Origin of the sequence: Pseudobutyrivibrio sp. OR37, assembly GCF_900113655.1 — a bacterium.
GTDB lineage: Bacteria > Bacillota > Clostridia > Lachnospirales > Lachnospiraceae > Pseudobutyrivibrio.
Window position 1 is genome coordinate 1 of record NZ_FOQF01000016.1, and the last position, 82,038, is coordinate 82,038.

The window sequence follows — 82,038 nt, forward strand, 5'->3', positions numbered from 1 at the left end:
AAAATGAAACAACACCTGCCGGTGTTGCCTTGAATATAAGTGCTTTGCACAAACTTAATCTTTCATTTGCTTGATTACAGGATATCTGCCCAGAAATGGGAGTCAAGGATGCTTCGCACCGATGGCTGAGTCCTTGACACCCATTTCAAGGCAGATAAAATATCAACAAGCAAACGAAGGATTAGTTGCCATACATAAAAGTATGAGATATTCAAACAATCAATGGCTTGCGTAAGCAAGGCTTCCTTTTTTAACAGAAAAGAGGTAAACTTTAGCCATCAATTCTAGAACCTATTTTTCAAGAGGGAATCTCTCACTACTTCCAACTGACACTGAATTTACTCTATCGAAAGCTAGCATAGTGATAGTCAAATAGTATAATAACGGGTATAATAAAAGCTGTAGATTTGCTCAATCTACAGCTTTTTTAGAGGTCGAAGAGGAGAATATCAATGGGCATATATTTAAATCCTGGTAATGAGGGCTTTAAAAATATAATAAATGGTATATATAGGGATAAGACAGGCCTAATAAAAGTAGTAAATTCTACTGTAAATACGCCTGATAAGCTTACTTGTATAAGTAGACCTCGTCGTTTTGGAAAATCATATGCAGCAAAAATGCTTTGTGCGTATTATGATAAGTCTTGTTCTGATTCTAAAGAGTTGTTTTCAAAACAAGGATATGCTATTTCAAAAGATGATACTTTCGAAGAATATTTAGGACAGTATAATGTAATCTATTTGGATATAACTGGCTTCATATCATCGGAATCTGAAATAAAAGAGCTTGTTAAAGATATAAAAAACAAAATAGCGACAGAGCTTTTAGATGCATTTGCATATCTTGGTGAAGAAATGTCGTTGATAGAAATGCTTGTAAATGTGGCAGAGCATGATTCCAAATTTTTCTTTATTATCGATGAATGGGATGCTTTATTTCGTGAATATCAAGAAGAAGAAGAGCTTCTTAATGAGTATATAAACTTTTTAAGAGAGTTGTTTAAAAACGGTAATGTTACAGACAAAATAGTAGCCGGTGCATATATGACTGGAATTCTACCGATAAAGAAATACGGTCATCAATCAGCCATATCTGATTTTAGAGAATACACCATGATTCAGCCATCTATTTTTGCAGAATATGTTGGCTTTACAAAGAGTGATATAGATTGGTTTACTCAAAAATATACTGTTAATAAAACAAAATTGAAACAATGGTACGATGGTTACTCATTCGTAAAGGTGGGAGATGTATATAACCCGAACTCTGTAGTTCAAGCCATAAGGACTGGGGTGTATGATACATACTGGTCTAAAACTGAGACATTTAATGCTCTTTTGAAGTACATAAATATGGATCAGAATAATTTACAGTCAGATTTGATTCAGATGATTGGTGGAAATGAGATGCCAGTCGATACTTCTACATTCCAAAATGATATGACATCAATAAGGACAAGAGATGATGTACTGTCTTTACTGATTCATTTGGGATATCTTGCATATAACTCAACTAAGGAAACAGTAAGAATACCAAATGAAGAAATACGAAGAGAGTTTTTAAGCACAATTAGAGTCGGAAGCCATGATGCAACAAATAGAATAATAATGAACTCGGATCAATTAATAATTGATACCATTAATTGTGATGAAGAGGCTGTGGCTAAGGCTGTACAGGATGTCCATGATGCAGGTACATTTGGAGTATCACCGCTATTTTATAATGACGAGCAGGCGCTTCGTTCTGTTGTTAAATTTGCTTATATTAGCTGTGCAAATAATTATATTAAGATAGAGGAATTACCATCTGGTCATGGATATGCGGATATCGTTTATATTCCAAAGGCTGGATCTAACTTTCCAATTCTATTAATTGAGCTAAAAATGAATGGCAGTGAGGATGGAGCAATTGCGCAGATTGAGCGAGGAAACTATCCTAAGGTATTCGAGAATATCGATAGTGAAGTGATTCTTTGTGGAATTAATTATGATGGAAAGTCCAAAAGTCATGGCTGTAAGATTAAGAAGATAAAGAGTATTAAGGGATTATAGGTGAAGTTTTATATTTTATGTTGCTACCCATAATGTAAATTTTATATAATATCTATATGGAATGTATTTCTTGGGGGAGTAGTATATGAACATTATTCATCGAATTATAAATAATGTATATAGAATAGCTGTGGAAATTTTTTCTACGGCTATTTTTGCTTTGTTAATTCTTTTGAGTGTCGTCTCAACATGCTACATAGCAAGTGATTCAGATGAAGTAACTTTTTTTTGTAGGAATAATTTTCTGATTAATTTTTTATTTTTGCTGTGCATACTCACGGTAATAGTTTTATATAAAAGATTATTCAAAAACCTGCTGGAGGCATTTCTTAAAGACGATGTAAAATTCAATAGAGCGAGATTTATCCTGCTAGGAATCATATTCTGCCTATCAATTATATGGGTAATCGTATCTCAGGTGGTGCCAGGTTCGGATCAGCTGGATGTCATGTCTTGTGCCTATAAATTAAGGTATGAGGAATATAATATGTTAGAATCTGGTGGTTACTTAGATACTTGGCGTAATCAGCTCGGACTAACTATGATTGAATATTATTTCGGAAAAGTATTTGGCGATTATAATATTATTGGATTTCAGTTATTCAATTGTATAGGGATATTACTATTTTATAAAAAAGTTGAAGATATCCTTGAATTATTAGGATTTGAAAGAATGGTGCAGATTTTGACATTGTTCTGTGGCATAATATTTATTCCATTTATAATGTATACTGCGTTTGTATATGGAAATATATGGAGTATTGCCTTGGCAATAGCAGCCTTTGACAGTGAGCTAAGGTTTTTGCAAAACCACAAATGGAGTCAGATGATTTTGTCTGCGGTATTAATAGGTGTGGCCTATCAGGTAAAGAACAATGTTCTAATTATTTTACTAGCAATGATGACATATGCTTTAGTTGTATCAATGAAGGATAAGGATAGTTTTTTTAGGGGTGTGGTTTATGTAATTGCTTGCTGCATTGTATTTTTCATGATAAGTAAATTACCTAATTATGTATTGGAGAAGAAAACTGGATATATATTAAATCAAGGTGTTAGTCCTTGGGCATTTGTAGCTATGGGATTACAGGACGATGGTGCGGGTCCTGGTTGGTACAATGGCTACAATCATGATACTTATTATGAGAACAATTGTATTACAAAGCTACAGGAAAGACAGGCAAAGGAAGAAATTGATGAAAGAGTTAATTTCTTTATAGAAGATAATCATTATGCATTTGAATTCTTTTCAAAGAAGATTGCATCTATGTGGACGGAGCCTACATATCAGGCCTTTTGGATAGGCCAAATAAGAAATCATAGAGTAAACTATCCTGCTTGGCTTGATGATTTTATGAGTGTTGGAAGTTATACAAGGGTGGCTTCCTTATTAGGAAACTTTCAGCTGTTTCTTTTCTTTGGTTGTCTGATATGGTTATTATTAGAACCTAAGGAAACATTTGTTAAAAATTCATTTTTTATTCTATGTATAGTTGGGGGATTCCTATTTCATTTATTTTGGGAAGCAAAATCCCAGTATTCTATTACATATGTAGTTCTTATGATTCCAATGGCTTTGCAGGGATTCGCACATTTGACAAAGTGGCTTCAGGAGAAAAAAATAAGGGAAATAAATATGTTGGTTCTGTTATGGGGGCTAGTTATAATTGTTTCTTATGGAGGTATCTATAAGTATGATCAAAATAGATGCCTAACTGCAGATAATGATATTTATGCTGAATATGTTAAAAACTTTAAAATGCCGTATACAAATGAGTCTGTACTTGATATTAATATTATGAAGATTGAGAGGAATGATTATAAGGGACAAAGTGTATATTATCTAAGGTTGTTGGAAGAAAACGGAGTGATATACTAATTAGCATAGTGATAGTCAAATAGTATAATAACGGGTATAATAAAAGCTGTAGATTTTCATAATCTACAGCTTTTTAAAAGGCCGAAGAGGAGAATATCAATGGGTATATATCTAAATCCCGGAAACGAAGAGTTTAAAAGGATTATTAAATCAAACTACATAGATAAAACGGGATTGATTAGTATTATCAACTCAAAAATAGAAACAAAGAAGAATCTTGTATGTGTTAGCCGCCCTAGAAGATTCGGTAAGTCATATGCAGCACAGATGCTATGCTCTTATTATGATTGTACTTGTGATTCTAAAGAACTATTTGCAACTTATCAAATCGCAAGGGATGGTACTTGGCTTAGCTATCTTAATCAATTTAATGTAATTTATCTTGATATAACTAGTTTTATTTCGGACCTAAATAGTAAAGGCGATAGCATTAATACGGTGGTCAATGATATTCAGGATGCTGTGATAAATGATATTTCTGCTGTTGCAGAAGTGGATTTGCAAGCTTCTTTTACCAATATACTTTTGAAATATGTAGAGTATTCGGGCAAGAAGATTGTTTTTATCATCGATGAATGGGATGCCATCATTCGTGAGGCTAAGGATAATAACGAAGTTCAGTCCGCATATTTGAATTTGTTGAGAAGCCTCTTTAAGAATGGTAACTTCACTTCAAGAGCGGTGGCAGCCGCATATATGACAGGTATTCTTCCAATTAAAAAAGATGGAACAGAGTCGGCAGTTTCTGATTTTGATGAATTTACTATTATTAACCCTGGAAAATTCTCGGTGTATACAGGGTTTAATGAGGATGACATAAAAACGATATGTGAGAAAATGGAGACACATATTTCCGCTGACGAGTTGAAAGAATGGTATGATGGCTATTCATTTGATGGTATAAATCCAATTTATAATCCATATTCTGTGATGCAGGCAATTGAAATGGGGAAATTGGAATCCTATTGGCGCAAAACTACTGCCGCTGAGACTTTGTTTACATATATAAATATGGACTTTAAGGGCTTGCAGGAGGATATTGCCAGACTTATATCTGGAGAGCATATCCATGTAGATATTAACAATTTTAACAATGATGTTGAAACATTTAATAGTAAAGATGATGTGCTTACCCTATTGATTCATTTGGGATATCTTGCATATGATAACAATACTCAGATGGTCAGAATACCTAATAAAGAAGTCAGAACAGAGTTCGATTCACTTTTGAAAAATGAAAGTAAGTCTAAACTTGCAGATTTAGTGAAAAAATCTGAACAACTTTTCCAAGCAACAATTAATCTTCAAGGAGATGTGGTTGCAAAGGCAATAGATGACATAAGGTGGTCAGAGTATGCGCCTACTTTTTATAATAATGAGCAAGCGCTAAGATATGTAATAAAGTTTGCATATATTTGTTGTGTTGATATGTATCAAAAGGTTGAAGAGCTTCCATCAGGTAAAGGTGTTGCTGATGTAGTGTATATACCTAAGAAAGATTCGAATTTACCAGCAATGGTGGTGGAGCTTAAGTGGAATAAAACTGAAACTGCAGCTCTACAACAGATAAAAGAAAAAAAATATCCAGCCATATTACAAGATTATGCAGGCGATATTTTGTTGGTTGGGGTCAATTATAATGAGAAAACAAAACATCACAGCTGCCTAGTGGAGCGGGCTTCATGTTAAGTATTGAAGCTATAAGAAAAAAATAATTTTGTAAAAATAATGTTTTTATCGATATTATAAATATTGTAGTATAATATGAACGCAGTTATTTTTACAAAAGCCAAGGAGATTTAAAATGCTTACAAAATCATTTGCAAAGACTGAAGATAAAGTATGGTTATCATCGCCTACAATGCACGGCGAGGAGATTAAATATATTCAAGAAGCTTACGATACCAATTGGATGTCTACAGTAGGTGCCAATCTTAATGAGGTTGAGCGACTTGCAGCTGAAAAGGTTGGTGTAAAATATGCTGTAGCTCTTTCAGCAGGCACAGCATCACTTCATCTATCAATGAAGCTTGCTGGAATAGAAGCGTATGGCATGCCAGCAGTAGGACATGGGGCACTCGAAGGACACAGAGTGTTCTGCACTGATATGACATTCGATGCTACAGTTAATCCGGTTGTATATGAAGGAGGAATTCCTGTATTTATCGATACTGAGGCTGACACTTGGAATATGGATCCGGTTGCACTTGAAAAAGCCTTCGAGATTTATCCAGAGGTAAAAGTGGTAGTTTGTGCTCATTTATATGGTACACCTGGAAAGATTGATGAGATCAACGCAATCATTGAAAAGCATGGAGCAATCCTTGTTGAGGATGCAGCAGAATCTTTAGGTGCTACTTACAAGGGTGTTCAGACTGGTTCCTTCGGTCATTACAATACAATTTCATTTAATGGAAATAAGATTATCACTGGTTCTGCTGGCGGTTGCTTCCTTACAGACAGCAAAGAAGCTGCTGAAAAGGTTCGCAAGTGGTCTACTCAGGCTAGAGAAGCCGCAAGCTGGTACCAGCATGAGGAACTTGGTTATAATTATCGTATGAGCAATGTGATTGCAGGCGTTGTTCGTGGTCAGTTCCCACATTTGGAAGAACACATTGCTCAAAAGAAAGCTATTTACGAAAGATACCGTGAAGGATTTAAGGGCCTTCCAGTGCAGATGAATCCAATCGATTTCGAAAATTCTGAACCAAACTATTGGTTATCATGCATGATTATTGATGCCAATGCTATGTGTCCACAGGTGCGTGGCGAGCAGGATGTTCTTTATACACCGGAACATGGCAAAAGCTGCCCAACAGAAATCTTAGAGGCAATTTCTAGCATCAATGCTGAAGGTCGACCAATTTGGAAGCCTATGCACATGCAGCCAATTTATCGCTTAAATCCATTCATCACTCGTGAAGGTAATGGACGTGCTGTAACAAATGCATATATTGCAGGAGGTACTCTTGGTGCAGATGGCAAGCCACTTGACATGGGAGCAGATATCTTTGCACGTGGCTTATGTTTACCTAGTGATAACAAAATGACACCGGAGCAGCAGGATAGAATTATAGAAGTTGTAAGAGCTTGCTTTGAATAGTTGTGAAATATGATGGAGTAAAGTTCCGGAACAATACCAAGTAATATTGATATTGTTCCGGAACTTTGTTATAGAATATCACCCAGTTTGTACCCCTTGATGTTGATTGGACTATCAATTGATAGTGAGTCGAGGGCGAGTAATGATTATTAAGGTAAGTAAAAATGATGTTGCCAGATTCCTTCAAAATGGAATATGGATTACCCTTATAAGGAATAAAGAGTATTAGATGTGGTAATAGGAGTTTTGTATGGTAATGAATTGTCCTATATGTGGGAAAAAACATGATGTAAAATTGAATACATTTTAGTCATTTCTTCAACAAAAAAATATTTTATGAGTAGTGTATGTTTTTATAGTAAGGGACTATTGTTATAATTTCCTTTGGAGGGTGCAAAATGAAACTAATAGATTACAAAAATTCATTAGTCAACGATTACAAGAAAAATAAAAGGACCTTTACCTTTTACCTCGTACTTCGAGGCTTGGTGATACTTACACTCGTTAGATGTCTCATTACAAGAAATTACGAGAGTGCGGCAATCTGCATTTTATCGTTGCTATTATTTTTAATGCCAGCTTTCCTGCAGGAAAAAATGAAGATAGAGTTTCCAGCTGTATTTCAAGCCATAATCTTTGGTTTTATTTATGCTGCGGAAATATTAGGTGAAGTGAATCATTACTATGTAATAATTCCTGGGTGGGATACCATGCTGCATACCATGAACGGATTTTTGTGTGCAGCTATTGGTTTTTCGCTCATCTATTTACTAAACAGAAGCAGCAAGCATATCAACTTATCGCCATTCTATTTAACTCTTGTTGCATTTTGTTTTTCTATGACAGTTGGTGTGATTTGGGAATTCTTTGAATTTACCATGGACCAGTTATTCTATCTAGACATGCAAAAGGATTTCATTGTAAAAGAAATAGGTTCAGTGACACTTGATCCGGAAAATAGTGGAATGCCTTTCATTATCAACAACATTTCAGAGACCATAATCAAAACAGCAGATGGTCAATCCTACGTAGTACCTGGCGGGTATCTTGACATCGGCATCATCGATACCATGAAGGATTTGCTTGTAAATCTGGTTGGAGCTGTGGCATTCAGTATTATCGGCTATACCACATTAAAATTTTCAAAGAAATCTGTGATAGCAGATAATCTAATGATTAAGCCAAAGGAAGATTGAGCACAATCTTTGAGGTCCTGATGATTGCAGCAGCGTAATCACTTTACCAGCTTTTTACATACCTCCTCCATAATACAAATTGCAAACATTATGAATTGTTTTTGTATTAAGCAGGTATGAATTTGATGTTTTCAAATACCATGTGTGATTTACCGGAAGGAGGTTCTATGGCATTAGTTTACATTGTTGAGGATGATAATAATATTAGAGAGATAGAGGAGTTTGCCCTGACGAATGCTGGCTACCATGTAGAAAGCGTTGCTAATGGGGCAGACTTTTTTGACATTTTGGAGCGTAAATTGCCTGATCTTGTATTGCTGGACATCATGCTTCCTGATGAAAGCGGATTTGAAATTGTAAGACAACTTCGCGCCAGTGAAATCACAGGGGGCATTCCTGTGATTATAGTTACCGCAAAAACAGGTGAAATTGACCTGGTTCGAGGCTTGGAAATTGGGGCAGATGATTATATCAAAAAGCCATTTTCTGTAATGGAGCTTACATCGCGTGTAAAGGCAATGATTCGTCGCACTATGGATAATACAAAGGATATTATAGAAATCGACGACATTGTGATAAATGATAAGAGGCACCAGGTGACGGTGTCTGGCCAGACAGTAGAGCTTACATATAAAGAATACGAATTGCTGAAATATCTGGGGTTGAACCGAGGTATTGTTCTAAAACGACAACAGATAATGGACAAAATTTGGGGTATAGACTACGAACTGGAGTCCCGTACCCTGGACATGCATATAAAGACACTAAGAAATAAGCTCGGTGGCAGCGGTAACTTGATTCGCACTGTGCGAAACGTTGGGTATGCTATCGATTGATTATAAATGCTAAGCAGATTATCAAGTGGAATAAAAGGAGGGGAGTTTTATGTGCACAGCAGCAACATACTACACGAAAGACCATTATTTCGGAAGAAACCTGGATTTAGAGTTTTCCTATGATGAGACTGTTACAATCATGCCTAGAAACTATCAATTTAAAGTGAGGCATGGTGAGGATTTAGAAAGTCATTATGCCTTAATAGGAATGGCTTATGTGGTTGATAATTATCCGTTGTTTTATGATGCTATAAATGAAAAAGGCGTTGGCATGGCTGGGTTAAATTTTCCTGATAATGCTGATTACAAGGATATGATGCCAAATAAGGATAACATCACTTCTTTTGAATTTATCCCCTGGATATTGGGACAGTGTGCTTCGGTGAAAGAAGCCAGGGTATTATTAGATAGAATTAATCTGATTAATGAAAACTTTAGTGCGCAGCTACCATTATCGCCACTTCACTGGATGATTTCAGATAAAAAAGAATCAATAGTTGTGGAGCAGACAAAGGCTGGACTTCGTATTTACGATAATCCGGTAGGTGTAATGACCAACAATCCTACCTTTGATATACAGCTTTTTGAATTGAATAAATACATGTCACTATCTGCAGAGCCTGCGAATAGTACATTTGCCCCAGACTTATCACTGAATCAGTATAGCCGTGGAATGGGTGCTATCGGCCTGCCAGGTGATTTATCATCTACATCTCGCTTTGTAAAAGCTGCCTTCACTAGAATGAATTCCATTTCTGGTGAATCAGAACTAGAAAGTGTAAGCCAGTTCTTCCATATCCTAGGTTCAGTAGACCAACAGCGAGGGTGCGTTCATCTTGGCGATAATGCCTACGAAATAACAATCTATACCTCATGCTGTAATTTAGACAAAGGAATTTACTATTACAACACTTATGAGAATCATCAGATTACTGCTGTAGATATGCACAAGGCCAATCTTGATGGAGCAGAGTTATTAACATTTCCATTGAGGCATGCTGAGAATATATTATATGAGAATTAGATGGTTCATAGTTATCGGATAAACATAAATATATCAAGACTGACAAAACAAAACGCCTATGGCTCAAAAGCCATAGGCTCTATTTGTATCCCCCTAATTCAAAATCGCAATCATCAAATTCAAATAAGCTGCAAACGTACACCATGCCAGATAAGGTACAAAAAGTAACATTGCTCTTTTGCACACCATGGAAGATGCCCATATCATGACGATAATCATGACCCAGAGAATCATAAGCCAAATGAAGGCCAAAGTATACTGGGCAGCATTGAAAAAAATGAGTGACCACGCAAAATTAAATGCCAGCTGGACGAAATATACAATTACGGCTATAAACTTTGCTTTTTTCCTATGGGGCGTGTCTGCATGGGCGTGAAGTAAATAATAGCTACCCCAGCCCATTAAAATGTAAAGAATAGTCCAAGCTATAGGAAATATCCAAGCTGGCGGTGCCAGAGGTGGCTGCACCATGACTCCATAGGAATCCATGGCACTACCGGTAATAAATGCGCTGATTGCACCTACCAATAAAGGCAAGGCAACCAAAGGAATAAATCTGAGCATTTTTTGAGCTAATGTCAAATCCTCATTCATAACTGACCTCCTTAATATGGTGGATTAATAATTACAAGAGCAGTATAAAACCCAAATGTCTAAAGTATGTAAAATCCTATGAAATTCTAATAAATCTCATAAATATCTCAGCTATCCGCCAGAGCCGTTGTGATTTTAATTGACATATTATAAAATAAAATAAATTTACATAGCGCAATTCGTTGAAGTGCTTTGTAGTTGTTAGTGAGTTTGTCGCTACTGGGAGGAGAAAATCATGAGACGCAGAGAACGAGAAATAACTGACCAGAATCAGATACAGGAAATCCTAGACACCTGCAGTTATCTACACCTAGGCTTGGTAGATGATGGTATGCCTTATGTAGTTCCTCTCAACTACGGAATTACAAAGGATGAAACAGATGGCCATTACGTCCTATATCTTCATGGGGCCAACGAGGGCCGTAAGCTGGACATCATCAGGAAAAATCCTAACTGTTGCTTCACAATGGAGCGAAATGTTGCCCCTTTTGAGGGACGCATGGCCTGCCAATATGGTATGATTTATGAATGCATCATGGGCTTCGGCACCATCACTATCGTGGAGGATGTTACGGAAAAAATTAATTCCTTGAAGATATTGATGAAAACTCAGACTGGCAGGGATGATTTTGAATTTGACGAGAGAATGGTATCCATTGTTACAGTAATGCGAATTGATGTAAAGGAGCTGACAGCAAAGCAAAGGCCACTGCCAGGCTCATCTCACAATGAGAAATAAAAGATATAGAGGATAATGCAAAATGAATTTTACAAACCAAATCGAAAGCAAAATAGAAGCATTTAAAAATAAGCTTTCAACCCAGCAGATATACGGCTTCGTAGCCGCACTTATTGCAGGCATCATTGCCCATGGTTACGTTATTTTTAATCGAATATCTTACCATGACAACACAGCCTGCCTGTTCAACCTCGGCGGCACCTACGAATCTGGTAGATGGATGCTAGGCTTCGTGTACGACCTGCAGATGAAAACCACAAAACTGTTTTCAGTACCGGTTTTCAACGGCCTGCTTTCTATAGTTTTCATCGCCATAGCGGTAATGGTGTTGATAGATTTATTCAAAATTAAAAGCAAGCTCATTGCAACACTAATCGGTGCCCTCATGGTGGTATACCCGGTTGTAACCAGCATTTTCTCATTCATGTTCACATCATGGGAGTATCAGCTGGCACTCATCCTTGCAATCCTTTCAGCGAAAATATTAATCGAAAAAAGAACCATCAAGAATTTTTGCGTAGCCTCCATTATTTTTGCAGTATGTCTTGGCTTTTATCAGGCATTCATGTCGGTGACAATCGCAATATTCCTTATTTCACTATACTTTGATGTGCTTGAAGACCGCTTCGAAAGCGTACTCGACTACATCAAAACAGGATTAATCTACCTTGCAAACCTTGGCGTAGGCCTGGCTCTTTGGGCAATCATCAGAAAAGTGACAATGACACTAAAGGGTATCACAGCAGTAGATTACAAGGGCATGGATGAAGGCTTCAATTTAGCCCAGTTTCCATCCCTCATCATAGCATCAATAAAGGCATTCTTCGGCTTCGGCCAGGAAGGCATCAATGCAGTGCTTTACCAGCGCGCCTTCACAGCAGTAATCGTTGTTATTGCCATTGTTCAGATAGTATATCTGCTCATCAAAAAGCAGACAGCTGTTTCCATCAAGTTCATAAGCATCCTTGGATTGATACTCCTTCCAATCGGAATGAATGTGGTATATCTCCTGTCTACCAGTAGCGAGTACAATGTAGACTCAGTAATGCTTTACGGCGATATTTTCATCTACATCCTTCCACTGATGATGATTGAAAAGCTGGAAGCTCTTGAAGGCATCAGCGGATTTTTTGCAGCAGCAGTAGGCAAGCTTACATGGCTTCAGCTTGCTTTAATCATCTTCATGACAATCGGCTACACCTACATGGATAACGCCGCATACATGAAGGGCGAAATTGCACAGGAGCAGGCCATCGCATATTTCAACCAGATGATTACAGCTATCAAGACCTGCGACGGTTTTGAAGACGATATGGAAATCGTTCTTGTGGGCTGGTCAGATTTAGATGACAGCACCTTTACCAAGGTTGATTCCACAGATCAGTTAGAGGCTGTTAAAATTACAAAGTTCCCTAGATACAGCGATTTAGTTAAGTACGAGGGCTCTATTTATTTCCTTAGAGAGCATTTGGGCTTTGGTAATGACAATGTCATAATCGATGACGGCACAGTGGCTAAGGAAGCTGCTGTCAAGGCTATGCCTACATACCCTAATGACGGGGCTATTGCAGTAGTGGATGGCCGAGTTATTGTGAAACTGGGCGAATAAAATTGTAATAATTGTAGAAACACTTTACAAAATATGTTATACTTTCCGACGGAAAATAATTCAAACGATTATATATAACGTTCTAGTCAGGAGGAATAACGTGAAAAAGTTAGCTTTAAAATTTTTGGCCATGACAATGGCTTGCACTGTTACAATTTCTACAGTTAGCTTAGATGCCCTCGCCGCAGAGGCCGAGCAGCCAGTAGAAACTGAAATTACAGAGTCAGCCCAGGCCGATGCGTCTCAGGATAGCATTACATCAGAAGTGCCAGAACAGACTGAGGCAGCTTCAACAGAAAATCTTACAACGGATAATACAGAAGACACATCATCTGAAGATGCTTCTATCAACGATCCTTCAATTGAAGAGGAGAAATTGTTGATAGAGGAGGCAGATGAGGAGCAGGATGTGGATAAAGCCACAGAAGAAAACACCTTTGAGGTAGATTCAAATGGTGTCCTCACAGCCTTTACTGCTGCAGATAATTTTGATGGAGCAGTTGTAATTCCAGATGGTGTGGAAACTATAAAGGCAGATGTTTTCGCAGGAAACACCAGCATCACATCTGTGGTATTTCCGAAATCCTTAACAGCCATCCCAGCAGGGGCATTCAAGGGCTGTTCAAATCTTTCCACAGTAGAATTTAAAACAACATCAACATTAAATATTGAATGGGACAAAGAAAAGCCAGCCTTTGCAGGTTGTGCAATTTCTAAGCTTATCCTTGCAGAAGGTTTACAGACAATTCCTGATTATACTTTTAGAGCAACAGGCTTTGCTGCAGGGACAACTATCACTATCCCTGCATCTGTCACAAAAATTGGAATCAGCGCCTTCGAAGCAACAGCTATTTCCGGAATCAACTTTGCAGAGAATAGTAAGCTTAAATCCATCGGTCGTGATGCATTTTATGGTTGTACATCACTTGCAAGTATCACATTTCCAAAATCGCTCACTTTAGTTGGACCATGCTCATTTGTTGGCTGTTCAAACCTTACAGCTGTCACATTCGAAGATGGCAGTGCCCTTGCAACAATCGGTGATAGCGCATTTGAATCTTGTGCAAAGCTTACAAGCATTGCTATTCCAGAAAATACACTCACTATTGGTTCAAAAGCATTTTATGGTTGTAGCGCACTTTCAAATCTTGCAATCAACTCAGGAAGAATTTCCACAGTTGGAACTAAGATTTTTACAGGCACCAACCTTACAGCAGTCACACTGTCTGATGCCATGACATATATTCCAGAGAATCTTTTTGATCATGCATCATTTGCAGCAGGCACTACACTTACAATCCCAGAATCAGTAACTGTAATCAGAGCTTGCGCTTTTAATTCATCAAATATCGCCAATATTGCCTTCCAGGGAAACGGTCTTAGAAAGATTGAAACAAAGGTATTCGAGGATTGTACATCACTTGAAGAAATCACTCTTCCAGAGTCTTTAGAGACAATCGGTCAGGTTTCCTTTAAAGGCTGTACTAAGCTTAAAAACATTGTCATCCCTAATCAGGTGACTCTTATTGATAAGTATGCTTTCCAGAATTGTACTGGTCTTACAAATGTTACATTTGGTTCTAAGCTTTCCAAAATAGGCTACGGTGCATTCATGTCATGTGCTGGTCTGACAGAGCTGAACATTCCAGACAATGTTACTACAATAGATGAATATGCCTTCCTCAGCTGTACTGGCTTGAAGAAAATAAGTGTTTCAGCCAATGTTACAATTCTCCCATACAGAGCATTTGGTAAATGTACAAATCTTGAAGAAGCTTACCTTGGCCCTAACGTTACAAGGGTTATCGTAGGCACAGCTTTCGCGTTCGACGAGACAAACAATTCTCTTTTAAAGATTTATGCTGGTAACAAATCTTCAAAGACTTATGCTGCTCTTATGAAGGCGGTGGATGCAGATTTCCTTTCAAAGGATCAGATTATTATTACAAACACCATCAAGTATCAGATGAATGGCGGCACATCTACAGCCAGCTATCCTACCAGCTATGTGGAGGATGCTGATAGCTTAAGCACCATAAGACTTTATCATCCAACAAAGTCTGACTATGTATTTGCCGGCTGGTATTTAGATGCAAAATTCACAAGCCCTGTTAGCGTTGATGATGTGAATAACAGATACACTGATATTATGCTAAGCAGCCTTAGTGGAAACGTTACTCTCTACGCAAAGTGGATTGGACCTACATTCTACACAGTCACTCTTGATGCGGTAGATGGTACTGTGGGCGGTTCTAAAACAGCTCAAATATCAGTCGCAAAGGATGCCACTTATGGCGAGTGCAACAACATCTGGCAGTTCGGTATGCCAGAAGCTACAAAGAGCGGCTCAAGATTTATCGGTTGGTACACAGAAGACGGCGAGCTAATTTCTGACAGCACTAAGGTAACAAATCTTGCTGATAATCAGAAGCTTACAGCTAGATACGCTGATAAGAGGACAAATGTAGCTGCTCCTGAAATCTATGCAGTAGGCTATGGAAATATCGCCGACAGCATTACAGTAGAAGAGGGCACAAAGCTTTATTTCATCTGCGACACTACAGATGCCACAATCAACTACGAAATTACAAAAGATACAGAAGCTTATAAATCAGGAAAATATAGCTCAAACATCATCCTTAGCAAGGCTGGTACATACACTGTTAAGGCTACTGCTACAATCGACGGCACAGTAAGCCAGCAGGCTACAGCAACAATCACCGTTGAAAGCCAGGCGCCAGCCCTTTACACATCAGCAAAGGCAGGCAAGCTTTGGATGACTTATGCAGATGCAGATTATGATGCCAAAAATGTTAAGGTTCCATACACAGGCGCTGCAGTGAAGCTCAAGGGCTACAAGGTTTACTATGGCAAGACTCTTCTTGTAGAGGGAACTGACTACACTGTTTCATACAAGAACAACACTAAGGCAGCCAAGTATGATGCCAAGAATGCCAAGGGCGTAAGCATTGCCCCAACCATCACAATCAATGGTAAGGGCAGCATTAACGGCTCACTCGCAAAGACATTTACTATTGAAAGCCAGAAGACTGGTGCTACAAAGGCCACAAGCGGTAACACAGTAATTACCATCACATCACCTAGTGATTACATGATTTTCGATGGCACTGAAAAGAAGCCTGCTATCACAGTAGAGGTGAAGAAGACAACAGTTGCACCATCTCAGTATGATGTGACTTACACTGCAACAAAGCTTGGCAAGGGCACCATAACAGTTACCTTCAACAGCGATTCTGAATATTACGGTTCGGTATCAAAGAGCTTCAATATTGCCAAGAGAAATATAAACGACACAGCTATGGATATTAAGCAGGCCAATTCTGTAGTCTATAGCAAGACAAGCTTAAATGGACTCACCAGCATTCAGCTTAAGACAGGTCAGACCACTTATACACTTGCAGAAAAGACTGATTACACCACAAAGGTTTCTACTAAAAAGGTGGACGGCCAGCTCACAGCTACAATGACCATCACTGGTAAGGGCAGCTTCACAGGAAGCCGCAAGATTACATACAACGTAACACCTGCAGATATTAATAATGCAGAGGTTAAGGGCTTGCTTGCCCCAGTTGCATCTACCAAAAAGGGTGTATATAAAGCAGCAGCCTTCAAGGTATATGACGGCAGCGGATTGCTGAAGCAGGGTACAGATTACACTGTAAGCTACATGATTATCGATGCAGCAGGACAGGAAATCGCTCCTGATGCCAAGACAGTTTATCCAGAGGGCACCAAGGTTCAGCTTACTATCACAGGTAAGGGTAACTACGAAAAATCTAAAAAGGTAACATACACTGTTGCCAAAAGCTACGGCTTTGATGCAGATATGCTAAATGTAAGCATTTCAAATGTAACCTATGCTAACAAGGCTAACATCTGCAAGCCAAAGCTTGTAATCAAAAACGCTTACAACGGCGCAACACTAAAGAATAACAAGAAGGGTGATTACTATGTAGAAAGCTACACATACGCTGAGCAGACAGTAATCGCACGAATTGAAAATAAGAAGACAGTTTACTATGTAGTGGACGCAAACACACCTGTTGATAAGACTGATATCGTATCAGCAGGCACAGTGATAAATGCAAACATCAAGGGCGTAGGTAAATACGAGGGCGCCTCTATGGCTGCTTCCTTCAGATATATCTACGATATGAAGAAGGCTACAATTAAGGTTGCCAACCAGACCTACACAGGAAAAGCAATCGTTCCAGACAAGAGCAACATCACTGTTAAGATTGGAAATGTTTCTTTATCTTCCAAGGATTTTGAAATCGTTTCATGCGAAAACAACCTTCGCGCAGGCACAGCCAAAATTACAATTCGAGGCACTGGTGCATATGCTGGCGAGAAGAAAGTAAGCTTTAAGATTGTGAAAAAATCTTTATAAATAATAAACTAAAGAATCCTAAAAAATACGAAATATCTATTGCTATTCCTCCAAGAAATGGACATAATTAATTCTTGGAGGATAATGATATGAAAAATTCACTTAGACGGCTAGTATCAATCCTGTTGGCATTGGTACTAGCCTTTAATTTTGCACCTATGCAGATGGTGCAGGCTGAAGAAGCAGAAGAGGTGCTTCTTGAACAAACAGAAATAGTTTCAGAGGATGAAACAGAAAAATCAGAGGAAACTGAAGTTGTTGTTCCAGAAGAGGAGCAGCCAGGGGCTTCAGAAGACGAGGAAAAAACAGAAGAAATCGCTGCTGGTGAGAATCCATCTGAGGAGGGCACAGAAGTAAATGAGCCCGAAAACACCGAGCTCACAGGCGAAGAAATCACAGAACAAAATCCAGTAGAAGAGGAAGCTGGTGAAGAAGAGCTTGCCGAAGAAGAGCTTACAGAAGATGAACTCGTGGTTGAGGAGCCAGAGGACGAAGACCTTTTAGAGGCAGACGATGATTACGGCGATGTTAGCGAAACAGTTCGCAAGTTCATGGGATTCAAATCTGCAAAGGATATTCCAACTGGCATCTGGGTATACGACCCACAAAAGGATAGCCGTAGCTATACAAGCAAGGCAGTAGTTCTTTCTGATGATGTAAGAGTCTACTATAACAAATACTATTTGAATAAAGGTACCGATTACACTATCACCTATAAGAATAATGTAAATGCAGGTGATGCTACTGCGGTTATCACAGGAAAGGGCTTGTATAAGGGTACAGTAAATTATACTTATAAGATTAAGCCTTTAAGTCTTAATAACAAAAATAGTAGTATTTGGTACAAGGGACAAAAAACTAATTTAATTACCCTTAGATATAATGGTAATGTTCAAAAGCCAAGAGCTACTATCAAATACAACTTAACTGATAATACGGCAATTACCTTAAAAGAAAATGTTGATTACAAATTGATTTTTGATAACACAGATAGTAAATCTAGCCTTTATGACAAAGATGCTTTTAAAAAGGAAGGCACTTATGTGGTTTCGGTTTGTAGCTTAAATAAAAACTTTACCGGTGCCATGACGTATACTGTTGAAATCAATAAAAAGATTCCAATGACTAAGTGTAAATCATATATGCCTAGTGTAGTTGATATCACAAAACTGGAAAAAGGGTTAATACCGGCGAGTACTTTTGAAAAATGGGCTAAGGTTACCTATGGTAATCGTACTTTAAAAGAAGGTATAGATTTTACTTTGGAAGTAAAACCAACAGATAAGCCTAATGTTGGTTACTTTATATATATTGCTAACCCTGATTCTGATTTTACAGGAACGTTGGTAAAGAAAGTAACAATTAAGTGTAGATCTATATCTAATGTGTACGTAGTGATGCCTAAACCTGATGATATTTTAGCTTATGAAATGGAAAATGGCGGAATGGGATCGACATCCTGGTATGAAAATAATGTACAGGTATACCCAAGTGCAGCAGCTTCGAAAGATAGCTCAAAGAGGCTGGAAGTAGGTGAAGAGTACATAATTTCTAATGTAAGTAGGGATTGGAATACAGGAAAAGTTAGTGTGACATTGACTGGAATCTGTGATGGCAACTATGTATGCCAAGGAGATAAGGTGGTTTCTACTTCTCTAAATTTACCTAGCATTGAAAATACAAAAGTTACTACCCCAGGTCTTGTATATGTCGGTGGATACCCTAATATCTCTAAGGTATTAAAAGTTACTTACAAAGGTGAAGAGCTTAAAGGCTTAGAAACTAAAAATGTTACACAAGTCAAAAAAGATTATGATTATTATTATTCAATAGAAGATTTATCAAATAGTAAATACAAAGTACGTATTACAGGTAGACCAGGACGTTTTAAAGGTAAAAAAGAGTTGACAATTACCTTACCTAAAATGAATCTTTCAAGCAAAGATACCGAGATCAAAGCAGCTAATGATAAAACACCTTTTAATTCTCAAGTAAGAGTTAGACTTGCTAGTTGTGACTATAAGTACAACCCTACAGGATGTAAGCAGGGGATAGCAGAAGTCAGCTATTTGAATAGAGAAAGCAACACAGGTGTGTATTTAAATAGAACAAAAGATTGTAAGATAACCTGGCAGAATGTAAATAAAGTAGGCACAGGTCAGGTTACCATTACAGGTATTGGCATTTTTACAGGCAAGGTAGTTTACAAATACAAAATTGAGCCTTATGACATAAGCAAAAATGGAGTTGATAAGGGGATTTCAAATATTGTAGCCAAAAGCACAGCTGGTCTTAATGCACCTACAATCAATCTGTACCACAACGGAAGAAAGCTTGTGGCTGGCACAGACTACAGCAAAGTAATCTACAAATATGCTGATGGTACACCTATCGGAGCAAAGGATATAGTAAAGCCTGGCACAAAGATTGCAGTTACCATCAATGGAAAGGGTAACTACACTGGCTCTTTCACACAGGTAGTCACTGTTGAGAGCAATAACATCGCCAAGGCAAAGCAGGCACCTATCAGCAAAACGGTTGTTTTAGACCCAAATAAAAAAGCCGGTATGACAAAGCTTACAAATGCAGATATCAAGCTTACCTACAATGGGGAGGCAGTGCCAAGTGACGCATTTGTTATAAAAGAGTGCACTTATAAAAATAATAATAAACTCGGGGATGCAACAGTAGTTATCGAAGGAAAAGGTGAAAAGGGCTTCGCAGGTACACTCACAGTCAAATACAAGATTGTGGCAAAAAATATTTCTAGATAATATTTGGCATAATCTTATGTAAATTAAATGTGAATTATATACCACTGATGTTGTATTGAAATCATGGCAGTGATACAATATATTGTGTATTAATTTATGTAGAACAGTATTTAGTTCTATTAGTTTTATGAAAGGGAAAATGCTATGAAGAAAAGAGTTCGTATGTTGTCATTGCTGCTTAGTGCTTGCATGATGCTGAATCTCGCTCCCGTGCCTGTTTATGCTAGCGAAGCGCAAGCAGAAGTAGCCGTGGACGAATCATTTTCTGACGTGGACACTCCAGCAGCAGAAGAAGTTCAGTCAGAAGAAACAAATACTGAAAATGAGACTCCAGCAGAAGAGACAAATAAAGAAGACTTTAATAATGAAGCAGATACAGAAGAAAATCAGGTGGTAGTAGAAGAACCTGAGGAAGAAGCTCTTGTTGGAGAGGGAGAGGAAGCTCCTGAAACTCCAGCAGAAGAGCCAGCAACAGAAAAAGAAAATGAGTCAGAATATTTTGAAGTAACAGATGGTGTGCTTACACTTAAGAGTGGTGTAGACAAGAACAAACTACCTAAGAAAATTACTTTAGATTTGTTTGCAAAAACAAATGCTAAAATCACAAAAATTGGTGCAGATGTTTTCGCTGGCTCAAGCATTATGGAAATCACTGTTCCAAAGACAGTTTCTGAGTTTGGCGTTGGGGCATTCAAGGATTGCCGAAGCTTAACAACTTTTGCATTTGAAGATAGCACTTCAGCTGCAACAGTTATTTCAGAGGATATGTTTTCTGGCTGTGCTAGTTTAAAGTGGTCAGGAAGCAGTGTGTACTTTAACATTCCAGATACAGTTACAGTAATTGGAAAAAATGCATTTTCAGGATGTACAGCACTTCAGGGAATCAACATTGGTTCTTCTGTTACTACAATCTCTGACTATGCATTCAACGGTTGTACAAATTTAGTAAAGCTTGAAGGCTTTGGCAGCTCAAAGGTTGCAACAATTGGAGAGTATGCATTTTCTGGCACAGCAATTGATGATGATGAAAGAAATGTTAAATTCCCATCAACATTAACAAAGATTAAATCAAATGCATTTGCAAAGTGTGAATACATCGGAATTGTCGATTTATCTAATACATCACTTACAAGCACAGGCTTGGATGCCAGATGTTTTGCTGATAGCCACATCCTTGGAATCAAGCTTCCTGCATCTTATAAATCAGTACCTGCCGGAGTATTTGAAGATTGTAAATACCTCGAGCAGATTACAATCGGTTCAACTGAAGCAGGCAAGGGCGTAGAAGTAATTGAGCCATACGCTTTCAAAAATTGTGACAGACTTAAAAAGGTTATCCTTGAAAATTCAGTTACAACAGTAAAGGATTTTGCTTTCGATAATTGTACTTCACTTAAGACTATCGAAATCAATCAGAAGGATACCGAATCTGGTCTTACATCAGTTAAGCTTACAGCTGATTCATTCCCTATTTATCAGGGACTTGAAATCTATTCTTACAGCGGAACTGGTGAGGAATGGGCAGGAACACATAAGGCAGACGGAATTGTCTACAAATCAAAGTTCACAGGAATGAAGGTTGTAACTAATGGCGCAGCTTTAGGAAATTCCTTAAGCACCACACCTGGTGTAAACGTAAGTGTTGGAACCAAGGTAACAGTTAAGGATACCCCAGCAACAGGCTACTACCTTATTTCTATGACACATGGTCCTTTACCAAAGGGCGTTGATTATACAAAGCGTTTTGTTGATTCTTCAAAATCATTTGTAGTATCTTCAGCAGATATCAAAAATAATGAAATCGTTGTAAACGCAGCATTCGCAAAATTGCCTAATGATGTAACCTTCACATTTGAAGATTCAAAAGATGCTAATAAAGTTGTTCGTGATGGAAAAGAATTTTCAGTAACCTACGATACTGCAAATCAGATTGAACAGCTGCTTATCAGAGCAAAGACTAATAATGGCTACGGAACAGTTTACTCAAACCCATGGCTGTGGAACTTTGCTACAAGTGATAAATCAGTTGTAACAGTGGATGCAAATGGTAAGATAAAGCTTCTCAAGAAGACATCTGCAAACAAGACAGTTTATGTAACAGCTACATTAAAGGCTAATTCAAACATTCAGTTAAAGCTCAAGGTTAAGGTTAACGGCGAGACAAAGTTCAAAGACGTAAGGGGAGTTGAGTTCCCAAATCGTCCTTACAAGTTTGAAAGTGGAATTGATACAGATGCAGGCATGTCATACATCCAGACTTCAAAGGCTTGGGTAGAGGCAGGCGCATCAAACAAATTAACAAGAGACTTTGAGGTTAAGGTTGATGCGGTTGATGAGCTTGACAATTCAATCGAATCAAGCTTCAAATGGCAGAGTGGTGACACAGCCATTGCCAAGGTTAAATCAGCAACAACAGATTGTAATGAAAACACAATTATGATTTGTGGTGTTGGTGAGACTACAATCACAGCTACTTCAACAGTTGATGCCAACAAGAGCATTTCATTTATAGTAAGAGTCGTTGATAAGACACCTTATGTTGCAGACGAGACAATCACAATCAACGCTCCTGCTACAGAAATTGATAGCGTTGGCAGCATTGCAAAGGGAATCGAGTTCTCACTTATCCAGGCATACGGCGGTGTGATTGCAAAGGATCACATCACAGTTGTTAAGAAGAACGGAACTAAGTGGGATGACTTATCTGAGTACTTCGTTGTTGAAAAATATGGCGATTTAAAGGATAACGTTCAAAAGATGTTAATTGCTGTTGCAGAGGGCACAAGCTATTACAACAACAATGCATCATACACAAATCTTTACTTAAAGCTGAGTGTAGATGGTGATTACTACTATGTAGCTTTCCCTAAGATTACAATAGCCAATAAAAAGCCAGCACCTTCAATCAGCAAGATTACAGGTAAGATTAACACCTTCTACACTAACGATGCTCCAGAGCAGGGCGAAGTAGTAATTAAGCTCAAGAGCCCAACAGGTTATGCCTTCGACAATAGCTACAAGCCAGTTCTTGAGTCAGCAGAAACAGATACAGAAGAAAACTTCTCAAAGAACTTTAAGGTTCTCACTACTGATGACAAGGATTTCACAACCTTAAAGATTGTTCAGAAGCAGAGAACTCTTGAGACAAACACACAGAACAAGGTTATTACAACTGGTTATCTCAAGTTCAAGTACAACGGTTACGATGCATGCAAATTAAAGATTACTGTACCTACAGGACGCACAGCACCAAGCCTTTCACTTGAAAAGACATCGGTTACAACACATAAATACGCTAAGGGACAGACTTACGAGATTGCCCTTCTTGAAAAGAAAAACAACAAGAAGGAAGTAGTTGATATTGATGATAGCTTTACAGGTATTGAATACACAGGTAATTCAAGCTACTACTTCAACTACAATGAATTAGAGCCAGCCTTTGATAAGGCAAATGATAAGCTTGTAGTAAAGCTTGCAGATGAGGCACCTTCTACTACAGCAAAGGCTTGCATGCTTGTAGAAAATAAATATTGGACATCACCTGTTTCGCTTACTCTTACAATCAATGTAAGCAGTGCAAAGCCAAGCATTGTAATTAGCGATAACAGCCAGATTAATCTTAACCTTGCAAATTCTACTAGCAACTATGTAACCTTCAATGTTAAGAGCGATTTCATGGATAGCTCTAAGGCAACATTTGATGGATTCAATACCACAAATGCTGGCAAGGCTAGAGACGAAGCAGAAAAGATTAAAGTTGCTTACGCAGCTGGCAAGATTACAGCAACAGTAGATCCTAAGAATCTACCAAAGTATGGAACATACACATTCAAGAGTGCTTATGAAGTTCCTTACACAGGTTCAAATATATTACCTTACTCAGCATTTGCTACTGTAAAGGTAAAGATTTATGAGACTAAGCCAGTAATCTCGCTTAAGGCTACAACAACTACTCTTAACAACACACTTGTTGGAGTAAAGGATTCAAATGGAAATCTTGAGGAAATTGCAAAGATTCCATACACAGTAAAGAATTCGTGGGCAGGCGCTAACAACACAGTTAATAACGGCAGCTACAAGATTACTAATGTAACAAGCACTAACAAGAAGAATCATTATGATTATTCATCTGTAAGTGCTGCACCTGTAAGCCTTTCATTTGTAGATGGCAACCTTTATGTTTACCTAAACAAGAGACTTGCAAACACTGAAAAGTTCAAGCTTTCAGGTATCACAGTAGATGGTGTTGCTGCACCAGATATCACTCTTACAGTAAAGGCTACAAATGCTAAGCCAGTATTAACAATCAAGTCTGATAACAAAAAGATTAACGTGTTGCAGGCACCAACAGATGCAGTTACATATACACTTGCATTAAAGAATTATAACGGCCAGATTGATGCTTCTAAGTTCATGCTTACTAGCGAAATCAACAATAAGGCAACACAAAGATGGAATAACGATACAAATACCTTCCACTTCATGCTTGATGGAAATGAAGGTAACAAGTGCAAGCTTAAAGCAAACAGTAAGTACTTCGGAAAGATTAAGAACCAAAACTACATCTACAAGGGTGTTTACGTATTTGGTAACGGTGGTACTAATCCAATCAAGACTGACGCAGTCGAGCTTAGTACAAAGCCTATCCAGACAATGCCAAAGGTAACACAGAGCTCTACAAAGGCTACAGTTTACATTGGTAACAAGGCTAAGACAGCAAAGATTATTGTTACTCCAAAGGAAGGCAGCACAGCAAAGATTTCAAACGTCGCTTGGTCTACAAAGACTAACAAGACACTTCAGAAAGCATTTGCAAATCCTGTATATGATGAGACTACTAATGCTCTTACTATCCAGATTAAGAATGCTGCACTACTAAAGAAAAACACAACATATACACTTACTTACAATATCGTTTGTGAAGGACAGCTCGAAGGTTCAATCGGCACAGAATTCACAGTAAAAGTACTTGTAAAATAATATGATTACAATGGCAGTCTTCGGACTGCCATTTATTCAGCTGTGGCCACAGTCTATGCTGCTGAGGTTACAGACAATGAAGAATATTAACTAGAAGGTAGGCAGAAATTATAATGAAAAAGGCAACAAGGTTTTTAAGCCTTGCACTTGCAGCAGCAATTACATTCACCTCTTTTGAGGCGGATGTATATGCTGCTGAATTTTATGAGAGTGCACAGGAAAATAATGTTTCGGATGAATCATCAGAAGAATTATCAGAAGAATCAGCAGAGGAACAAATTATAGCAGAGGAAAATGAAGAAACAGAACCTGCTAAAGAAGATAAAGAAGAAATTATAGAAGAATCTGCGGAAGAAGTAAAAGAAGAAGTAAAAAAAGAAATAAATGAAGTCGCTGATGAGGAAGAAGCTTTTGCAAGAGAGCATACTACTGAAGAGCAGGAACTTCTATCTGAAGAAATTGAAGCTGAGCAAAAGCTTCTTGCAGTAGCTGGTAAAGCAGTTGATATCAATTCTCAAGGTGTAGTTTCATCAACAATTAACTATAAGTATGATCCAAATACAAAAACTCTTACTATTACAGGTAAGGGTGCAATGCCAGACATTACACCTGGAAGCGCGATACTCCCAGGTTATGTAAATGCTATATATAATAAAGACGTTAACATAGTAATTGAAGAGGGAATTACATCAATTGGAAAATATAATTTCCTATTTCCAAATTCTATAAAATCCATAAAGCTCCCAAAATCACTTACAAAAATTGGTGATTATGCTTTCATGTTTAACGATTTTCAAAACGATTTATATATTCCAGCTTCAGTAGTAACAATAGGTAAGTACGCATTTGCTGGTTGCCATATTGATTCAACAGTCGCTATTGATGAAGCAAGTAAGCTGAAAAGCATTCCAGACAGTTGTTTTAAATTAGCCGGATTGAACAGTATTGAATTTCCAGCTTCTTTAACCTCCATAGCAGCAAACGCATTTTATAATTGTACAAATCTAAAAAAGATTGTTTTTAAGGGCAATATGCCATCTATTGGAGCTAACGCATTTGCCGGTGTAAATGCACTAGCTTATTATCCTGTAGATAATAAAACATACACACAAAGCAAGATGAATGCAGCGTCAAAGCAGTTTGAGTCTGTTACCTGGTACACAGGTGCATCAATTGTAAATAGTGCAAAGACAGGTGACCTTAGCTGGAGCTATGATGAAAAGACCAAGACTTTAAGAATTAGTGGTACTGGTGCTATGGCTGATTACAGCATGACAGATAAAGCTCCTTGGTATGGCATGAATATTGAATCACTGGTCATTGATTCAGGTGTAACAAGAATAGGTAATTATGCTTTTGCTGATATGACTATAGCCAGGATGTCTATGCCAAGCACTATTAATCAGATTGGTGATTATGCATTCTTAAATGCCACATGCGGAAGTAACAATAAACCAGACGAAAGCTTCCAGTTAAGCAATGCCAAATATTTCACACAGATAGGTGAAGGTTCATTTGAGAATGCCACCTTTATAACAAATGGCGCTACAGTACTTGATTTGTCAAATGCAGCAGTAATCGGGAAAAAAGCTTTTTACAATTGCTGGATAACAACAGGCAATGATGTGGCAAAGCTGTCAGTCAGATTTTCAAATGACCTTAAGAGAATCGAGGATCACACATTTGAAAATGCTACATTTATAAATGGTCAATTAACACTGCCAAATGGGCTTACCTACGTTGGAGAAAAAGCCTTTTATAATGCTAGGAATATTAGCGGCACACTTACATTACCTGAATCCTTAGTAGAAGTAAGTGGTTACGCTTTCGCAAAGCTGGGTATTAGTAGTGTAAATGTAGGTGATGGGGTCAAGAATATTATGTCCTATGCCTTCAGCTCAGATAACAATCTGGACAACATTACATTAGGAAAGAATGTGGAGTTTGTTGGTTCACATGCATTCCATGGCGAAAAATTTCCTGTAACAGTTAATTTCTATGGCAAGGTGCCAAACTTTGGAAACCAGGTTTTTACCCAGATAAACGCAGTAATCTATTCAGAAGATGATGCATGGGATAACTACCATTACGGTGATTTTCCATCTGTTTATCAGAATGTGAGCATAGTATTCAAAACAAAGCTGGTGCCAATCACTTTAAATTATTTTAACGATATGAACAAATCAAGTAACAAGCAGGATGTAGTTTACTTCAGAAAGAATAGAGCCTGTGCTGTTGGATTTGATTTACCAAATTCTGTAGAAATAAACGGTCAAACCCAGTACGTAAGAGGTTGGTCCTTTACCAGCGATTTAACTTCCAAGGTAGATTCTAAATTTACAGTTAGAAAGCCAATTTCTTTATACGCTTTGTTACCAAATGATGTTTCGTTACGAATTCCTGGTCCAGTAAATGATTACATAATGGATGCGATGGGATTTCAGAGTGTTGAAGATATTCCAAAGGGTGTATGGGCATACTATACCAAACAGGTAAATTACACAGGTAAGCCAATTACAAATGTTGATTTAAAAGTATTTAATAATACAGTTAGCTTAACTGAAGGCGTTGATTATACTGCTAAATATTCCAACAATATCAATGCTGGTAAGGGAAAAATCACATTACAGTTTAAAGGCAGTTATTCTGGTAGTAAGACCTATGAATTTGATATTCTTCCAGAGAATATTGCTGGAAAGAATTACAACGTTGAATATAAGGATAAAGACTTAGAGACTATCGAATTAGCTTATACTGGCAAGGTTCAAAAGCCAAAGCTTACAGTTAGAAGCAACGCCAAAAGGAAGCTGGTAGAGAATAAGGATTTTACAATCAAATACATTGGCACAGATAAAAATGATGCTGAAAACTACAACAAAGATGCTTTCAAAGCGGTAGGAACATATAAAATCGAGGTAATTGGAAAAGGCAATTACGTTGGAAGAGTACAGTGTTTAGTTAAAATTGAAAACAAGATAGATATAAACAAGTGCCAAATTACTATTCCAAAGCTAAAGAGTTCAGATAATTACGAAGAGAAGCTAACTCAAGATGGGGAAGATTATGTAAGATATCAGGGTAAGCCTTTGCAATATGGAAAGGACTGGACCTATGATGTATATTCAGATTTTGCAAAAGGATATACCACCATTACTTTTAGAGGCTTATCTACAGGTAGATGTGTAGGTGAGTGTGTTAAAAAAATCCCAATAAAGGGTAAAAAGCTTTCTTCAACCTATGTAGTGTTGGACACAGAATTGGATCCAGGGGATTTAATGAATTCTTTCTCTGGAGAGAAAGGTTTTGATGAGATACAAAAAATCCTAAAGGTATATACTGATAAATCTGCTGCAATGAAAAAAGATGATAAAAAGCTTCTTAAATATTGGTATGACTACAATATTACAGGAATGCATTGTGGACCAGAAGGAATAACATTTAACCTTAAGGCAGCAGGAGGTACTACACAGCCATACTATTATATAGGTACCAAAACAGTAGAGTTCAAAACAAAAAAGTATAAAGATATTTCAAAATGTAATGTGACAATTTCACCATTTACAATTATTAATAGCAAGCCTGGTGACATTACTTTTGATGTAACCTCTAATGGTAAAAAGCTTAAACCGTATGTTGATTATACTTATCAAATTAGAAATAGCAGTAGTCTTCAATCTCCTAATATTGATGTAGAAGTATTAATAAGAGGTGAAGGCTTATATTATGGCCAAAAGACTGTTAAGGCATTGCCAAGTAAAGTAAATCTTGCAGCAGCAAAAATAGTAAAGAATGAGTCAGAGATTAATACTAAAAATGGTCTAGTGATTATATTTGCAGATAAGGGAGTAAGCTGCGCAAATAATATACTATTTAACATCCCTTCCTTTGAAATGAGATATTACACAACCAATCCAACCACTGGAGCGACCACCTACAAAAAATTGAAAAAAAATGAGGATTACTACGTTACTTATTCAAATAACAGTAAACCAGGTAAGGGAAAGGTTACAGTAAAAGGATATAATGGCTGGACAGGTTCTAAAACCTTTACTTATACAATTAACAAATATGAAACAAATAATATACAGTCAGGATGGGCTGCTGTACTGGAGAAAAAGAATGGTGTAAATATTCCTACTGATTTAAATCTACTAAATGGAAGTCATTTGCTTAAACCAGGGGTTGATTACACAATTGGAAAAACCATATATAAGGATCCAAATGCTACAAAGGTAGTTGGAAAGAATGAAGTGGTAAAAGCCGGAACAAAGCTTTATGCGACAATAAACTATATTGGTAACTACAAATCAGGTCAGTCTCTATGTGAGTTTACGGTTGTTAATAACACTATTGAAGGTGGAAAGGCAACAATTGCTGATAAGGAATTTGACGTAAAGGTTAATAACAGCCCATCTCTTGAAGATGTAACAGTAATTAAAAATGGCGAGATAATTCCAAAAGATTGCTATAGCATTTTATCGTATACCAGCACCAAAAAAGTTGGAGTAGTAACAGTGGTAATTCAGGGAAAGTCTAGTAAAGGCTACGCTGGAAGGATTGTTGCAACCTATAGGATTACTCCTAAAAAGGTTGTTCAATAAATAATAAAAAGGGAGATTTTTAATGAAAAAGGCAACAAGGTTTTTAAGCCTTGCGCTTGCAGCAGCAATTACATTTACATCATTAGATGTGAATGTATATGCTGCTGAGCTAAATTCGAGCGCACAGGAAATCATCGTAGCAGATGATGCTTCTTCTGAGGAAGAAACAACGTCACCAGAAGAAGAGACAACACAAGAAGAGACAACAGGAGAACAAACATCAGAGGAGCCTTCTGAGGAGCAGCCTTCTAATGAAAATGAAACAATCGAAGATGAGGATGTTCCAAAGGCAGGAGAATCAGAGGAAGAGGAACAGACAGAAGAAGCTTCAGAAGAAGATTCAGAAGAACTTGAGCTAGAGGAAGCTGAAGAAGAGGATCTGCTTGAAATTACAGCTAAAGATTTGACAATCGAAGGCACTACTGTAACAGGCTATACAGGAAAAGGTGGAGCTGTAGTTATCCCAGAAGGAATTACAGCAATCAAGCCAATGGCCTTTGAAGGAAAGACAGCTATTACATCAATCAGTTTACCAAATTCACTTACTACCATTGGATATCGCGCCTTTTACAATTGTAAAGGTATAACAAGCATCACAATACCTTCATCTGTAAGAGAAATAGGATTTGATGCATTCGCAATGATGCTGGGTAGTAATACAGCTACAACCGTAGTTGTTAATAGTAAGTCTATGGAAGTACAAGACGAGCTATTTCATGGAAGAACCCTTACATCTGTAAGCTTGCCAGAAGGCATGTCTACATTACCAAAACTTTTTAACGGAGCAACCTTCAAGAGTGGATATCAGTTAAAATTACCATCAACTGTTACATCTATTTCTGATAGTGCTTTCGTTAAAACAAAGGGATTAAGCAAGGTAATATTTGGAGATAAGCTTACTACAATTGGACAGTTTAGTTTTTCTGATAGTTCAATATCAGCTCTTGATTTACCAGAATCAGTGACAGAAATCAAATTTGAAGCATTCTATAATTGCAAGAATTTAACTTCAATCACAATTCCAGAAAAGGTAAGGACTATTGGTTATGGTGCTTTTGCAGTAAATGGAGCAAGCCCAGCAACAAAGTTGGTTGTTAATAGTAAAAACATTACTGGTGCAGATATTATTTTTAAAGGAAGAGTATTAACATCAGTAAGTTTGCCAGAGGGCATGGCAGAAATTCCAAGATTATTTGAAAGCGCCACATTTACTACTGGTTATGTAGTAGATATTCCAGAATCAGCTACAACAATAGCTGATAGTGCCTTTAGACAAACAAAAGGATTAAAGACAGTTAATTTCAAGGGAAACAAGCTATCAAAAATTGGAATGTATGCATTTGATAATAGCTCTATCTCACAAATTACCTTCCCAAATTCACTTACAGAAATTGGATTTGAGGCTTTCCACGGCTGTGTTAATCTGACAGATATTACTATTCCAGAACAGGTACGTAACATTGGGTACGGAGCCTTTAATTTAATGGGTTCTGGCATCGATACAAAGCTTACAGTCCTCAGTAAATCCATGAAATGTGAGGATGATATTTTCAAGGGCAGAATTCTTTCAAAGGTTTCATTACCAGAAGGAATGGTTGAACTACCAGGTCTTTTCTGCCGCGCTGGATTTATGACAGGCTATGTATTGGAGGTTCCAGCTTCCGTAACTACAGTAGGACTTAAAGCATTTAATTATGCAACAGGACTCAAAACTGTAGTATTTAAGGGCGACAAGGTTACTAAAATCGACATGTACGCCTTTTCAGAAAGCTCTATAGAAACTATCAACTTACCAAATTCAGTTAAATCAATTGAGTTTGAAGGTTTCTACAGATGTAAGAGCTTAGAAAAAGTATTTTTAGGTCCAAATATTTCTAGAATGGGATATCAGGCATTTTATGACTGCCCAATGGCAACCTTCTATGTAACAGGTACAGGCTCAGCCACAGAAAAGAGCTTGCTTGCCCAGAAGCTTGACCCATCAAGAATCGTTGTATCAAAGAGCATTAAGTATCAGTTAAACGGTGGCGTAGCTACTGGAAACAATCCAACTGGCTTTACTAACAGCGATGGCACCATCAAGGTTACAGATCCAAAGCGCGAATCATACAGATTCCTAGGCTGGTACACAGATGCAGCTTTTAAGAATTCAGCAGGTACCCGTGCAAATGGCGTAACAACAATCGATGTTTCAAAGCTTACAGGAACTCTTACACTTTTTGCTAAGTGGGAAGGTCCTCTTTACACAATCAGCTTCGATGCTGCTAAAGGCGGTAAGCTAAAAAATGCAAATCAGGCTAAGAGAACAGTAGCCAAGGGAAATGAGCTTGGCAAGCTTCCAGAGGTAACAGCTAACGGCGGATATACATTTGTGGGATGGTACACAGCAGATGGTGTTCAGGTAGCTGAAACAGAAAAGGTAGCTAAGGACGATACATATATCGCTCATTACAAAAAGAGCAATGCAGTTACATACGTGGATACACCAGTAGCAGGCATCTGGGGCGATGAGGGAAAAGAACTTGATGGAGCTACATTATATGCATATCCAGGAGATAAGTTATTCCTGAATTGTGCAACAGAAGGTGCAACAATCAATGCAACTGTTAAGATGACTTATAACAGTACTACAAAGCAGCTTGCAGATAAGACAATTGCAAGTGGCGCTTATAAGGGAATGATTACTCTTACAGAGCCAGGTAATTACACTCTTGTAGCTACAGCTACAAAGGGCGGCAAGACATCTACTGAACTTAAGAGAAATATCTATGTATTTGATGATTATTACACAGATGCATCTGTTAAAAGCATAGCAGAGGACAATATCTGGTTATGGTATGATGGCAAAAAATATGATGCCAAGAGAGTTGTTACAGTACCATTTGTTGGCGGTGCTACAAAGCTTGACGAGACAAAGCTTAGAGTGTATTGCAAGGATACAGAGCTTTACGCAACAGATTACACTGTAACATACAAAAACAACACAAAGCCTGCAGCATACAATGCAGTAAATGCAAAGAATGTAAGCATTGCTCCTACAGTGATAATCACACTAAAGGGAAGCTATGCGGGCAAGCTTGAGCGAACATTTACAATTAAAGAGCAGCAGGCTCAGGCTATCAAGCTTACAGCTGCAAACACTAATTTCGTATTAGACGCAACAACATTTGAATACAATGGCAATATTCAAAAGCCAAAGGTAGTCAAGGTAGAGTACAAGCAGGGCAAGGCTGCTCCAGTAGTAATTCCTAAAAAGGAAAACTACACAGTATCAGGCTTTGATTACAGCACAGTAACAAACAAGGCATCTATTACAATCACATTTAACGGTACTAAGTATTACGGAACATTTACAAAGAATTATTCAATCACACCTTGCGACTTAAAGAAGGCAAGTGATGATAAGAGACTTAAGATTTCAATCACAAACACTACAGCAAACAATGCAAATTATGCAAAAGCATCTGTTTCTGTTAATGGTGTTGCATCAGCAGTTGATTTGAAATACGATTTGAGCAAGCATACAGCCAAGTTCATTAAAAACAAGGACGGCAGCATTTCTTGCGAATACACAATCACAGGTAAGGGCAACTACAAGGGCACAGCGAAGGTGGTTGTACCAGTAAGCAAGACAAATTTAAGCAATTGCAATTTCTACGCTTTAAATAACGCAGCTTATGCAAATCTTTCAAAGACAGATTCACACACAGGATTTGCAGGCAAGGTCGTAGCACCTCTTGCACCAACAGGAAAGACTGTCGATAAGAATGCTACATTCACAGTGGCAGACAGCTACAAGGGTATTCTTAAGGCTAACGCTGATTACACAATCAAATATCAGGTTAAGGAACCAGGTGCAGCAGCATACACAGATGCTGTTGGTAGCAAGAAATACCCAGCTGGCACAAAGGTAAAAATGACAATCGAAGCAAAGCCAACCAGCCTTTACACAGGTAGCAAATCTATCGAATACACAATCGGCGAGATTTATGCAAAAACAGACGTGGCAGCTTCTGATTTATCAGTTCAGACACCTAACGTAATCTATGCAAACAAAGCAAACAATTACAAGACAAAGCTTGCAGTAAAAGACCTCAGATTAAACACAGCCCTTGCAGTAAACAAGGATTTCAAGATTGTTAAGTACACTTACGTTGATCAGACAGAAGTTACTACAGTAATCAAGGGCAAGAAATCAAATGATGTTCGTGCAGCAGGTGAAGAGGTAAAAGCCACAGATATCATCCCAGCTGGAACAAAGCTTGCTATCACCTTGCAGGGCTTAGGCAGATATGCAAATGCAGCCCTTGGTACATATCAGTATCGTGTTGCATATAACGCATCAGCATTAAATGTTAAGGTCAAGGATCAGACCTTTGTACGCAAGGCTAGCGGCGTTATTCCTTCAGAAAAGGATATGGAAGTTACTTTCAACAAGCAGGCAGTTCCAAGCAGCAACTATGTTGTAACATCAGTTACAAAGAATATTACAGCTGGAACAGCCACAATGGTTGTCGAAGGAAGAAATCAGTTCACAGGAACAAAAAAGGTTACCTTCAAAATTTCTAAAAGTACAGTTAAATAAGTATTAAGCTTTAGACAGCGCTCCTAAATAGGGGCGCTGTTTTATTCTATAGAAACTATTTGGCTTTTGCACATGTATCGTCACATTATTTACATATTTTATTCAAAAATATTTGGTATATATATTTTGTAACACATTATATTAATTGTGGATTTTACACTATCTAGTTGATGGTTGGTGAGAAAGAGAGGAGTAATATGGATAAAGTTTCCTTGAATCTAAATATAAATCAGAATTTTAAGGACAAGAATCAAAATAATGATAATCCTAAGGCAATTACAAATCTTAAAAAAAATAATAATAGTGATTGTAAAGATTATATTGTTTCAATTTCGGATGATGGAAATAAACGAAGAGTTAAGGCAGATGAGTATAAGAAATCTGGTGTAACATCTAGACGTGAGATGTTTGAAGAACAAACTGTAGAAGAAAAAAGAACTAAACGATACGATTTTTTGGGAAATATTGATTTAACGGAGACTTTTAGGTTAGATGAGCCAGAAACCTATGAGCGTGTAAGAGAACTAGAACGTATAGTAGCTAAAGGTTCATACCCAGTGGGTTATTCATGGACCGAATATACAGATGAAGCAAAACAGGCTGATCTTGAGGCGTTTTTTTTGAAAAAAGATTGGTTTGAAAGAAGATGTATGGTTGATGGGAAATTTAGAAATCCTGTAACAGGTCATTATGCTGCAATGGAAGTAATTGAACGTACTTTTTCTGATTCATCACATGATACAACACTAAATTTCTATGGACCTAGCGAAAAAGACCAATATCGCGAAAATATGTGGAGATATAGTTCCAAATTTAATGTGCTCCTTTCTGCCGATATGGTTAAGCAGCTAATTGACTACGAAAATCCAGTATCACATGATTTAATTGAAAAGATAGATGATGTCATAACAAAAATGAAAGATGTTGAGAAAAAGTACGAAGGAGATTATTTAGCAGTACAATTTGGTGCTAAATTCCATCAGGATGGGGCAGTATCATATTATGCTTCTTATGCAAGAAGTGGACAAAAAGGAAGAATAGAGATAGAGGCTTCATCTTCCGAAGAACTTCTAAGTAAGCTAAATAATGGTACAGAATAATACTGTTATGTGTTTATAATCATTTCATCATTAGTTGTAGTGATACAACATCCCATAGCTTTAAGTTTTCAGTGACCGTAGAAATGCGGTCACTTTTTTTGCATTGAATTTGACTTCCTTTTTGCAGAAACACAATTAGCGTTATAAAAAAGATGCTAAATGCAAAATTATATATTTATATATTGATTTAAAAAGATTATATATGTATAATGATGAAAGTTTGTGTAATTAAAGACTTATGCACATTAGCAATTAGGAGGATGAGATGAACAAGTTAACACGTTTTTTAAGCCTTGCGCTTGCGTTGACTCTTACATTCACATCAGTTGATATGAATGTATTTGCAGCAGAGTTAAACGAAAGTTCAGAGGCAAGCATCGTGACAACAGAAGAATCTAACCGTGAAGAAAATACTGAAATACCTTCACAACAGGATTCAGACGATGCAGAATCATCAGATAATCAGAACAAGTCTGATTCAATTGATGATAACAAGTCAAATGAGACAAGCAACACCCAGGAGGAAGCTACAAATCCTGACGAAGCTCAGGAAGATGGCGAAGCTCTTGTGGAAGAGGAATTAGAAGTAGAAGAAGCCGACGAGCAGGAGATGCTTGAAGAAGGCGATGGTTGGAGCATCGATAATGATGGTGTTTTGACATTTAATGACTATGTTAAAGAGATTCCAGCAAATCAGTTTAAGAATAATACATCAATTAAAACAGTAGTGTTTCCGGATAAATTGATGACGATTGGGGATGAAGCTTTTTATGGATGCACATCTCTCTCTAGTGTAAGTATTCCACAGAGCGTAAACAAGATGGGAGCATTAGCGTTTGCTTATAGTGGTGTTAAGACTGTAGTAGTTAATTCGAGAAAAATAGAATTAGGAACAACTTGGGATGGCAATGCTTATAGGAATAAAGCATTTGAAGGATGCCCTATAGAGTCATTAACATTTGGTCCTGATGTAGTTGAGGTACCTTCATTATTTACAGGTGCAGAATTTAAAGCAGGAAGTACAGTAACAATAGGTGGAAATATAACATCGATTGCAGCAAATGCTTTTTATAACGCCAAGGGACTTACAACTGTAGTATTTGAGGGAACTAAATTAACCAGGATAGATAAAGCGGCATTTGAGAATTGTGTAAGCCTAGAAAATATCGAATTACCAGCAGGATTACAGGAAATTGGAGACGAAGCTTTCTATGGCTGTACAAGCCTTACAACTGTAACAATTCCACAAAAAGTAAATAAGATGGGAGCATTAGCGTTTGCTAATAGTGGTGTTAAGAATGTAGTAGTAAATGCTAACAAAATAGAAGTAGGAACAACATGGGATGGCAATGCTTATAGGAATAAAGCATTTGCAGGATGTCCTATAGAATCATTAACATTTGGTGCTGATGTAGTTGAAGTACCTTCATTATTCACAGGAGCAGAATTCAAAGCAGGAACTACAGTGACAATAGGTGGAAACATAACATCGATTGCGTCAAATGCTTTTTATAATGCAAAAGGACTTACAACTGTAGTATTTGAAGGAAACAAGTTAACAAGTATAAATAAAGCGGCATTTGAGAGTTGTGTAAGCCTAGAAAATATCGAATTACCAGCAGGATTACAGGAAATTGGAGACGAAGCTTTCTATGGCTGTACAAGTCTTACAAGTGTAACAATTCCACAAAAAGTAAATAAGATGGGAGCATTAGCATTTGCCAATAGTGGTGTTAAGAATGTAGTAGTAAATGCTAAAAAAATAGAAGTAGAAAAAACATGGGATGGCAATGCCTATAGAAATAAAGCATTTGCAGGATGTCCTATAGAATCATTAACATTTGGTGCTGATGTAGTTGAAGTACCTTCATTATTCACAGGAGCAGAATTCAAAGCAGGAACTACAGTGACAATAGGTGGAAACATAACATCGATTGCGTCAAATGCTTTTTATAATGCAAAAGGACTTACAACTGTAGTATTTGAAGGAAACAAGTTAACAAGTATAAATAAAGCGGCATTTGAGAGTTGTGTAAGCCTAGAAAATATAGAATTACCAGCAGGATTACAGGAAATTGGAGAAGAAGCTTTCTATGGCTGTACAAGTCTTACAAGTGTAACAATTCCACAAAAAGTAAATAAGATGGGAGCATTAGCATTTGCCTATAGTGGTGTTAAGAGTGTAGTAGTAAATGCTAAATCAATAGAAGTAGGAACGACATGGGATGGTAATGCCTATAGAAATAAAGCATTTGAAGGTTGCCCTATAGAATCGCTGACATTTGGAGCAGATGTAGTAGTAGTACCTTCGTTGTTTGCAAGAGCAGTGTTTAAGAGTGGAACTTCTATTACTATCGGTGGAAATATAATAGAAATAGCTCCTGATGCGTTTTATTCGGCGCGAGGCTTATCAGAAGTAAAGCTTGAAGGAGATAAGTTACAAACAATAGGAAAATCTGCTTTTTATGGAACTACCGATTTGGAAAAAATTAATTTTTCATCAAAATTGGTGAAAATATCAGAGACATCTTTTTCTGGTAGTGGAATTACTGAAGCAATTATCCCTGCAAGTGTGCAAGAAGTTGGTCCATCTGCCTTTTATAATTGCGATTCATTGCAGAAAGTATCATTCTTAGGAAAAAGCGTTACACTCCAGAATTATTATGATGAAGGCTACACTTTTGCAGAGTGTAATTCATTAGATGAAATAATATTACCTTCAGGCATTAAATCTATACCACAAGGATTTTTATACAATAGTATAGGCGTTAAAAAGATTATTTTAGGAAACGTTGTTTCAAATATAGGTTCTTATGCATTTGCAAAAGATGATTTAGCTATTTTCTACGTACAAAAGGGTACAGCTACTGAAAAAGCCCTCAAAGCCTATGGAATTTCCGCAGATAGAATCGTTTCTATGAACGGAATTACTTATAACCTTAATAAAGGTGTTTTAAATGGATATTGCCCATCAGTATATTCAAAGCAGGATGGCTCTATCAAAATCGCCGACCCAACACGCGAAAACTACAAGTTCGCAGGTTGGTTCACAGATGCTGGCTTTAAAAAGCCAATTGGTACATACGCTAATGGCGTAACAACAATTGACGTATCAAATCAGTCAGGCAATATCACACTTTATGCAAAGTGGGATGGCCCAATTTACACAGTAACACTTAACCCAGGTGTGAATGCAACAGTTGCAATTACATCAATGGAGGTTTACAGAAACAGTACTTACGGAAAGTACAACGACAATACAGATAAAGAGCTTCCAGTACCTACAGCTACAGGCAAGACCTTCAAGGGCTGGTTCACAGCTGATGGCGATCTTGTAACAGCAGATACAAAGGTTACAGATGAAGCAAAGGATCAGGTACTTTATGCTAAGTACAAGAACAATGTGGATACTGTGGAAGCACCAGTGCTTTTAGATTCAAACGGTCTTACAGTTTTAGCTACTGATGAAAAGACAGATATCACAAAGTTCTATTTCAGCTCTGCAACAGCAGATGCAGCAATCATCTATTCAGTTAAGGCTGAAAATGGTGCTGCAAGTGAGAACACATACAGTGATGGCTTCGCATTAGAGGCAGGAAAGACATACACAATCACAGCATATGCTACAAAGGAAAACTGGACAGATAGTCCAAAGAGCACATGGACAGTAACAGTTGTAGATTCAGTTTCTGCAGAGGATACACCAGCTCTTTATAAGCCAGAATTTGATGGCAAGTTCTGGGTTGTATATCAGGGTGCAATCTATGATGAAACAAAGGTAAGCGCAGTTTACACAGGTACAAATGTTAAGCTTTCAGGCTACCAGGTATACTTTGGCAAGAAGCTTCTTGAAGAAAACAAGGATTACAAGGTTTCATACAAGAATAACAAGAACATTGCAAAGTTTGACGAAGTAAACAAGAAGGGCGCAAGCATCGCGCCTACAATGGTTATCGCAGGTAAGGGTAACACAAAGGGCAAGCTTGAACTTCGTTTCAACATCGAAGGAAATAAGGATGCTGTAAAGCTTACAAATTCAAATACATCATTCGAATTATCTGAATCAGTATTTGATTATGATGGAACAGCTCACACTCCAGAGGTTAAGAATCTTCAGATTAAGGCTACAAAGAAGACAGAGGCAGTAGCTATTGATGCAAAATATTACACTGTATCTTATGAAAAGAATGTTGCAGCCGGTACAGCAAAAGTTGTAGTAACAATGGATGGTAAGGAATACTTCGGTGTTCTTACAAAGAACTTCAAGATTAATAAGACAGATATTAAGAACGCAATCGAAGGTGAAAAGCCATTTGTTACAATTGAAAAGAGCAACAAAGTTTCATACAACAATGGCTACAACGCTCTTCAGTCAATCAAAAATACTAAGACAGGTAACGATTTAGTCCTTAAGTCAGAATACACAATTAGTAAGGCTAGCGTTAACAGCAAGACAATGACAGCTACTCAGACACTTACTGGTAAGGGCAGCTTCAAGGGATCTTATAAGATTACATTCGATGTAGAAAAAGCAGATATCAAGGATGCATATGTGGTTAACTTTGTTGCACCAGTAGCTTCTACAAAGAAGGGTGTATACAAGCCAGTTGCATTCAAGGTATTCTTTGATGGCATTCAGCTTAAGGGCAATGAGTATTCAGTTAGCTATACAGTAAATGGACAGGCTCCAAGCAACAAGATTGTTTACGGCACTGATGCAAAGGTTGTTATGACAATCACAGGTAAGGGCAACTATACTGGAACAAAGACATTTGAGTATAGCCCAGTAGCTGGTTACGATATTACAGATGCGTCTGTAATAGATGTAACTGTTTCAGATGCAACTTACACAGGTAAGGCAAATGGTGTAAATCCATCAATCGTTGTTAAGAACACATATACAAACAAGAATCTTGCAAACAAGAAGGATTACACAATTTCTTACAAGTATGTAAACGAAACAGAAATCAAGAGAACTGGTAAGAAGAAAGCAGCTGCCTATGTAGCAGAAGCAGGCGAGGCCGTAAAGGCAAAGGACACAATTCCTGCAGGTACAGCTATTATCGCTGTAATCGAAGGAAAGGGTGCATACGCAGGCAAGTCTATCGAAAGAGAATTCCGTGTAGGCTATGATCTTTCAAAGGCTACTGTTAAAATTAAAGATCAGACTTACACTGGCAAGCAGATTATTCCTTCAAAGAATGATATTACAGTAACGGTTGCCGGCAAGGTGTTAAATGCAAATGAGTACAATGTTACTCTTGCAAATGTAGAAAATGTTAAGGCTGGTACTGGTAAAATCATCATTACAGGAACAAACATTTCTAGCAAGCAGAAGGTTGTAGGCTTCAAGATTTTGGCTAAAGCCCTTAGTTTAATTGAAAAGAACTAAACTACATACACTTTTAAAAGCAAGGTCATTTTGGCCTTGCTTTTTTCATAAATATATTGCTGGAAAATTAGAGATTTTGATATACTAATATGGCGTGTGCCATCTGAATGGCACATAGTATTTACAAGGAGAATGATATATGAAAAAGCTAAAAAGAATCCTCTCTTTGGTTCTTGCAGTTGCTATGTTTGCGACTTCTTTTCAGTGCGGTGGAATTGAAGCAAAAGCAAGCGAAGCGGAAACTGTTGTAGAAGCAGAGACTGAGGATACAGCCCAGGATGAAAACCAGGCTGAAGATGAAGTGATAGAAGATGATTCTATCATCGAATCCGAAGATGAAGTGGTGGATGAAGAGCCTATCGCCGAATCCGAAGATTTAGAAATTGTCGAAGAAAACGATGAGCCCAAAATGCTCAAAGATGAAAACTTCGAATTAAAGCTTGATGCTAATGGGGGTACCTTTAATTACAATCAAAAGGTTCAGACTATTACATATCCAAGCACAAATCTAAAATACTCTACACCAAAAAGAGATGGCTATGTGTTTACAGGATGGTATGCAGAGCCAGAATGTAAAACACTTTGCTCAAAGGAAGATGATATAAACGAGCTTAAAGTTACAGGCCAGCAGGATCCATATGATTGGAACGAACAATATCAGCTCATTCAGCAGCAGTACAATGGCAAAACATTGTATGCAGGCTGGGGCAAAGATTTCTACACTGTAACAATCGTTTTGGGCAATCCAAAAGGAACAGATGTAACAAAAGACACAGGTTATATTTGGGATACCGAAACATACTCAAGACAGTATACAGTTACAGCAATGGTTCCAAAGAATAAGGAACTTAAATCTGATTACCTGCCTAATACATGGGACATCCGTAATTCAGATAGACATTATGCTTTTGCTGATTACTATACAGATGCAGCCAGAACAGAGGTCTTTAATCAATATGATTATCATAAACTAGATGGCAACATCACACTTTATGCAGGATATGAGAAAAAGAACAATGTAGTTACATTGCATGCTGTCAGTGATACTGCCTACTTCACAACAAAGTATTTTGATGAAGTCGATTATAAGTCGACAAATAAATATGCTACATGTGTGAAAGGGATTCTTCAGGGAAGTAGCGAAAGCTTTTATCTTGATAATGATTCATTATTAAAAAATACTAATGCAAAATTAGCTGTAGAAGGTCTATATACAGAATATGATGCAAAGACTAATACTTATGGCGGTAAGCGTTACGCTGCCAATGATCCTATTTTTCCAGAAAAGGATATGGATCTTTACATCAAATGGGCGTCTACAAACAAGGCACTCACACTTGATGCCAATGGTGGATATTTCTACAATTCTAATACTGGTGATAAGACTACAGAATTAAGCGAGACTCTTAGAGAATCAGGCAGCAGTAATTACCATGGAAATTACAATTATCGTATATACAATAATGATCTTCATTATGCTTTTGCTGGATGGGCAGAAAGCAAAAATGCCACTGTAGCAAAATATCCTGTGAATATATCTGATGCAGGTTATTACAATTTTGAAGCAAAACTTCCAGCTAAAGACATCACATTATATGCTGTTTGGAAAAAATCATTTAATACAATTACATTCCACGGCAATGGTGGAAAGTTTACTGCACCAGAATATAGTCATGTAATTATTGATGGTGACACCTGCACAGGAAGAGTATTGCAAGGTCAGGCTTCTTATATTGGTCAAATGACAGTATCAAAAGAAGGCTATACATTCCTTGGCTGGTATGTTGATAAGGCGTGCACAAAGGAATCTGATATAGGTGATACATCTTTCCCAATATCTATATCAAAGGATGTTGAAGTCTATGCTAAATGGGCTAGAAATTTCAATGTAACATTTGATTTAGGAAATGGTAAGGCAGTAGAGGGGGAGAGCTACATTCTCTCCGTACCAGAAGGTTCTACTATAGATGCAGCAGGATTAAAGCTTCCAGCTAATCCAGTAGCTAATGATTCCAATAAGGCATTTGCAGGATGGTATGCGGATGCGCAGTTCAAGACTCCTGTGAATAATAACGATATTGTAAATACAGTAGTTGGTAAAGATATTACTTATTATGCAAAATATACTAACGCATATACGGTAACATTTGATGCAAGAGAGGGTAAAATTGCTGGCAGTGACAGCAATGTTTCAACTGTAAAGGTGCCAGAGGGTACAAATATCGCAGGTAGATATCCAACAGTTGTAGCTCCAGATAAAAAGGCATTCAAGGGCTGGTTCACAGCTGATGGCAAGGAAGTAGATAAGGTTTCTCATCTTGCTGTAAATGCAGACATAACTCTTTATGCCAAGTATGCAGAGTGCTACACAGTTACCTTCCATTCTAATAAACCAGGCGTGCTTCTTGATGGAAAATCAGAATCAATCAGTGTAAAGGTAGTTAAGGGTGAACCAATCAGATATGCAGCTGATGGCGCTGATAGGGCAAACATATTCTCAGCACCTACTATCGACTACAAGATGATTGACAAGCAGTTGCCTGTAGTTCATGAGGATTACAATGGATTTGTTCCTGCATATTCTACCAGCAAGGATGGCTCAGGAAAGAGTTATTTCTTTGGTGGAAATTGCCATGAAATCAGAGAATACTTCAAGGATTATACAAATGTTAAAGAAATTGATAGCTATGGCATGGTTCCAACATCTGATATGGATTTCTATGTGATTTGGAATGATGTGGTAACAGTCAAATTTGATGGAAATGGTAGAACATACGTCAAGAACGATTATGTATTTGATAATCTTAGAAATCCTTATGTTAAGATTTCAGATGATTTAAAACAGATATTGGTTACAGTTGCCAAGAAAACATCCTTTAGAGATATTTATTCACATCAGCAGCTTGCTAATAGTAAAACAGCTAGTGGTGAGTTTGCGTATGTTTATAATTGGCATCTGGATAAGGCCGGCAAAAAAGAGATTAATTATGGCGGTTCAATAGATTCCGATATTACTTATTATGCTAATTGGAAGTCATCCGCTACTTCAACAGATTACCCTGTTGTTAAATTACATGCAGGCGAAGGATATTTGGGATCAATTGGTGAGAAGACAGCCAATGTTCAGGTTTATACATATGACTATCATTTTGAAAACGTAATACCATCTCATCTTGATTCAAACAAGACATTCACAGGCTGGTATTTAGATGAGGCTTGCACAAAGCTTTATAACAAAAATAATCAGAAGTACAAGAATGGTTCTTGTTATATTAGATTTGAAAAAAATGTAAAAGATTTATATGCAGGATATGGTAAGGCAAGACACATCAAATTGGATGCCAATGGCGGATATTTTGATGAGGATGTAAATAGATTTAATAATCCTTCCGAGATTATGAAGGACAGTGATGTCTTAATAATCAAGGAACAGTGGGCAGGACAAGGCTTCCTTCTTTCTGAATATGAATCTCGCCTAAGACGTGATGGCGACAAGATATTCTCAGGCTGGTACTTAGACGAAGCTTGCACTAAGCCAGCTAATGTGGTTACAACAGGCGACACAAATCAGCTGTTTAATCCAAAGGAATCAGAAGTAACACTTTATGCGAAGTGGGTTGACTACAAGCTCCCAACAATCAAGCTTAACGAAACAAAGGATATAAAGCTTGATATAAATGGAAAATATAAACTTAAATATACAGCTAATCCAGCAGATTGTGGAAAAATGAGATGGGTTGTACAGAATTTGTGGATTAATGGTACGGAAACCAACCCAATCTCCATTGCAAGTGATGGAACAATCACAGGATTAGAAAACGGCCAGGCTTATGTTCATGCAGAATATAATGGTGTTGTTTCGAATGAGGTCAAGGTAGTCGTTGGAAACAAAGTAGTTGAACCAGATCCAGAGGATGAGCCAGATCCAGAGCCAGAATACGAGCCAGATAAAAAAATCTATGGCCTTTCCGAGGAAGAGCAGTCGCTTTTAGGAAAAAGTATTGTCAGCTTTAGCTGCGATACACCAGATGTTGAGATTTACTACACTTTAGATGGAACAAATCCTTCTAGGGAAAATGGAATCCGTTTCACAGAGCCATTTACACTTACAAAGGATACAACAGTAAAATACTTTGCTTGTAAGAATGGCTATGAGGATACTTCGATTCGAGAAAGAAAGTTTGTCATTGGCTATGATTTCGGTGATGTAGAGGAACAGTATTTATTTAAAAACGCATCCGAGATTCCAACAGGCTTATGGTACTATTTTGAAGATAATGTAAGCTATTGCACAAATGGCGGAATATTAGATATCACCAAGACATACACAGGAAGCAAAATCACACTTGATGGTTTAAAAGTTTATGATGGTAACAAGCTTTTAACATCAAATGTAGATTATACTGTTAGCTACGCCAATAATATAAATGCAGCAGCTGCAGATTCAAAGAAAGCACCAACTGTAACTGTTACAGGTAAGGGCAATTATTCAGGAAAGGCTGTTTTCAAATTTACGATAGAGCCTCAAAGCATTGAAGATGCAGTAGTAGATGTTAGAGATGTACGAGTTAAATTAACCAATTCATCAAAGCTTTCTAATGTCAAGCCGGTTTATACCTTATATGGAAAGAAGCTTACTCTTAATAAGGACTATGTATTAAAGTACTATGATGAAAATGGAGAAGAGATTCTCAATCCTGCAAAGGTACTCATAAAAGACTTTGATACTATATACACTATCAAAGCTGAAGGAAAGCCAGGCAGCAATTACGCTGGAACAATATCAGACGAAAATATAGTTTCTGTAAGGGGCATGTACGAAGTTCCATTTTATAAGAGCATCAAGGATGTAAAGGTGCTCTTCAATGGAAAAACTAGCTTAAAGCTTACTTATGATGCCGTGAAGGATTATGGCATAGAGCCCATGTTTGAGGAGGGTGTTTTCACAGTGAAATATGGTAAGAAGACACTTGAATATAATACAGACTACACTATCGAACCAATCGGATTTAGTAGTGATTGGGGAGTAGGCACTCATGCATTTAGAATAGTTGGTATTGATAAAGGCTTTATGGTAGATGAGGAAACAGGCATTATACAGTCATCTTATCTTGGCGAAAAAAATGTCAGTCTGGAAGTAACTGGCACACCACTTAAGAATGTTAAAATCGCAGGATTAAAGACAACAGCTGAGTTGAACCCTGCAGGAGTATCTTACGAAGCCCTCTTTAATCCGGCAGACAAGAATCTTGATGAGTATTGGAGCGAAACCACTCTTTATACAGTAGATGCTTATAACGAGAAGGTAGCATTGACCCCAGGCGAGGATGGAGACTACGATATAATCTGGAATCCAGGAAACAAGCCAGGTAAATATAACTTAACATTTAAGGGACGTGGAAAATACACAGGCCAGATTGTAAAGCAGATAACACTCACACCAATTAATTTTAAGAATAACGAGAATGTTATCTTTAATATAACAATGGATGAAGCTTATTTATACATAAAAAATGGTGTAAAGCCGGTGTTAGATTCTGTTAAAGTTAGTTTCAATAACAATGATTATTCTGATTTCTTAGAGGAAGGTAAGGACTACACAGTTTCTTACAAGAATAATAATAAAATTGTATATAACTATGAGGATTTAAAGCCTTCAGCAAGACCTACAGTAGTCATCACAGGTAAGGGCTTGTATGCTGGATGGAAGACAGAGAAATATTTCAATATATCAAAAGCTTATGAAGCAGAACTCTCATTTAACAATATTAATTATAATGCTAAAGGGAAAAAGGGCTATTTCTTAAATACTAAGCCAACCATCAAGCAGTATGGACATACGCTTACGGTAGGAAAGAATAAGGATGTTGAGCCATTCAAGGCAAGCGATTTGCGTTATTACTACGAGGATGATACAGAACTTGAAAATGGCAAGGTACGCAAGGCTGGAACACCAGTGAGGCCTACAGACAAAGTCCCAGCAGGCACTGTTATCAGAGTTAAACTGACAGTTCACACATCTGATAAGAGCTGCTTTATGATAGATGGTTACGAACTTACAGCCTGCTACAAAGTAGTTGATTCAACTAAAAACATTTCCGCTACTAAATACAAAGTAGAAATGAAAAATGCCGCAAACTTTATTTACGATGCAGAAACTGGAGTTGTCCCTACAAAGGCTGACAACATTTCAATCTATTACATGAACGGTAAGCAGAAGGTTTACCTTGATGCTACAGACTTTGAAATAGTATCTGCAACAAATAACAAAAATGCTGGCACAGCCAAAATTGTTATCCAAGGCAAGGGCGAATATCACGGCACTAAGACTGTGTCATACAACATTAATAAAAAAGTGATGAAATAACATGATTGACGCAAGTTAATTACCATGTTATACTCATCTAGTTTGTAAAGTGAATAGGGCAAACTCCACGAAAGTGGGGGACGCAAAACTCTAGAGCCTGTAAAATGGCAGTCAGTTGCTTAAATCGAATTTGTGGTTCCCTGTTTTTCAGGGAACCTTTTTTTTGCTCTATCAGGTAGTTTTTTAAAGGAGATGAAAATGAAAAAGCAAATTCTAGCTTTAATAATGGCGGTGGCTATGGTATTTAGCACCCCAATGCCAGTAATGGCAAGTGAAAGCTCAGATGATGTAATCGAGACCCCTGTAGATGAAACAGAGGCTACATCAGAAGAGCCAGAAGAATCATCTACCGAAGCTGATTCAAAGGATAACACTAATGTGGAATCTAATGAAGCTGAAGAAGAATCAGAATCAGTAGAGGAAGAAGCTCTTGAAGAGGAGCTTTTAGTAGAAGAGGATGAGGAAGAGGAACTTCTTGAAGAGAGCGAAGAAGAGGAAGTTACTGATCCTGATGTAACCGTAACATATCAAGGTACATCAAAGAAATTTAAGACATACTATGAGGCAGTTTCCTATATTGATACTTTAGAAGAATCAGACTCAGTATGTGAAATCCTTTTGAATAAGGATATCAGTGAAGCTTCTGCTGGATATGATTATATTATTCCTAATAAGAACATCCCTCTTTTGATTAAGGGTGATGGCGGTGTTAAAAAACTTAATACATTTAACCGCGTTGAATTACATAGTGATACAGAATTCGAAAATATCACATTGGTTCCAGCAGATACAAATCAAGCATACGGAATCAACATGAACGGTCACAACTTTACAGTTTCAAAGGGTGGCGATTATTCTAAAGAAGATTTGTTTGATTTGGGTTCAAAGGGAACATCAATCTATTACGATCTTTCAGGTGGTACCTTCTATACAAAAGATGCTGATTTCACCTTCTTAGAGGTAGGCGTTGATAAGGCTTATATTGAAGAAGGCCATACACTAACTGCAGACAAGAAAGCGTATATCAAGCAATTAATGGGTAAGAAGAATCCATCTAATGATACAGCTGGCCCAGCTACAATCAAAGGTTATAAAGGCACAGAGCTTAAACTTACTAATATATTGACTGAAGATAGTCAGCCAGTACAGATAGGTAGAATCGATGCAGATGGAAATCTTATAGAGATGCCAAATGGTACAGTTGCATTTATAACCGCTGGCCCAACTGACTGGGAGAAGAATCAATTCACTCTCCTTCAGCCAGAAGGAAGCGAAGCCTCTAATAAGGCATATTATGATACAAGCTACTATAACTACCAATATATTGTAGGTGAACATCCACCTATTATACTTGAAGCTTCTACTGAAGCGGGACCTGATGTTCGCCTAGATCAAAATGCATTCAGTGACTGGAATAGCATGATTACATATATCAACAGCCTTGGTGATGTAAATTACCGATATATGGTTGAAGTATATGGTGATGTAGTGGCTACTGGTACAAACATTTTCCCTGACAAGGCGGCTTGGTTTTCTGTATACACATTAAATAATGCAGGGACAATAACAATTGATGGCGATGGTATTTTACCATGCGAGGTATATTTCCAACATGTAGATACCAAGATTGGCGAAAATTGTTCAAAGCTAAATCTTGGAGATAATCGTATAACATTTGATAAGGCTAGTGCGGTTTTAGATTTTTCCAAGGTAGATATTACCTCTAATTATGATTTTAATAGTGGTAATAATTGCATGGCACACATTCAATTAGGTGCAGAGGCTGTTTTTGGTGCAATAAACGTTAATAGTATGAGTGTTTCCTGCCCACAGATAACAATCAAGGTAGTGCCAGGTAAAAAGGCAATAATAGGTTCAATTAGTGGAAACTATAGCAATAATGCACCAGGAATCAATGAATATTACGATACTTACGTAAATGTAGAAGAAGGTGTAGAACTATATTCTCTTGCGATTCATTCATCGTCATTTAGCGGAGAGTCAATACATTACAGAAGAGTAGATAAGAATGGTAAACTCCTTGAAATTAAAAAGGGCGATACACTTTTCTACAACAAAGGTCGTACAAAAGATTTTGAAGGCCTTGTAATTGACCAGCCAGAGGGTGGCGATACAAAGCTTATCCCATGCCTTTCTGGAGAAAATATCGTAGCAGATAAGCTCACAGTTAGACTGGATTCATATAATATAGAACCAGAGGATTACCATCATACAGAGTATTTCCCAACATGGAAGGATGCCGTAGCTAAGGCAGATTTACTGTATAGCTATAGCAAGGATTTTACATTTGCAATTACTATCGAAGAGGATACAGCACTAGACAAGCTTACTCTTCCAAAGGCTCCTGTTACTATCGTAGGTAATGACAAGACAAAGCTTTCATTTGGTGGAGATTTAGCACCTGCAACAGATGTAACATTCCAGAATATCGTACTTGAATCTACAAAATCAGGTGCAAAGATGAATGCTGGTGCACATCAGCTTAAATTCCAGAATGTTAAGTTTAACAATATATTTGCTTCAGTATCAGCTACTGGCAAGGGTAAAATCACAGTTGTTGGCGGCGCTGATAGCCGAGCAGCACTTGAATCAACAGGTGCAATCAACGTTTCTAATTTAACTTTAGTATTCGCTGATGTTACATCAACAACAGGAAGCATTAACGTTTCTAACCTTGCAGAGCTTTCAGGCTCAAAGATTGATGTAAAGACAGCCGCTACATTCAAGAATATTAATTCAATGGATGATAGCAACACAATCACTTACGGTACAAGCTACTCTAACAAGCTTTCTATCACAGGTGTGGTAAATGCAGATGTTGCATCAAAGGATATTACAGCAAAGACAACTGGCGAAAAGCCTTATGATGTTAAGATCAGTGAATATGCTATTAATGTATTACCTAAGTTTTTAACAGCAAATGATTATGCTAGCGCAGATACATATCTTAAGAAGGATATCGTATTTGCAAAACAGGCTCCTGCATGCTACTTCGTAATTGGAAAGAACATTGCAGGCGCAAGCACTACAATTAAGTACGCAACAAAGAAGGTTGCAAATGCACTTCGCATCGACACAGCACCTATCGTATATGCGGTAGAAGTTTTTGAAACCAGCGACCAGGGCAATTGCTCATGGGGTACATTTGCTACTCTAAAGGAAGCATTTGCTGAAATCGACAAATCAGGAAGCATTGCAAAGAATTATATCGTTGCAATCAATCCTACAGTGCAGCAGGACGTTGAGCCAATCAAGCTTACAGATAATCTTACAACAGCTACAAAGGCTGCACAGATTACAATCAAGCCAGCAGATGGTGTTAGCGGAAAATACGAGCTCAAGCTTAAGAATGCAATTACTCTTAAGTCAAATCTCGTTTTAGAGAACATCAAGCTTGCAGACAACCCTGCAAAGAACGGAACAAATACAAAGCTTAATGCTACACTTGGAAAGTTCAAGCTTACACTTAAGAATTCAGAAGTCTCAAACGACAGAATCGGAAACATCACAGGTAGTGGTGTAAATGCAGCTTCAGGATTTATCGTAAGAAACAGTGGCGATATCGTTGTAAATGGCAACATGAACAACGTAGGTACACTTGATTTCGAAAACGGCAAGTTTACAGTTTACGGTAAAACAAACATTGGAAATCTTGTATCAAAGGACAGCACCCGTAGAACATTTGTAGGTACTGCGCAGGTAGCAACCGCAAAGGTAAAGGGACAGGTTGTAGCTACAAAGATTACATCTAACATCACTGTAGCAAACAAGATTGAAGCAGAAGATATTTCAATTGCACCATCACTTGAAATCAAGCTTCTATACAAGGATAAGAAAAAGGGCTATGTTGAGCTTGGAAGCAATGATGTTACTTTCGAAGGCTTCAAGGATGGCACACTTGCTCACAACAATCCTAAGTATCAGATTGTAAAGGCTCCAAAGGCAGCTAACAATAGATTCGTATATACGGATTCATCTGTTGCAGGCGGAAAGCTTGTTAAGAAGAGCGGTTCAATCTTCTATGTAGACAATACTACAGTTGAGGAGAACTATGGATTATATGAAGCAGCTGGTGAGGACGCAACTAAAACAGCTGTAGAGCTCGCATCCTTTGCTACATACAAGGAAGCAATCGCAGAGATTAATGCTATCAAGAATCCTAATGGTATCTATATAATTGTGCCACTTAAGTCTGATAACAAGCCTGAGAATCTTGTAATGCCAGCAGCTAATTGCGCAGACAAGCTTATACTATCAGCAAACCCTGCACGTCCAACAGATAATACATTTAGTATTACAAACACAAGCCTTAACCTTACTTCAGATTTAATGTTTGGCGGAATTACAGTAAAGGCTAGTAAGCCAGTTGCAATCAATGTTGGCCAGCACACACTTGCCATTACATCTGTAAATTGGGATAACAGTATTAAATCAATCACAGGTGCAGGCGAGAACTTTGTCAACAAAAAGACAGGCGCTATGAGCCGTGTAATGATTGAGGGTTCTACAATCAATGTAGATGGAAATGTAACAAAGCTACACGACCTTGGACTTTCAAATTCCGCTACATTGAACGGTCACGGAAAGGTATCTGTTGGCACAATTTATAACAATGGCGCAGGCAATACCATTACAGCACCTTGCACATACACTACAGAAAAAGATAAAAAGACAGTAAAGGCTGTTAAGACTAATATTACTGTAGTTAATGGCTTCGAGAATAGCGGAAATCCTGTAAACTTCAAGCTTGTTTGCAAGGAAAAATCAGGTCAGTATACTGAATTAACACAGCTTGAAAAGAACGGCACAATCGACCTTAGCAAGGTAGTAGCCAGCGCAACACCAGCATTTGAAATCATCAAGACTACTACAGCAGCTGTTGAAGATGCTAGTGGTGTTCCAAGCTTCAACCTTGTTCTTAACTCTACAGTAGCTAGCAAGGCTGCAGATGTAGTTAGAAAGAATGGCGTGCTTTATTACAACACAGCTGTATTTTCAAAGGTTCCAGGTTATGAGCTTTCAGTACTATCACATGAGGGTGACATTATTAATCTTGTAGGTAGATATGCTACATATAATGATGCAATAACTGATATTAACAATAAGCTTCCTATGGCTGAATACAGCCTAAAGGCAAATGCAGAATCAGGTTCCCTTCAGCATCCAGTAGAAATCTACAACATGCCAAAGGCAAACAAGGCACCTAAATTTACACTTACTGCTGATAAGGCAACCAACCTGAAATATAATGGCAACAAGGGCATGACAATAAAGGTAGATAAGAATCAGAGAGTTTATATTGTAAATATCAATTTTGTCTCTGAAGGCAAGGGCAAGAAGCCAGTTAATATTTCATTAGGAAATGGCAGCAGCCAGTATAATTCATTTGACTCATCTATCGATAATTTAAAGAACATTACAGGTAGTGCCAACTCAACAGTTTCCTTTAGCAGCAGCAAAGGGGAATCCCAGTACTACACAGGTACTGTTTCAAAGAATATCAATATGTATGGATATATTTCTAAAAAGAATTAATACTGTAAGGACAGCGAGAATCACCTCGCTGTCTTTTTTTATGCCAGGAACGGCTGCGCTGGTTGCAAAGGGGAAATAAAGGATAAATTGTGAATTTTATAGCGTTATACTTTACATGGCAATTATACCATGATATAGTTTTATAACATAATGGATGAATCCGGGATTATAGGAGTATTGATATCATGAAATTGAGAATGAGACTGTTAAGTTTATTACTTGCTGGTGCTTTAGCCTTCACATCTGTGGATATGAGCGTATACGCTGCAAGTGTAGAGGAGCCAGTGCAGGAAAACGCTGAAACCAGATCAACAGATGATAATGGTAATCAGACCTCAGATGGCCAGCCAGAGGAAGGTGAGCCAGAAGAAGGTGAGCCTGCTACCGAAGAAGGCGAAGCTACAGAAGAAAACGCTGAAGCTGAAGCTGAAGCTGACGCAGAAGCAGAGCCTACAGAAGTAGAGCCTACAGAGGAAGAGCCTATAGAGGAAGAGCTTGTAGAAGAAGAGCTTACTGAGGAAGACCTTCTCACTGAAGAGGAGGAAGAAGAGGAAGAGGAGCAGATTATCAGCTACAACGAAATCACTCCTATCCATACAAAGTACAAGCTTGCTTTAGTCAGTCTCGAAAAGAAATTCCCTAAATATATATACGCAATGACAAACAAGGATGAGGAAGTAAAAATCCGCATCTATGATTGGGTTGCAGTTGATGATTACGATCAGAATCTTGGCGAGTATAAATTCGAGCCAGTAATCGATACAGATTACCAGGTAAGCGAGGACGCTGAAGAACCAGCATTAATGGTGTATGTTGAGGATGAGTCAGATGGTCCTACAGGCTATGTGGCTGATGAAACAAAGCCAGATGTTCCAGTGGTAAAAAATGAAAGCGGATTACTTAAAGCAGCGCTTCCAGATACATATAACAATAAGGACAATCTCCCTGTAATCCGTGATCAGGGCCAAGAGGGAGCTTGTTGGGCTTTTGCTACTATGGCTGCTATCGAGTCTGATTTGATTTCAAAGGGTGAAGCATCAAAGAGCATCGATTTGTCAGAATTACAGATGGCTTATTTTGCTGCCCACAATTTTGATGATCCTAAGAATTGTCACGACAATGATACATTTTCATTTGCAGGTGCGCCAGGCAAAAAGTATTTATCAACAGGTGGTAATACAACAATTTCCACAAGAGCATTGATGAATAAAATAGGTGCAGTCAAGGAAGACTATGCTCCATATTCAATGGGCGCTGATGCTGTACTTGATGATATATTTGCGGTAAGTAGTGATTATGTTCAGCTTTATGATTCTTATGAAATTAACTATGAGAATAAGGACTTAATAAAAGAAGCAATTATGCAAAGAGGTGCAGTTGCTGCATCCTTTTGGGCAAGTGAAGATGATGGCTTTGGACATACAGTTATTACACATGATTCTGAGGGTAAAGTAGTGGAAAAGGAATATAGAGGGGATGCCCATTATTCAGCTACTTATAACTCATTTTATGGTTCATATGAAAATACAAATCATGCTATTGCTTTAGTTGGTTGGGACGATAATTTCTCAAAAGATAATTTCTATGAAGGCTGCAAGCCAGAAGGAAATGGTGCATGGTTAGTACGAAACAGCTGGGGCTTGGATGATTATGGAAAGCAGGGTTACTTCTGGCTTTCATATTATGATGCAGGTTTAAAAAGTAGTGGAAGTGTAACTGCATTTTCGGCATCTACTACCCAGTATGACAATGCCTATTCATATGCTACTGGTGAATCAGTATCATATTATACATTGGGATCATATAACGATGGTGATCCTATTACTATAGAAGTAAAATATTCTGTAGATGCTGGTGAAACAATCGAAGCTGTATCTACTGAAATATTGAATACTAATTCTAAGATTGATGTATCTGTAACAGACGGTAAGAATACGGTTTCAGGCTCTCGTAATGTTGTTGAAGCAGGTAATTACACAGTAAAGCTTACAAGTGGGTTAGAGATAACAGAAAAGACAGATGTTACTGTGACTGTGACAATTACTCCAGCCGCAAATGAGAAACCGTTGTTGTTATTTGAAGATACTGACCCAAATGAAATAGGTAATCCTAATCCAAATAGCAAGGATTATTGCGTTACTACTCATACGGCTAGTATGGACAAAGGATTTTCAGTAAAGCGTGGAAGTAGTACAAAAAACTATAGCAAAGATCCTTTAGTAAGAATCTATACAAATGATGTAACTACTGGTGATGTATCAGGAGAATTAAGTGTATCCGAGGATGAAATTTTAGATTATGGCGGAACTACACACACTGTTACAATGGCAGATGATTCCATAATCAAAGATGCATCAAAGCTTACTTGGTCTGTTGTAGATAATACTATAGCTACAGTTTCAGCCGCAGGTGTGATTACACTTGGCCACAAGAGAGGTTCCACAATTGTTGTGGGTTCTTATGTAGATCCTACTACAAATAAAAAATATGAAGTTAATATACGTGTAACAATTAAGCATTATGAAATTATATATGATGGTGACGGAATCACTGTAGCAGATAAGTACAAGGAGTATTATCCAGGTGATGTGGCAAGCTGCACTTTACCAACATCTACCCAAATAAGAAAGCTAGGCTATAAGCTGGAAGGCTTATATTTAGATGCGGAATTTACAACAGAGCTTACTTCAGAGATACTTAGCACAAAAACAGGAACTGTAACTGTATATCCAAAGTGGGAAAAGCAGAAGGTTGCATTGATGTATGTAAAACCTAATAGTACTTTAGATGGCTATTTAAATAATAATTATACTATTATTAAATCAAATTTATACATGGATTCTTTCCCATATACATTGCCAACAAGAAGTGACTTAGGCTATTATGATGATCTAATTCAGATGGAAGGCTCAACAGGAAAGGTATTCTCTTATTTTTCATGGGATGAGGCAGGAGAACAGCCTGTCAATGTTATTACATTAGACGATGCTTTCGCAGCAGATAATGATCTCAATTCGGTATATGGCTTAATCGTAACACTTTACCCACAGTATAAGGATGATACTTCCGTAAAGGTTACATTCAATCCAAATGGAGGCAGCGTTAATAAATCTAGTCAATCAGTAGAGCCAGGTGAGGCCTATGGAACACTCCCAACACCTACTCGTACAGGCTATACATTCACAGGCTGGCATTTAAATACAGCAAGTGGAGCAAAGGTAGATTCAACTACTATCGTAAATACGAATTCAGCTCATACACTTGTGGCATCATGGGAAGCTAATAAATACACTATTACATTTTATGCTAATGGTGGAACAGTAGATGTGGCTACTAAGGAAGTAACATACGATTCATTGATAGGTGAATTACCAGTTCCAACTAGATATGGATATAACTTTAAGGGCTGGTTCACAAAGTCATTAGGTGGTATTGAATACAAAGCAACTTCAAGATATGATTTCACATCGAATTTATCACTCTATGCACAGTGGACTGAAAAGAGCAAAGTCAAAATTAACTACAATGTAAATTCAGGTGATAGTCTGAAGCCTTCATATAAGGAAGTATATAATGACGAGCCTTACGGAACATTACCAACACCAACACGCACAGGATATACATTCACAGGCTGGCACTATAATTCTGCTGATGGAGACATAGTTACAGCTGAAACAGCATTAAAGTCTAAGTCTGCACATACTATTTATGCGTCATGGGAAGCTAATAAATACACCATTACATTTAATGCAAATGGTGGAACAGTAGATGTGGATTCTAAGGAAGTAACATACGATTCATTGATAGGTGAATTACCAGTTCCAACTAGAGATGAATATGTGTTTGATGGATGGTTTACATCAGCATATAGTGATACAGAATATAAAGCAACATCAAAATGTGATTTCACTACTAATAAGACTCTCTATGCACATTGGACTGAAATAAACAAGGTAAAGATTACCTTTAACGCAAATGGTGGTGACGTAACACCTTCTTATAAAACTGTAAATGAAGATGATGCCTATGGAGATTTGCCAACACCAACACGCGCAGGATACGAATTTGTTGAGTGGCGTTACGATTCTGCTACTGGAGCAAAAGTAACTGAAGAGACACCATTAAAATCAACATCTAATCATACATTAGTTGCTTTTTGGAAAGCTAATACATACAATGTTACATTTGATTCAAATGGTGGCAGTGTAACCACTACAACTAAGAGCTTTACTTCAGGTTCTGGCATATATGATTTACCAACTCCTACAAAAGAAGGCTACATATTTGATGGTTGGTACACTGAAGAGTCAGGCGGCACAGAAGTAAAAGCAGGTGATAAATATACCTACGCAAAAGATATCACCCTCTATGCTCATTGGTTGGAGAAGCCAGCAGTAGAAGTAAAGGTAACAGTATATATCCGTGACTACCGTGCTAGAGTGCTTGATACAAGAGAGATTAAGCAGGGTGAGCCTTATGGCACATTGCCTGAGATTCCAGAACGAAGCGGTTATAGACCGGTTGGTTGGTATTCATCATCAAAGCAGGCGCTAATATCTGAGACAGATATAGTAGGTATGTATACAGAGGATTATGTAACTCCAAGATACGAGGCTATCGAATACACTGCACATGTTATCTTTGATTCAAATGGTGGTAGCGCTGTAGAGCCAAAGACATACAAATGGACATACGATAGCGTTCCACAATTTGGTGAACTTGAGATACCTACTAAGGAAAACGCTGAATTCTTAGGATGGAGTACAGTTCCTACGGTTGAAATTTTTATCGTAAAGGATACAGATGAGATTCTTTTAAAAAACAGCTATGATGCCTCACAGCTAGAATCAGACATCACACTGTATGCAATTTGGCAAGATGATGAGCCTGAAAGAGTTCATGTGCTCTATCATGCTAATGGAGGAACACTAAGTTATGGTTATGAAAGAGAGACTATTGGTGAAAATCTGGTTGTTGGGTCTAAATATTACTTATATACACCATATCGCCAGGGCTACGAATTTGTTGCATGGCACATTAACACTGTAGATGGTCCAATTGTTACAGAATCATCCATAGTAGAGCTTACAGAAGACCACACAATTATTGCTGAGTGGCAGCCAGCATACGTAGATCCAAATGTTAGATATCGAATCCTACTTAATCCTATATCTGATTATGGTACTGTTCCAGCAGATTTGGGAGAGGAAGAGCATGTAACAGGTGAGAAGATAGGCAAATTACCAGCACTTACTTCTGATGAAAAAGTATTTGCCGGTTGGTATTGGGATTCTTTATATACTGATAGGATTACAGAGGAAAGCATTATTCCAAACATAGCTGTTAGAACTATGAACATCTATGCTAAGTGGATTGATAACCCAAAGGTTGCTACTATCACAGCATCAGTGGAGCCAGGAGATGTAGAGCTTGGAACAGTGGTGACTCTTGAGACTGAAACCAACTATGCAACTATCGTATATACGATAAATGGTGGTTCCCAGCAGACCTATAGCGATGGCATTATCTTAGACCAAACAGGTACATACACTATCAAGGCTAAGGCCACAGCTTCAGGTTATACAGACAGTGATGAAGCTACATTTACATACACAGTTAAGGATTCTGACAAGGAATCAAGCAGAATCGAAAACGCTGCTGACCGCGCCGAGTACGAGGCATCGCCAAAGACAGGCATTTGGATTGCAGGAATCCACAATAATACATTTACCTACAATGGTGCTGCATTCAAGCTTACACCAGATGCAGATTTTAGAGTATATGATGGTGTTGAGCTTTTACAGAACAAGGTGGATTACACCTACAAGCTTGCCAAGAACACAAATGCAGGTCAGGCTACAATTTCAATCATAGGTAAGGGCGATTACAAGGGCACTTACACAGATACATTTACAATTGAGCCAAAGCCATTTGATGAGGGCACCACATATATCTTAGCTAAGGATGCTTATCCATACACAGGAAAGCTCATTAAATCAGCAGTCACTGTCAAGGATGTTAGAAACGGCAAGACAGTAACTCTTTCAAAGAACAAGGATTATACCCTTGAATATTTTGATGCTGCAAACGGTCAGGCTACATCAAATACAATGACAGAAAATGCAGGTCAGAAGGCTGTAAAGGTTGTTGGTAAGGGCAACTACGTAGGCGAGCATATTTTAATCTACTATGTTGCAGATAAGACTAAATGCCTAAGCAATGCATCTGTTACTGTAGATTCAAAGGATGTTGTAATCGGCCAGGGCACAGATGACCAGGCAGGCAAAATCAAACTTACTGTAAAGCTTAACGGCAATAAGATTGAGGATGCTGCTCTTGCTAAGTGCACTATCACTTACAAGTATGTGGATATTCCAGATTCTGTGGATTATGGAAATAGAAGCAAGATTGTAACTGGCGGAAATTACATGGTTACAATTACTGGTGATAATCAGGAGCTGGTTGGTTCTGTTACAAAGAAGTTTGCAGTGAAGGGCGGAACAGCTCTTTCAAAGAAGATGATTAGCGGATTTGTAAGTAAGGTGCCATACACAACAACAGCTTACACACAGCAATATGTTGCCGCAGGTCTTACTGAGGGTGTTGATTACATCCTGGTAAGAGATGCATCAGTAAATATTGGTAAGCACACTGATATCTTCTACGGTATTGGCAAATACAAGGGAAAGCTCACATATCAGTACAGCATTGCCGGTACACCTATAAACAAGAATGTAACGGTTACTGTCACAAACAAGAATACTGGTAAGGACTTCTTTGAATATAAGGGCGAGCCATATACACTAGAGGATTTGGCAGTTAAGGTTGTTGTAGATGGTAAGGAAGTAACAGCGGATAACTATGATGTTCAGCTTCCAAAGGACACATTAAATGCAGGTAACAAAAATATAGTTATTGTTGGTAAGAACCTGTACACAGGCAAATACACAAAGAGCAAGGCTTTTGCAATCAGTACTGTAAATCTGGACGATTCTACAAACAGAGCCCGCATCAAGGTAAGCATGGATGAGCAGGTTAAGTACATCAAGGGGGGCACCAAGAAGCTTCCAACTATCACATTTGATAACAAGCAGCTTGATCCATCTGTGGTTAAGACCTGTTTCAACATTAGCTACAGCAACAACACAGGAACAATCGCCAAGAATGCAGATGATAAGGTTAAGGTAACAATTAAGCCAAAGAAGAATTTTGTTGGCAAGCAGGCTTTTGATCCAATCTATTACAGCATAGGACAGAAGAACTTAGAGGATGTTACAGTTTCTGCAGCTGATAAGGTTTACAATGTTAATTCCAGCAAGGTAAAATCTGCTCCAGTACTTAATGATATGGACGATAATGGCAAGCTTAAGAAGCTTGTAGCAGGCACAGATTATGAAAAGAATATTTACTATGAATATGTAAATATTAAAGACCCTATTACAAAGAAGCAGGGCAATACTTATGTGGATGCAGGGCGTGCAGTAGGTGATCCTGTAGATAAATATGATGTTATTCCTGTAGGAACAATCATCCAGGGTACAGTAAAGGGCAAGGGCGCTTATACTGGTGATATTACATTTACTTACAGAATTATCTCAGCTAATGTTTCCAGCGCATCGGTGTCTATTGCAAAGGATAGCAATCTTAAGAATGGCTTGGATTACACAGGAAAGGCTAGATATATCAAGAAGTCTGACCTTGTAGTAAAGTTTGGAAAGAATACCCTTACAGCAAATGATTACGACATTGTAAATTATCAGAACAACGTTAAGAAGGGTAAAGCTACCATTACTATCAAGGGTAAGGGCAATTACGGAGGCACCAAGAAGTACACATTTAATATCAATCCTAAAACAATCACAGTAAAAGCTAATTAATCAATAAAGGTTCTTGTGGGCACTTAATGAAAAAGCCCGCAAGAACCTTTATTTATTCACAAAATGTGCAGGATTTCATGATACAATGTTTGATAACATAAGGATAATGGAGTTTTGCAATGTATGGTAATTAGAAAAAGATTAATTAGCCTGCTTTTGATGGGGGCGCTGGCATTTACAGCCATAGATACCACCGCGATTGCAGCAGGCATTGATGAAAATAATATAGATGCAACTGAATTCAGTGATACTACCGATGATGAAGGTAGTATCATTGATTCTGATGCAAATTCTGTTCCTGAGAATCAGTCTGAGTCTCAGGATGAAAACAATTCAAAGGAAACCACATCCGAAGAATCAAATCAGTCGGATGAAACCCAAAATCAGGAAGAATTAAATACTGATAAAACAGATGAAAGCAACGGGACAGAGGATGTTGATACTGTCGCAGAAGAGCTTGAGGAAGATGAACTAGTAGAGGATGAGCTTTTAGAAGTTGCCACAGAAGAGGATGAGGAGGAAGAGATTGTCCAGTTCAAGGAGCTTGATAAAATCACCACTCATTACAAGCTGGCGTTGGAAAGTTTGAAGGAACAATTCCCAAAGAAGATTATCGCATATACGAATCAGGATAATGAAATCGAAATCCGTATATACGAATGGACACCGATAGATGATTATGACGAATATTTGGGCGACTACACCTTTGAACCAGTGGTAGACACTGATTACACCATTGCCGAGGATGTAGAAATTCCAACACTTTACGTCCATGTAGAGGATGAATCAGATGGTCCAACAGGCTTGATATCTACACCGGCAGACTACGAGATTCCTATTTATAATGATGGCATATCTACAAGCATGCTTTTAAGGTCGTCAAGCACTGATAGTAGCTACAATGGCTACGAGGCAGGGTACTTGCCCGAGATTCGAAGCCAGGGTTCTGAGGGCGCATGCTGGGCATTTGCGGCCATTGGTGCGGTGGAAACAGATTTGATTAAAAACAGTGGCGAATCTTCTAGCATCGATTTGTCCGAGCTTCAGCTTGCTTATTTTACTGCTCACAAATACACGGACCCAAAGGGCTGCCACGACAGTGATGAATACGAATATTTAGGCACGAATTATCTTAGCAATGGTGGTACTGCCACTATGGCAAATCAGGCGTTCGCTAATAAGGTAGGCCCTGTGCGGGAGGTGTACGTACCTTATTCCAAGGGCAGCGGCTATGTGCCAGCGGAAGAATATGCTCTTGGTCATGATTATGCCCAGGTTCAAAATATCTACGAAATCAATATAGAGGATAGGGCGCAGGTAAAGAAGGCTATCTTGGAGCATGGTTCCGTTAGCACATCATTCTATGCATCAGATGACGATGCCTATAGTTCTACCTACAATTCCTACTACACTAGTATCGAGGACCAGAACCATGCCGTAATGCTTGTTGGCTGGGATGATAATTTCTCTCGCGAGCATTTTAAAGATGGCAGCCAGCCACTTGGCAACGGTGCTTGGCTTGTGCGTAATAGCTGGGATTTGGAAGATTATGGAAAAAATGGATATTTCTGGATTTCCTACTATGATAAGTCCCTTATAGATGGCGGAGAGGCTATCGCCTACACGGCTTCAAAAACTATGTACGATAATGTGTACTCCTACGCATCATCAGAGTACACTGGAGCTTTGCGTAGCCAAAGTAAAGGGGGCAGCCTGACTGCAAAGGTGGAGTACGACGGAAAGATTGCAGCTGGCGAACGCATCGAGGCTGTTGGTGTGCAGGTGCTAAACACAAATGCCGACATACAGGTTACCGTTTCTGATGGAACCAATAGCGCTACGGGAACCTATCATAATATGTTTTACGGCTATTACACCATCCCTCTGGACACACCGCTAGAGGTGACCGAGCCTGATAAGAAAATCACTCTGACCTATAAGATTAAAGCTTCAGATAGTGAGTGCCCAGCTATTGCATTCGATAGTTTGGCTCACAACAATCTGGGTAATATTTATCATACAGTTAAAAATGATGCGGGCTTTTCTATTGGAAATAATAAATATGACCAGGATGCCAAGGTTAAGCTTTACACAAATAACACTGGCAATATCACACCAACAGGCGATTTTGCCACATCTACACCTACCATCTACGACCATGCCGGAACCACTCATCAGATAGAGGCCACCTTCGGTGGTGCACCTGTAAATACAGCTGATATTACCTGGTCTGTTGTAAACGATAATATCGCAACAGTAGATACAAATGGCCTTGTCAAAATCAAAAAGGCTAAGGGCAGCACTGTGGTATTTGGCGATTACACAGTGGGCGGAAAGACCTATAGAATTACCGTAACTGTGACGGTAAAGCATTATAACATCACCTATGTGACTGCGGAAGACGAGAGCTATCGCAAGCTTTATTCCACCTATTATCCTGGGGTGTCAAATTACTGCAAGCTACCAGGTAAAGATGATGCAAGCAAGTCAAGTAAGGAAGGCTATTATTTAAAAGGTTGGAAAAATGGACCAGGGGATGGTGCTAAAGAGGTGTATGAGTCTGATTTAAGAAATAATCTTATGAAAGACCTAACCTTGTATCCAATCTGGAGTCCGTATAGCGTTCCTGTGCGTTACTATGAGCCAGATGGCATGGGCGGATATTCTAGCTCCACTAGATTGATAAAGAACATCAATATAACCAACATCCCATATGCCTTGCCTACTGCAAGTGCGATTGCCGAAAATCCGCTTCCATACACACCGGTGAATAAGGTGTTCTATGGATGGTCAACAGACGAAGCTGGAAACAAGATTGTAACCACCATCACTAAAGATGATATATTGGCCGAAAAGAATATATACACTGGCAAATATACATTTAAGGATAGAATAGTATTTTACCCACAGTTCAAGGAGGCCGGCCAGTGGGTTTTGACCTACGATGCAAATGGTGGTACATCACCTGATGTGAAGAAGCTAGTCACGGAACAGGGCTATTATGGCACTCTTCCTACCCCAACAAGGGAAGGTTATGTATTTTTAGGTTGGCATTTAGGAAGTGAGGATGGTCAGCTGATTAACAGCGACTCTGTTGTTACAACCCATGCCGATCATACTGTTGTGGCAAAATGGGGGCAGCTCACCTACAAGATTACCAATAGCACTGATGATGCAGCTTTAGAAGACGCTGATGAAATAGTGTACAAGGGTCACGATATTCGTATATACGATATTAAGCTGATTATTGATGGCGTAACCTATGAGGAAATCATAAAGGATGCTTCAGGTAATGCTACCACAGAAAGAAACTTCTATACCACAATAACAGGTAACACTGGCGTGGGTACAGCCACTATTAATTTGAGGCTGACTGGAAGTAAGCTTTCGCCAAAATACGAAAATCATGAAATAATTAAAACAGTTATTGTCAAAAATGACGTTGAAAAGGTAGAAAACCCTCAAGGTAACAACGCCACTGCACTAGAATACGGAGACCTGGTGCGTCTCACAACAGGCACTCCAGGAGCAACTATCTACTACAAGGTCTTTACAGGTAGTACTACGGGAGATTTGCCTGATACAGAGGATGAAAAGGCAGCCTTTGAAAGTGCTGCCAATAGATACACTCCATTTAGAGCCAACTATGAAGGCGAATTCACTGTCCGCGCTCTTGCGGTTAAAACAATCGATAACAAGAAGACCTATTCGGAATGTGTAGACATTACCTTCACTGCAGTAGGCAACTGGGGCGATGTGAATGCAGATGATACAAGTGTTGATAAACCAGGAAATCTTCCAGAAGGCCTGTGGATATCCAAAGCCACACTTGCATCTATCACTGATGCCAAGACTCACACAGGCACTATATATTCAGGCTATGCCAAGACTCTGCCTACAGGCAAAAATCAGGCGGGCCAGAATTATTCTGCCGACTACCGTGTGTTCTTCAACAACAAGCTACTTACCTACGGCACAGATTATTCTATAAGCTACAAAAACAATGTTAACGCAGGTGATGATGCCAATATCATCGTAACTGGCAAGGGTAAATATGCCGGAAGCTATGTTCAGAAGTTCTCCATCACACCAAAGCCAGTTGATGATAGCATACTTACCATAACTGCAAGCAATGCAACAACAGTAGATGGCACATCATTTGCCATGACTGAAAATAATAAGGTGCAAAAGCCAAAGCTTGTGATATCTTACACAGAGGATCAATATGCATCCTTCAACGCCACCACCACAAAGTCAGTGGTAAAGAAGCTCACAGAGGGCAAGGATTTTACGGCAGATTATTCAAATATAAAAGCGGCTCCAACGGACAGTGGCTATAGCATCCCTATCACAATAAAGGGTAACTATAGCGGAACGGTTGCGGCCCGAAATCTTAAGATTATTCCAGCAAACCGCCGAATCACCAACGCAAGGGTGACTATCGATGCAAGGCAGGTTAAGCTGGATGGCACAGATAAAAAATCAGAGGTGATTACAACCGTGACCATGGGTGGCACTCCACTTACAGAGGGCCGTGACTATAACGTCACCTATACATACAACAGCAAGATTCCTGGCTACGCTCCAGGCGAGGGAGTGTATTCTGTTGGCAGCTACACTGCCACAATCACTGGAATGGGCACATACATGGGCACTATGAAAAAGAACTTTAGTGTTTCAGCCACAGCAGCCACAAAAATCACAGCCAAGTCCATAACTGCGACTACAGACAGACTAGACAATTCAGCCTATAAATTTGGCGAAACTATAGGTTTCAAGGTTACAGATGGCGAAAAGGAGCTACAGCCTGACAAGGATTATGTGGTATCAGGCGTGAACAGCCAAAAGGTAGGCAGCGCCAAGGCCACCATCTACGGCATCGGCGCCTACACCGGCAGCAGAACTGTGTCCTACAGGGTGGAAGGAACCATTATCACATCATCTGCTGTGGCTATGGACAAGGATAGCTTTACCTACACAGGCGCTGGCAGCACATCATCACCAAAGCTTACCATCACTCTGCCTGATCCAGCGGACAGCAGCAAGCAGGCTAAAACTGTGTCGGTAAATTATGGCGATACCACATTTACAGTGCCTGGCTATCCAGAGACTTACACCGTAACCTGGCCAAAGGATGCAGTAAATGTAGGTACCAAGACTGTCAAGATTAAGGGAACAAACGGCAATACCTCAAGCATCACCCTCACCTATAAGGTGACGAAGGCTGATATCGCAGACGCTGTTGTATATTTAGATGCTGCCAATACAGCCAGATTGAAGGTGAACGAGACAGATGAACTGCGGGAAATACCATATACAAATTCGGCGCCAGTGATTCATTTTGCTTTCGCAGGCATGGACTATTATTCTAACGCAGCCTTCGGCAAGGCAAACGCTACATTCAGCTTTAAGGGCGGATATAAATACGGAAATACGGTAACCGCCACAATCGCTGGCAAGAAGAATTTCTCAGGAAAAATCGTGGGCACCTATAAGGTTGGAAAAGCAAATATCGCCGATAATATAATCACTGTGGGAGATATTATCGCCGGCGGCAAATTCAAGGCGCCATCGGTAAAGATTGTATCATCTGCCACAGGCAAGACTCTTGCAGCAGGTACCACAAAGGATTATAAAGTCAGCTATCTATACAATGGAAATGGTGATGGACACAGCAGATATCAGGCGGTGAATACATCTGAAATGGTGAAAAGCGGTATGGAATATATTGCACATATTGAAGGCTCAGGAAATGGCTATTTTGGAGAGTCAGATGTAGTTTTCCGCGCTATTGATAAGGCCTTTGATATTTCCAAGGCCTCAGTTTCAATCAATAGAAGATTCATTTTTGATGGCAGGGAAACGCTGATTGAAAAGGACGATATCACCCTTGTTCTAAATAAAGAGGTGGTTGAAGCGGACGATTTTGAAATCGTAAGCACCACATTGCCAAGGAACAAGGCGGGCCAGCTTACCTCCGGAAATGGTAAGGTGCTCCTACACGGAATAGGCGAATACGCTGGCTATAAAGATGTGACTATTTCTATTGAAAAGGCACCGGTGGACTATGCCATTACCTTTAAGGCTGACAGGAGGGCCTTAGATGGCACATATCTGATAGTCTCTGGCAAGCCTGCTATACTTAGAAATAAGACAGGCAGGTTTAAGTTGCCTGCCCCAGGCTACACCGCCACCAGCACAAAAAAGGTAGGCGGCAAATATGTCACCACAAAATATGTGCTGGCTTACTACTATATCGAGGGCAATGATATGCAACATTTTTCAGCCCCAACAAAGCAGGGCTATACTACAATTGACCTGGCAGATTATGGATATAATATGAGCCAGCCACTCACAATCGTTGCCAAATTCAAAAAGGTGGAAAATTGAAATTGTATCCTGTGGGAAAAGCCAATAGATTTAGACATAAAAAAAGTGGATAAGGACGACTTATCCACTAAAGATTTAAGAAGCTCAGTAATTATCCACTTTAAAAAAAATGGTAGTTTAAAAGTATTTGGTGCTACTGTAAACTGTTAAAAATGGACAACCCCCGATTGATTTAAGTATAAATTATATGGAGTAATTTTGCAAACACAATAGATAGCAGATATGGCAATGTATTGAATATTGTTAAAAATATTGGTACAATAATCCTCGCCTGAGAATATTCGGGCGAGGAGGAAATGTAATGAAAAGGTTACTAAAAAACTTGGTGCCAAGGACTCTTAGCTTGGTGCTGATTTTTTGCTGTGCTTTCCCATCAACTGCTGTGGCAGCTGTTGTAGAAAATCAGCAAATGAACAATGAAGTTATCTCGGAGAACACCGAGAAACAAGTTGATTCTCAAGAAATTTCTAATGAAAATTCAAATGAAAATCCAACACAAAAAGAAACACCTGAAGAATTAGTTCAGGAGGAAGAACAGGATGCTTCTGAGATTATCGGTGATGAAACAGGCTTAGACGAAGAAGTTACTGATAATGAAGCTGATTCTGAAAAAGCTTCAGACGAAGAATCTGAAGAAGACAAGGAAGCAGTAGAGGATGATTTAGAGTGCGTTCCTCTCATAGAAGAGACATCAGATTTAGAGCCTGAGGAATTGCAAATCATAGAAAATATCAATCCTCAGAAGCTACTTAATGCCTCTACTGAAACTGTGTCAGGAATAATAAAAGGCACAAATATAAAATGGGAGCTTTCAAATGGAACTCTGACTATCACAGGAAAAGGCGCAATCCCTGGAATTAACATTTCAAACGGGACAAGCCTGCCACCATGGTTTTCAGAATCTGAAACCCGTTACTTCATCCCTAGTATTAGCAGGCTTGTAATAGGTGAGGGAATAACATCCATTGGAAAATATGTTTTCTTAGGAATATCTCCTGATGAGGTGAAGCTACCATCTACATTGAGAACCATTAATGGATGGGCATTTTACGATAGCACAATCGATAGTATAGATTTTCCAAATGGTTTGACAACGATTGGTGAAAGAGCATTTTACAAGGCTACTATTAAATCCAGATTAGTATTTCCAAAGACTCTTACATCCATCGGTAAGTATGCTTTTTCTGAAGTTGAATATATGAGAACTGTAGAATTTACAGGAAATATGCCTGCTATGGCTGATTGTGCTTTTGCAAGAGAAGATATTATTGCTTATTATCCAGCAGATAATAAAACATATTCCGAGGCAAAGCGTAAAGCAGTGGAAAACAGATTTCATTCTGTTACATGGAAGCCGGTAGCTGGTGGCAAGACCGGTACATCTGTTACTCAGGGCACTTGTGGAAACGGTGTAAATTGGAAAGTTTCTGGAAGCACACTTACTATTTCCGGAAAAGGCAGAATGTATGACTACAGCATGGATAATAAAGCGCCATGGTACGAGTACGGTGATGCCCTAAGAAATATTGATATACAAGAGGGCGTAACATATATTGGCGCAATGTCATTTGTAGGTACAAAGAATATTAATCTTAAGCTTGCAACATCAGTCAAAGAAATTGGTATAAGTGCATTTTATAGGGTTGAAAATTTATCTATAAGTCCAACCACATTCAGTGGTGTGGAGAAGTTTGATAAAAATGCATTTTATTATACATATTTCCAGATAAATAAATTGGCAAATGACGGTACATTAATTGATTTATCAAGCGCTAAAACTATAGATGATTACGCATTTTACAGTGTATTCGCAAATAACCAGGGAACACTTAAGCTAGGTAAGAATGTCACACGAATAGGTAATTATGCTTTTTATTCTGAAAGTCCTAATTCAAAATTAAACATGTTTGGTGGAGAGTTTAAATTACCTGAGGGAATACAGTATATCGGCGATTATGCTTTTGCAAACAATGGTAACTATAATGGAAATCTGAAAATACCAAACAGTGTGAAGGTTATCAACGAAGGGGCATTTTCTGGTTGTCTAAAAGTTACCTCTATCGATGTAGGCGATGGTGTTACTACCATATATCCAAATGCGTTTTATGGCCTTTCAAATCTCACTAAAATTCGATTTGGAAAAAATGTCAAAAATATTGGTTCCAAAGTACTTAGCTACTCAACAAAGCAGGTTGATTTCTACGGTTCATATCCAGTATTTGACAGTCAGTGGTTTTATGGAAGTCACATAAATGCAGATATGAGTGTGAGGGTATATTCAAAGGATCCTAGTTGGAATAATATTACAAAAGATGATTTATTTTTAAACGCTGGAAAGAATATTGATTTCATAAAAGACGGTAATGAAATAACTATCATTGTCGATTTGTCAAATTGTAAGGATTATAGTCCACAGAATATAAAGACTGTTTACCATATAAATAAAGGGGATACCTTTAATCCTCCATTTTTATACATGAAAACAGCTAATACTGATACGCTGAAATCTGTAAGCTATTGGTCAACAGATATAGCGGGAACAAAGGTGTTTTCTGCTACCAAGCCTGTTTTGGCTAGCGTGACTATTTACCCTCAATTTAAGGACAAGCTTAGTAAAAGCGAGAGGGGAGATTTGTTTTCTGATGAGATATTGGATATGGGATTCTCCTCTGAAGCAGATATTCCTAAAGGATTGTGGGTATATGATAAAAAAAGTAGTATAAATAATTCAGCAGCAGAAGTACAAAATAGATACTATTACACTGGCTCGGCAGTAAAGCTAAATAAATATATCAAAGTTTATCATCATACAACTTTGCTTGTGGCTGGAAAAGATTATACTATCAAATACAAAAATAACGTAAATGCTGGAACTGCCACCGCTATTATTACAGGAAAAGGCGATTTCAAAGGTACCTATAATTATGATTTCAAGATAGAACCACTCAATTTGAGTAAGGCTACCTTTGGTAAATTCAAAATACTGTACAACAAAGAGGAAGTAACAAAAATTACTCAAGCCTACAATGGAAAGGTTCAGAAACCAAAGGTTTCAGTTGCGTTTGTAAGTGAAAAGGATGATTCAGTAATCACTCTCAAAGAGGGCAGAGATTATACCATTACTTTCCCAGGTACAGATAAAAAGGTTGATGGTAATAACTATAACGAAGAAGCATTCAAGGAAGCAGGTAAATATAAAGCAGTAATAACAGGTAAGAACAATGTGGAAGGAACTCTTAATTACACAGTAGAGATTACTAATAAGATTCCACTATCAAAATGTACATCCTTAGCTCCTGCTACAGTAGATTTCGTTAATAATCAAGAAAATGCAGCTTTATTACAATACGAGGACCTTAAATATAACAATAGGTTATTAAAGAAATATGTGGACTATTCTGTTCAGCAAAAATGGTCAGAGGATGGTAAGGTATTAACCCTTACATACAAAGCACTTGCTGCTTCGCAGTTCTTTGGCTCCTTCCAAAAAAAGGTAAATGTAAAAGGCTATCCATTTTCTAAGGTGTATGTGCTAGCCCCTACGCCAGAACAGATAAAGTCAAAAAAATATAGTAGAAATGTATATGAATACTCAAGCTTTTTTAAGGTCTATCCTAGTGAGGAAGCTTATAAGTACGGATATGGAAAACTAAAAGAGGGAAATCTGTATGATTATATGCTTAAAAATGACGTTGAGTTTAATCATATAAAAGGTACAGCGACCTTCACACTTATCCCAAGTAATGGTGTTGAAGGCGACTACATGTTTAACGGAATTAAAAAAGTAACAGTCAAATTAAACAATCCAGATGTTGCTAATTCTTCGCAAGTATCTGTATCCATGGATGGATTCAACCCAGAGTTTGGAGAGTCAGATGTAAATGCAAAGCTTAAGGTTACCGTAGATGGAAAGCTTATGAAGGGTGCAGAGATAAATCCTGCAAACAGCGATAAATGGGCTAAAGGCAATAATAAGAAAATACATTCTGGAGAATATCCAGGAATATATTACGATGATTTTGATTATTATTTCTGTAAAGAATTTGATAAGGCAAACAGAAAGATTAAGATCACAATCATTGGAAATTTAGGCCACATGCAGGGTAAAAAGATTTTTACATACTCTTATGGTAAGTACGATATTGCAAAAGACTACGAAGTGAAAGCAGCTAATGAGCAAGATACTTTTGCAAAACCAGTCAGAGTTACTATTAAAAGTAATAGCCCTGGAATTTACACTCCAAATGGTAGTACATTTGGCGTGCAAAGTATAAGGACTTATGATAAAGCAAGTAAAAAACAGCGAGTTTTAAATCCTTCTACCGATTATTCTGTAAGTTACAGTGAGAATTTTAAAACAGGCAACGGTCGTGCGACTATCACTGGTAAGGGGTTGTATACAGGTAAAATTGTTTATGATTATAAATTAGTTAAACGTGACGTTAATGCATCCCCATTGACTTCTGATACAATTACCAATATAGTTGCTAATCCAAAAGGCGGATTTATAGCGCCAGAAGCACTGCTATATGTGGGAAATAGTCGCTTGGTATCAGGCAGGGATTACGACAAGAAGTTTGTATATAATTACTACAACAATAATAAAGTAGGTGCGGTGGTCGGAGCAAATGACAAATTGGAGGCCGGCACCAAGATAATGGTAACTGTTAACATGAAGGGGAATTACACAGGCTCCATTAAGAAGGTAGTTACCGTTGCAGACAAAAACATAGGAAAAGCTAAACAGGACAAAATTACATTAGAAATCAATCCTAAGACCAGAAATAGGAGTAGTGAAAAAATGCTCACCGCCAATGACATAAAGCTTAAATACAATGGTGAGCCAGTCCCAGCTAATGCTTATAAGATATTAAATTATACATATAAAAATAATATAAAGCGCGGTACCGCTTCAGTAATGATAATAGGCGATGGCCAATATGGCGGCTACTACACTGTAAATTACACCTTAACTGCTAAGGATATATCTAAATAGAATAGTATATTTACAAAGGTCGAGTTACCTGGTGAAATCCAGATGACTCGGCCTTTTTTCGAGTAAAATAGGCGTTCACAGAAAAATACATAAAATTTCACACATGTTAAAAGTCTGTGAAACTATCGGAAAATCTATTGTATTTTTATTATTGTCAGAATACAATCGGTTTACAGGCGATTAGAGACGACAATTCTCTAACTTTATCCAGGCTATGGCGATATGCCTGGGTGTACGAAAATTTAATACCCCATTGCAGGAGGCGAACCTGCGGTGGAAAACTCGATATTAATTTTTGGGCGAATTAGAGAATTAGATCTCTAAAAAAATTAATGGAGGTAGACTTATGCATATTAAGAGATTACTTAGTGGATCTCTGGCTGTAATGATGGTTGCCACGTCTTTTAACGTGCCTATCAACGCAAAAGCAGCAGAGATACCCGACGTGGAACCAGAGGCAGGTCTTGAAGAAAATCAAGAGTTGCCTAGTTCTGATGCGGAAATTTCCCTCGACGATGAAACCAACGTCGTAGTGGAAGAAGCCGCAGAAGAGCCTGAGGTCGTTGCACCTGAGGCCGAAGAGACTCCATCCGAGGAGCCAACCGAGGAGCTTGTGGTCGAGGAGGAGACTGCAGCGCAGGATGTGGTTGGGGAAACACCAACGGCAATCACTGTTACAGTATCATTTGCTGATGGTGTAGAAGGTGAGGATATTGCTGTTCCAGCTGCAACAACAATTACTGCAGAAGTTGCTGAAGCCACAGCATCTAAAACATTGAATTTATCTACAATAACAACCAATAACCCACCAGTAAGAGAAGGATATACATTTGCAGGATGGAAGGTTGGCGAAACAGAAACAGTCTTGGCTGCTGGTGGAACTTATGAATATACGAAAACAGAGGTTGGTGAGGAAACTGCAGCAACAGACAGTGTTACACTCACAGCTCAGTGGAAAGTTGATATTTCTAAGTTAGATATTGAGTTAAATGGAGCAGCATTAACATTTGATAATACTGATCAGATAGCTGGTGTAACTATTAAGAGTGCGAAACTAAATGGTGTCGCTCTTGGTGAGGCAGAACTTAATAAGTTGCAACTTGAATTCTTTTCTGATGAAGCATGTGAAACTCAGGCATCAGAACTTATAAACAAAGGTGATTATTTTGTTAAGGTAAGTTCTACAGATGCTGGTTATACGGGATTTAAAAAGATTAAGGTCACAATCTCGGCTAAGGAATTAACAGCTGAGGATGTTGTTTTATCAGTCACAGGAGAAGATGCTGGTACTGAGGCTACTGGATTTAATCTATTCTATGCCACAGCCGAAGATGTAGCATCTGATTCAGAAAAGGTTGAAGGTGTTACACCTAAGCAAATCAAGCCAACTGTAACAATCGCAGGTTTGACAGAAACAACAGACTTTGAAGTTACATACGGAGATAATAATTCTACATCAGGCGGTTCTGTAAAAATCACATTAAAAGATACAACTGCTGCAAAGAATTATTCAGCTTCAGAAACAGGCTTTACAGAGTCATTTAAGATTGTAGATGTTGATGAATCAAAAACTGCAAGTTATACTACAACAACTAAGGCTAAAGTATCAGCAACTGAATCAAAGCCAGGTGAAAAGACTGGATATGGTACAAAGTATCATAAGAAGTACACTAAGGTTATTCCTGCAATAGATAAGTCAGCATCTAAAATTAAGGGTGCACGTACTACTGCTAATATTTCAAGTCTAACCATAAATGGTGTGTTTGATACTGAGGACAATATAAAAGATACAGATATATATGAGTTAACTAAGGCTGCAAAAGAAGGAGATGCAACAAAGGTTGTTGTAACTGTTACATTCAAAGATGCATCAGCCTCTCCTGATTACGAAGGCTCATTTGTTATTGAGGATTCAATCATCGATGATGATGATAGCACATTTACCGAGCATGTTGACAAAGCTACATTCAACCATGGTGGCCGTGTATATTGGGCAAAGGCTAATGGTGAAGAGGCGACAAAAGGATCTACTAAAGTAACTATTGATGGTAAGGAAGTTACATTAGATGAAAAATACATCTATGATCTTCCACAGCTGAATAGTACAGTAACTGTTGGTACTAGAGATAGCGAAGGTACGTTTAGCACTAAGAGTACTTTTGACTACGATGGAAAAGCTGTTGAACCTGTAGTTCAGCTTTTAGATATGGCTAGTCCAACACCTAAGGAAGTTGCAGCAGAAAACTATACACTTTCATATGATAAGAATACAAAGCCAGGTACAGCTAAAGTAACAGTTACTATGACTGGTAAGTATTATGAAGGTAGTACTTCTGCAGAATTCACAATTGCTGAGCTGATTAAGGCTCCAGAAGCTCCTTATTATGTATTTGATGATAGTAGGGTATATGAGTTCATGGAGAAAAATGGTGGCTATGTAAGTTATGATACATTGCTTACTCTCAAGGCTCCTACAAATGGATCATCTATTATCTATACTATTTCGAAAAAAGATGGCTCTGTGGCAGCAGCTGCTATTCTAGATGGAGAAGGTGCACGTAATGATGGTGTAGGAACCACATATACCACACCAATAGAGCTTAAAGATGCTTGTGCTATATCAGATGTCATCACAATCAATGCTGTAGCAGTAAAGGATGGAAAGTATTCAACAGAGAGGACTTTCACATTTAATATGCTTCCAGCAGCTGCTGATTGGGGCGATGTAATACCGGATTATGATTTTGATACAGACTCTAGTTCAAAGACAGCTGTAAATCTTCCTGATGGACTTTGGATTTCAAAAGCTTCATTAGACTTCATTGGTGATAAGACAACACATTATGAATCTAATAATGTTTATGATGGTAATGCAAAGGTTATGACCGGCCCAGTAAGAATCTTCTACAACAACAAGCTTCTTACTGAAGGCACAGATTTTTCTATAGCATACAAGAATAATGTAAAGGCATGGCTAAATAGTGATCCAGAACAGTATCCTATAGCAAAGGCACCTACAATTACTGTAACAGGTAAAGGTAGATATGCTGGTGGATTTACACAGACATTTGAAATCCAGCCACAGCCATTAGCATATGATTCAGATTATAATTTTAGTGATCCTGGTGACAGACAAATTTCTTCATCAATCCAAGTGGTTGCCGAGAATGGAAAGATTCAGAAGCCTAAGTATACAATCAAAGCTGTAATCAACGATATTAAGAAGGGATATCGAGTAGTTTCATTAAAGGAAAACACTGACTTTACAGTAGATTATTCTGCTATTGAAGCAACTCCAGGTATATATACTATCCCTATCACATTTAAGGGTAACTATTCGGGTTCAGATTTACAGAGCCTACAGGTTGTTGCGGCAGAGAAGTTCCTTAATAAGGCAAAGATTACTGTTGATACTTCACTTGTAAATATCGACGGAAATGACCAGACAAATAATGTAAAGCTTACAGTTAAGCTGGGCGATGTAGAACTTAAGGAAGGTGTAGACTATAACGCATCATACTATTATGAAACATTGCCATATCCATATATTACATCATATGCAGATAGAAATAAGGTTACGTCTGCTGGTAAGTATTCAGTAAGTATAGATCCTGTCTACAATAGAACTGACGGTGGGGTACAGTATGCTGGTTATAAATATTCAACCTTCACAGTTAAAGGTGGCAAGGCTGTATCCAACGCTAAGCTTGTAAGTGTTGAGTTTAACAAATCTGTTACATATTCAGATAGATTTAATACATTTGTACTAAAGGATGTAGAATTAAATAAGACTCTTACACAGGGCACTGATTATCAGATAGTTTATGCTAAGGCACCAGCAGTAGGTACAGTTAAGGCTACTATTTATGGTCTTGGTGCATACTCTGGAACAAAGGCAGTATCTTATACGGTAACAGGTACAAAGCTTACAGCAAAGGATAATCTCGTATTTACAAAGAAGAATTTTGAGTACACAGGTTCAGATATTGCATTTGATGAAGTGTCAACAGCTAATAATTTCAAGATTTTTGTAAAGAGTGATGATCCTTCAGTAGAAAATAAGGTCCTTGAAAAAGGTACTGATTATGAAATCGATGAACCTGGTAAAGATTATATTAATGTAGGAACTAAGTCATTTACAGTAAAGGGTAAAGGTGCATACACAGGCAGCTTCAAGGTTAGCTACAAGATTGATCCATTTGATATTACAGCTGACCAGGCTAAATATGCTGTTCCTACAGCAGCAGAACAAAATCCTACTAATACTAATAAGTTGAAATTTAGATATCAAGAAGGATTGAGTTGGTCTACAGATAAGGTGGTTGGTTATACTTTAACATCATTTACAAATGTAGGCATGGCACCAGAAATTCAATTTTACGGTAGTTATTATTCTTCATCTAATAAGTATTTTAAAGATAATTTTACAATTTCTTACTCAAAGAATAAGAACCCTGGTGACACAGTTACAGTTACTGTAAAGGGTAAGAAAAACTTTACGGGCACTGCAACAATGCAGTATGTTGTAGATGAGGCTGATATCAGTGACGCATCGCTTGTTTCAATCTTCGTACCAGACAAGCAGGTAGGCAAGTGGGCAGCTCCTAAGGTTACAATTAAGAATAAATTACAGAACAAGGCACTTGCAGAAGGTGCAAAGAAGGATTACACAGTAAGATATACATATGCTAAGCAGACTACAGTAGCTAATGGTAAGGAAAAAGATATTAAGCGTTACATTGGCGATGATGTAGTTAAGGGCGATGTTATTTCAACAGCTACACAGATTAAGGCTACATTTACAGGTGTTAACAGATATACTGGCACAGTAGAGAAGTATATCAACGTTGTAGCAAAGGCTAACGATATCGCAACAGGTACATTTAAGATTGCTAATAAGCAGTATAACGATGGCGATGTAACACTTGATACAGCAGATTTCACAACAGCTGAAATCAAATCTGGCAAGACAGTTACAAAGCTTACATATGGTACAGATTTCGTAATCGATAGCTATTCAAAGAATGATAAGGTCGGAACAGCAAGCGTAACATTACATGGTATTGGAAGCTATGCTGGTTACAAGACAGTTACATTCAAGATTACAGCTAAGAACATGAACTATAATGTTAAGTTTGTAGCAGCTCCTAAGGGGGATGATAATGTTGCTCTTACAGTTACAGGTGCAACAAAGGATGCTGCAAACAAGACAGTTAATTCAATCAAACTTCCTAAGAGTGGATTCAAGGCAGTAGATGCTCAGAAGAATGCATATATCTTTGCATACTGGAAGGATGATTTGGGTGGAAAGTGGTATCCAGGTGAAGCTTATAAAGCACAGATTGGTACAAGATTTATCGATCCAGGTGAATATGCTACACTTGAGGCACACTTTGTAAAGGCTAACAAGGATGCTAAGCTTAACATTACTTATAAGCCAGGTACCGCTGGAGCAGCATTGAGCGGCAAGGGTTATGAAGATAAGAAGCAGACCGTTGCACAAGGCTCAAGCGTAACACTTCTTGCAGACAATGCTTATAAGGTACCAGGCTATACATTAATAGGTTGGAAATTAGACAACACAACATCTTATTATCCAAAGGAAGTTCTTTACAATGCGGAAGCGACTGCTAAAGATATTACTCTTACAGCAGTGTGGTATAAGCACACATACTACATTAATTACATTGAGAATGGTGGAGAATTTGCAACAATTCCAACTGGATCATTTGCAGTAGATACAGCTGATATTACACTTCCAACAAATATTACCCGAGCAGGCTATACATTTGCAGGATGGAAGAATGCAAAGGGTAAGGTTGTTACAAAGATTGAGAAGGGCACAGTAGGTGACCAGAAGCTTACAGCACAGTGGACTGCTACAGAGAATGCATTTAAGGTTACATTTGCAAAGAATGCAACAGAAGTAGCACTTAATACAGGCTCTAAGCTCCCTGATGCAATTCAGTTTACACCAGGCAAGGCTGTTAAGATTCCTGCAGATAAACTTGTTGCAGCAAATGATCAGTTTACATTTGTAGGATGGTCAGATGAGGACAAGGCAGATACACCTAAGTATAAGCCAAATGCAAATGCTAAGTTTGAAGGAAATGTAACTCTTTATCCTGTATGGAAAGAGTCTGGTTACACAATTACTTATGTACCAAATGGTGGAAAACTTTCTGGAACATATGCTAAGACATTCACAAAGGCAACTTCATCAACTGTAACTCTTGCAACACCTACAATGTTAGGTAAGAAGTTTGATGGTTGGGAAGCAGTAGAGAATGTAAAGAATGGTGCAAAGGTAGAGCTTACAGGTACAGCTCCATCACAGAAGCTACCAGCTAATTTGACAAAGACTGTTAGATTAACAGCAAAGTGGGCTGCAGATGAAGCAAGTGTAAAAGTTACCTTTAATGCTAATGGTGGAGCAGGTACAGCTCCTGAGCAGCAAACTATTACAGCAGTAGGTGCAGCTCTTACAGCAAATGTATTTACAAAAGAAAATTATACATTTAAGGGTTGGGATACCGCTTCAGCTGGAACAACAGTTGTTTATAATGATGCACAGGTTGTAACAGCAGGAGAATTGGGAACAGATACACCACTTTATGCTGTATGGGAGGCAGACTCATACAAGATTAAGTACACAAGTGAAATCCCATTCAAGGCAACAGCAAGCCCAATTAGAAAGTACAGCTTTGGCTCAGAAGATTCATTGCCAACAGATGATGGAAATACATTTGTAGATCATACTGGTTATGAATTTGTTGGTTGGTATGAAGTAGAAAGTTCATCTGTTACTACAATACCTGAAGGTGCTACAAAGGTTGGTGTTCTTAAGAATACAGACAATAAGGACAGATTCTTTATAGCAAAATGGGATAAAACAGAGTATACAATTACACTTACACTTGATAGTGGAAGCTTATCTGAGGCAGATGCAACAGCATGGGCAAATAAGAAATATACAGTAGAAGACTCTGTAACACTTCCTACACCAACTAGAACAGGCTATACATTTGCAGGCTGGACAGGAACAGATTTAGAGAAAGCAACTACATCTGTAACTATTCCAGAGGGCTCTACAGGTAATAAGGAATATACAGCTACATGGACAGAGTGGGAAAAGACAGTTACATTTGATAAGAACACAACAGAGGCAACTGTTACAGCAGTACCAGAAGCAATTAAGGTTAAGTATTCAGATACTCCTAGTCTTGCTGGAAAAACACCTTCAGGCGAACCAGCAGGTAAAGAGTTTAAGGGTTGGTCTACTACTTCAGCAGGTGAAGTTATATCAGACCTAAGCGTACTTAAACCAAGTTCAGCTACAGATACAACAATAACTCTTTATGCAGTTTGGGGTACACCAACTACTCCAGAACCATAATCGAGTAATATCCATTACTCACACAATCAATTGACGCAACCGGGGCGGCTCGCCCGCCCTGATTGTATATGCATCTTAATATGCAAAAAACGAATGGCAAGGCATCCCCGCCTTGCCATTTGTTTTTGTAATCTCATTCATATCTTTTCAATCTCCCTGACGGGCTTCCTACACTAGCAATAACTTGCCAAAATTCACGCACCTACGTCCAGCGGGCTAAATATCTGTGACACAGACGTACCCCACTTGCTAGGTGTGTATTATCTCAACAACATGTATGTATAAGTGTCTTGCATCTACAGGAAAAAGGATAAATTATATTCTATTCCAAAAATCAACAAGTCAGAAAGATCAGGTCAAACCACAGAAACGCTGTTATTTACGTCTAGGTGAATATATAATCGCTGAATAGACGTAGTCCCTCAAAGTGATATGCCGCATGCCCGCTACAATTCCACCATATCTGCTCGACTCTGCACAAAACCACATCATCCCCGCACAAAACCGCTCAATCCAGCCTGAAATCACATTACTTCAGCGCAAAAAATTCATTCAACCTAATCAGAATAGGCATAGATACCGCTGTGGAGCTCTTCCTCTGTTCAGCTGTAAAATCAAAAAAAGTATATACAAGCTACAAAAATATCAATTCAAAACCTTTTTTAGGAGAAAATGGCATAGATTCCGCTATTAAAGTATATATAGTGTGAACTTGTTCATATATATACTATTTCAGTGCTTAAAATGCTCAAAATCAGCTCAAAAAAGTATATATACAACAATCTTCACACAACATATACCAAGTTCACCATTAACACTTCAAAATCATGCCATTTTTGGTATATATATATCAATCTTCACACGCCATATACCAAGTCCACCAATCATCCCAAATTAACTCCAACACAGTTAAGTGGATAGACAAAAAAGCAGGAAAAAACTTAACTTTAAACATCACGTAAGCCCAGTAAAATCAAGGCTTTCAGCTATCCAAAAATCCCTTGGTTATTCTCACCCGAACATCGCAAAATTAAGCTCATATTTCAGTAAAAACGAACATATCTTCTCGAAAATTTGTTTGTTATAATCCTAACATCAAAGGGTACAGGAGGTAATATTGTGAAAACCCTACAGGAGTTAACATTGCTGGACAAGTTTCTATTTGATGAAGTCGTGGAGGATCGGGAAACTTACGAGGCGCTACTTAGAATCATTTTAGGAGATGAGGAACTCAATCTTCTCACAGAAGCGGAGACAGAAAAGGAGTTTCGGACAGCCCCATGGCTGCGTTCCATCAGGGTGGATGTGTTCGCCATGGACGACGATTCCACAGTCTACAATACTGAAATGCAAAAGGAGTGGCGCGACGACCTAATTAAGCGTACAAGGTATTATCAGGCGCTAATTGATTCATCACTTTTAGCCCCAGGTGAAATCAATTTTAATACTATAAAGAACACTACAATCATCATGATTATGCCATTCGATCTGTTTGGAATGGGCAAATACATTTACACATTTGAGGAAGTCTGCAGGGAATGCCCTGAGCTTGCTTTGGGTGATGGCGCCAAGCGCATCTTTATCAACACACGAGGCTATAATACAGAGGATGTTTCACCAGAATTTGTTGCACTGATGAAATTCATTGAATATAATGAAGGTGAAGAGATTATTAATCAATCTTCACCGAATCTGGACAGGATAATGAATCGAGTTTCTCAGGTGAAGGCCAACGAGAAAGTGGGTGTGAAATATATGCAAAGATGGGAAGAGGAAGCAATCATTCGACATGAGGGCCGAGAAGAAGGCCGCGAAGAAGGGCGCCAGGAAGCCGCAGTTTCTAACATCAGGAACCTTATGAAAAACATGAAGCTTACAGCTGAGCAGGCAATGGAAGCTTTAGGAATTGATAAAAGTGAATTCAGTAAATACATGACAATGTTATAAATAGGCTATTAACAATGGCAGGGCAAAACGCCCTGCCATTGTTTATTTTACCCAAAGGCATCTCTTGCAGATGCCTTTTTCCATAGAATAGGCATAGCTACCGCTGTGGAGCATTTCCGCAGTTCACCTGTAAAATCAAAAAAAGTATATACAAGCTACAAAAATATCAATTTAAAATTATTACCGTTTTATCTTTTTACGAAAGAAAAAGAATTACCGCAAATTGAGCTAGATAGTGCACAGGCTGATGCTTTAATACAAGAGTATGAAGTCATGCTGACAAGGCTTGATAAATTGGTGGAAAAATAGAGTAAAGATTTTGTCAGTTGAATAAAGAAAAATAAAAATGAGAGTAACAACCTTTTGTTATAATAGTTTCACCACAAAACAAAAAACGAAAGGAGCTGTTACTCTCATGTCAATTGTAACACTATTAAACACTCTCGTAGAAGAGTTAAATTCAGCAGAGGAGAACTTTTTTAATAATCCAAAGGATTTTTATTCCTTGGAGACTTCAGTAAAGACATCAACTGAATCTTTTGCAGCTTCATTTCTTGGCTTACTCTTAAGTGAGATAAATTCCAAAATTGAAAATGATGGCTGGCGAAATGGCAAATATACAGTACAACGTC

At 38.2% G+C, this 82,038-nt stretch carries 24 protein-coding genes, 1 pseudogene and 1 riboswitch; of the genes and pseudogenes, 24 read left to right on the forward strand and 1 reads right to left on the reverse strand.

Annotated features, from left to right (window positions below; all coding sequences use genetic code 11):
* The first annotated feature begins 452 nt into the window (after positions 1-452).
* The 7 genes from BM097_RS08975 to bsh all read left to right on the forward strand — a co-directional run bounded on the left by BM097_RS08975 (position 453) and on the right by bsh (position 10,092).
* Entirely contained in the window at positions 453-2,054 is a 1,602-nt protein-coding gene (locus BM097_RS08975) for an AAA family ATPase (protein WP_090548272.1), read from the forward strand.
* Between the two features lie 85 nt (positions 2,055-2,139).
* Positions 2,140-3,933 carry a hypothetical protein gene (locus tag BM097_RS08980; RefSeq protein ID WP_090548274.1) on the forward strand — a complete coding sequence of 598 codons (1,794 nt, stop codon included), beginning with the start codon at positions 2,140-2,142 and terminating at the stop codon, positions 3,931-3,933.
* A gap of 99 nt (positions 3,934-4,032) precedes the next feature.
* On the forward strand, positions 4,033-5,622 hold the full coding sequence (locus BM097_RS08985; protein WP_090548277.1) for an AAA family ATPase: 1,590 nt from the start codon (positions 4,033-4,035) through the stop codon (positions 5,620-5,622).
* A 115-nt stretch (positions 5,623-5,737) separates the two neighbouring features.
* On the forward strand, positions 5,738-7,036 hold the full coding sequence (locus tag BM097_RS08990; RefSeq protein ID WP_090548280.1) for a DegT/DnrJ/EryC1/StrS family aminotransferase: 1,299 nt from the start codon (positions 5,738-5,740) through the stop codon (positions 7,034-7,036).
* A 398-nt stretch (positions 7,037-7,434) separates the two neighbouring features.
* Entirely contained in the window at positions 7,435-8,232 is a 798-nt protein-coding gene (locus BM097_RS08995) for a DUF2238 domain-containing protein (protein ID WP_090548282.1), read from the forward strand.
* Between the two features lie 167 nt (positions 8,233-8,399).
* Positions 8,400-9,068 (forward strand): response regulator transcription factor, encoded by a 669-nt coding sequence (locus BM097_RS09000; RefSeq protein ID WP_090548285.1) that lies wholly within the window; start codon positions 8,400-8,402, stop codon positions 9,066-9,068.
* A 49-nt stretch (positions 9,069-9,117) separates the two neighbouring features.
* Positions 9,118-10,092 (forward strand): choloylglycine hydrolase, encoded by a 975-nt coding sequence (bsh, locus tag BM097_RS09005; protein ID WP_090548288.1) that lies wholly within the window; start codon positions 9,118-9,120, stop codon positions 10,090-10,092.
* A 93-nt stretch (positions 10,093-10,185) separates the two neighbouring features.
* Here the strand turns inward: bsh and BM097_RS09010 are convergent, their stop codons facing one another.
* Entirely contained in the window at positions 10,186-10,686 is a 501-nt protein-coding gene (locus BM097_RS09010; RefSeq protein ID WP_242944685.1) for a TspO/MBR family protein, read from the reverse strand.
* Between the two features lie 235 nt (positions 10,687-10,921).
* Here BM097_RS09010 and BM097_RS09015 point away from each other — a divergent pair, with 235 nt between their 5' ends.
* The 17 genes and pseudogenes from BM097_RS09015 to BM097_RS09095 all read left to right on the forward strand — a co-directional run.
* Positions 10,922-11,425, forward strand: coding sequence for a pyridoxamine 5'-phosphate oxidase family protein (locus BM097_RS09015; protein WP_090548291.1), 504 nt, complete (start codon positions 10,922-10,924; stop codon positions 11,423-11,425).
* 22 nt (positions 11,426-11,447) lie between these two features.
* Positions 11,448-13,034, forward strand: coding sequence for a glucosyltransferase domain-containing protein (locus BM097_RS09020; protein WP_090548294.1), 1,587 nt, complete (start codon positions 11,448-11,450; stop codon positions 13,032-13,034).
* 100 nt (positions 13,035-13,134) lie between these two features.
* Positions 13,135-17,445: a leucine-rich repeat protein gene (locus BM097_RS09025; RefSeq protein ID WP_090548297.1), complete on the forward strand. Its 4,311-nt coding sequence runs from the start codon at positions 13,135-13,137 to the stop codon at positions 17,443-17,445.
* 89 nt (positions 17,446-17,534) lie between these two features.
* Positions 17,535-20,219: a hypothetical protein gene (locus BM097_RS09030; protein ID WP_090548300.1), complete on the forward strand. Its 2,685-nt coding sequence runs from the start codon at positions 17,535-17,537 to the stop codon at positions 20,217-20,219.
* A gap of 144 nt (positions 20,220-20,363) precedes the next feature.
* A complete protein-coding gene (locus BM097_RS09035; RefSeq protein ID WP_090548303.1) occupies positions 20,364-25,199 on the forward strand; it encodes a leucine-rich repeat domain-containing protein in 4,836 nt (1,611 codons plus the stop codon).
* Between the two features lie 113 nt (positions 25,200-25,312).
* On the forward strand, positions 25,313-29,800 hold the full coding sequence (locus tag BM097_RS09040) for a leucine-rich repeat domain-containing protein (RefSeq protein ID WP_090548306.1): 4,488 nt from the start codon (positions 25,313-25,315) through the stop codon (positions 29,798-29,800).
* Between the two features lie 22 nt (positions 29,801-29,822).
* The gene (locus tag BM097_RS09045) at positions 29,823-34,385 is read left to right on the forward strand and encodes a leucine-rich repeat protein (RefSeq protein WP_090548309.1); all 4,563 of its coding nucleotides are present in this window, start codon (positions 29,823-29,825) and stop codon (positions 34,383-34,385) included.
* A 197-nt stretch (positions 34,386-34,582) separates the two neighbouring features.
* Positions 34,583-35,485, forward strand: a complete 903-nt coding sequence (locus tag BM097_RS09050; protein ID WP_090548311.1) for a DUF6033 family protein — start codon at positions 34,583-34,585, stop codon at positions 35,483-35,485.
* 265 nt (positions 35,486-35,750) lie between these two features.
* Positions 35,751-40,877 (forward strand): leucine-rich repeat protein, encoded by a 5,127-nt coding sequence (locus tag BM097_RS09055; protein ID WP_090548314.1) that lies wholly within the window; start codon positions 35,751-35,753, stop codon positions 40,875-40,877.
* 139 nt (positions 40,878-41,016) lie between these two features.
* Complete coding sequence (locus tag BM097_RS09060; protein ID WP_090548317.1) at positions 41,017-47,244, forward strand: InlB B-repeat-containing protein; 6,228 nt, start codon at positions 41,017-41,019, stop codon at positions 47,242-47,244.
* Positions 47,245-47,291: 47 nt separating this feature from the next.
* Positions 47,292-47,367: riboswitch (cyclic di-GMP riboswitch) on the forward strand.
* Between the two features lie 75 nt (positions 47,368-47,442).
* The gene (locus BM097_RS09065; protein WP_090548319.1) at positions 47,443-52,800 is read left to right on the forward strand and encodes a hypothetical protein; all 5,358 of its coding nucleotides are present in this window, start codon (positions 47,443-47,445) and stop codon (positions 52,798-52,800) included.
* Between the two features lie 185 nt (positions 52,801-52,985).
* Positions 52,986-60,677, forward strand: a complete 7,692-nt coding sequence (locus tag BM097_RS09070) for an InlB B-repeat-containing protein (RefSeq protein WP_090548322.1) — start codon at positions 52,986-52,988, stop codon at positions 60,675-60,677.
* Between the two features lie 123 nt (positions 60,678-60,800).
* A complete protein-coding gene (locus tag BM097_RS09075; protein WP_090548324.1) occupies positions 60,801-67,067 on the forward strand; it encodes a C1 family peptidase in 6,267 nt (2,088 codons plus the stop codon).
* 301 nt (positions 67,068-67,368) lie between these two features.
* A complete protein-coding gene (locus BM097_RS09080; protein ID WP_090548327.1) occupies positions 67,369-72,063 on the forward strand; it encodes a leucine-rich repeat domain-containing protein in 4,695 nt (1,564 codons plus the stop codon).
* 346 nt (positions 72,064-72,409) lie between these two features.
* Complete coding sequence (locus tag BM097_RS09085; RefSeq protein WP_090548329.1) at positions 72,410-79,459, forward strand: InlB B-repeat-containing protein; 7,050 nt, start codon at positions 72,410-72,412, stop codon at positions 79,457-79,459.
* Between the two features lie 1,119 nt (positions 79,460-80,578).
* Positions 80,579-81,406 (forward strand): Rpn family recombination-promoting nuclease/putative transposase, encoded by an 828-nt coding sequence (locus BM097_RS09090; RefSeq protein WP_177197421.1) that lies wholly within the window; start codon positions 80,579-80,581, stop codon positions 81,404-81,406.
* 415 nt (positions 81,407-81,821) lie between these two features.
* Positions 81,822-82,038: pseudogene (locus BM097_RS09095) on the forward strand (ISLre2 family transposase); the annotation flags it as partial.

Coding starts and splice junctions, on each gene's coding strand:
- BM097_RS08975 (WP_090548272.1), top strand. CDS start 453: ATGGGCATATATTTAAATCCTGGTAATGAGGGCTTTAAAAATATAATA.
- BM097_RS08980 (WP_090548274.1), top strand. CDS start 2,140: ATGAACATTATTCATCGAATTATAAATAATGTATATAGAATAGCTGTG.
- BM097_RS08985 (WP_090548277.1), top strand. CDS start 4,033: ATGGGTATATATCTAAATCCCGGAAACGAAGAGTTTAAAAGGATTATT.
- BM097_RS08990 (WP_090548280.1), top strand. CDS start 5,738: ATGCTTACAAAATCATTTGCAAAGACTGAAGATAAAGTATGGTTATCA.
- BM097_RS08995 (WP_090548282.1), top strand. CDS start 7,435: ATGAAACTAATAGATTACAAAAATTCATTAGTCAACGATTACAAGAAA.
- BM097_RS09000 (WP_090548285.1), top strand. CDS start 8,400: ATGGCATTAGTTTACATTGTTGAGGATGATAATAATATTAGAGAGATA.
- bsh (WP_090548288.1), top strand. CDS start 9,118: ATGTGCACAGCAGCAACATACTACACGAAAGACCATTATTTCGGAAGA.
- BM097_RS09010 (WP_242944685.1), bottom strand. CDS start 10,686: ATGAATGAGGATTTGACATTAGCTCAAAAAATGCTCAGATTTATTCCT.
- BM097_RS09015 (WP_090548291.1), top strand. CDS start 10,922: ATGAGACGCAGAGAACGAGAAATAACTGACCAGAATCAGATACAGGAA.
- BM097_RS09020 (WP_090548294.1), top strand. CDS start 11,448: ATGAATTTTACAAACCAAATCGAAAGCAAAATAGAAGCATTTAAAAAT.
- BM097_RS09030 (WP_090548300.1), top strand. CDS start 17,535: ATGAAAAATTCACTTAGACGGCTAGTATCAATCCTGTTGGCATTGGTA.
- BM097_RS09035 (WP_090548303.1), top strand. CDS start 20,364: ATGAAGAAAAGAGTTCGTATGTTGTCATTGCTGCTTAGTGCTTGCATG.
- BM097_RS09040 (WP_090548306.1), top strand. CDS start 25,313: ATGAAAAAGGCAACAAGGTTTTTAAGCCTTGCACTTGCAGCAGCAATT.
- BM097_RS09045 (WP_090548309.1), top strand. CDS start 29,823: ATGAAAAAGGCAACAAGGTTTTTAAGCCTTGCGCTTGCAGCAGCAATT.
- BM097_RS09050 (WP_090548311.1), top strand. CDS start 34,583: ATGGATAAAGTTTCCTTGAATCTAAATATAAATCAGAATTTTAAGGAC.
- BM097_RS09055 (WP_090548314.1), top strand. CDS start 35,751: ATGAACAAGTTAACACGTTTTTTAAGCCTTGCGCTTGCGTTGACTCTT.
- BM097_RS09060 (WP_090548317.1), top strand. CDS start 41,017: ATGAAAAAGCTAAAAAGAATCCTCTCTTTGGTTCTTGCAGTTGCTATG.
- BM097_RS09065 (WP_090548319.1), top strand. CDS start 47,443: ATGAAAAAGCAAATTCTAGCTTTAATAATGGCGGTGGCTATGGTATTT.
- BM097_RS09070 (WP_090548322.1), top strand. CDS start 52,986: ATGAAATTGAGAATGAGACTGTTAAGTTTATTACTTGCTGGTGCTTTA.
- BM097_RS09075 (WP_090548324.1), top strand. CDS start 60,801: ATGGTAATTAGAAAAAGATTAATTAGCCTGCTTTTGATGGGGGCGCTG.
- BM097_RS09080 (WP_090548327.1), top strand. CDS start 67,369: ATGAAAAGGTTACTAAAAAACTTGGTGCCAAGGACTCTTAGCTTGGTG.
- BM097_RS09085 (WP_090548329.1), top strand. CDS start 72,410: ATGCATATTAAGAGATTACTTAGTGGATCTCTGGCTGTAATGATGGTT.